98 protein-coding genes (1 of these 98 cut by a window edge) are annotated in these 115,343 nt (G+C 45.8%); 73 read left to right on the top strand and 25 right to left on the bottom strand.

The features are described from left to right. Positions 1-213 precede the first annotated feature (213 nt). From DXC51_RS07520 to DXC51_RS07530, 3 genes are all read left to right on the top strand, one after another. Positions 214-1,422 carry a DUF6273 domain-containing protein gene (locus DXC51_RS07520; RefSeq protein ID WP_049942308.1) on the top strand — a complete coding sequence of 403 codons (1,209 nt, stop codon included), beginning with the start codon at positions 214-216 and terminating at the stop codon, positions 1,420-1,422. A 408-nt stretch (positions 1,423-1,830) separates the two neighbouring features. Continuing rightward, entirely contained in the window at positions 1,831-3,852 is a 2,022-nt protein-coding gene (locus tag DXC51_RS07525; protein WP_117544207.1) for an ABC-F family ATP-binding cassette domain-containing protein, read from the top strand. Between the two features lie 15 nt (positions 3,853-3,867). Then, on the top strand, positions 3,868-4,626 hold the full coding sequence (locus DXC51_RS07530) for a sugar phosphate isomerase/epimerase family protein (RefSeq protein WP_117544208.1): 759 nt from the start codon (positions 3,868-3,870) through the stop codon (positions 4,624-4,626). A gap of 332 nt (positions 4,627-4,958) precedes the next feature. Here DXC51_RS07530 and DXC51_RS07535 read toward each other — a convergent pair whose 3' ends face one another. Next, on the bottom strand, positions 4,959-6,050 hold the full coding sequence (locus DXC51_RS07535) for a LacI family DNA-binding transcriptional regulator (RefSeq protein WP_117544209.1): 1,092 nt from the start codon (positions 6,048-6,050) through the stop codon (positions 4,959-4,961). Between the two features lie 299 nt (positions 6,051-6,349). Here DXC51_RS07535 and DXC51_RS07540 point away from each other — a divergent pair, with 299 nt between their 5' ends. The 6 genes from DXC51_RS07540 (at position 6,350) to DXC51_RS07565 (ending at position 14,152) form a co-directional block, all read left to right on the top strand. Continuing rightward, positions 6,350-7,303, top strand: coding sequence for an ABC transporter permease (locus DXC51_RS07540; RefSeq protein WP_243003152.1), 954 nt, complete (start codon positions 6,350-6,352; stop codon positions 7,301-7,303). A 12-nt stretch (positions 7,304-7,315) separates the two neighbouring features. After that, positions 7,316-8,227: a carbohydrate ABC transporter permease gene (locus DXC51_RS30570; RefSeq protein ID WP_117544210.1), complete on the top strand. Its 912-nt coding sequence runs from the start codon at positions 7,316-7,318 to the stop codon at positions 8,225-8,227. Positions 8,228-8,286: 59 nt separating this feature from the next. Beyond that, positions 8,287-9,960: an extracellular solute-binding protein gene (locus DXC51_RS07550; protein ID WP_117544211.1), complete on the top strand. Its 1,674-nt coding sequence runs from the start codon at positions 8,287-8,289 to the stop codon at positions 9,958-9,960. Positions 9,961-10,043: 83 nt separating this feature from the next. Continuing rightward, the gene (locus tag DXC51_RS07555) at positions 10,044-11,471 is read left to right on the top strand and encodes a glycoside hydrolase family 32 protein (protein WP_117544212.1); all 1,428 of its coding nucleotides are present in this window, start codon (positions 10,044-10,046) and stop codon (positions 11,469-11,471) included. A 48-nt stretch (positions 11,472-11,519) separates the two neighbouring features. Further along, positions 11,520-12,971: a glycoside hydrolase family 32 protein gene (locus DXC51_RS07560; protein ID WP_117544213.1), complete on the top strand. Its 1,452-nt coding sequence runs from the start codon at positions 11,520-11,522 to the stop codon at positions 12,969-12,971. Positions 12,972-13,051: 80 nt separating this feature from the next. Continuing rightward, positions 13,052-14,152 carry a glycoside hydrolase family 172 protein gene (locus DXC51_RS07565; RefSeq protein WP_117544214.1) on the top strand — a complete coding sequence of 367 codons (1,101 nt, stop codon included), beginning with the start codon at positions 13,052-13,054 and terminating at the stop codon, positions 14,150-14,152. Positions 14,153-14,336: 184 nt separating this feature from the next. On the opposite strand, the gene DXC51_RS07575 is transcribed toward DXC51_RS07565, so the two are convergent. Beyond that, positions 14,337-16,526: a hypothetical protein gene (locus tag DXC51_RS07575; RefSeq protein WP_117544216.1), complete on the bottom strand. Its 2,190-nt coding sequence runs from the start codon at positions 16,524-16,526 to the stop codon at positions 14,337-14,339. Positions 16,527-16,653: 127 nt separating this feature from the next. On the opposite strand from DXC51_RS07575, the gene DXC51_RS07580 reads away from it, so the two are divergent. After that, on the top strand, positions 16,654-17,811 hold the full coding sequence (locus DXC51_RS07580; protein WP_117544217.1) for an N-acyl-D-amino-acid deacylase family protein: 1,158 nt from the start codon (positions 16,654-16,656) through the stop codon (positions 17,809-17,811). A gap of 3 nt (positions 17,812-17,814) precedes the next feature. On the opposite strand, the gene DXC51_RS07585 is transcribed toward DXC51_RS07580, so the two are convergent. Then, a complete protein-coding gene (locus DXC51_RS07585) occupies positions 17,815-18,735 on the bottom strand; it encodes a LysR family transcriptional regulator (RefSeq protein WP_117544218.1) in 921 nt (306 codons plus the stop codon). A 252-nt stretch (positions 18,736-18,987) separates the two neighbouring features. Here DXC51_RS07585 and DXC51_RS29940 point away from each other — a divergent pair, with 252 nt between their 5' ends. The 6 genes from DXC51_RS29940 to DXC51_RS07615 all read left to right on the top strand — a co-directional run bounded on the left by DXC51_RS29940 (position 18,988) and on the right by DXC51_RS07615 (position 23,596). Further along, positions 18,988-19,563 carry a cyclophilin-like fold protein gene (locus DXC51_RS29940; protein ID WP_117544219.1) on the top strand — a complete coding sequence of 192 codons (576 nt, stop codon included), beginning with the start codon at positions 18,988-18,990 and terminating at the stop codon, positions 19,561-19,563. 175 nt (positions 19,564-19,738) lie between these two features. After that, positions 19,739-20,425 carry a flavodoxin gene (locus tag DXC51_RS07595; protein WP_117544220.1) on the top strand — a complete coding sequence of 229 codons (687 nt, stop codon included), beginning with the start codon at positions 19,739-19,741 and terminating at the stop codon, positions 20,423-20,425. Positions 20,426-20,754: 329 nt separating this feature from the next. Next, positions 20,755-21,141, top strand: coding sequence for a hypothetical protein (locus DXC51_RS29945; protein ID WP_243003153.1), 387 nt, complete (start codon positions 20,755-20,757; stop codon positions 21,139-21,141). Positions 21,142-21,207: 66 nt separating this feature from the next. Continuing rightward, positions 21,208-22,080 (top strand): DUF3737 family protein, encoded by an 873-nt coding sequence (locus DXC51_RS07605; RefSeq protein ID WP_117544221.1) that lies wholly within the window; start codon positions 21,208-21,210, stop codon positions 22,078-22,080. 20 nt (positions 22,081-22,100) lie between these two features. Further along, complete coding sequence (locus DXC51_RS07610; protein WP_102289374.1) at positions 22,101-22,322, top strand: hypothetical protein; 222 nt, start codon at positions 22,101-22,103, stop codon at positions 22,320-22,322. Between the two features lie 92 nt (positions 22,323-22,414). Further along, positions 22,415-23,596, top strand: coding sequence for a MalY/PatB family protein (locus DXC51_RS07615; protein ID WP_117544222.1), 1,182 nt, complete (start codon positions 22,415-22,417; stop codon positions 23,594-23,596). A 64-nt stretch (positions 23,597-23,660) separates the two neighbouring features. Here DXC51_RS07615 and DXC51_RS07620 read toward each other — a convergent pair whose 3' ends face one another. Next, on the bottom strand, positions 23,661-24,494 hold the full coding sequence (locus tag DXC51_RS07620; RefSeq protein WP_117544223.1) for a creatininase family protein: 834 nt from the start codon (positions 24,492-24,494) through the stop codon (positions 23,661-23,663). A gap of 334 nt (positions 24,495-24,828) precedes the next feature. Here DXC51_RS07620 and DXC51_RS07625 point away from each other — a divergent pair, with 334 nt between their 5' ends. Continuing rightward, complete coding sequence (locus DXC51_RS07625; protein ID WP_117544224.1) at positions 24,829-26,535, top strand: ATP-binding protein; 1,707 nt, start codon at positions 24,829-24,831, stop codon at positions 26,533-26,535. Positions 26,536-26,682: 147 nt separating this feature from the next. On the opposite strand, the gene DXC51_RS07630 is transcribed toward DXC51_RS07625, so the two are convergent. The 4 genes from DXC51_RS07630 to DXC51_RS07645 are packed head-to-tail and all read right to left on the bottom strand — an operon-like array spanning position 26,683 to position 30,246. Further along, entirely contained in the window at positions 26,683-27,438 is a 756-nt protein-coding gene (locus DXC51_RS07630) for a hypothetical protein (protein ID WP_117544225.1), read from the bottom strand. 50 nt (positions 27,439-27,488) lie between these two features. Next, positions 27,489-28,928 (bottom strand): sensor histidine kinase, encoded by a 1,440-nt coding sequence (locus tag DXC51_RS07635; protein WP_117544226.1) that lies wholly within the window; start codon positions 28,926-28,928, stop codon positions 27,489-27,491. Further along, a complete protein-coding gene (locus DXC51_RS07640) occupies positions 28,925-29,584 on the bottom strand; it encodes a response regulator transcription factor (protein ID WP_117544227.1) in 660 nt (219 codons plus the stop codon). Before DXC51_RS07640 ends, DXC51_RS07635 begins: the two co-directional genes overlap by 4 nt. Further along, positions 29,581-30,246 (bottom strand): YcxB family protein, encoded by a 666-nt coding sequence (locus tag DXC51_RS07645; protein ID WP_243003154.1) that lies wholly within the window; start codon positions 30,244-30,246, stop codon positions 29,581-29,583. The genes DXC51_RS07640 and DXC51_RS07645 overlap by 4 nt, the downstream gene beginning before the upstream one ends. A 212-nt stretch (positions 30,247-30,458) precedes the next feature. On the opposite strand from DXC51_RS07645, the gene DXC51_RS07650 reads away from it, so the two are divergent. Beyond that, a complete protein-coding gene (locus DXC51_RS07650) occupies positions 30,459-31,172 on the top strand; it encodes a LytR/AlgR family response regulator transcription factor (protein WP_117544228.1) in 714 nt (237 codons plus the stop codon). 7 nt (positions 31,173-31,179) lie between these two features. Here DXC51_RS07650 and DXC51_RS07655 read toward each other — a convergent pair whose 3' ends face one another. Then, positions 31,180-31,695 carry a GNAT family N-acetyltransferase gene (locus DXC51_RS07655; RefSeq protein WP_117544229.1) on the bottom strand — a complete coding sequence of 172 codons (516 nt, stop codon included), beginning with the start codon at positions 31,693-31,695 and terminating at the stop codon, positions 31,180-31,182. Positions 31,696-32,090: 395 nt separating this feature from the next. Between DXC51_RS07655 and DXC51_RS07660 the strand changes: the two genes are divergently transcribed. From DXC51_RS07660 to DXC51_RS07675, 4 genes are all read left to right on the top strand, one after another. After that, positions 32,091-34,463, top strand: a complete 2,373-nt coding sequence (locus DXC51_RS07660; RefSeq protein WP_181970051.1) for an ABC transporter permease — start codon at positions 32,091-32,093, stop codon at positions 34,461-34,463. Positions 34,464-34,603: 140 nt separating this feature from the next. Further along, positions 34,604-35,290 (top strand): response regulator transcription factor, encoded by a 687-nt coding sequence (locus DXC51_RS07665; RefSeq protein ID WP_117544231.1) that lies wholly within the window; start codon positions 34,604-34,606, stop codon positions 35,288-35,290. An 8-nt stretch (positions 35,291-35,298) separates the two neighbouring features. After that, complete coding sequence (locus tag DXC51_RS07670; RefSeq protein ID WP_117530434.1) at positions 35,299-36,339, top strand: sensor histidine kinase; 1,041 nt, start codon at positions 35,299-35,301, stop codon at positions 36,337-36,339. A gap of 173 nt (positions 36,340-36,512) precedes the next feature. Further along, positions 36,513-38,324 carry an ABC transporter permease gene (locus tag DXC51_RS07675; RefSeq protein WP_117544289.1) on the top strand — a complete coding sequence of 604 codons (1,812 nt, stop codon included), beginning with the start codon at positions 36,513-36,515 and terminating at the stop codon, positions 38,322-38,324. A 167-nt stretch (positions 38,325-38,491) separates the two neighbouring features. Here the strand turns inward: DXC51_RS07675 and DXC51_RS07680 are convergent, their stop codons facing one another. Continuing rightward, positions 38,492-39,460: a helix-turn-helix transcriptional regulator gene (locus DXC51_RS07680; RefSeq protein WP_025489248.1), complete on the bottom strand. Its 969-nt coding sequence runs from the start codon at positions 39,458-39,460 to the stop codon at positions 38,492-38,494. A gap of 198 nt (positions 39,461-39,658) precedes the next feature. Beyond that, positions 39,659-40,027: a helix-turn-helix domain-containing protein gene (locus DXC51_RS07685; RefSeq protein ID WP_025489249.1), complete on the bottom strand. Its 369-nt coding sequence runs from the start codon at positions 40,025-40,027 to the stop codon at positions 39,659-39,661. Between the two features lie 354 nt (positions 40,028-40,381). Here DXC51_RS07685 and DXC51_RS07690 point away from each other — a divergent pair, with 354 nt between their 5' ends. The 5 genes from DXC51_RS07690 to DXC51_RS07715 all read left to right on the top strand — a co-directional run bounded on the left by DXC51_RS07690 (position 40,382) and on the right by DXC51_RS07715 (position 46,050). Next, a complete protein-coding gene (locus DXC51_RS07690; RefSeq protein ID WP_021634736.1) occupies positions 40,382-40,657 on the top strand; it encodes a hypothetical protein in 276 nt (91 codons plus the stop codon). Between the two features lie 161 nt (positions 40,658-40,818). Beyond that, complete coding sequence (locus DXC51_RS07695; RefSeq protein WP_117544232.1) at positions 40,819-42,516, top strand: type 2 periplasmic-binding domain-containing protein; 1,698 nt, start codon at positions 40,819-40,821, stop codon at positions 42,514-42,516. Between the two features lie 96 nt (positions 42,517-42,612). Beyond that, positions 42,613-43,569: an ABC transporter permease gene (locus DXC51_RS07700; protein WP_021634734.1), complete on the top strand. Its 957-nt coding sequence runs from the start codon at positions 42,613-42,615 to the stop codon at positions 43,567-43,569. Between the two features lie 18 nt (positions 43,570-43,587). Beyond that, on the top strand, positions 43,588-44,493 hold the full coding sequence (locus tag DXC51_RS07705) for a carbohydrate ABC transporter permease (protein ID WP_021634733.1): 906 nt from the start codon (positions 43,588-43,590) through the stop codon (positions 44,491-44,493). Positions 44,494-44,943: 450 nt separating this feature from the next. Then, the gene (locus DXC51_RS07715) at positions 44,944-46,050 is read left to right on the top strand and encodes an aldo/keto reductase (protein WP_243003155.1); all 1,107 of its coding nucleotides are present in this window, start codon (positions 44,944-44,946) and stop codon (positions 46,048-46,050) included. A gap of 15 nt (positions 46,051-46,065) precedes the next feature. On the opposite strand, the gene DXC51_RS07720 is transcribed toward DXC51_RS07715, so the two are convergent. Beyond that, positions 46,066-47,283 carry an ATP-binding protein gene (locus tag DXC51_RS07720; RefSeq protein ID WP_021634730.1) on the bottom strand — a complete coding sequence of 406 codons (1,218 nt, stop codon included), beginning with the start codon at positions 47,281-47,283 and terminating at the stop codon, positions 46,066-46,068. A 263-nt stretch (positions 47,284-47,546) separates the two neighbouring features. On the opposite strand from DXC51_RS07720, the gene DXC51_RS07725 reads away from it, so the two are divergent. Together DXC51_RS07725 and DXC51_RS07730 are read left to right on the top strand one after the other, a co-directional pair. Then, on the top strand, positions 47,547-47,687 hold the full coding sequence (locus tag DXC51_RS07725) for a hypothetical protein (protein WP_181970052.1): 141 nt from the start codon (positions 47,547-47,549) through the stop codon (positions 47,685-47,687). A gap of 120 nt (positions 47,688-47,807) precedes the next feature. After that, positions 47,808-48,038 carry a hypothetical protein gene (locus tag DXC51_RS07730; RefSeq protein ID WP_021634728.1) on the top strand — a complete coding sequence of 77 codons (231 nt, stop codon included), beginning with the start codon at positions 47,808-47,810 and terminating at the stop codon, positions 48,036-48,038. A 50-nt stretch (positions 48,039-48,088) separates the two neighbouring features. Here the strand turns inward: DXC51_RS07730 and DXC51_RS07735 are convergent, their stop codons facing one another. Continuing rightward, positions 48,089-49,186: a helix-turn-helix domain-containing protein gene (locus DXC51_RS07735; RefSeq protein WP_035321099.1), complete on the bottom strand. Its 1,098-nt coding sequence runs from the start codon at positions 49,184-49,186 to the stop codon at positions 48,089-48,091. Positions 49,187-49,412: 226 nt separating this feature from the next. Between DXC51_RS07735 and DXC51_RS07740 the strand changes: the two genes are divergently transcribed. From DXC51_RS07740 to DXC51_RS07845, 22 genes are all read left to right on the top strand, one after another. Continuing rightward, positions 49,413-51,422 carry a right-handed parallel beta-helix repeat-containing protein gene (locus DXC51_RS07740; RefSeq protein ID WP_021634724.1) on the top strand — a complete coding sequence of 670 codons (2,010 nt, stop codon included), beginning with the start codon at positions 49,413-49,415 and terminating at the stop codon, positions 51,420-51,422. Between the two features lie 103 nt (positions 51,423-51,525). Then, the gene (locus DXC51_RS07745; protein ID WP_021634723.1) at positions 51,526-51,741 is read left to right on the top strand and encodes a dTDP-4-dehydrorhamnose 3,5-epimerase family protein; all 216 of its coding nucleotides are present in this window, start codon (positions 51,526-51,528) and stop codon (positions 51,739-51,741) included. A gap of 999 nt (positions 51,742-52,740) precedes the next feature. Further along, complete coding sequence (locus DXC51_RS07750) at positions 52,741-53,880, top strand: GHMP family kinase ATP-binding protein (protein WP_021634721.1); 1,140 nt, start codon at positions 52,741-52,743, stop codon at positions 53,878-53,880. Between the two features lie 116 nt (positions 53,881-53,996). Further along, positions 53,997-55,301, top strand: a complete 1,305-nt coding sequence (locus tag DXC51_RS07755) for an HAD-IIIA family hydrolase (protein ID WP_243003160.1) — start codon at positions 53,997-53,999, stop codon at positions 55,299-55,301. A gap of 27 nt (positions 55,302-55,328) precedes the next feature. Next, positions 55,329-55,976 (top strand): D-sedoheptulose-7-phosphate isomerase, encoded by a 648-nt coding sequence (locus DXC51_RS07760; RefSeq protein WP_035321098.1) that lies wholly within the window; start codon positions 55,329-55,331, stop codon positions 55,974-55,976. A gap of 11 nt (positions 55,977-55,987) precedes the next feature. Continuing rightward, positions 55,988-56,752 carry a WecB/TagA/CpsF family glycosyltransferase gene (locus DXC51_RS07765; protein ID WP_021634718.1) on the top strand — a complete coding sequence of 255 codons (765 nt, stop codon included), beginning with the start codon at positions 55,988-55,990 and terminating at the stop codon, positions 56,750-56,752. A gap of 47 nt (positions 56,753-56,799) precedes the next feature. Then, a complete protein-coding gene (locus tag DXC51_RS07770) occupies positions 56,800-57,810 on the top strand; it encodes a metallophosphoesterase (RefSeq protein ID WP_021634717.1) in 1,011 nt (336 codons plus the stop codon). 58 nt (positions 57,811-57,868) lie between these two features. After that, positions 57,869-59,254, top strand: a complete 1,386-nt coding sequence (locus DXC51_RS07775) for a preprotein translocase subunit YajC (protein WP_021634716.1) — start codon at positions 57,869-57,871, stop codon at positions 59,252-59,254. After that, positions 59,251-61,266, top strand: a complete 2,016-nt coding sequence (locus DXC51_RS07780; protein ID WP_021634715.1) for a GGDEF domain-containing protein — start codon at positions 59,251-59,253, stop codon at positions 61,264-61,266. The genes DXC51_RS07775 and DXC51_RS07780 overlap by 4 nt, the downstream gene beginning before the upstream one ends. Before the next feature lie 7 nt (positions 61,267-61,273). Continuing rightward, on the top strand, positions 61,274-62,575 hold the full coding sequence (locus tag DXC51_RS07785) for an O-antigen ligase family protein (RefSeq protein WP_021634714.1): 1,302 nt from the start codon (positions 61,274-61,276) through the stop codon (positions 62,573-62,575). Further along, a complete protein-coding gene (locus DXC51_RS07790) occupies positions 62,568-64,001 on the top strand; it encodes a flippase (protein ID WP_021634713.1) in 1,434 nt (477 codons plus the stop codon). Before DXC51_RS07785 ends, DXC51_RS07790 begins: the two co-directional genes overlap by 8 nt. Positions 64,002-64,030: 29 nt before the next feature. Next, positions 64,031-65,092 carry an acyltransferase family protein gene (locus DXC51_RS07795; protein ID WP_278336972.1) on the top strand — a complete coding sequence of 354 codons (1,062 nt, stop codon included), beginning with the start codon at positions 64,031-64,033 and terminating at the stop codon, positions 65,090-65,092. Positions 65,093-65,110: 18 nt separating this feature from the next. Then, entirely contained in the window at positions 65,111-65,347 is a 237-nt protein-coding gene (locus DXC51_RS07800; protein WP_021634711.1) for a phosphopantetheine-binding protein, read from the top strand. Between the two features lie 3 nt (positions 65,348-65,350). Then, positions 65,351-66,742 carry a class I adenylate-forming enzyme family protein gene (locus DXC51_RS07805; RefSeq protein WP_021634710.1) on the top strand — a complete coding sequence of 464 codons (1,392 nt, stop codon included), beginning with the start codon at positions 65,351-65,353 and terminating at the stop codon, positions 66,740-66,742. Positions 66,743-66,753: 11 nt separating this feature from the next. After that, positions 66,754-67,704 carry a glycosyltransferase family 2 protein gene (locus DXC51_RS07810; protein WP_021634709.1) on the top strand — a complete coding sequence of 317 codons (951 nt, stop codon included), beginning with the start codon at positions 66,754-66,756 and terminating at the stop codon, positions 67,702-67,704. 200 nt (positions 67,705-67,904) lie between these two features. Further along, on the top strand, positions 67,905-68,597 hold the full coding sequence (locus tag DXC51_RS07815; protein ID WP_181970054.1) for an alpha/beta hydrolase family protein: 693 nt from the start codon (positions 67,905-67,907) through the stop codon (positions 68,595-68,597). Between the two features lie 38 nt (positions 68,598-68,635). Continuing rightward, on the top strand, positions 68,636-69,685 hold the full coding sequence (locus tag DXC51_RS07820; protein ID WP_035321096.1) for a glycosyltransferase family 2 protein: 1,050 nt from the start codon (positions 68,636-68,638) through the stop codon (positions 69,683-69,685). Between the two features lie 70 nt (positions 69,686-69,755). Beyond that, positions 69,756-70,724 (top strand): capsular polysaccharide synthesis protein, encoded by a 969-nt coding sequence (locus DXC51_RS07825; RefSeq protein WP_021634706.1) that lies wholly within the window; start codon positions 69,756-69,758, stop codon positions 70,722-70,724. Beyond that, entirely contained in the window at positions 70,721-71,785 is a 1,065-nt protein-coding gene (locus DXC51_RS07830; RefSeq protein WP_021634705.1) for a glycosyltransferase family 4 protein, read from the top strand. The genes DXC51_RS07825 and DXC51_RS07830 overlap by 4 nt, the downstream gene beginning before the upstream one ends. Positions 71,786-71,988: 203 nt before the next feature. Further along, on the top strand, positions 71,989-72,765 hold the full coding sequence (locus tag DXC51_RS07835; RefSeq protein ID WP_181970055.1) for a DUF2971 domain-containing protein: 777 nt from the start codon (positions 71,989-71,991) through the stop codon (positions 72,763-72,765). Positions 72,766-72,943: 178 nt separating this feature from the next. Further along, on the top strand, positions 72,944-74,326 hold the full coding sequence (locus DXC51_RS07840) for an AAA family ATPase (RefSeq protein ID WP_102289331.1): 1,383 nt from the start codon (positions 72,944-72,946) through the stop codon (positions 74,324-74,326). Next, positions 74,314-75,072 (top strand): RloB family protein, encoded by a 759-nt coding sequence (locus DXC51_RS07845; RefSeq protein ID WP_021634702.1) that lies wholly within the window; start codon positions 74,314-74,316, stop codon positions 75,070-75,072. The genes DXC51_RS07840 and DXC51_RS07845 overlap by 13 nt, the downstream gene beginning before the upstream one ends. Positions 75,073-75,100: 28 nt before the next feature. On the opposite strand, the gene DXC51_RS07850 is transcribed toward DXC51_RS07845, so the two are convergent. The 4 genes from DXC51_RS07850 to DXC51_RS07865 all read right to left on the bottom strand — a co-directional run bounded on the left by DXC51_RS07850 (position 75,101) and on the right by DXC51_RS07865 (position 79,696). Next, positions 75,101-76,117, bottom strand: coding sequence for a sensor histidine kinase (locus DXC51_RS07850; RefSeq protein ID WP_243003156.1), 1,017 nt, complete (start codon positions 76,115-76,117; stop codon positions 75,101-75,103). Further along, a complete protein-coding gene (locus DXC51_RS07855) occupies positions 76,104-76,790 on the bottom strand; it encodes a response regulator transcription factor (protein ID WP_117530402.1) in 687 nt (228 codons plus the stop codon). The genes DXC51_RS07850 and DXC51_RS07855 overlap by 14 nt, the downstream gene beginning before the upstream one ends. Positions 76,791-76,875: 85 nt before the next feature. Next, positions 76,876-78,930, bottom strand: coding sequence for an ABC transporter permease (locus DXC51_RS07860; RefSeq protein WP_117530401.1), 2,055 nt, complete (start codon positions 78,928-78,930; stop codon positions 76,876-76,878). Beyond that, positions 78,920-79,696: an ABC transporter ATP-binding protein gene (locus tag DXC51_RS07865; protein ID WP_117530400.1), complete on the bottom strand. Its 777-nt coding sequence runs from the start codon at positions 79,694-79,696 to the stop codon at positions 78,920-78,922. Before DXC51_RS07865 ends, DXC51_RS07860 begins: the two co-directional genes overlap by 11 nt. A 342-nt stretch (positions 79,697-80,038) precedes the next feature. Between DXC51_RS07865 and DXC51_RS07875 the strand changes: the two genes are divergently transcribed. The 10 genes from DXC51_RS07875 to DXC51_RS07920 all read left to right on the top strand — a co-directional run bounded on the left by DXC51_RS07875 (position 80,039) and on the right by DXC51_RS07920 (position 90,517). Continuing rightward, on the top strand, positions 80,039-81,841 hold the full coding sequence (locus tag DXC51_RS07875) for a cache domain-containing sensor histidine kinase (RefSeq protein WP_117530398.1): 1,803 nt from the start codon (positions 80,039-80,041) through the stop codon (positions 81,839-81,841). Continuing rightward, positions 81,819-83,129, top strand: a complete 1,311-nt coding sequence (locus tag DXC51_RS07880; protein ID WP_117544234.1) for a response regulator transcription factor — start codon at positions 81,819-81,821, stop codon at positions 83,127-83,129. Before DXC51_RS07875 ends, DXC51_RS07880 begins: the two co-directional genes overlap by 23 nt. Before the next feature lie 173 nt (positions 83,130-83,302). Continuing rightward, the gene (locus DXC51_RS07885; protein ID WP_117530396.1) at positions 83,303-84,664 is read left to right on the top strand and encodes an ABC transporter substrate-binding protein; all 1,362 of its coding nucleotides are present in this window, start codon (positions 83,303-83,305) and stop codon (positions 84,662-84,664) included. Between the two features lie 73 nt (positions 84,665-84,737). After that, entirely contained in the window at positions 84,738-85,622 is an 885-nt protein-coding gene (locus DXC51_RS07890) for a carbohydrate ABC transporter permease (RefSeq protein WP_117530395.1), read from the top strand. Next, positions 85,619-86,455 (top strand): carbohydrate ABC transporter permease, encoded by an 837-nt coding sequence (locus DXC51_RS07895; RefSeq protein ID WP_117530394.1) that lies wholly within the window; start codon positions 85,619-85,621, stop codon positions 86,453-86,455. Before DXC51_RS07890 ends, DXC51_RS07895 begins: the two co-directional genes overlap by 4 nt. Before the next feature lie 218 nt (positions 86,456-86,673). Further along, positions 86,674-87,009, top strand: a complete 336-nt coding sequence (locus DXC51_RS07900) for a hypothetical protein (protein WP_147331810.1) — start codon at positions 86,674-86,676, stop codon at positions 87,007-87,009. A gap of 23 nt (positions 87,010-87,032) precedes the next feature. Further along, a complete protein-coding gene (locus DXC51_RS07905) occupies positions 87,033-88,676 on the top strand; it encodes a tetratricopeptide repeat protein (RefSeq protein ID WP_117530393.1) in 1,644 nt (547 codons plus the stop codon). 103 nt (positions 88,677-88,779) lie between these two features. Next, positions 88,780-89,136: a hypothetical protein gene (locus tag DXC51_RS07910; RefSeq protein WP_021634694.1), complete on the top strand. Its 357-nt coding sequence runs from the start codon at positions 88,780-88,782 to the stop codon at positions 89,134-89,136. A 42-nt stretch (positions 89,137-89,178) separates the two neighbouring features. Continuing rightward, positions 89,179-89,664 (top strand): RNA polymerase sigma factor, encoded by a 486-nt coding sequence (locus tag DXC51_RS07915; RefSeq protein ID WP_025489288.1) that lies wholly within the window; start codon positions 89,179-89,181, stop codon positions 89,662-89,664. Beyond that, entirely contained in the window at positions 89,654-90,517 is an 864-nt protein-coding gene (locus DXC51_RS07920) for an anti-sigma-I factor RsgI family protein (RefSeq protein ID WP_117530392.1), read from the top strand. The genes DXC51_RS07915 and DXC51_RS07920 overlap by 11 nt, the downstream gene beginning before the upstream one ends. A gap of 123 nt (positions 90,518-90,640) precedes the next feature. Here the strand turns inward: DXC51_RS07920 and DXC51_RS07925 are convergent, their stop codons facing one another. The 6 genes from DXC51_RS07925 to DXC51_RS07950 form a co-directional block, all read right to left on the bottom strand. Then, a complete protein-coding gene (locus tag DXC51_RS07925; RefSeq protein WP_035323217.1) occupies positions 90,641-91,348 on the bottom strand; it encodes an ABC-2 transporter permease family protein in 708 nt (235 codons plus the stop codon). A 5-nt stretch (positions 91,349-91,353) separates the two neighbouring features. Then, a complete protein-coding gene (locus DXC51_RS07930) occupies positions 91,354-92,265 on the bottom strand; it encodes an ABC transporter ATP-binding protein (RefSeq protein WP_025489290.1) in 912 nt (303 codons plus the stop codon). Between the two features lie 184 nt (positions 92,266-92,449). Then, positions 92,450-93,391, bottom strand: a complete 942-nt coding sequence (locus tag DXC51_RS07935) for a sensor histidine kinase (RefSeq protein ID WP_102289317.1) — start codon at positions 93,389-93,391, stop codon at positions 92,450-92,452. Next, complete coding sequence (locus DXC51_RS07940; protein WP_021638436.1) at positions 93,388-94,080, bottom strand: response regulator transcription factor; 693 nt, start codon at positions 94,078-94,080, stop codon at positions 93,388-93,390. Before DXC51_RS07940 ends, DXC51_RS07935 begins: the two co-directional genes overlap by 4 nt. Positions 94,081-94,212: 132 nt before the next feature. Beyond that, a complete protein-coding gene (locus DXC51_RS07945; protein WP_117530391.1) occupies positions 94,213-95,925 on the bottom strand; it encodes a sensor histidine kinase in 1,713 nt (570 codons plus the stop codon). A gap of 16 nt (positions 95,926-95,941) precedes the next feature. After that, positions 95,942-97,051: a response regulator transcription factor gene (locus tag DXC51_RS07950; protein ID WP_117544235.1), complete on the bottom strand. Its 1,110-nt coding sequence runs from the start codon at positions 97,049-97,051 to the stop codon at positions 95,942-95,944. A 385-nt stretch (positions 97,052-97,436) separates the two neighbouring features. Between DXC51_RS07950 and DXC51_RS07955 the strand changes: the two genes are divergently transcribed. From DXC51_RS07955 to DXC51_RS07975, 5 genes are all read left to right on the top strand, one after another. Beyond that, the gene (locus DXC51_RS07955; protein ID WP_117544236.1) at positions 97,437-99,113 is read left to right on the top strand and encodes a type 2 periplasmic-binding domain-containing protein; all 1,677 of its coding nucleotides are present in this window, start codon (positions 97,437-97,439) and stop codon (positions 99,111-99,113) included. A 73-nt stretch (positions 99,114-99,186) separates the two neighbouring features. Continuing rightward, entirely contained in the window at positions 99,187-100,110 is a 924-nt protein-coding gene (locus tag DXC51_RS07960) for an ABC transporter permease (protein ID WP_102289312.1), read from the top strand. A 34-nt stretch (positions 100,111-100,144) separates the two neighbouring features. After that, positions 100,145-101,038, top strand: a complete 894-nt coding sequence (locus DXC51_RS07965) for a carbohydrate ABC transporter permease (RefSeq protein WP_117544237.1) — start codon at positions 100,145-100,147, stop codon at positions 101,036-101,038. A 112-nt stretch (positions 101,039-101,150) separates the two neighbouring features. After that, the gene (locus DXC51_RS07970; RefSeq protein ID WP_243003157.1) at positions 101,151-103,076 is read left to right on the top strand and encodes a glycoside hydrolase family 66 protein; all 1,926 of its coding nucleotides are present in this window, start codon (positions 101,151-101,153) and stop codon (positions 103,074-103,076) included. Between the two features lie 10 nt (positions 103,077-103,086). Further along, the gene (locus tag DXC51_RS07975; RefSeq protein ID WP_117544238.1) at positions 103,087-104,907 is read left to right on the top strand and encodes an alpha-amylase family glycosyl hydrolase; all 1,821 of its coding nucleotides are present in this window, start codon (positions 103,087-103,089) and stop codon (positions 104,905-104,907) included. Here the strand turns inward: DXC51_RS07975 and DXC51_RS29275 are convergent. After that, entirely contained in the window at positions 104,900-105,142 is a 243-nt protein-coding gene (locus DXC51_RS29275) for a hypothetical protein (protein WP_147332349.1), read from the bottom strand. The two genes, DXC51_RS07975 and DXC51_RS29275, sit on opposite strands and share 8 nt — an antisense overlap. Positions 105,143-105,237: 95 nt before the next feature. After that, positions 105,238-107,583: a helix-turn-helix domain-containing protein gene (locus DXC51_RS07980; protein WP_181970056.1), complete on the bottom strand. Its 2,346-nt coding sequence runs from the start codon at positions 107,581-107,583 to the stop codon at positions 105,238-105,240. A 227-nt stretch (positions 107,584-107,810) separates the two neighbouring features. Here DXC51_RS07980 and DXC51_RS29950 point away from each other — a divergent pair, with 227 nt between their 5' ends. From DXC51_RS29950 to DXC51_RS08020, 7 genes are all read left to right on the top strand, one after another. Then, positions 107,811-107,975, top strand: coding sequence for a hypothetical protein (locus tag DXC51_RS29950; protein WP_408608852.1), 165 nt, complete (start codon positions 107,811-107,813; stop codon positions 107,973-107,975). 446 nt (positions 107,976-108,421) lie between these two features. Beyond that, positions 108,422-109,354: an ABC transporter permease gene (locus DXC51_RS07990; protein ID WP_181970057.1), complete on the top strand. Its 933-nt coding sequence runs from the start codon at positions 108,422-108,424 to the stop codon at positions 109,352-109,354. 21 nt (positions 109,355-109,375) lie between these two features. Next, the gene (locus DXC51_RS07995) at positions 109,376-110,281 is read left to right on the top strand and encodes a carbohydrate ABC transporter permease (protein ID WP_181970058.1); all 906 of its coding nucleotides are present in this window, start codon (positions 109,376-109,378) and stop codon (positions 110,279-110,281) included. A 705-nt stretch (positions 110,282-110,986) separates the two neighbouring features. After that, positions 110,987-112,684, top strand: a complete 1,698-nt coding sequence (locus DXC51_RS08005) for an extracellular solute-binding protein (RefSeq protein WP_117544242.1) — start codon at positions 110,987-110,989, stop codon at positions 112,682-112,684. Positions 112,685-112,790: 106 nt separating this feature from the next. Further along, positions 112,791-113,834: a uroporphyrinogen decarboxylase family protein gene (locus tag DXC51_RS08010; protein ID WP_117544243.1), complete on the top strand. Its 1,044-nt coding sequence runs from the start codon at positions 112,791-112,793 to the stop codon at positions 113,832-113,834. 36 nt (positions 113,835-113,870) lie between these two features. After that, positions 113,871-114,992, top strand: a complete 1,122-nt coding sequence (locus DXC51_RS08015) for an alpha-L-fucosidase (RefSeq protein WP_117544244.1) — start codon at positions 113,871-113,873, stop codon at positions 114,990-114,992. A gap of 24 nt (positions 114,993-115,016) precedes the next feature. Continuing rightward, positions 115,017-115,343 carry the start of a sulfatase gene (locus DXC51_RS08020; protein ID WP_117544245.1) on the top strand. Its footprint extends 1,056 nt past the window's final position, so the window shows 327 of its 1,383 coding nt (coding positions 1-327); the start codon lies at positions 115,017-115,019; the stop codon falls past the right edge of the window.

A 115,343-nucleotide genomic window follows, 5' to 3' on the forward strand; every position in this document is an offset into this window, starting at 1 on the left:
TAGAAAAACAGCTCCTTTTTGGTAAGAATCCAGATGTGAAAATTCTTACCAAAAAGGAGCATTTTTATGGCAGAAGCTAAGAGGCGGATTTTTCCGATGGACCAGCAAAGTAATGGAACGAAATGAGTTGTTTGACATTTCCATGCGTAAATAATAGAATGAAAAAGACGCAATATGTATTACATTATTTAATAATGAGGGGGAAGATTGAAAATGAAAAAAAGTGTATTATTGTTTTTAGTGGGTTTTACTATCTTAACAGGATGTGGGAAGGCTGTGGATGGAAGCAAACAGAGTCAGAGTGCTGCAGTAGATCCAGAGATACCTCAAATAGAATCAGAAGTAAGCGTAAGTGCTTCGGAAGATAATGCGAGGGTAACAGAACGCTCTCCAGAGGAAATCCAACGTGAGTTAGAAAGTGTTCCGGACATGATAACAGAGCCAACTGTTATTTCTGGACTTAATATTGATGATATAATAGAATTTGGAAGTTATGAACAAGATTATAATAAAGAAAATGGGGCAGAACCAATAGAGTGGTATGTTATAGATATAGATGATAAGAGTGCAAAGTTAATGAGTGTTTATGCCCTTGATTGTGAAAAATATAATGACATCGATGAAAGTGTAACATGGGAAACCTGTACTTTGAGAAAATGGTTGAATGAAGAATTTTATAATGAGGCATTTAGTTCCAATGATAAAAGTATAATAAGATTAACTGATTTGGAGAACGAAAGTAATCCAAAATCTAATATTAGTGGTGGAAATAACACGACAGATAGAGTATTTATATTAAGTTATGGAGAAGCAGTGAAATATTTCAATGCTGATATTAATGCAAGTCAAGAAAATCCTTACGATTATCATATTGCTTGTATTCCGACAAGATTTGCAGAGATCAGAGGATTGGAAACCAAAAATTCAATGCTTATGGATCCAAGTATTGGAGCAACATGTTCATATTGGTTCAGAACAGTAGGAAATTCTCAGAACAAAGCTGTTGATGTATGGGTAGGATTTGTAAGTGTCACAGGCAGTGATGTTAATTCTGGGAAGCATGGGGTTAGGCCATGTATTACAATTAATCTTGATGGTGTACTTGCTGCTGATGAGGATGTGGAAAAATCACCTTCAATTGGAGAAATAAATGCATTAAGTATGGCAGATGCATATTTAGATGCTATGCCATTTTCCTTAAACGAATTAATTGATCAATTAGAATATGAAGGATTTACGTACGGCGAAGCTAAATACGCAGCTGACAATTGCGGAGCAAACTGGAAAGAACAAGCACTTCGTAAGGCTAAGTTATATCTGGATAATTTTAATTTTTCACGAATAGAGCTGATAGACCAGTTAGAATACGACGGCTTTAGTAGAGATGAAGCATCAAGTGCGGCATCAGAATTAGGATTATAGTTAGTTAAGGGGCTGTTTTTTATTCCCGCGAGCAACGAGCCAAGTATCCATGCTTGCATGGATATTTGGCGACTGCCGCGAGGGTCAAATACCCCGCTGCTCTGCAGCGTTGCAAGTTTGATACCTCGTTGCTTGCAGCGAGGTCTTTGATTAAATAAAAATCTTCGCCAGATAGCGGACTAAGTGGAACTGAGAATAAAAAAATACGCAAATTGCGGGAATATGGGGATTCCACTCCGGAGGGCGGCCGAAAGTATGAAGAGCACAGATGAAACCGGTGACAAAGTTCAGGGATTTGAAAAAGAAAGGGAACCACAAGCCCTAACCCCACAAGATTGAGGGGCAGGGGAGTTGATGTGCCGAAGATACTTTTGGTTTCATTTTCGGAAAAAAGAGAGGATAACCATCATGTTATATCAGATTTGCAACGGAGCGGTAAGATTTGCAGCGGAAACGGTGCTTGAGCATATTAATTTTGAAATAAGAAATAAGGAAAAGATTGCGGTGGTAGGCCGGAACGGATGCGGAAAAACCACGTTGCTGAAGCTTATCGCAGGGGAAGTGGAGCTGTCCAAGAGGGACAGTGACGAGGACATTTACATTGCCAGGGCGGGGAAGCCTGTGATTGGCTATTTAAAGCAGAATGCGTTTGAGGACGACAGCCTGACCATGGAACAGGAGGTGCGGAAGGCTTTTTCAGAACTGCTTGCGATGAAGGCGGAGATGGAGCGCCTGGTGGTTCTTATGGAAAAGGAGAACGAGGAGGCTGCTGTTTCCCGATATGTCAGGCTGGAGGAGCGGTTTGCTTACCTGGGCGGCTACAGTTTCGAAAAGGAATATGAAATAGTGATAAAGAAGCTTGGTTTTTCACCGGAGGACAAGCAGAAAAAGCTGTCTGAATTTTCAGGAGGCCAGCAGACCAAAATTGCTTTTGCCAGGATGCTGTTAAGCAAGCCGGATATCCTGCTTCTGGACGAGCCGACCAACCACCTGGATATGGCGACCATCAGTTGGCTGGAAGGGTATCTGAAGGATTATGACCGGGCGGTGGTCATCGTGTCCCATGACAGGATGTTTCTGGACCGGGTGGTGGATGTGGTATACGAAATCGAATATAAAACAGCGGTGAGGTATCCCGGCAATTATTCCGCCTTTGTGGAACGAAAAAGGCTGAACTGGGAAAAGCAGCAAAAGGATTACGAGCTGCAGCAGAAGGAAATCGAACGGCTGCAGACGCTGGTGGAGCGGTTTAAAAACAAGCCCACAAAAGTGGCGATGACCCGTTCCAAGCTCAAGCAGATTGAGCATATGGTAAAAATCGATGCGCCTGCCAGATATGATCTGAAAAGCTTCCATGCGGATTTCCAGCCGGCGAGGGAAAGCGTCACGGACGTACTGCGTGCTGCGCAGCTTCGGATTGGCTATGACAGACCTCTGGCGGAGGTGACCTTGGAACAGAAAAAAGGCCAGAAAATCGGGATTATCGGAGATAACGGCTCCGGGAAATCCACGCTGCTGCGCACGCTTACAGGCCAGCTGGAGCCGCTAGGCGGCAGCTTCGCCTTCGGCGACCGGGTGGATATCGGGTATTTTGAGCAGCAGATGGCTCAGTACACCAGTGATAAAACCGTGCTGGAGGATTTCTGGGAGGAATTCCCGGATCTGAAGCGGCTGGAGGTCCGCTCCTGGCTGGGGGCATTCCTCTTCGGACAGGAGGAAGTGTTTAAGAAAATAGATATGCTGTCAGGCGGGGAAAAGGTGCGGCTTGCGCTGGCAAAAATTTTCAGGAGGCTGCCCAATTATTTGATTCTCGACGAACCCACCAACCATATGGACATTGTGGGAAAGGAGTCGCTGGAAGCTATGCTGAAGGCGTATCCCGGCAGCGTGCTTTTTGTATCCCACGACAGATATTTCGTAAAGGAAATCGCGGATTCCCTGCTGGTATTTGAGAACGGGACCGTAAATTTCTATCCTTTTGGATATGAGCAGTATTGGGAAAAGCTGCAGGCGGACGAAAAAGAGCGGCAGGACCAGCAGGCGGATGGAAAGCCGGGGAAACTTCAGCCTGTTGGAAAAAATATTGGTGTATCGGCAAAGGACAGAAGCCCGGAGAAGGCAAAGAACAGCAGCCCGGAGAAGGCAGGGGACGCCCCGGCAGCAGCTGCCCCGGAGCCGCTTAAAAACGCCGCCGACCGGAAGGGGTATAATCCGGGAAAAGAAGAAGCGAAGAGAAAACGCCGTCTGGAGCGGCTGGAAATGCTCATTGCACAGAAGGAAGAAGAGCTTGCGGCGTACCAGGCGCAGCTGAAGGAGCCTTCCATACAGTCAGACTATGAAAAACTGATGGAGTTGGAGGCGCTGTGCACAGCGGCGGATGAACAGCTGGAAGCGCTGATGATGGAGTGGGAAGAAAGTGGCTGCTATTAAAGGAAGGGGAACAAAATGTACTTACTGGGAAGGACACAAATGATACCGGCTGCATCCTATGAGGAAGCAATTGCCCGTATTATGCAGAAAGGCTTTGACGGCGTGGAGCTTGATATTTACGATGTGAATTTTCAGGCGCGGAAAGAGTTTTTCGAAGAAGGCTTTGCTGAAAAGATAAAGGAATGCATGAAGAAAAACGGCGTAAAAGCTTATTCCGTTGGCGCCCATATGGATTTTACGGAAAATGAGGATAAATTCCATACGGTGGAGAAGGCGGTTCCAATCGCGGCGGAAGCGGGAGCTGATACAGTTATCATCAATGGCGCCGTCAGGCGCGAGGGAGAGGCGTTTGAAAAGCAGTGGGAGAGGCAGATAAACCGGATGAAGGAATTATGCCGCATCGCAGAACAATATGGCATTTATCTGGCGGTAGAATTCGAACCGGGCTTTGTCATTGATAATTCGGATCTTCTGCTGAGAGCGTTTGACCAGATCGGTTCCCCCATACTTCGAATGAATGCGGATATCGGGCATATGTTCCTCCAGGATCCGGATCCTCTGGCTTGCCTTGAAAAGTGCGGCCCTTATATCGTACATGCGCATTTGGAAAATATGAAAAAGGGTATTCATAACCATCTGGTTCCGTATGAAGGGGATATGGATTTGACGGCGTATCTGCAGAAGCTTATTTCTTTGGATTTGACGGACCGGCATCGCTTGATGTGTATCAATATGACTATGAGGCGGTTGCGGAAAAGAGTGTGGAGTATTTGAAAGGGATTTTATGTACGGCCGGTCTGTGAATGTTGCAGCGGAAGGTAAAACATGAACCGGTAGAGGAGACTGAACAGAGCGTCAGGCTGCTTCCGGCAGAACAGAAATAAAAGTAAGATTTAACAGCAACAAAAAAACGCAGGAAAGAACCTGCGTTTTTTATATTTTAGGGTGCATACAACAAGAAGGGTGAAGTTCGGTGGGTGAGTCTCATGCTGTAAGGTAAGAGCCGTACCGCAGCAAGCGAGTCTTGGGAGGGTAGTGGAGATACTGATTGCTAAGCGTAGACACTAAGTGCTATAGGTAATACATAATTATATATGCAAATTAGTTTATATACTTTCATATCTTTGTATCTTAATATTAGCGGACTCTCTGAACAATACTTCGGTCTGCAGGTATACCCTTACATAAGGCAGATCTGGGGCTGCTATTCTGTTAAGCAGTTGCTTGGCGGCTGAAATACCCATATTTGAACTATGAGAATTAATAGTAGTTAATGATGGTGTAACAATTGCAGATGCGGGAGAATTGTCAAAACCTGTAACCATTACTCTGTCAGGAACGGAAATATTTAATTCCTTCAAACAGGACATTAGCTGGATAGCAAGAGGATCATTAGCGCATACGAGAAGCTCTGGAAATGGATCCAGCAGTTTTATTTGATTGATTAGCCATAGCCTGTCCCAATATATGGAGTCATCCTGCGAAATTATGCAGGATGACTTATTTAATGGCAGGCCGCAGTCCTGCAAGGCCATACAAAACCCGGTCCAGCGTTCATAGAAACTAAGACAATGATTATAAGCTCCGACAAAGCCGACATGTCTGAGTCCGTTTGCGGTGATAAGCCGGTTTACCATATTGGAAGAAGAATATCTGCTTTCCATCAGTAAAATATCTGCATTTAGGTTATCTTCGGCGAAAGTATAATAAGAATCTACAAATAGAAGAGGTTTATTTAAGGAACACAGCATTTTGCAATACTCTTTATCAAATAATTCAGCACAAAGAATTGCGTCAATATTTTCTAAAACAAAGGTATTGGGAAGTTTTAAATTTTTCATATCATCATCATGAACCGTGTAAAGAGAGAGAGTATACCCTTCTTTACTAACTTCCTGCTCAAGTGTTGCCAGTAATAAAGATGCTATATGCTGTTTATCAGGAAGCTTATGGAAAAGAAAAGCTATATTTCCAGGAATTCTTTCGTTTTTTAAGAAAGCAGATTCCTCTGAAGATGCTTCATTTACCGGAGATATCAAAGCAAATTGCTTATAATTCAATTCTGCCGCTTTTTTAAGTACTCGTTCTTTATTTTTTTCTGAAACATTTGTGCTGCCGTTGAGAACTTTTGAAACAGTGGTGCGTGACAGATGCAGAGAATCGGCAATATCCTGTACTAAAATTTTTTGTTTTGCCATAATATAAATTCCTTTACTCAATAATACAATTATATTTTTAGGAAAGTAACTAAACTTATTGTATCATACAAATGTTAATTAAACAATCGACTTTGTTTAAAATGTAAAAGTTTACAAATGTTAAAATAATAAATGTAATGTATAACTTTGCTATATAAAACAAACAAAAAATATACAATAAATTTGTTGTAGTATACAAAATATACAAAACACAATTGACAAATAGAAAATGAATGTTAAAATGAGATTAATATTTGTAAAAGCAATAAACGACAAATGTAAAAGAAAGGCGAAAAGAAATGAATAAAACAAAGCCAAGTATTATGACAAAAAGCCGCTTATCATCAAAACAAAGCTATTTCAAAAGATTTGGAATTTACTTTGTAAAGAACTGGCAGCTTTATCTTATTTTCCTGTTTCCGGCATTATTATTGACAATTATTTTCAAATATCTTCCGATGTTGGGAATTATCATTGCATTTGAAGAATACAGCCCTGTCAGAGGCTACTTCGGAAGTGAATGGATTGGGCTTTATAATTTTAAGCGGCTTTTTTCTTCTACAGAATTTGGCAGGCTGTTGCTGAACACCTTAAAGCTGAGTGGCTATAACCTGATCTGGGGCTTTTTTCCGCCTATCATACTTGCACTTTTGCTTTATCGGGTACAAAATGGCAGGCTCCGTAAAAAGGCGCAGCTTATTGTTTATTTACCTTATTTTATATCTACGATTGTACTGGCGGGTATGGTAAGACTGTTCTTTTCGCCGGTAGGACCAATAAACGCCCTGTTTGGCAGCAGTGTAGACTTTATGGCAGAATCAGGCTGGTTTCGTACGTTATATATAGGTAGCGGTATTTGGCAGTGTGCCGGTTGGTCCTCAATCATATATTCGGCTACGCTGGCCGGAGTGAGTCAGGAACTGATAGATGCCGCAAGAATTGATGGAGCAACTGTCCTGCAGCAAATCCGGAATGTGGAGCTTCCGGCGTTAAAGCCTGTTATTGTCATCCAGTTTATCCTTTCAGCCGGGAATATTATGAGTATCGGGTTTGAAAAGGTATATGCTTTACAGACGGATTTGAATAAAGTAACGAGTGACATCATCCCTACATATGTGTACAGGATGGGATTGGAAATGGGGGATTACGGCTATTCAACAGCAGTTGGGCTATTTAATTCTGTCGTAAATCTTATCCTGCTTGTTGCGGTAAATTATATAGTCACCAAACTCAATGACGGTGAAGGGTTATAGGAGGTACATACAATGACAGTAACAAAAACTAAAATAAGACAGAAGGGCCATTTATGTACACAGGATAGGGTAATAAAACTATGCGGAAACATTTTCCTGCTTGTATTCCTGATATTGATTATTGTACCAATTCTGTATATTCTTCTCTGTTCTATTATGGATCCGGCGGTAAGGAGCAGTGTAGGTGTTTCATTTAATATAAAGGACTGGACCCTTGAAGGTTACAGGAGGGTTTTTCAGGATGAGAATATTTGGAGAGGATTTCGGAATTCCTTTTTTTATTCCATGGCGTTTACAGTAATTTCTGTTGTAGTCACTTTATTTGCTGCATATCCCATGTCCAGGGATGATTTTATGGGTAGGAAGTTTTTTAATGCTATATTTGTGTTTACCATGTTTTTTGGGGGCGGTTTAATGCCAACCTATTTGCTGATGGACCAGTTAAAGCTTATTAATACGGTGTGGGCTATTTTGTTGCCTGGTGCTTTGAATGTATGGAATTTGATACTGGCCCGTTCCTATTACAGATCAATACCGGGAGAACTGCGGGAAGCGGCTGCAGTGGATGGTGCGGATGACATCCAGTATTTTTTTCGGGTGCTGCTTCCGGTATGTACGCCAATAATTTCAGTGCTTTGTCTTTATCAATTTGTTGCTCAGTGGAATTCTTATTTTGATGCTATGATTTATCTGGACGAACAGGCGATGCAGCCTCTTCAGTTGGTTATAAGAGCGATCTTAGTACAAAATCAGATTAATCCCAACCTGATAGCGAATATGGAAAAGCTGGCCGAAACGGCAAAACTGGCGGATTTACTGAAATATTCAACGATTGTTATTTCAAGTGTGCCGCTATTGCTGATGTATCCATTTTTCTCCAAGTATTTTGAAAAAGGGATTATGGTGGGTTCTGTTAAAGGATAATTAATTAAAAGTTTATGCGGAATGCATTTAACTTATAAATTTTTAAGGAGGAGAAAAGTATGTTGCCAAAAAGTTTTAGAAAAGCATTATGTTTTGCAGGTGTATTTACGATGGTTATTGGGAGCCTGAGTGGATGTGGAGGAAAGGAGGAAGCAGCAGGAGGAAGTACGGCTTCAGTTGAGGAAGCAGCAGAGGAGGTCACTTTTCCTTTGGCTGACAACTATAAGTTCTCTATCATGACAAGGGTAGCATCTGATTCCGAGCAGGATTTCAGTAAAAAGGCATTGGTGCAGAGAATGGAAGAGGCTACCAATGTGACGGCAGAATATAAAGCTATTCCTGAGGAGCAGTTTGATGATAAGTATAAACTTGCATTATCGAAAAGCGACATGCCGGATGTTGTTACAAAGATGTATATCAAGCCCTATGATATTCTGGGCTATGCCAAGAAGGGAGTATTTATTCCTCTTGAGGATTATATCGAAACCAATATGCCTAACCTGAAAAAGGTTTTGGATGCAAGGCCTGAGGTACGCGCTTCCATTACTGCTGCAGATGGACATATCTATACTTTGCCATTTGTAAACGAATGGTCCACAAACAGTAAGGAAAATATTAATGTAATCGGAGCGATTCCATATATCAATGTGGCATGGCTGGATCAGCTGGGACTTTCCATGCCGACGACAACAGACGAATTAAAGACAGTTTTGGAGGCTTTTGCCAAAGATATCAAGGTGGAAAACGGTACTGTGGTTCCCATGTCCTTCCGGATTAATCAGGTAAATCAGGATCCGGGAATATCCCTGGGTGCCTTCGGATGTGGAGACAACATGGATCATTATATGGTAACGAATGATAAGAAGGTATATTATACACTGGCGCAGGAAGACGCAAGGAAAGGATTGGAATGGCTGCATGATCTGTATGCGGAGGGACTGGTTGATCCGGAAATTTTTTCCCAGGATGGCGCTACCTATTCCGCAAAAGTTGCATCTGGCCGTGTAGGTTTGTTTTATGATTGGGCGATAGGACTTGCAGGTGACTATACAGACCAGTATGAAGCTTTGCCTCCCCTTGCAGGGCCTGACGGGACAGTTAATGTTCCGAGACAAAATTATTACAGTTTCGATATGGGCGTTACAGCGGTAACAAGCGCCTGTGAAAGACCTTCTGTTGTATGCGCATACCTGGATCAGTATTTTGAACCGTCTTTGTCTATTCAGAATTGTTATGGAACCTATGATGATCCAAATTATACAAATGTGTTTACTAAGGAAGGTGATATGCTGAAATGGACAGAAGAAGGAGCAGCAGACGGAAAAATCCGAAATGATCAAAACCTCTATGACTGCTTTGCCATTCTTTCCGATTACTATGGTGTATATGTAGACCGGATGCTGGATTCCGATGCTCTTCGGCTTGAAATGGTCAGCACTATATATTCACCCAGCATAACAAGTGATTTTAATTATCCGGCTGCTTTTATGGAACAGCAGGATATTACAAGAATATCAGAAATAGAAACCGATCTGAAGAAATATGCGGAACAGGTTAAAGCGGAAATTGTAAAAGACGGTATTACTGATGAGGCATGGAAGGAATATCTTGATAAGCTTAACCAGATGGGGCTGGAAGAATTAATTACCCTGAAACAGAAAGGCTTTGATTTATTTTATGAATTGACAAATTATGAAAAGGCTGGACAGAGTGCGGAAGCCTCAGAAAATTAGGATTAGTTTCGTAACAGAATAAAAAATAGGGGCCGGTTATTTAAAATATCCGGCCTTAAAAAATAAAACAGGAGAAAAGAGATATGGATTTATTTTATACTCCCGAATATGCAAAAACAGGAGATGTTATTCCATTTTATGATGAGGATTCAAAAACATTTGTAAACTATTACCTGAAAAACTGGAACCCTGATGCGCCAAAAGACAAGGTGATTTATGGCTGGCACAGGATAGCCACAAGTGATAACCGTAATTTTGAAGAAGTACCAACCAATATACATGGAGGGACAGGGTCTGTAATAAAGAACGGCGGAATTTACCATATGTTTTATTGTACCTTTGATGCCGATCCGCCGGCACAATGGGCCAGGCATGCCACGAGTACGGATTTAATACATTGGGAGGATATCCCCGAAGATAAATTCGGGCCTGATGGGATAATTTACAAAACGTCTGATTGGAGAGACCCTTTTGTTTTTTGGAATGAAGAAGAAAAGAAGTGGTGGATGCTTCTGGCAGCACGGGAAAATACGGTTACAGAAAGAAATGGGTGCGTGGCATTATGTGTATCAGAGGATTTGTCGAAATGGGATTACAGAAAGCCCCTTTATGCACCGGGGATGAATCAGTCGGCGAATGAATGTCCGGATCTATTTAAAATAGGTGACTGGTATTATCTGGTTTATTCTAATTATACGGATGGTTTTTGCACCTATTACCGTATGAGCCGCTCCCTAAACGGTCCTTGGATCCGGCCGGAAGTGGATACCTTTGACGGCCGGGCTTTTTATGCGGCGAAGACGGGTTACGATGGAAAAAATCATTATGTATATGGGTGGAATCCCACCAAAGGGGAGAATGGATGGAAATTCGATTCGGAGCAGGATTATGGTAAAGATTATAAAACCTGGAACTGGGGCGGTTCCATTGTCGTTCATAAACTTGTCCAGCATGAAGACGGAAGCCTGGGAGTATGTCCGATAGACAGTGTGGCCAATGCCATGAAGAAGGAAGAGACTGCAGAGATTCATGGGCTGACCGGAAAATGGACTGAGACAGATGGTATAATCAGCTGCAATTCTGAATACGGATATGCTGCTTCCATTGGTTCCTGGATTCCTCCACAGTGCTGTATAAAAGCAACTGTTAAATACAGCGGTAATCCTACCCGATTTGGTATCGCTTTACATATAGATGAGAATTTTGACAAAGGGTATTATTTGATGTTTGAACCGTTTTTCAACCGGATACAATTCCGTTCTGGCCTTCGGATGTATGAGCAGGGTGGGCAGATGTTTCCTTATACGGTAGAACTGGAACGCCCCCTGCGTATGGAAGAAGGAAAAGAATATAAGCTTTCCATATATATTCAGGATACGCTGGCAGTTCTTTATGTAAATGATGATCTGGCCTTTGGATTTAGGATGTACAATGAAAAAGACCGTTGTCTGGGATTTTTTGTATCGGATGGAAATATAGAATTGAAGGATGTCAGTATACTGACAGAATAAAGAATGGCTGCAGGTGTCTATAAAGCCGGAAATAGGAGACGGAGCAAAATGAGTGAAGCTTTGGAAAAAGCAAGAGAATGGGAGAAGATGCATTGCAGGACAGCTGTGGAAAAGCCATTCTTCCACGTATGCGCCCCCACAGGATGGATAAACGATCCTAATGGCTTTTCGCAATATAAGGGAGAGTATCATCTGTTTTATCAATATCATCCCTATAATAAGCATTGGGGGCCAATGCACTGGGGACACAGTAAGACAGATGATTTTATCAAATGGCTTCAGATGCCCTGCGCGATGGCTCCCGATGAAGCTTTTGACGGACAGGGATGTTTTTCTGGAAGCGCGGTTGAATTTCAGGGGAAACATGTTTTAATGTATACAGGAGTGACCCAAAAGGAAAAAGATGGGAAAATAGTCATAAATCAAAATCAGTGTATCGCCTTTGGAGATGGAAAAGACTATATAAAATATCCCTACAATCCTGTTATAACAGCGCAACAAATGCCGCAGGGGAGTTCAAAAGAAGACTTTCGCGATCCCAAAATATGGAAAGATAATGATAAGTTTTATACCATAATTGGTAGTCGAGGAGAAGATGGCAGTGGCCAGTTGGGGTTATTTGAATCTGAGGATATTGTAAACTGGAAATTTGTAACCATTTTGGAGCGGTGCGAGAACAGGTATGGTAAAATGTGGGAGTGCCCTGATTTTTTTGAGATTGGAGATACCGCGGTTATTATTGTCTCTCCACAGGAAATGCAAGCGGAAGGGCTGGAGTTTCATAACGGGGGCGGGACGCTTGCTTTAGTGGGTAATTATAATAAAAAAGAACATTTATTCCAAAGAAAAAAAGTTACAGCTGTTGATTATGGTTTGGATTTTTATGCACCACAGACGCTTAAGTCAGAAGACGGAAGACGTATTATGATAGGCTGGATGCAGAACTGGGACACATATTTGGTTCCTGAGAACATGACATGGTCAGGTATTATGACAATTCCCAGACAACTGGAAATCCGAGATGGCTCTTTATATCAGAATCCGGTCCGTGAGCTGGAGAATTATTATTCCAATGAAGTTAAGATTGGGAAGGTCAGATTGGAAGGAGAGAGGAGTTTTGAGGGAATAAATGGGCGAAGCATAGACTTGACGGTTGAAATATATGAAGATGGGAAAAGTGAATTTTCTATTCGGTTCGCATCGAATGAATATTTTTACTCTGAAATTATATATTCGCCTGAGAAGGAAATTCTGACATTTGACCGGACTTATTCAGGGTTGGTAAAAGATGTTATCAGCAGGCGGAGCATGAAGGTAAAAAAAAGAGAAGGCAGAATAAAAGTCCGACTGCTGCTTGACAGATACACAGTGGAAATTTTTGTAAACGATGGGGAACAGGCGATGTCGTCTTTGATTTATACTTCATTAGATGCAGAAAAAATCATGTTTTATGGTGATGGTTCAGTTATCTCTATATTAAAATATGATGTGGTTTTATAGTATTGGATTCTTTAAAATATGCTGAAAACACAGGTGCAAAACTTGCAAATTAGAATATCAAGACAATATGAGGTATATTAATGATTGAATATTCATTAGGAAAACTACCGTTGTTAAGAACAGGAAAAAGCAGAAGTATTAACTGGGAAAACAGGACTGGAGAAAAGGGAAGAGGCGGAATTGCTTGCAGTGAGCTTGGACCCTCCAGAAAAGGTTCACCCTGTATCCCTCTTATTGGTGCCGGAGAATGTGTAACGCTTGCCGAGATTGATGGACCGGGAATTATTCAACATATCTGGATTACAGTGACTGATCAAACCAGTGTCAGGAACCGTTTTATTTTACGGGATTTAGTACTCCGTATGTACTGGGATGAAGAAGAAAGTCCATCTGTAGAAAGCCCTTTGGGAGATTTTTTCTGTTGTGGTTTTGGTGAATCCTACCAGGTTAATTCTATGCCTATAGTGGTCAATCCGACCAGGGGGTTTAACTGTTATTTCCCCATGCCTTTTGCAAAAAAAGCTAGAATTACACTGGAAAATCAATGTGATGAAGATATTCCGGCATTTTTCTATCAGATTGATTATTGTTTAGAGGAATTCCAGGTTGATAATATGGGATACTTCCATGCACAATGGAGAAGGCAAAGAATAACAGAAAAAGCCAGGGACTATGTGATATTGGACAATGTCATCGGAAAAGGACAGTATGTGGGAACCTATCTTGCCCTTACGACGCTGGAACGTTACTGGTATGGGGAAGGCGAGATAAAATTTTATTTAGATGGGGATGAAGAATATCCTACAATTTGCGGGACCGGAACGGAGGATTATTTTGGGGGAGCATGGAGCTTTGCTTCGCAGGAAGAAGGAAGAACTGTGGAAAATACATTTTGTACTCCTTTTCTGGGATATCCTTATTATTCAAACCGTGATAAGGTAATCCATAATAATTATCATATGGATGATATAATGCCACAAAGGAGCTTCTATCGTTGGCATATTATGGATCCCATTTTATTTGAAAAAGATCTTCGGGTAACAATTCAACAGATTGGAGTATGCCACGGAGGATTATTTGAACGACAGGATGATGTCGCAACTGTTGCGTACTGGTATCAGAGTGAACCACATCATGAATTTGAAAAGTTGATGGAAAGAAAAGAACGTTGGCCCAGATAATGTACATATTTATTTTCAAAGCGGCTGCTGATAGTATAATCTATCGGCGGCCGTTTCAGAAAAAGTACGGATATAGGGGCAGGAAAACCATTCCGGGCAAATGCGGAAGTACCGAAGCAAAAAACGCAGGAAAGAACCTGCGTTTTTTGCGTATCATCAAGGATATATCCCTTGTCGGTAAAAATCAAAAGTAGTTGTCATATATCCTGTTTCGTTTCTCAAGTTCCTCCCTGCCAAGCTTCTGGGCGTCTTCGATTTCATATACACCAAAGGTTTCAAAAAGCTTTTCTGAAGGCTCAGCCTCCACAAAGGTACACCAAGGCAGCCAGTGATATTGGCTTCCCAGCTTCTGGCTGGAAAAATTGCCGCTTTCATGGCCAAGGCCGGGCATAATATACCCGGAAGTGCCGTCTATGTCATTAGACTGCCGGGTATTTTTATGGATAAACTGTGCGAAATCCAGGTAGTGGGCATCTCCGGTGAGAAGATACAGCCTGTAATAAGTATAGGAACAGGCCGCCATATATACATCGGCGCCGCCGCCTATTGTGATAATGCTCTGGCCGCTGATGGAATACTGGTTAAAGGGATGTTTCGGCCAGGGTGTATGTACAGGGAAGGACCAGGCATAGGTCCAGGTTTCGGTATAATCCGCTGCGCCGGTTGCGCCTTCCAGCCAATGAGGATCCTGCGTCAGATCGTAGAGGGCCAGGAAACCAAACAGTGCATAAATGCCTGCTTCCTTGTCCTGGATATCCGTATTGTCACAGGTTCCGCCGCGGTATTCCATATTCAGATAGGCATTTGTAAAGGACCAGTCTCCGGCCTTCAGCGCAGCGCATTTATACGTTTCATTTCCGGTCACCAGATACAGCTGCACAAGAAAACGGATGACGCTGGGAGTATTTGATTTGGAATCCATACGTATGGAACCGTCCGTGTTGTATGCACGGTAAAAGCTGCCGTCCTCATTCTGGACGCGCACTAGCCAGTCGCCGGTTTTTATACAGAATTCCAGCCAGTTCTGTTTTTCTTCTTTCCGTTTATGCAGGTAAACATAAGCGTCTAAAATGGCTTCCATACCGTCAGCGAGCATACGGACATAGTGAGGATAAGGCTCAAAGCCCTGGAGACTGGGATTGTAACACATCTGCGGCAGCCCGGACTGCGTCATGGAATTTTTCACCCAGAATTCAAGGATGCCAATTCCCTTTTCCCTGGCTTCAGGCATATTTTCGCGCTCACCATACCGCAGCAGCAGATTGCCGATCCCCGGCTGCTGCCCAACGAAGCCAAACTGGAAGGATACTGAGGAAATATCCATATCAGGCAGCTGGCAGGCAAAAGGAAGGCCGTAAGAATCCCCATATTTACGGGTATACTTGATAAAAATATTCATGCAGTTGCGGAAATGCCGTTCATTATCCACACAGAAAAGCCCGTCCCTTAAACGGCTGTAAGTAATTCTCCAGATATCCCGCATCATTTCCTGGAAGCTTTCATGCCGGCCGAAATTAATGGAAACAGAATAATTCTGTTCAAAACCCGGCTCCACAGGATGGTTAATTCTGCGGAAGCTCATGGCCTTATTATGATAATCCAGTCCGCCATAATTTTTTTTCAGGGGAGTCTGTCCGTCACAGCCCGGATATACGTAGTCAATGGACAGACCATCGATGGGCGTGGGATTATCCTTGCGCACGGCAAAACCATAGTACATATAATTGAGGGTACGGCTGTCAGGCCTGCTCATACCTAAGGATCCTATTGAAAACCTGGGATCCACATTGTTCTCTGACTGTTCAATGTCCAGGGAACGCATGCCCACATCAGCAGCATAACGTGACAGGGATACCATTTCCCCTGAACCGGTATGGTGCATGGAAAACAAAGGAAGGGCGCATCTCGTTTCCAGCATCCAGAAATATTCGCAGTCCAAATCCTTTCCCATCATTTCTGCGGGAGCAAATTCGTTCTGCCGGTACCAGAACCCCGGAGCAAAGCACTGATAATCCCGGGGATTATCAGATTCAGCCAGAACGAGGGAGAATTTGCTGGAAAAGCCAAGGTCATCCCCGGCCTCAAGGACCCTGACACAGCGGCTCACTTTAAAGCCGGCGGCATCTGTTTCATAGATATCCGTAAAGGTGAAAGCAGAGCCGGATGGAACACGGAGTGTCCCCCGGGCAGTCAGCCGTCCGTCGGTAAATTCTGCTTTTTCATATGGCGCGTCATAGAATTCACTTACGGCAAACATTGTCTTGACGGTAACAAATAAAGGACGTCTGTTAAAGTACAGCAGTTTGCCTCCTTTTCGCACTTCGATCCCGCCGTTTGAGCAGGCAAGCTGATAATTATTGTATTGCAGTTCCATAGGTGAAACCTCCCCAAATAAGTATTGTATCCTGATTATAGGACGGAAATTATGGGGATTCAATGGAATATCTTTGCCGGAATCCGGTGGAGATGTATTATCTTGTAATGGTGAATTCAGAAGCTACATGGACGCTCTTCATGCAAAAAAGCTGCCGCTTCACGTGGATGCAATGGTGGGTACCGGAGCGGTGCGCATTGCAGTAAAGGGTTTTTCGGAAATCCCCTTTTCAAAAAGAGAGCTGGACACAGCCTGCGGCCTGCTGACGGAGGCCTTTGAGCAGGGGGCCAGGGCGGTTTCCGCAGGAATTATGTATGTGCCGGAATGCTTTAATACAAGAGAAGAATGGTACGCGCTCTGCCGGGAGGCGGCCAGGCATGACAGGCTGTTTACCTTTCATATCAGAGGAGAAGGGGACGGGCTGCTTTCTTCTGTTAAGGAGGTTATTGATTTTGCCAGGGAAACCGGCGTACGGATCAATATCAGCCATTTTAAGTCCGTGGGGAGAGCAAACTGGAAGCGGGATATTTATGAGACGGTATCCCTGATTGAGAGGTCGGGGATGGATATTACCGCAGATGTTTATCCCTATGACGGCGGGGCTACCATTCTGGGTTCCCTGCTTCCGCCCGTCCTGAGCGCGGCATACGGCGAAAGGCTCTGCAGCGCGCTCGGTACGCCGGAGGGTGTAAAAGCCCTGGAGGAAGCCCTGGACAAAACCTGGGAGGGATGGGACAATATGCTCCGGGCCATCGGCAGCAAAAGGATTCTTATCAGTTCTCTGGAACGGGAAGAAAACCGGTGGATGATCGGCAGGAGCCTGGAAGAGATTGTAAAGGAAGGAAATTTTTCCTCGGAAGCGCAGGCCATTGCCTGGCTGATGCACGAGGAGGACGGAAAAGCAGGAATCATAGCTTTCAGCATGTGCCCCGAGGATGTGGAGTATGTGCTTTCCCTGCCCTTTACTTCGGTTATTTGGGATGCGCTCTATGGGGGCGGAAGTCATCCGCATCCCCGGCTTTACGGCGCTTTTCCGAAGGTGATAGAGGAGTATGTCTGCCGCAGGAAGCTTTTAACCTTACAGGAGGCTGTCCATAAAATGTCGGGAAAGCCAGCGCAGCGTTTTGGCCTGGAAAAGCGCGGCCTGCTGCGGGAGGGATATAAGGCGGATTTGCTGCTGTTTCGGCCGGAGGAAGTCAGGACAGGGGCATCTTATCTGGATCCCTGCGTGGAAGCGGAGGGAATGCAGTTGGTGCTTGTGGACGGAAAACAGGTATTAAATTGATGCCTATAAGGCGGCAGAACCACGGTCTGTGGGGCTGGCCGCCTGCATTTCTTCTATTTTTTTTATAAACTGTTCTGCAGCCTTCGTAAAAATCTGATACTTTTTCCAGACAAGGCTCATTTCTATCTCAATATTCGGCTGAAGAGGCCGGAAGCACAGTGAGCTGTTCTCCGTAATATTTATAATCTTATCAAAACCTATGGCGTATCCAAGGCCTTCGTCCACAAGCAGGGAGGCATTGAAGAGAAGGTTATAGGTGGCGACTACATTCAGTTTTGAAATATCACGTTTCATCCAGGCGCTCAGCTCTTTTCCCTGATTTCGCTGATGGGAGATAATCAGGGGCTTGTCCCACAGATCCTCCGGGGCTATGGTTTCCTTTTGGGCGAGGGCTGAGTCGCGGCGCATTAATACGCCCCAGATGTCCTTTGTGGGCATCTTCAAAGAGTTGTACCGGGTGTGATCCACCTGGCCGAAAACAATGCCGAAATCTATAAGGCCCTTATCCAGTTGTTCCACCACAAATTCCGCATTGCCGCTGGAAATGTGGTAATGGATTCCCGGATAGGTGTTCTGTAATTCCTTTGCCGCTTTTGCGAGCAGTCTGATTGCATCCGTTTCACCGGTTCCAATATAAATATCCCCCATAATGATACTGTCTGAGAGGGTGATTTCACTTTCCGTTTTTCTGACCAGCTCAAGAATCTCTTCCGCACGTTTTTTTAGAAGCATTCCTTCTTCAGTCAGGGTTATCTTTCTGGATCCTTTGGTCCCGCGGATTAAAAGCTGTTTGCCAAGTTCCTCCTCCATATTTTTAATCTGGGTGGAAAGCGTGGGCTGGGACAGATGCAGTGATTCCGCCGCCCGGAGTATGCTTTGTTCTCTGGCCACGGCAAGGAAATATTGAAGTACGCGTAATTCCATGGGAATGCCTCCTTACTTTCATATTTAAAGTGTTTTTTGACATGGTTATTTGATGTTATACATCCGGTATAGGATCCAGTATACTATAAATTTCACTAATTTTTAGCTATAGAAAATCATTGTTATTAAGTATTTGCTATTTGATTGATTGAAAAATATAATTTAATTGTATTCTTACTATAAGACCTGCAATCCACGGAATCAAGTCCGGAAATGCCTTGATTTACTGATATTGCATAGGAAGGGGGAACGATGAAACGAAGATATACTGTTTTCAGTCTTGCTGTAATTATTATGTTTGTCTGTGCAGCCGGCTGTGGAGTACCTGGCGAGAAAGACTTTCAGCCTGCGGTGGAACAGGACAATCCGGAACAAAACAATTCGGAACTGAGCAGTCTTGAACAGCAGACAGAAGAAGCAACGGATGCCATGGAAGAAAGCGCTGCGAAAAAAGCTACGGAAGAAAAGGAGCCTGAAGCGATGAAAATTAAAGTGGCCTCAGAAGAATATGAAATCGTGTATGAACTGAACCGGAGCCGGGCGGCCAAAGAGCTGTACACCCAGCTTCCATTGACTCTGGAGGTGATAGATTTCAGCACAAATGAAAAGACATTTTATCCCCCGGAGGCGCTGGATGTCAGTGATACACCGCCGGCCAATGCCGGAAAGGGAACCTTAGCCTATTATTCCCTCTGGGAGGACGTGGTGATGTTTTACGATCATTTCGGAGAGGGCAGCAATCTGTATGAGCTGGGAAAAGCGGTTTCAGGGACAGAGAATATTGAAAAGCTGGCAGGGACAATTACGGTTGCGGTTTTTCAGGAATAAGCGCCAATTCAACAGGGTGAGAAAAGCAGGAGCAGCACGCATTAAGCTGGGACTTGACTAACACAGATCGTTACAATGGAAATGTTTTATAAAAAGCCCCTCTGTTTCAAATATTTGGAAGGCGTTGCAGCCATCTGATATCAGCGGGGGAACTGACAGAAGGAGAGAATAAGATATGACAAAGAGAAGAACGGTAACTTTTTTGACACTGTTAATAATAATACTGGGAATTTCAGCCTGCGGGAGCAGAACAGAAGATCCGGACGGCGGCACAGGCGACGGTGCGGATACACAGGCCGCGCAAATGGAACAAGCCGCGCAGGCACAACAGGCAGATACAACGTCTTCAGATCCGGCCCCTGCCGCAGAAAGTGAAGTGGCGGAAAAGGCGCTGATCGTCTATTTTTCCTGGTCGGGCAATACGGAAAACGTGGCGGCGGAGATCCGGACACGGACTGGGGCGGACATATTTGAGATTGTGCCGCAGGAGGCGTACACGGAGGATTATGATACGCTTCTGAACATTGCGCAGGAGGAACAGAAAAATGGCATCCGTCCTGCAATATCAGAAAAGGTAGAAGACATGGATTGCTATGACTTGATTTATGTAGGTTTTCCTAACTGGTGGGGCGACATGCCAATGATACTTTACAGCTTTTTTGACGAGTACGATCTTTCTGGTAAAACCATAGCGCCCTTCTGCACCAGCGGGGGAAGCGGTTTGTCAGATACCGTCCGCACGATTGAAACGCTGGAGCCGGATGCGGTGGTGCTGGAAGGCCTGCATATCGGAAGCTCCGAAGCGGACGATCCGGAAAGCGCAGTGGCGGAATGGTTATCTAACCTGGGAACGGCGGAGTAGGAGCGTAGCTGGAAGTATGATACAGAAAGCAAAAATTAAAATAATGACGGATATATTGATGACAGCAGTAATGCTTTTTCTGATGGGTTATCAGTTCTGGGGGGAAACAGCCCATGAGTGGGCGGGAGCGGGAATTTTCCTGCTGTTTATCATACATCACATCCTCAACGCCAGTTGGTACAGGGGATTTGTAAAGGGAAAGTATACCCTTACGCGTATTCTTATGATCGCAATTAACTTCCTGCTTCTTGCGGCAATGTTGGCTCTGATGTACAGCAGTTTTGTGCTGTCACGTCATGTATTTGCTTTCCTGCCTGTCGCAGGGGGGGATGTCGCTGGCCAGAAGGCTCCATATCCTGGGCGCCTTCTGGGGATTTGTCCTTATAGGCCTGCATCTGGGGCTTCACTGGGGGATGCTTACCGGCTTCCTTCGCAAAAAAATGAATTCATCCAGGGTATTCCGGCGATATCCTGTTATTTTTAAGGCGTCAGTGAGGACGGCAGGAAGCTTGATTGTAGCTTACGGACTGTATGTTATTTGGAAGAGGAATTTTATAGACTATCTTTTTTTAAGATCGGAATTTGTATTTATGGATTATGGGGAGCCGGTGGTTTTGTTCTATCTGGAGTATCTGGCATTGATGGGCTTCTTTGTTTTTATTTCTGACAGGGCCTTCAGACTTGCCGGCAGAATGTACGGACGGAAACAGGACTGAACCTCCCTTTCCAACTATTAATTGATGTTTATCGCAGTTAACCCTGCAATATATAGGAGGAATCATATGAAACGGATTGAAAATCAAACCTTTGATCAGGAGCGCGCGCTTTATGGAAGCGCGGATGTATTTGTAAAGAACTGTACCTTTGACGGACCGGCAGATGGGGAAAGCGCTTTTAAGGAGTGCCGCAATATTCAGGTGGAAAATTGTTTTTGGAATCTGCGCTATCCATTCTGGCATGATCACGGCCTGAAAATCAGGGCTTCCGAGCTGACCGGGCTTTGCAGGGCAGCCCTGTGGTATTCCGATTCTATCGAGATTTCGGATACAAGGCTGCATGGAATCAAGGCGCTTCGGGAATGCAGTGATGTATTGATAGAAAACTGCGACATTGTCTCACAGGAATTCGGCTGGTCGGTAAAGAATATTGCCATGCGTAAAAGCAACGTGGAAAGCGAATATTTCATGATGCGTTCAGAAAAACTGGATTTTTCAGAGGTGGGGCTGAAGGGAAAATATTCTTTCCAGTATATCCGCGATGCGGTTTTTGATAACTGTACCTTTGATACTAAGGATGCCTTCTGGCACGCTGAAAATGTGACCGTTAAGAACAGCACCATCAAAGGGGAATATCTCGCCTGGTACTCAGACGGGCTGACCCTGATTAACTGCAGAATCATCGGCACACAGCCCCTGTGCTACTGCAGAAACCTGAAATTAATCGGCTGTGAAATGGAGGGCACGGATCTTGCCTTTGAAAAATCAGAGGTACAGGCAGATATCCTGACACCTGTGATGAGCATTAAAAATCCGCTTTCCGGCAGCATCCGTGTCCCGGCAGCCGGTGAAATCATCCTGGACGATCCGGACGCAAAGGGCGAAATCCTCATCCGTAATGAAGCTTCGGGAAAATACGGGAAAACGGTCTGTGCCTGAGAAAAACCGGGAGGTGCGGCATGGATTTTTTATCAAGGGAAGCTGTTGTACAAAACCTGAAGGACGCAGGCTGCTGTGCTGATATCATAGATGCTTTTATGAACTGTTATGACCAGAAGCAGGAGGAGAAGGAATTGGCGCTGCTGGAAAAACACAGGGACTGTCTCCTGAAACGGGTACATAGGGAGGAAGGCAGGATATCCTGTCTGGATTACCTGATTTATCAGATTAAGAGACAATAAGCGGCGAGAGCGGCGTATATTATAGAATCCGGAAGTTGAAAAATGTACACGCCGGCGGCAGTCCGCCGCACAGGAATAGAAGGAGATCAAGTATGAAATATGATTTTGACATGGTGAGTAATCGAAGGGATACGGATTCCCTGAAATGGGATACAACGGAAAACGGGCTGTCCATGTGTGGGGCAGGGATGGTTTTTACCGCTGCGCCTGAAGTCCGAAGCGTTGTGGAGGGCCTGGCGGGGCAGGGGATGTTTGGGGAACAGACGGTACCGGAGGAATGGTATCAGGCTTATACCGACTGGTGGAAGGAGCGGCATGGCTTCCTTATGGAAAAGGGCTGGCTTGTTTTCTGTTCGGGTGTCGTCTCTGCAATTTCCGGCATTATCAGGAAACTTACAACGCCGGCGGAACAGGTGCTGCTCCTGACGCCGGTTTACGACAGCCTTTTTGCTTCCATTGTGGATAATGGCCGTCAGGTGCTGGAAAGCCCGCTAAAATACGACGGAGAAAGGTATCGTGCGGATTTTCAGGATTTGGAACGGAAGCTGGCGGATCCTCAGACAACGCTCATGATATTGTGTAATCCGCATGATCCGGTAGGCATCATCTGGGATCGGGAAATGCTGGCCGGGGTCGGGGAGCTTTGCGTAAAATATCATGTAACCGTAATTGCCGATGAAAATGGCTGCGACTTAACGGTTCCCGGCCGCAGTTATATCCCCTTTGCCTCTGTTTCTGAAAACTGCCGGAAAAACAGCATTACCTGCATTTCGCCGGCAAAGGCCTTCAATCTGGCCGGACTGCAGACGGCATCTGTTGTAGTACCGGATGAAAGGCTCCGTCATAAGGTGGTCCGGGGCCTGAATACGGACGCTGTCGCAAGCCCTAATACTTTTTCGGCAGCGGCGGCCATTGCCGCCTATACCCGGGGGGCATCCTGGCTGGATGCATTAAGGGATTATCTTGCAGAAAACAGGCAGGCGGCCATAGCATTTATGAAAAAAGAAATTCCGCAGATAAAGGCATATCCTTCCGATGCCGGTTATTTCTTGTGGCTGGACTGCAGGGAGATGGCGGGAGGCGCAGCGGAAATGGCCCGGTTTATCTGCAAAAATACAGGGCTGTGCGTTTCCCCGGGAAACCGATCCGGCGGCAATGGCCGCGGTTTCCTTCAGATGAACATCGCCTGCCCGCATACCCTGCTGCAGGATGGGCTGAACCGGCTCAGAGACGGCGCGGCGTCTTACGGAGAATACGTAATCAGCCGCTGTTGAGGACATTTGTTATTATTTAGTATCTGTTTTTACGGTCAGCGCTTTGTTTTTTAGGCGCCTTATGTTACTGAATAATCTGTTTCGCAATATTCTCAGCCTGTAAATCCAGTATTTTTTCAAATATACTGCCGACTGCTTTATAACCCGCCGGATTGCCGGCATAACCGAGAGGCACCGATTCCCTGGTAACATCGCCGCCCTGCAGCCACTTCTGCAGCCCTTCCTGGTCCAGTGATGTTGAGGGCAGTTTTTCCGCTGTCTTCAAATCAACCAGTTCAGGGCAGAAATAATTCATGGCGGCAGTCTCAAAAGCGCCGGCATGGATATCCAGGAGGCCGCGTTCCGAAGCGTCCTCCTCTTCGAACCATTCCATAGGGTATTCCGGATTGACTATCAGTAAAAAGTCTTCATTCCCCTGCCAGCCAAACAGCGGCAAATCCATCTCATTCAGCACAAGCCTGGCTGAAATCCCCAGTTTTTCGTTCACTTCTTTTATAGTGTCTGCAATAGCGCCTACATGATAAGAATCTCCATGATAATTAAAACAATAAACATCATGGAAAGAGAAATCCCGGACATTTTCAAATATTTCGAACAGAACCTGTTTCATGGTCTGCGGACGCAGCGAAAAGGTGCCGGGGAAATTATGCGTGCAATGATTCACACCCCAATAGTAGGGCGGAAGGATTACGCTTTTTTCCCCCATGCTTTTCAGCTTATCCCTGACGATTCTGCACATTCCGCAGCTCCAGTAAATATCGGCTCCCAGAGGAAGATGCGGACCGTGCTCCTCGATAACTCCCAGGGGGAAGAGCGCGGGGATATTCCGGCCTCCCAGCTTTTGAACCTCCTGCCAGTTTTCTTCGGCTAAAGTCTCCTGTAAGATTGATTGAAACATATGCGGCGCCTCCTTATACATTATGGTCTGCCTATTTTACCACGATGAATGGTTTTGTCCAACAGGAATGTCATGGAAGTATACCGTTAATGTAATGAAATGGAATTTGAAGGGACAGGTTTCCACTGTATAATTAATGGTAAATGTCAATCCGTTGCAGCCAGGCCGCCCCGGGTATGTAATCAACGGAAGTACCCGGTAACTGTGAGGGTACGGAACAGTTTCATTCTTCCAATATATGTTGGATAAAACCAAGCGGCATGATAGAATATAACCTGCGCCGTCTGCGGGCGGCGCATATCTGCATTTCAATACAAGGAAAAGGAGAGAAGCGATGAACGCCTTATTGATAAAATCCGTCATATTTTCAGAAGGGCCGGATACCCTGGAAACGGCGGAAAACTCAGACGCCGTACTGGTGCCTGATCCGGATTCGGAAAACGGCTATAGAGTCGAGGAAGCACCGTCAACATGGAAGACACTGACAGAAGAGGAGTACGTTGCAGAAAGCAGTTCTGAAAATGCCATAGAAAATATGGGGCTTTCCAGCAAGTTCCCGTTCCTGTTTGCCCTTACCGCCAGCATCTGCCTGGTATACCTGCTGAACCGGTTCCTGAAATCAGGGGCGGGCCGTATAAAATGGCTGGGCAATATCCTTCTGACGGCGGTCTTTTTTGCATTATTCCAGCATCACTGGTGGATCCGTCTGCCGCGCAGCGTTTACTATTTATTTCCTGTGCTGGAGGCTATTCTTTTGCTGGCGGTTATCAGTCTGGTTTCCCGAAAAAGCTTCAGCAAAAAAATTTATATTGCAGTCACCTTTCAGGCAGTTTTCGGCCTGTGCGAGGTGCTGCGCAGCTATGGGGAGCTGTTTTTGGAACGGCTGGGCGACTGCCTGGGAAGCGCCTCGGATGTGGAGTTGTTTCCTTTATATTCTTATATGGCGGACCCGGCGGATGCTTACCCCTATGCATCACTGAACATCAGGATTTACCTCGACTGGGAGGCCTGCCTGATGCTTGTCCTGTCCTGCGCGGTAATGATTCTTTCGGTCAGGAAACTGGCGCAGGGAGGGCATCGGAATATGGAGGAAATCCCCCGCAGCGAGCTGTATTTTCTTTTGACGCCGGCCTTTGCCGGAATTGTCTATTCCGTATTTACCGAAGTGGCACGGCTGCTTCTGAAAAACTCTGTCTTTGTCAATTGGGCCACCTGGGACAGCCCGGCGCAGAGCATGACCCTGTATTTTATGATACCGTTCCTTGCCGCCGCCTTCCTTATGTGTATCCTGTACGCCTATATCATATACCAAAAGCTTATCACCTATATGGAGGAAAAGCAGAGGGCGGTTATCCTGGAAAACCAGGTGGAGCAGATGCAGGGGCATATCCGGGAGATCGAGCGGCTTTATACCGGCATCCGATCCATGCGGCATGATATGCAGAATTACCTCTTTGATATCAAGAGCCTCCTGGCGGCCCGGGGAATTGACGTGGAGGAAAAAGGCAGCGAGCTGGCCGGTTATTTTTCCGGAATCGGCACTTCGCTGGACGCGTTGAACTATTCCATACATACGGGGCATCCCGTAACCGATGTGGTGCTCAACGGAAAGGCCGGACGGGCAAAAGAGCGGGGCATCCGGTTTAACAGTGAATTCCGTTTCCCGGCAGACTACGGCATAGATGCCTTTGATCTGAGCATTATCCTGAATAACAGCCTGGATAATGCGCTGGAGGCCTGTGAAATCCTGCTGGGGCAGAAGCCGGAGGCCGGAACATATATAGAGGTGAAATCCTGCTGCAAAGGCAATATGTTCCTGCTGGAAGTGGAAAACAGTTGCGATGGTGTCCTGCTGGAAGCTGAGAGCGCAGCAGCCCCGCTTACCCGTAAAAAAGACACCGCCCGGCATGGGCTTGGATTCCAGAATATACTGCGGTGTTCGGAAAAATATTTCGGAAGCGCAAAATATTCCTGCAGCGGGCAGACGTTTCATCTTACCGTTATGCTGCAAAAGGCCGAAAACAATCCTGCTGCCGGTTAATTTCCGGGGGCAGGATTGCGTTCGGCCGGTCTGCGGCACAGGGGTGCTGTCTGATAATATTCGGGAGCAGGATTGCATTCAGCTAATCTCCGGCGCAGGTCTGCTTCCGGCCGGTCACCGGTATGCAGTCAGACTGTATCCGGCAGGTCAGCCCAGCCCCTTGCCTTCTTCCAGAGGAGTGATGGAATTCACCGCGGATTTTTCAGTCATATCTTCAAAAAACCTTACTCTTCCGGCCAGTGAGTCCACGCCAATCACCAGGGCGCGTCCTTCACTGTGGCGGATTACAACTGAAATGGTATCTGACGAGGTACTGGCACTGCCCAGGATTTTCAGGCTGCTTTCCTCCGCCAGCCCATGGGAAACCGCAAAATCCTTCGCCAGATCCTTTGCCGATTCCGCGTTAACGGGCTTCTCGCTGCTTTTCCAGTCCACGTAGCTTAAATGTATGCCTTTTATTTTGCCTTCTTCTGTAAATGTCACATCGTACATTGGCTTTGTCTGAATATTCTCCATATCGATCCCGGCATCCGCGGAAATTTCGCCTAAATTAAGCTCGTCAGGGAGAAATGTTACGGCCGTCTGCGCCTCGGCGTCAAATTCCGGCATTGCCTCCATGTGCTGCACACTGACGGAATATCCTGCGGTATCGGCCATGTCCACATCAAAATAACTGAGCAGCGCCTCCTTTGCCAGATTGATAAAAAGTTCCTCCGGTTCAGACTGGCCGGCCTCCGTATTCTTTCCGGTTGCTTCAACCGTGCTCTGCACCGGGGAGGCAGCAGAAAGCGGCTGTGTCTGTATCTCCTGGGCGTTGACGCTTCCGCATGCCGACAGGCTGAGTGCCAGAACTCCCATACAAAGCAATCCTGCCGTATTTTTCATGTTTTTCTTTTTTTTCATAATGAATCTCCTTTTCCTGTTTTTTTTTACCTGTTTGGTATGAAGCTATCTTAACCGGGAAATGTTTCAGGTTTGTAACACGGGAAAAGAATTTTTATTTTTGTCCCTTCCTGTTCCTTGCTTTCCAGCTCAATTGCCGCGTGATGGATTTTGGCGATATCAGCGCAGATGGAGAGACCGAGCCCCACGCCGTTATTTTTCCGGCTCCTTACCTTATCCACCATATAAAAGGTTTCAAACACTTTAGATTGTTCTTCCTCCGGGATCCCCGTTCCCTGATCCTGGATTTCCATAATCGCACAGGCTTCTTCCTCCCGGACGGAAATCCGGATGGCGTCACCCGCTGCGGAAGCCTTCCTGGCATTGTCCGCCAGATTTCCGATGAGGTTCAACAGAAGGTCTTTCTCCCCCAGGACAATGACAGGCGTTTCCGGTATTTCCAACGCCAGCTTCATCTGCGCCTGCAGGATGGACGGGGTCAGAACGGCTTCCGCCTCCGCCAGAACCTCCCTCAAATCACACGGAACCAGCGCAAAGCTGCGCCGTTCCAGAAAAACAAGCTGGAGCATCATTTCAGACAATTTTTCAATCCGTTTTCCCTGTTTGAAAATCCGCTCGCCCAGCTCCTGAGAGGCCGGCCCGCCATTCTCTGAGGAACGCAGCAAATCCGCATAGCCGATAACGGCGGTGAGAGGGGTCCGCAGTTCATGGGAAAAATTATCTATAAAACGCCGCTGTTCCTCCGCCGTTTTTTCCAGGGCAGCAATTTTTTCCTCAATGATCCGCGCCATCTCGTTATAACGCATGGCCAGCTCGCTGATTTCATCCTTCCCCCGTACCACAACATGCTCCGTATAATTGCCGCTGCCCATTTTCCTGATAGAATCGGTAAGAAGACGGACCGGTTTGGTCAAATACCCGGATATTCCGTACATTCCGGCCGACAGTACGGTTACGGACAACAGAAAAAGATTGAAAAAGTAACGGTATTGCCGGCTGCGTTCCTTCACAAAAACCGTAATATCCATAAAAACGGTATTCATGTACGGTCGGCCCTGAAAGGAAAACTTACTGGTCAGGCGAAGAAAGCTTTTTTCTCCGTATTTTAAGACCTTGAACTGTGGAGCATAGGTCACATCCTGCATATCCATCACAGGAAGTTCCGGCTCCAGATTGCTGTACACGGGTCTGGCATCCTGCGCATACTCCGTAATGTGGTAACAGACGCCCTGAATTCCCGAACGGTTCTCCATATATTCCCTGATATACTGGTTGAGCTTCCCCAGCCCCCGCTTCGAATCACGTATGCTGCTGATATAAACGTACCAGTTCAGGCCCTCTGAAATACTTTTCTGCTCCTCCGTCAGCTGTGTTAAATTTAATTGAAACACTTCCCCCGCATTCTTTTCAATGAGCAGAATACCTGTCCCCAGAAAAATAATAACTGAAAAAAGAAGCGGCCACAGACAGAATTTTTGCCATAGCTTCACGTTTCCGGCGCCTCCAGTCTGTAGCCAACCCCTCTGACAGATACGATAGAATCCTCCAGCCCCGCCTTCTTTTTCAGCCGCTGTACATGAATATCCACGGTCCGGCTGTCCGGGTCGAATTCCCCTTCCCATACCTCTTCATAAATGCGATCCCTGTAAAGAGCAATATTCCTGTTCCTGAGAAACAACAGCAGAAGCTCATATTCCTTTGCGGTAAGCTCCACCGGCCGCCCGTTTTTCCTTACAGTTCTTGACAGCGTATCAACCTCCACCCCCGCCGCCGAAATTTTGTCCTGCAGCTTATGATACCGCCTTAAAACAGCCTCCACACGGACTGTCAGCTCGGCCAGCTCAAAGGGTTTGGTGATGTAGTCATCCGCTCCCAGCCTGAATCCCTTCACCTTGTCCTCCAGCCGGGTCCTGGCTGTGATAAAAATAACGGGAATCCCAAAATCTTTTATGTATCTCATTAATTCGTAGCCGTCCGCCCCCGGCAGCATGATGTCAAGAAGGATTAAATCATACCGGTGCTCCTCCAGAAGCCCGGCGGCCTCAAGGCCGTCATAAGCACACAGGCACTGATATCCCGCCCTGGAAAGCCCCCGTGATATGACATCCGCAATCATCTCATCATCCTCAACTATCAGAATTTTCATTTCCTTTTACTCCCCGCCGTACTTTTCAGCCGCCTTATTTTTATTTTCCTGTTCCGGCTTTTCAGGAAGGCAAACAGCTCCTCCACCTCGCCCGGCCCCAGCTGATCCTTGAAAACGGGAACAAACCATTTCTTTGTCTGCACGGCTAAAATATCCTCAGTTTCGATTACCTTTATAAAATGCCGATACAGTATTTTCCCTTCCGCATGGTTGGTAAGGTTAATAAGAGCAATGCCTTCCTCATCGAACCAGGTGATATACTGGAAGGCCGACACACCGTTTACCAGCTGCATATTCTTTAAGTTATCATGAACCGTAATTCTTTTAAATAAAACCATCTGGTAAAGCACCAGAAAGAGGCCCACTATAAAATAAAAGACTGCCAGGACATGTACTTTCAGAAGTATAAAAACAGTGCCGCCTGCCAGATAGACCAACGTCGCAACCTTTTCTGTCCTGCTAATCCCATATTTTGCAATTCCCCGCAATATATGCTCATCAAGTATGCCGTTTGTTTTAAACCATTCCATTTTTACACCCCTTGCATATTGCAGATTTATCTGCGTTACTGCGTTAATCAGCAGCTTGAAATTTATATTAAATATACCATAGGTAACGGAAGGATTTTCTTCCTTTTCATTACATTTCCATATGCGATTCATTACATATTCTTTGCGCCCTGGTCAGGATTATGGTAAAATCGTAGCAATTTGTAACTATCCAATCAGGCCTGCGCTTTTGCCGCACAGACCGGAAAAAGTGATTCAGGGGTGCAAAAATCCATTACTGAAGGCGGTTTTTACTGAATTTTTGCAGGGATATGATTAAAAACGGAACGGTTACACAGTCTGAACAAGGGAACAGGAGAATGATTATGCTGCGGATTGCTATTTGTGATGATGATCCCCATATGCTGTCCAGCCTCGCTGCTTTATGTAAGAAAATCCTGCCGGAAGCGGAGGTTACGGAGTATAAAAGCGGTGTGGAGCTGTTAAGCGGTAACGGAGGTTTTGAAATTATATTGATGGATGTGCGGATGGAGGAAATGGATGGCTTAGATGTGATCAAACGGCTGCAAAGCAGGGACCGGGAAAAATCTCCCGTCCGGCCTTCCGTGATTTTCATTACAGCCTATGATGATTATGTATTTGAAGCGCTGGATTTATTTCCCTTCCATTATCTGCTGAAGCCTCTGGATGAGGAAAAATTCGCAAAGGTCCTGAAGCTTGCAGCAGAAAAATATACGAAACAGGAAAAAGAGGAAGCTATCCTTTTCCATACAAAAAATAATCATCTGCGCCTTTATCCCAGTGATATTTATTTCGTGGAGAGCAACCTGCGAAAAGTCATTATCAATATGGAAAATGAGCATTTTGAAATTTATTACACGATGGCGGAGCTGGAAAAGCTCCTGGGAAGCGCTTTTTTCCGCTGTCATAGGGGATACCTGGTAAACCTGGATAAAATCAGGAGCTACGACAGAGAATCAATTAAGCTTACCAATGGCAGCAGCCTGATTCTATCCAAGACGAAATATGCGGAATTTGTTGATGCTTATATGCATTATCTTGCGTTGGAGGAAGGATGAAGGGAGCTTATGTCAGGCGGTATTCCTCCCGGAGAACCGCATAATAAAGGTCGTCAAAGAACGCGCCGTCCTGGTAGATTGCCTTTACAAACCGGCCCTCCCGGCGCATCCCCAGCTTTTCCATGACACGCCAGGAGCCTGTATTGGCTTCCAGGGCGCTGGCGCAGATACGGTTGATGTCCAGGGTGCAAAAGGCGTAGTCGCAAAGCTGCTTTGCGGCGCGGGTGGCGATTCCCTGTCCCCAGTACTGCTTTCCAAGCCAGTACCCCAGCTCCACAGACTTCTGCCCGCGCCACGGGAGATAGAAGTAGACGATGCCTGCCGGGCGGCCGTCTGCCAGAATGGTGCGCGTGACGCGGGATTTGTTTTCTTCCTCCAGGAAGCTTCTGATATCCGCAAGCGCATCCTCCTTCGTATAAGGATATTTGGTGTCGCCGGTGTAGCGGATAACCTCCCAATCGTTTCTCTGTAAAGCCAGCTCTTCCGCCTGGGATTCTTCGGGTAAGACAAGTTGTATTTCCATGCTCGCATCTCCTTATTGAGGTGAAACAGAGGTAAATAATATGTAACTGTCCAGCAGGCAGGCGCTCTGCACCGACCGTTAGAAAGTGATCCAGGAGCACTGAAAAGTTACAATAGTACATTAAAAGTGACCGTTACTGCGTCCGTTGCTAAAACTGACGATTTATTACAGTATAAAATACTGTATTTTGCCTGTCAATTGATTTCCGCGGGCAACGAGCCAAATATCCATGCTTGCATGGATATTTGGCGGCTGCCGCGGGGCTTTTGATTTGTTTTGCGGACATTTCTGTAACCTTTTTGTTTTACAATAATTCCATCAACAGGCGATGGCCCTGCAGGAGGTATTGCAGGGCCTGAAAATGTCCTGATTACAGAATGATGGAGGTAAAACATATGATCCGGCCTTTTGAAAACAATACCGAAACCTTTATAAAACGGCTGGCAAAGCGCAGTATGCAAAGTGAAAGACGCCGCAACGCCATGGTGGTGATATCGGTTGCCCTGGCTGCTTTTCTTATCAGCTTTGCGGGGGGTACGGCGGTTTCCCTGGTACAGATGCAGAACAATCAGATTTCGGATACCTATGAAGCGGTATACAGTAATCTGACGGAAACGGATATGGAGGCTCTGAAAGAACAGCCCGGAATTGAGCGGGCGGGGGAATATTATCTGATTGGAGAGGAACAATCCGTACAGGGGTTCAAGGGCTCTTTTATTTATGCGGATGAAACCATGATGTATACAGGGCGGAACCAGATGGAAATCGTTGACGGGGAACTGCCGGAAGAAGCCAATGAGATCATGGTAAGCAGGAACTGGCTTAAGAAATTTGCCCCGGAGGCCGGGATCGGAGACTGCATAGCCTTAGGGACAGAAAGCTTCCCGGGGGAGTACAGGATTTCCGGGCTGATGGATCTTGCGAATGCGGAAAACTCGGAAATCTATGGTTTTATAGTATCAAAAGCGCAGCTGGTGCAGCTGCCCGGTTATAACCCTTCCGGATTCCGTGCCTATGTCCACTTAAAAAATGTGCAGGAGATGGACGAAGAGGAGATAAAAGGCTATTGTGAGAAAATCGCTGAAAAATACGGGTTATCGGCTCCGACCTATTATTCCCTGTTTTTTTCACGGACCTTCGGCAGTGTGGATTTCGGTACGACGGCGGTTCTCGGCGTTTTGGCGGCGGTTGTTCTGACAGGGGGCTGCGTGGTAATCCAGAGCATTTTCCGCATATCAATTCATGATAAAATCCAAAGCTTCGGGCAGCTGCGTACTCTTGGGGCCACCAAAAAGCAGATCATGCGCATGGTAAAAAAAGAGGGGCGCCGGCTCGGATGGCTTGGAATTTTTGCCGGAACGGCGCCGGGAATCATCATACCGGTTTTTCTGGTCCCGAAGGGACTGCATATTGCCGGATACCTGATGGCCCTTGCAGCCACGGTCCTGATCTGCCGGGGAATGGTGGCGCTCTCCATTAAGAAACCGGTCAGGATGGCCGCGGATACTTCTCTCATGGAAGCGGTGCGGATAGCCTCGGTGCAGAAAGGATTTTTACACCGGCGCAGGAAGTGCCAAAAACTCAATCCCCTGACGCTTGGCAACATGAATTTTCGCCGGGACAAAATGAAAACCGTCAGCATTACTATTTCCTTAAGCATTGGCGGGATACTGCTGTTATGCGCATCCACGCTGCTTCTGACCTACGAACCGGAAGCATTGGCAGGCAAATATTTTCCCAACGGCCATTATAAGGTTTATACCGATTCGGAAGAAGAGCTTTCCAAAATCCTGTATTCCGGCAATCCGCTGTCGGAAGAGCTGCGGCAGGAGATTCTTGCCGTGGAAGGCGTAGAGGATGTGATTACGGCGCGAAAGAGCGTGGGAACAGATTATAAGGCAGGCTCTTATACCGGCGGCGGTATGGGGGATATGATTACGCGGGACAATTGCCAGGCGCTGGAGAAGGGGCTGACGCAGGGGCACATGCCGGAGGGAAAGAAGGGAATTCTGCTGCCAGATCATGTGGGGGTTGAAGTGGGAACGGCCGTACAGCTGTCGCTGGGAGGCAGCACCGTGGAGGTTACGGTAGACGGACTTTTTGACATAACAAAGGTAAGCGCCGGATACGGCCATGGGAAATACCAGTTTGACGGCGCTATGCTGTATCTGCCGGAAGAACTGTTTCAGGAGCTGCTGCCCGGTGTCGGGAACTTCGATTACTCCTGGGACATTGTAAGCGACCCTGCCATGGACAGCGCTGTTAAAATGGCGCTGCAGGAGATACTTGACAGCCATACGGGAACCGGGCTGGACACCTTTTCCGATTATGTAGAATACTGCAGGTCAACCAATTCGGCGGTGTTCCATATCATGCAGGGAATCGCCCTGCTTATCTCCCTGTTCGGAATCATCAATCTCATTAACACGACGCTGTCGAATCTGATGTCCAGGAAGTGGGAGAACAGTGTGCTGCGGTCTGTTGGGCTGACTAAAAAGCAATTATACCAAATGATTACAGTGGAAGGGGTAGGGTATGTATTGCTGTGCGTTCTCCTGACGGCACTGCTTGGTCTGCCGCTGTCCTTTGTTCTGCATCATGAAATAAGCGCGGCCGTATATGGCAGCCCGACGGCTTTCCGCTTCCCGTTTTTTTATATGGCGCTGTATTTTCTGCTGCTTATGGCAATTCAGTTCCTGTTGTCTTTGTGGAGCATCAGGAAACAGGGAAAACAGTCCCTGATAGAACAATTACGGAAGCTTGATTAGCTTTGGCGGGGCGCTTCGCCATTTTTGTGGTGAAAATTGTTGAGATATTATCAATAGAGTGCTAAGATGATGACAGGGGGCGTGAACAGCGCCCCCTGTCGCATTTTGGAATGCAGGACGGAAAAGGGTGGTAGAAATAAATGAAACGGATATTTTTTGTGGAAGATGATTTAAGCCTGATTAACGGCCTGGCCTTTGCCATGAGGAAGCAGGGCTATGAGCTGGATATTGCAAGGACAGGCGCCGAGGCCGGGCAGCTGTGGGCGGACGGGAAATACGATTTGGTCATTCTGGATGTATCCCTGCCCGATGGATCCGGATTTGATTTGTGCAAAAAAATACGCAAAACATCCAGGGTGCCGATTATGTTCCTGACCGCTGCGGATGAAGAAACCGACATCATCATGGGCCTTGACATAGGCGGGGATGATTATATTACCAAGCCCTTCAAGCTGGCGATATTTCTTTCCAGGGTGAATGCCCTCCTCCGCAGAAGTGAAAACTTTAACCAGGCCGAAACGGAACTGAACTCAAATGGCATAAGGATCTGCCTGCTCAGCCGGGAGGTCCGTAAAAACGGGACGTTGGTTGAACTGACAGCCAGCGAGTTCAAGCTGCTGCGCCTGTTCATGGAGAACCCGAATATTGTCCTCTCTCCCGAACAGATTCTCAGCAGGCTCTGGGATTGTGACGAAAATTTTATAGACAGTAATACCCTGACCGTTTATATCCGCAGGCTGCGTACAAAAATCGAGGATAACCCCGCCGAGCCGCGGAACATAGTGACCGTCCGCCGCATGGGTTACCGGTGGAACAGTACGGATTGAGGTGCGTTATGAAAATATTCGTAAACCGAAAAATAAAAACTCTTTTTTGCAGCGTGCTGCTGGCCATTGCCGTATTTTCCCTGATTTCCGCCGCCTGCGCCGGGCTGGGGTTAAAAAATGCGGCGCTCTGTGTGCTGCTTTCTTCCGCAGGCATGGGGCTTTTGGTTTTCACGGCCATGTATTTATATTTCAGGGAACAAAGCAAAATCATGGAAAGCGCCATTTTGCAGATCCGGGACTATATATCGGGAGATCGGGACGCCAGGATCGAATGCGACGATGAGGGAGAGCTGTACCGCCTGTTCCAGGAGGTCAATTCCCTGGTTTCCATTCTGAACGCCCATGCCGAGAATGAGGGACGCTCAAAAAAGTTTATGAAGGATACCATCTCCGATATTTCCCACCAGCTCAAAACGCCGCTGGCCGCCCTGAATATTTATAATGGGATTATGCAGGAGGAAACGAAGGATATGGAGACGCTCCGGGAGTTTACCGCCCTTTCAGAGCAGGAGCTTGACCGGATCGAAACCCTGGTACAGAACCTGCTTAAAATTACGAAGCTGGATGCGGGAACAATCGTAATAGAGAAGGCGACGGAAAATGTATCCGAAATGATGGGCTGTATTGAAAAGCAGTTTGCCTATCGGGCGGAACAGGAGGGAAAGCGCCTGATTCTGTCCGGTGATGACACGGTTACTTTTTCGTGCGACCGGATCTGGCTGCTGGAGGCGGTTGGAAATGTTGTAAAAAATGCCTTTGACCATACGGACAAAGGGGCCGAAATCCGGATTGAATGGTGTGAATTTGCCTCCATTGTCCAGATTGTCGTAAGAGACAATGGCAAAGGTATCCATCCGGAAGACCTGCCCCATATTTTCAAACGGTTTTACCGGAGCCGTTTTTCCAAGGATACCCAGGGAATCGGGCTGGGGCTGCCTCTGGCAAAGGCAATTACGGAAGCGCACAGCGGGACCATCGAGGTTGACAGTGAGCTGGGGGCAGGCACAACCTTTACCATGAATTTCCTTTGCAACTGCCCGGCTGGCTGAAGGGGCTGATTTTCCCAATCCTACAAAATTGTAGGATTCATGTCATCTGACAGTAGGGTTGATGTGTTAATCTTTCTATATCAAAACAGAAAGAGGTGATCAGCCTTATGGAATTATCAGGGGTTAAAAATATTTCCAAAACTTACGGGAGCGGCGGGGCTGGCAAGCATGCGCTGAAGAGCTATCTCAGCCTGATTCCTATCTCCGCCAAAGTACACAGGCGGCAGAACCGCATGACGCTTCTGTGTATAATCTTTGCGGTGTTCATGGTGACGGCTGTGTTCAGCATGGCCGAAATGAGCGCCAGGATGGAGCAGACGAGATTGTTGGAGAAGCACGGCAGCCTGTCCTTTGCAGAACTGTTCCAGAGTGAGCTTGGTCAGGCGCTTATACTGACTGCAGGGGGAGTGTTCGTGCTGATCCTGATTGCGGGCGTGCTGATGATTTCAAGCAGTATCAACAGCAGCATTGCCCAGAGGGTTAAATTTTTTGGAATGATGCGCTGTATCGGGATGAGCAGGCGGCAGATTATCCGCTTTGTAAGGCTTGAAGCCCTGAACTGGTGTAAAACTGCGGTCCCGATCGGGCTCGTGCTTGGCATTATCGCCTCATGGGGGCTGTGTGCTGCGCTGCGTTTCCTCGTGGGCGAGGAATTTTCCAACATCCCCCTGTTTGGGTTCAGCATCATTGGAATTGTCAGCGGGATCGTTGTGGGCGTTGTTACGGTATTGCTCGCCGCCAGGGCTCCCGCCAGGAGGGCTGCAAAGGTATCGCCGGCCGCTGCGGTTTCGGGCAATTCGGAGAGCGCCGGGGCACAGCTTCATCCTGTAAAAGCCCGTTTGGTCAAAATCGAGACGGCGCTGGGCATTCATCACGCTGTTTCCGCCAGGAAAAACCTGTTCCTCATGACGGGCTCCTTTGCCCTCAGCATTATTCTGTTTTTATGTTTTTCCGTTCTGATCGACTTTGTCAACTGTGTTATGCCGCAGTCGGCGGCGGATTCTGATATAGGAATAACAAGCAGCGATGGTACGAATTCAATAAACAGCGGGCTGGTTCAGACGCTCAGCGGCATGGAGGGCGTCAGACGGGCCTACGGACGCAGGAGCTGTTTTGAAATCCCTGCGGGATTAAACGGTGATACTACATTTTCCACAACGATCGATCTGATTTCCTATGATGATTTTGATTTGGACTGCCTTAAAAAGGACGGTCTTCTCAAAAGAGGCAGCGATCTGTCAAAGGTATACGGCGACAGTGATTATGTTCTTGCAACATGGGATTGGAACAGCCCCTGGAAAATCGGAGATAAGATCCGTATCGGAGAGGAAGAGCTGGAAATTGCAGGGCTGCTGAAATATGACGTGTTCAGCGGCGACGGGCTCACAAACGGCAAAATAACGCTTATCACTTCAGGGGAAACCTTTGCCCGCCTGACAGGGGTGAACGGCTATTCACTCGTTATGGTACAACTGACCGGCAGTGCAGATGATGCGGATGTTGATGCAATCCGCAGTACAACAGGCAGTGAATATGTCTTCAGCGATAAGCGTGACCAGCGCACGAGCGGGACATATCTTGCCTTTGTAACCTGCGTATATGGATTTCTGGGGATTATCACGCTGGTTTCGGTGCTCAATATTGTCAACAGCATCTCCATGAGCGTGTCTGCCAGGATGAAGCAGTACGGAGCCATGAGGGCGGTGGGAATGGATGAACACCAGGTTACTAAAATGATTGCCGCCGAAGCCTTTACCTATGCTTTCTTGGGAGGAATCATTGGCTGTGGAATCGGGATACCCGTCAGCAGGATGATTTTCAATTTCCTCATTGTTGATCATTTCAGCTATGTGGTTTGGAGCCTGCCGGTTGCTTCACTGGCCATCATACTCCTGTTCGTTGTCACTGCGGCGGTACTGGCCGTTTATGCACCGGCAAAGAGAATACGGAATATTTCCGTAACCGAAACGATCAATGAATTGTAATGAACCTGACTGAAGCCCCGGAATGCGGGAAGGACGCCGCCTGCGCTGATGCGTTTATCCTGCTGACTGAAGGTAAAAATTAATAGGATCTCTCCGTCCATTGTTTCAGTGGAACAGATGAATACAGACGCCCGCGCTGCTTTCCCGCGCGGGCGTCTGTATAGTAATTAAATCTTTTTCACCGGCCTGATGTACTTAAAATACTGCTCCGGATTAAAATAGAAATACAGGATCCTGCCGGGCTGTGTATCATAGCAGTAGCCGGTTCCGGAAAAATCAAAATCAGCCATCGCCTTTTCAATCTTTTCCTCAACACTGCGGTTTTCCTGTTCATAATCAAAGGGGCCGTGCTCAAAAACAATATATTCGGCCTCCGGGACATCGATCATCATCAGCTGAGGGGGAACCTCGCCGTCATAATCGGCGGGAAGCCGTACGCCATGGCATTCCGTGCGCGGATATCCCCAATCGCAGAGCCTGCCGTCCGGGTCGTTAATATACGCCATAATCTGCCCGCTTCCGCTGTTCGGCTCACTTCCACCGTCATCGTCCAGCTTGCCCTTGATGCTGTCTAACAGGCCGCAGATGGTTTCCCGGTCCTGTCCCGGAATCAGGCTTTGCTTCTGCCAGAAATCCCAGTACCCATTGCTTTCATAATTTTTGATGTGCATAAATTTGTGCGCAGGTATTGTCACAAAATAAATCTTAACGTCTTCGTCAGATTTCATCATACCAATCTCTCCTAATCCTAAAAAGTAGCGGTCGAAGGGGTTTATTTTTGTACGCAGAACGACTGGCAGGGGATTTTTCCGGTATTCGCTGGGCGTTATGCCATAAGCCGCCTTAAAGGCTCTTGTAAAAGCCTCATGTGAAGAAAAGCCATAGTCAAAAGCGATATGCAGCAGGCTTTTGTCACTGTCCCGGACCTCCTTCAGCGCAAAGGCCAGCTTCCTGTGCCGCAGATAATCCCGCAGCTGCATGCCGGATATTTCCCTGAATTTCCTTGTGGTATAGAACTCGGAATATCCCAGCCTGCGGGAGAGACAGCGCAGCGTCAGCGCTTCATCCTCATAGTTTTTTATGCAGCTGTCGATTTCATCAACAATCATCTGGATCTGCTTCTGCCATTCGTACATGCCTGTTTACCTCGTTTCGCCGCTCTGAAGCCATTATAAGCTCGTGGTAAGGGGAATGCTTGATTTAAGTTGTCATGATTTATTATTATCGGCGGCACAGCATTTGACTCACCTGTGCTTCGTCTGTTTTACGGGAATTACAGGCCGGTCAATAAAAAAAGTATATAAATGCAGGCAATATACATTTACATACTTTTCTTAATTGTCCGGTGATTTGCTGTATTTGGGGATCAGCGTTAAATTTTCCAGCTGCCGCGCGGCTTCCTTCTTCCCTTTGACGTTCAGCTTCCTGAAATAACGGAGCATGCGTTCCTCATCCCCGGGAATATCCGGCGGGGAAGCTGCCATGGATTCCCAACCCAGCAGATAGGGAGGGGAGCACTGCAGTATTTCTGCAAGCAGGGCGAGCTTATCATAAGGTATGTTTTTGATTTCACCGCTTTCATATCTTTGGGCGGTGGGCTGTGAAATGTCCAGGGCTTCGGCTATCTCAGTCAGGGTTATATTTAACAGCGTCCTCCGCTCCTTCATGCGCGTGCGGAAGGTTTCATATGGATTGGGATTCATGAATTATCACCTGTTTGAAAATTATTTCTGATACAAAGTAAATATATCATAAAATTGCGTTCTAAGCAACGAATGTCCAAAATCGGAAAGGGAGGATCCGGAAATAAAAGTAACAGTTCGGACAGGTCTGTACATTTGCCGTACAGATCGCCTGAATGCACAGAAAAAGCAGGCCTCCGGCCTGTCGTACAACGTTTTGGATGCCTGCCGCCTGTGACGGTACAGCTGTCTGGACGGTTAAATAGAACGAAAAAATGGCTGGCAGGAAATGATAAGACTAATTGACAATATATGGTAGATTATGTTACTATGAGTATACGCAATATGTATATTTTTTAATAAGGATAAATACGCATGAAGTATAGAGTGGATTTAAAATCACTGAAAACGGAGATTGAACGGAAGGGGTTTCAATCCGTAGAAGAGCTTTCTGAAAAGAGCAGGATCAACGAAAGAGAGCTCACGCTTGTATTGGATGGGAAAAATCTGCCTGCGATGGACGTTATGGTGGAGCTTGCCTCCGCCCTGGAGCTTACTCCGGAAAAGGCGAATGAAATTTTTTTTAATAGGATTATACGTAATACGTATAAAAAAGAAAGACATTTCGGGGACGGGAAGAAGGGTTTCTGAAAGGGCACGGCGCCTGGCAGACGGGGATACGAAAAACCAATGGCCGTATAGCCGGGCGGCAGTCTGAGGGGATTTAACAGGACAGGCAGGAAAAATGGAAATATCCGGAATTTTGCCATTCTGTTGAATTAATAAAACAAACTGAACAAGGAGAGGGTTACATGAAAAGAGGAAAAATCACATCAATCCTGGCATTAGGAATGTCGGCGGTTATGATGCTGTCTCTGGCAGGCTGCGGAAGCGGCGCGGAGGAAGCAGCAAACGCGCCGCAGACGGAAACGGCAGCGAAGTCTGCTGAGGATGGGGGAGGAGAGGCGCCTGCTGCGGAGGCGGGAAGCATTTCTTATCCGTTAAACAGCGATATTAAGGTTCTTTGGTATGCGCAGGATAATATACTGCCTCATGAGAAGTTCAAGGATGCATCGGAATCACCGTTCCATATCGGGCTGGCTGAGAAGCTGGGAGTGTCAATCGACTGGCTGTTCCCTACCACCGGATCCGATGGGACAACTTTTACAACCACCCTGCTGGCAGATCCTGCTAACCTGCCGGATATTATGGGCGTTTACTGGATGAACAACGCCAACCAGTACATAGAGGATGAAATCATATGGGATTTGACGGATTATATCAGGCAGTATGCGCCGGATTATTATGCATGGCTGCAAAGCAACCCTGCCTATGACAGGGCAATGAAGACGGACGACGGCCGGTATTATGCCTTTGGCTTCTTCCGGGAGGACGGCGGCTGGAACGACAGCTACCAGGGACCCGTAGTGCGAAAGGACTGGCTGGATGAATGCGGCCTGGAAATACCGGAAACTATTTCCGAGTTTGAAAATGTAATCCGCGTATTCAATGAAAAATACGGCGCTACCTTTAATTCTTCATTTTCAGTCAGATATAAGGCGGAGGGCCTTGCAGGGGCGTTTGGCGCATATGGGAACGCGGATGCCGGGAACGGCTGGTATGTGAAGGACGGCAAGGTCGGCCTCGGCCAGGCGCAGCCGGAGTGGCGTGATTATGTGAGCTGGCAGTACAAGCTGTGGAAAGACGGCCTGATCGATCAGGATATCATGACGGAGGACGACACAACTATCAAGGATAAGATTCACAATGATAAATGCGGCATCTCAATCACCTCCATGGGCCAGATGAATATCTGGAATACGGAGCGTGAGGCGGACGGCAAGGAAGCGGTATGGATCGGCATCCCTTATCCCAAGTCGGATAACGGTGAGATTTCTTCCATATTCGGCGGCCCCGGTATTGGTACGCAGACGACTGTCATTACCAAATCGGCGGACGAGGAGACGATGAAGCTTTGCCTTCAGATGCTGAACTATGCATACACGGAGGAAGGTTCCCTGTACTGGAATTACGGCACGCAGGGCGTATCCTGGGAGTATGACGACCAGGGTGTTCCGGCCTTTACAAACCTTGTGACGGATGACAAGGATACCGATCCGATGACAAAATATAATGGCCTTACCTGGGGCGCTCCCGGGATCCAGGCAACCAACCTGCTGTATTTAAAGAACAGTGAAGCGGCGATTGAAGCCAATAACACATGGTTTTACGTATATCCGGATGATGAAGAAAAGAATCGGGCTGTCACCAGCGGATGGAAATGGCCGATAGGCGTTACCTTTACCACCGCAGAGGCAGACGAGCTGGATGAGATAGCGCAGAATATCCCAACCTTTGTGGAAGAAAGCTTTGCCGAATTCCTCACAGGCTCCAAGGACATCAATGATGATGCCGTATGGGAAAAATATCTGTCAGATCTGGAAACCTACAATTTGTCCCGCGTACTTGAAATCCGTCAGGCCTGCTATGACCGGTACAAAGAGCGTTAACAATAAGCGGTAAAAAAGCTTGGAAGCAACCGGCAGCAGCGAAAGGCGTATGCCTTTCGCTGCTGTCCGGCTATAAACGCTGAAAGGAGAACAGATATGAAGGCAGATGCTGCAAAGGGCGGCGCCGGAACTCTCAAAAAAAGGCTGACCAGGGACTGGAACATGAACAAATGGAAATATGTGATGATCATCCCGGTCCTTGTTTATCTGGCGCTGTTTTGTTATAAACCGATGTACGGCCTGATCATTGCTTTTAAGGACTACAAAATCACAAGGGGGATCCAGGGCTCATCCTGGGCAAATCCCTGGTACAAATGGTTTGTCAATTTCGTCACGGATCCTTATTTCCCGCGTGTTATCAAGAATACATTCCTGCTCAGCGGGCTGACGATCATCTTCAGCTTCCCCGCGCCGATTCTTCTGGCGCTTCTCATAAATGAAGTGCGCAACCGGACGTTTAAGAAGACGGTACAGACAATTACATACATGCCTTATTTTATTTCCATGGTTGTCCTGTGCGCCATGGTAAAAATCTTCTGTATGCAGGACGGGCTATTCGGACAGATAGCGGGCTATTTCGGAGGAACGGCGGAGAACTATCTGGTGAACCCGTCCTACTTCAGGATCATCTATGTGGTGTCGGATATCTGGCAGAAAATAGGCTGGGATTCCATTATTTACCTGGCGGCGCTGTCCGCGATAGATCAGGAGCAGTATGAGGCGGCGCGCGTGGACGGGGCCAACCGGTTCAAGCAGATGCTTCATATCACGCTGCCCGGCCTGCTTCCCACCATTATGATCCTTTTTATCCTGCGGATGGGCAATATCCTGAACGTAGGCTATGAAAAAATCCTGTTGCTGTACAATGCGTCTACCTATGATGTGGCGGATGTGATTTCCACATATACTTACCGTTTGTCATTTCCCACCAGCGGTACGCCTATGTATTCCAAATCAACCGCCATCGGGCTGTTCAATACGCTGGTCAATGTGGTTTTTCTGCTGATAACGAATGCAATCAGCAAGAAATCCACGGAATCCAGCCTGTTCTGACAGGGAGGAAACAACGACATGAAGAAAAGCTATTCTCAACGACAGAAGCGTATAGAATCCCGCGGGGACAGGATTTTTTCAGGGGTAAACGCAGCTATTCTGATACTGCTGTGTATTGTGACGCTGTATCCCATCTGGTATGTCCTGTGCGCTTCCTTTACATCCAATACGTACCTGGTGTCCCATCCGGGGATGATACTCTGGCCGCATGAGTTCACGCTGGGGGCGTATAAGCTGGCGCTGACGCATCCCCTGCTGCTGTCAGGATATAAAAATATCCTGATCGTGCTGTGCGTATCCCTGCCGATCAATATACTTCTCACACTGTTTACCGGATATTTTATGGCGTCAAAGAAAATGATGTTCAAGCCGGTAATCCAGTTTTTAATTTTGTTTACCATGTTTTTTTCGGGAGGCATGATCCCGTCCTATCTGAATATACGCAGCCTCGGATTGTACAATTCCCTTTTTGCGCTGATCCTGCCCGGTGCGGTAAGCGTCTATAATTCGATTATATGCAAAACGGCAATCGAGGCCATGCCGGATTCCCTGATGGAATCGGCGTATATTGACGGGGCAAACGATCTCACTATCCTGTTCCGCATCGTCGCGCCGCTGATCAAGCCTACCATGGCGGTGCTGCTGCTCTACTATGGCGTGGGCCACTGGAACTCCTGGTTTAATGCTTCTATTTATCTGCAGGATAACAACAAGCTTCCGATCCAGAATATCATGAGGGCTATATTAATTGCCAACTCCAATGTCCTCAATTCGGCCGCGGCGGAAAACGATCAGGTGAACCAGTTTGCGGAAGCGATTAAATACGCCACCATCATACTGACAACTGTACCGGTGCTGTGTATTTACCCGTTTGTGCAGAAGTATTTCGTGAAGGGTGTTATGATCGGGGCGGTAAAGGGGTAATCCCGGAGGGAATATACGGCTTTCCTGTAATAATTTAATGAATGAAAAAAGGCTGTCGCTTTAACGGGCAATATTATCGTAAAGCGGCAGCTTTATTTGTGTGGAAAGGTGTATTTCGTTTTTTTGTTTGCCTGGGTAAACAGCATTCAGTGGCCGTTATGCCGGTTCAGAATATCCATCACCGCATGGGAATCGATGCCCCGGCAGCGGTACAAAGAACAATTATATTGGAAAGAATCAGGTTCCGGACAGGTGAAATCCAGACGAACCAGCCGATCTTGGAAGGATAATAAGTTTTTCTGCATACCTTGCCAACAGATATTCTGATCGGTAATTTCATGCCATAGCCACAAGGTATTGGCTATTTACAAAAATGGATTATATAATAACATCAGGAAACAGCGCCGGAATCCCCCGGATGCTTACAAGATTTTTATATGGAGGGAACGAATGATGGAATATAGAATAAATAAACGGACTAAAGACAAAATCAGCATGCTGGGGTTTGGAACCTCTTATATTGCGCAGGCCGGTGAAAAAGACGCAGTGGAAGCCATCCGGAGAGCCTATGAGGGCGGCGTAAACTATTATGATCTTGCCACTGCAGAGAGCAGGACCTTTCCGTACTTTTGCACAGCGCTTGGGGATGTGCGTAAAAGTGTGATGTATCAGGTGCATTTTGGCGCGAATTATGAAACCGGTGCCTATGGCTGGACAACGGACGGTGAAACTATCCGGCGCAGCATAGACTGGCAGCTTAGCCAGCTGAAAACAGATTACATAGATTATGGTTTTATCCATTGCCTGGATGAAATATCAGATTGGGAGGAGTATTGCAGAAACGGAGCTTTTGATTATCTGATGCAGATGAAAAATGAGGGTGTGGTGAAGCATATCGGTCTGTCCTCCCATACGCCGGAGGCGATCCGGCGTGTGCTGGATGAAGCTCCTGTGGATATGCTGATGTTTTCCATAAATCCGGGATATGATTACCAAAAAGGAGATTATGCCAACGGTACAGTGGATGAACGCGCGGCCGTGTACCGCCGCTGCGAGGCGGAAGGAATCGGTATCTCGGTAATGAAACCATTTTCCGGCGGACAGCTGCTGGATGCTTCCATTTCACCCTTTGGCAAAGCTTTGACGGTATACCAGTGTTTGCAGTATGCCCTGGACCGCCCCGGAGTTCTTACCGTGCTGCCGGGGATGAATTCCGCGGCCCAGGCGGAACAGCTGCTGCAGTTTTTTGAGGCCTCCGCAGAAGAGAGGGATTATTCGGTGATCGGTTCCTTCAAGCCGGCGGACGCGGTGGGAAAATGTGTCTACTGCAACCACTGCAGGCCCTGCCCTGTGGGAATTGATATCGGAACCGTCAACAAATTTTATGACCTTGCAAGAAATGGAGATACCATGGCGGCCGGACATTACTATGAATTAAAGCTCCGGGCGGATGCCTGCATATCCTGCGCTCACTGCAATAACCGCTGTCCCTTTGGCGTGGATCAAAGCGGCCGGATGCGGGAGATTGCAGATTATTTCAGAACGCAGGATGAATGAAAATGCAATAATTAATTATTCCCATTTTTCAGATAACAGGAATTCGCGGATATTCCGATGCTTGATGCCATTGCGGCTCATATCGATTTCATCCATGGAAACCACATATTTGGGGAAATTGTCGCGGATAGTATCGTAGACACCAAATTCCCGGTGAATGGTATCTTCTGAGGCCAGAAGATAAGTTACCTGAATATACAGCTTCTGATTCTGTTTTTCACAGATAAAATCAATTTCCCTTTCCGCAGATTTACCTACGGTGACGGTATATTCCCGACGCAGCAGTTCCATGAAAACAATATTTTCAAGAATCAGGTTGATATCCCGCATATTGCCTCCGAACACGGCTTCACGGATACCATGGTCTGCAATATAGTATTTTTCGTTTGTCGTAAGTATCTGTTTGCCCTGTAAATCCTGTCGTTTTACCCGATAGAACAGGTAAGCGTCCAAACAGTACCTGATATAGTTGAGCACGGTTTCAGAGGATACGGTACGGCCTTCACTTTTAAAAAACTTTGTGATGGAGGTTGCAGAAAAAGGAGTCCCCACATTTGCCGTGATGTAAGCGATAATCCGTTCCAGCAGATCCACATCACGTACATTATTACGCTTCACGATATCCTTTAAAACAACAGAATCGTAGAGCGCTTCCAGATATTGGCGGCATGGCTCCCGGGCATAGCGAAGATTGGCAAGGTAGGGCATGCCGCCAGCAGTAAGATATTCGCGGAAGGCTTGCGCCGGATTGGCAGCAGGAAATACGGAGGTGTAAAGCTCCCGGAATTCCCCGAAAGAAAAAGGATAGATGATGAATTCAATATATCTGCCGGCAAGATAGGTAGCCAGTTCCCCGGAAAGAAGTTTAGCATTAGAACCGGTGATGTAAATATCACAATCTAATTCCACACGGAAGGAATTGATGCATCTTTCCCAGTTCACTACCTCCTGGATTTCATCAAAGAAAAGATAAACCTTTCCATTAATTTCAGCTGTCTGCTGAATAATTTCCCGATATAATGCTTCCGCCGTGCAAAGATGGGAGTTTTTCATTGCTTCAAAATTAAATGTAATGAACTGCGCATCGCTTATGCCGGATGAAATCAGTTCTTCCTTAATCAAATCCAGCATAACTGATTTACCGCTTCCACGGATACCAGTAAGAACTTTAATCGGATCATTTCCGATAAAGGGGCGGAGTCGGCGCATGTATTGTTCACGCTTAATCATCATGAGCACCTCTCTCAAATCTTGTTAACATCATCATATTCCACTTATAGCAGAAAAACAATATAAAATTAATATTTATTCGATATATAGAGCGAATGTAAAACACGACATGGTTTGCTTGATATAATCAATAATTCACGTGAATTAATTCTTTTCCGGTTTTCGGAAGTTATCTTCCTGATCCTTTTATGACTGTTTTGGGCATATGGCTAAAAGAAAAGATCTGGAATATGACCGGTGGCGGGCCGGCCGGAGGAATAAAGCTGATGGCAACCTATATGTATAAGCTGCCCTTCCAGCAGTTCAACATGGGCTACTGTCCCTGTGTCGCGGCAGAGCTGTTTCTCCTGATTACTTCAATTGTGCTGCTGTTCCAGAAGATCTTTGTGGTAAAGGAGCACTATTGAAATGGTTAAGCAAAAAGAGGTTGATTACAGGGGGAAAAAGCTGAAATCCCGGATTGCCTGGGAAATTGCCATTTTTTCGCCTGGGCCTGGCTGGTTGTAACGCTGGTTCCGTTCATATTCATGATTATGAACTCCTTCCGAAAACAGTTCGATATACTTGCCCAGGGGGGCATCTTCCTGCCCCATGAAACGCTTCCCCTGGCTCTTGGACAGTTTAAAGGAGAGCATTCCCTGGATATCCCGATCATTCTTTCCGTGCTGGTATTGTCCGTGCTGCCCATGATTATCCTTTTTATTATTTTCCAGGATAAGCTGGTCAAAGGAATGATGGCGGGGGCGGTGAAAGGATAGATAATGAAGAGATTTGTCGGGGCTTCTAAAAGAAGCCCCGTTTCTTCCAATTAAAACGCGTCCGGCTCCAGCGCCCGGTATTCCGCGGGCGTCATGCCATAGCGTTCAATGAACAGCCTGTTGAAATGGCTCCTGTTCGTATAACCCAGCTCCTCGCAGATTTCGCCTACTCTTTTGTCCGTGTTTTTCAAAAGCTCCGCCGCCTCCTTCAGCAGAAAGGCGCGGCTGTAATCCGACAGGGTCTGGCCGGTATACTTTTTTATTACCCGGTTGATATAGTCGCTGTTATAGTTTAGTTCCTTTTCCAGTTCCCCGCGGCTGATCCTGCCCTTTCTGTTCTGCAGCAGCCAGGATACCTGGTAGAAGAGCCTTTCTTCCTTGGAAATCCTGGTCTGATGGGTCTGAATCAGGTAATTTTCCTCGTCTCCCAGCATGGCGATGAAACGGCAGAAATATCCTCTCACCATATAATTTCTGCCGGAACGGCTTTCGCTCAGTTCCAGTACGATGGCATTGATCAGCCTGTAAAAATCATCGGGGTCAAAGCTCTTTTTCCTTCTGAAGTCGATATACTCCTTTGCACTGTAAAAGGAAAGCTTCTGGTTTTCCGCAAAAAGATGGTGGAAAAAAGTATGATTGGTACAGCTTCTTCCTTCCTCATCATAAAGCAGATCCTGTTCCAGCACGGATTTGATATATTCCTCCTGAAACATGAAAAGAATGATTTCAAATTCACTGTCATGCAGCTCCTTGTGGCGTATATTTTTATTGCACAGGCAGCACTCACCCGCATGGTAGGTTACAGTTTCATTTTCAATCTGCAGATGAAGCTCGCCCTCCAGTACGATGGTCAGTTCATAAAAATCGTGGGAATGGAGAGTACGGGTTCCGGCAAGATCCAGCCTGCTTGTGGAGGAGAAAAAATAATTCTTATTGCTTTCCGTAAACTCCAGGGAATTCAGCTCGCCGCGTTTATGGTCGGTTGACTCATGTATGATCATATAGGGCATTCCGATTTCCACAAATTCCGAGGTATAGCTGCCCAGGTTATGAAAGGTAAGAAAGGTTTTTGGGATCCCCAGTTTTTTCAGAAAGCCCTCCTGAGATAATTTTCCGCCCGTATCTCTGAATGGTTTGATTTTTTTCATTATATTCCCCTTCCGGCTTCCAAAGATAGTCTGATTTGGACACAAAAAAACACTGATTCCTTCTGGATACGACATTTCCAGGTTAATATAATGATTATATAATGGCTTTATAAGATTAGCAAGAAAAGTCAGGCGGTTTTTATAAAGGCAAAAGTAACTGGTGCAGCTGTGAAAGGAGCAGGCAGTTACAAAAACAGAAAACGCACGACAGGAAAGGAGATCAAGTATGATTTATTATGTGAACGCAGCCGCGGCTAGAGAGGGCGACGGCAGCAAGGAAAGGCCTTTCAGGCGTATTAACGAGGCAGCGAAGGTTGCCGCGCCCGGGGATGAGGTTTTAGTTGCGCCGGGCATTTACCGGGAATATGTGGATCCGGTGAATGGAGGAACGGAGGATGCCAGAATTACCTATCGCAGCGAGCAGCCTCTGGGGGCGGTCATTACCGGTGCGGAACCGGTGGATTCCTGGGAACCTTATCAGGGAAATGTATGGGTCTGCCGCATTGATAACGGTGTATTCGGAAGCTATAACCCTTACACCACTTTTGTGGGAGGGGACTGGTATTTCGCTCCTGTCATAAGACATACCGGCGCCGTATACTTAAATGACCGCCAGCTGTATGAAACCCAGACTCTTGAGGAATGCATCAAGGGTGAGGTATATCCCCCTTCCTGGGATCATGATTTCTCCATTTATAAATGGTATACCGAGCAGGAAGGCAATACCACAGTGATTTATGCCAATTTCCAGGGACATAACCCCAACGAGGAAAATGTGGATATCAATGTGCGCCGCAACTGCTTTATGCCCTCCAAAACCGGAGTGGATTATATCACCTTCAGCGGCTTTAATGTAAACAAGGCTGCAACTACCTGGGCGCCGCCCGCCGCTTATCAGGACGGTATGGTAGGCCCCCACTGGTCAAAGGGATGGATTATTGAAGACTGTGAAATCAGCAACAGTAAATGCTGCGGTATTTCACTGGGAAAATATTACGATCCGGAAAATGATCATTATTTTACCAACAAACATGTGAAAAGCCCGACCCAGATGGAGAGGGATGCGGTCTGCCGCGGACAGTATCATGGCTGGCTGAAGGAAAAGGTGGGCAGCCATATCGTAAGACGCTGCCATATCCACCATTGCGAACAGGCAGGTATTGTAGGACGTATGGGATGCGTGTTCAGCCTCATTGAGGACAACCACATTCATCATATCAATAATATGCAGCAGCTGGGCGGCGCAGAGATTTCCGGTATCAAATTCCATGCAGCCATCGATGTTGTGTTCCGCCGCAACCATATCCATCATTCCACTATGGGAATCTGGTGTGACTGGCAGGCGCAGGGCACTCGGATCACACAGAACCTGCTTCATGACAACCATGCGCCGGAAGGCACTCCCATGGCGCAGGGCGCTATGATGAGCCAGGATATTTTCGTTGAAGTGGGTCACGGCCCCACATTGATTGACAACAATGTGCTGCTTTCCAAAGCGGCGCTGCGGATTGCAACCGAAGGCGTGGCTTGTGTACATAATCTGATTCTGGGCGCATTTACGGCGGTAGGCGGCGGAACGGACAATACCGTAAACGGTATCAACCAGCCCCGTTATACCCCTTACCACATCCGTCACCGTACCGAAGTGGCCGGCTTTATGTCGATCCTTCACGGAGACGACCGTATGTACAACAATATCTTCATCCAGAACTGGCCTGCTACAGCGGCAGAGGAAAAAGAAGATATGGGCTTTAAAACCTCCGATAACCGGGAAGTGGGAACGCATGTATTTGACGATTACCCTACTTATGATGAATGGATTGGCTGGTTTGAAATGGATAAGCCCGCTGATATGGGTGCGCTGGCAAAGTACCATTTCTCACACCTTCCCGTATGGGTAAACGGCAACGCTTATTTCAACGGAGCCAAAGCCTGGAAAAATGAGAAGGATAATCTGGTGGATGATCAGAATCAGGTATCCGTTGAGCTGGTGGAAGAGGACGGAAAGTATTATCTTAAGACAAATGTGTATGACGTGATGAAAGCTTTCAAAGTAGGACTTATCGACAGCGATCTGCTTGGCTGTGCTTTTGAGCCGGAACAGCGCTTCGAAAATCCGGACGGCACCTCCATCCTGTTCGATACGGATTATCTGGGAGAACACAGGGGCGTTGCATCCATTCCCGGGCCTTTTGCATCTGCGGAAGCGGCTGCTAAGCTTCTCTGGGAAGACTGAAGATAAATGGACAATGGCCGGCGCTGTAAATGCGCTGAGCTGTTGAATAATGACAGAGCTTTACATAATCAAAGGCCGGCATTCGTAAAAGGATGCCGGCTTTTTGGTTTTATCCGACGTCGCCGAGTTTTCCTATAAGCTGTCGGATTTTTACCATCCTGAGGATGAAAGCGGTATATTATGGAACGATGAACGATTGGGAATACAATGGCCAATTACTGAAGATATGCAGATAATTACGTCGGAAAGAGATTCCTCGAATTTACCATTTTCAGAGGAAGTGGCCCTGAAGCCCAAGAATATCCAGGCTGGAGAGTAGACGGGAGCGTTAAGCCCTGCCACCCGGTACAAGATACCCAAACGCAATATCTGCCTGCTCCAGCCCCAAATAGCTTTTATCCAGTGCAGTTTCCTGAAACCAGCATTTCCTGTAAATATGCAGGGCGGGCTTCAGGAAGCTGTTGGATATGAACATAAGCTTTTTTGTTCCGTGCGCAATGGCGTAGTCCGTGCAGTTAAATGGAGTATGGGATCAAGCTGTGCATGTAGTGGCTTGAGTTGAAAAAGTAGAAATGTAAGAACATGACACACAAATAAAGTTGATTTATGTGTACAGTGTAAATATAGGTAATGATTGATGACTGTGTTCTATAATGGAGAACACGGTCTTTTTTTGTTTAATAGAATCAGCGGGTGCTGATAGGCATGTACTTTATAGTTTTTTATAGCAAAGTCAGGGCTGGTAGTGAGAAAAATTCCCCGGAATTCAGATAGTGTATCCGGACGCGGGATTCCTTCAGCAATGACGGGGAGAGGGGCAATGATAATATTATAACATGCCGGATTCAGGGGAGGGGATACCGATTGCGCACATTATTAACCGTTTATACACCAATAATTGTTTTTTACATGGGCATATGTTACCCTTGCTTCATAAAATATGTTATTGCTTAGCTATAATAGACAATAGGCTCTCGGAATCTTGAGGCTGCCGACCAGGATTCATCATCGGATGAACATTGACAAGTAGACATTATCCAGAATGGAGCAGATGCATGGCCTTTCACAGATGCAGGAAGGGATTCCGCCAGCGAAACTGATTTAGGGCATTTGAATTTCGTCCTGCCGGCAGAAGCTTGTCCATGTTTGCTTCCGGCAGGAATTGTTTCATGGAGTACCAGTTATAAAGAAACCCGAGGGAATCATGTCTTGAAGCGGAGCCGGGGAAAGGGAAGAATATGCCTTTTTAATCAAGGGCGCGAAGCGCTGCGTTTTTCGAGAGTTTATTTCCATAAAATAAAGGGGGGAATAATTAATTATGATTATAACGAGGACACCTTTTCGAATATCTTTTTTTGGCGGAGGCACAGATTTCGCAGAATTCTATAAAGAGCATGGAGGTGCCGTATTATCCACGGCAATTGATAAATACTGTTATGTTAATGTGAGGCATCTTCCACGTTTTTTTGATTATGCATCAGAATTGTGCTATTCGGAGATTGAGCGTGTGAATCATGTCAGTGAAGTGAAACATCCTTTGATACGGGAAGCATTGAAAATGCTTGACATGCATGAAATACGCCTGTCTTATGAGTCTGATATACCGGCCAGATCGGGAATGGGAACCAGCAGTGCTTTTGCGGTAGGGATGCTTAATGCCTTTCATTCCATAAAAGGGCAATATATGAGTAAAAAGCAATTAGCTGACGAGGCAATTTACTTAGAGAGAGTGCAATGCAAAGAAGTAGGAGGAATCCAGGATCAGATCGCTACAGCCTATGGTGGAATGAACAAAATTGAATTTGGTGATTTTGGCTATATAGTAAAGCCGGAAGTAATTTATCCGATTCGAAAAAGAAAACTGAATTCTCATCTTATGCTGTTTTTTACAGGCTTTTCGCGTTATTCCTTTGAAATTTCAGTCCGGACTCGCGCCCAGATAAAGAATAAGGAAAAGGAACTACTGGAAATGAAACAGCTGGTAGAAGAGGCAGAGAAAATTTTGACCGATAAAAACAAAGATTTAAATGATTTTGGCCGTTTACTTGATTACAACTGGAAACTGAAAAGAGGGCTTAATGAAGAAATTTCCACAGATGCTACCGATCTGATTTATCACAAGGCAAAAGCGGCCGGCGCTCTGGGAGGAAAACTGCTGGGGGCAGGCGGGGGTGGATTTATCCTTTTGTATGCAGAATTGGACAGGCAGGCTTCAATCAGATATGCGTTGAATGATCTTCTGTATGTTCCCTTTAAATTTGATGAAGAAGGTGCAAAAGTCATCTATTATGAACCGGAAACATATGTGCCGACGGGTACAAAAAGGGAAATTTCTGATGATGTTCGGTATGATGATTTTCAGGAAAAATGGATTGATAATACCCCAAAATTACTTAAATTAACCGCGCAAATAAATAAACATGACAAAAACCAGGCTGTTTATAAACATCAAGGATAAGCAGCATTAATAAAAAAGTTGAAAGAAAAAGACCTTCAACCTCCCTGAATTGTATGTGACTTTAGTTACATGAGTGCCCAAGCGTGCAGAGAGGAGTAAAAATGATAGTGGTTATTATGGCAGGTGGAAAAGGAACAAGAATAGCTTCTGTGAATGCAGAGGTCCCAAAACCAATGCTGCAGGTAGGGGGAAAACCAGTTCTGGTACGTCAGATTGAAATGCTGCAGAAGCAGGGAGTGACGGAAATTATTCTTGTAACCGGATATTTACACAAAATAATAGAGAATTATTTTGGGACCGGTGGAAGCTATTGTTGCGGAGAAAACGGAAAAGAGAATGTTAATATCCGATATGTAATTGAAGATGAACCGTTGGGCACGGCGGGAAGCCTGTTCTTTTTGAAAGATTTAATAGATGAAGATTTTTTGCTAATTAATGGAGATATTGTCTTTGATATCAATTTATTACGATTTCAGGAAGCGCATCACAGAAACGGAGGATTGGTTACTATATATACGCATCCTAATCAGCACCCGTGGGATAGCAGTATTGTTGTAACAGACGAACAGAACTGCGTTATTGAGTGGAACAGCCCGGAGGGTGAGAGAGGCTGGTATCGGAATCGGGTTAATGCAGGGTTACATATGATATCGGCAGAGCTGTTTCATTATTTACAGCGTAAGGGGATGCTGAACCATCCTCTGAAATTGGATTTTGACAGAGATATTTTAAAGCCAATGGTAAAAGACAGGTGCTTGTTTGCCTATGATTCGCCTGAATATGTTAAAGATATGGGAACGCCGGAAAGACGTAGTGAGGTGGAAGCAGATATTAATTCAGGACTTGTTGCCAGGAAGAGTCTGACACATTGGCAGAGGGCTGTTTTTCTTGATCGGGATGGGACAATAAATAAATATGTTGGTTTTTTAACAAATCCAGACCAGTTCGAGTTACTGGACGGAGTAGCAGAAGCGATTATAAAGCTGCATCAAAAAGGATTTTTGGTAATTGTAGTAACCAACCAGCCTGTGATAGCGAGAGGTGAAGTAAGCCTGTTAGAGTTGGAACTAATCCATAATAAAATGGAAACTCTGTTAGGCCGGGCAGGAGCTTACCTGGATGCGATATATTTTTGCCCGCATCATCCGGAGAGCGGATTTGAAGGGGAACGGCCTGAATACAAGATACAATGTAAATGTCGGAAGCCTGAACCGGGAATGCTTCAAAAAGCCGCTGCGGATTATCATATTGAGTTAAAAAATTCCTGGATGGTTGGGGATGGAAATAATGATATGGCGGCGGGGAGAAAAGCAGGGTGCCATACTGCCGGTATATGTGGATGCGAGGGAGGGGAAAAAAATTTCAGAGACTTAAAAGCGTTTGCTCATTTCTTATGTGATGGGAAGGTTGAGGAAAAATAGAAGATTGCCCAAGGAGGAAATATATCGTTGGAAAAAGATGACGGGGGACGAATCGGTTGTTTGGTTAAAAGATATCCACTTCTGGATTGTATCAGCGGGCAAATTTTAACAGCATTTCTCTTGATGGAAGAATGTTATAAGCGGGGTAACAAAATATTAATTGCCGGAAATGGAGGGAGTGCCTGTGATGCACAGCATATGGTTGCTGAACTGATGAAAAGCTTTTTGCTGAAAAGAGAATTGTCAAAAGAAGAGAAAAAAAAGATGCTCGAAACTGATTTTCAACGAGGCAGTATTCTTGCATCTAAGTTACAGGGCGCTTTGCCGGCAATTGCATTGGATAGCCATGCCGCATTAAATACGGCATTTGCAAATGATGTGGATGGCAGGCTGTGTTTTGCACAACAGGTATACGCTTATGGGAGAAAAGGAGATTTATTTCTTGGCATAACGACTTCGGGCAATTCTGAAAATATACTGTTTGCAGCTGTCACAGCCAGGGCATTGGGAATGAAAGCAATTGGTTTCACAGGGCAGTCGGGAGGAAAAGTAGCTGAAATAGTGGATTTTTGTGTAAAGATACCAGCGACCCAGACTTATGAAGTTCAGGAACTGCAGCAGCCAGTTTATCATTGTTGGTGCCAGATGCTGGAAGAAGAATTTTTTAGAAGATAAAGAGGCGGAATATGCAGAAAGGAAATGAGATATTACAAGGAAAAACATCTTTATTGAATACAAAGTTTTCGAATATGGATAAAGCTGAACTGTTGTCTGCAGTGATAGAGCATGCAAAACGAAGGGAGCGTGCCAATCTTATTTTTGTGAATGTTGACGTCATCATGAAAATGGAGAAAGACGATTATTTGCGACAAATCTCAGAGGAGGCGGAATATGTTTTAGCCGATGGTATGCCGATAGTCTGGATATCAAAACTGAAAGGCAGAACATTGAAAGAAAAGGTATCCGGTTCAGATTTCCTTCCACTTTTATGTGAACAGGCGGCAAAAGAACATTTGAGACTTTTTTTTGTGGGTGGACGGGAAGGAGTTGCGGCGAAAGCGGCTATGCGGCTGGCCGATAAATATAAGGGGCTGGAAATAACCGGGACCTATGCCCCGCCCTTTGGATTTGAAAAAAAACCAGATGAGATTGCGAAAATGAATCAGATTATTCGGGAGAGCAACTCAGATATTTTGGTGGTGTGCCTGGGATGCCCCAAGCAGGAAAAATATGTATACGAAAACCAGGAAAAATACCAGATTCCAGTTTCTGTCTGTGCTGGGGCAGCAATTGATTTTTTAGCAGGTAATATAAAACGGTGCCCTTCCTGGATGAGCAGATACGGTCTGGAATGGTTTTATCGTTTTTTGCAGGAACCTGGAAGGCTCTTTAAAAGATATTTTATAGATGACATGCAGATAATAAGATTAATTTTTAAATATCGGGACTGAAAATTGTTGTTTTTATGGAAGAGACTGGCAGCTGAGAGAAGATAACGATGGCAGCATATGAGGTGAATGGTATGAAAAGTAAAGAAAAACGAAATAAGCGTAAAATAACAGTCTCTCCAAAATTTATTAAGTCAGTAAAGTGGATTGCAGTTATTTTCGCATTATTTCTGCTTATTTATACTGTTTTATACGTAATAGGAAGATATCGGTTTGAAGTTAGCTTTTACCAGCTATCTTCTGAAAAAGTGGCGGATAAAATAAGGGTAATTGAATTGGCCGATTTACATAACTGGACTTTTGGAAAGGATAATAAGGATTTAGTTAAGAGAATTAAGGATTTAAAACCTGATGTGATCGCGATCGCAGGAGATATGGTTTTGGCGGGGGAACAGGATATTTCAGTGGCGGTATCATTGTGCCGGCAGCTGGTTGAAATTGCACCTGTGTACTATAGTTTCGGTAACCATGAGAATGAAATGGTATATGGAACAGACATGTTGGCTGATTTCCTGGATGAACAGGCGGCTATATCAGGTACGGAAGAAGATGGGACCCTGGATTATGATAAAATTTCTATGGTAGACGCCAGGTTGCCTGAGGCATTGAAAGAAGCCGGTGTTGTCATACTAAATAATAATACAGCAGGTTTAAAAATCCGGGATCAACAAGTGGATATAGCTGGAGTTGATAATTTAAGCGGCGGATATTTTCCATATTCGGCTCATATGATAGAAAATTTCCTGACAACAAATTCAGATAATTTAAAGATTATCATTGCTCACAGGCCATTGATTCCGTATGCCGGGATTTGTTACCAGGAGGAGTTACGCTATGATTTACTGCTGTGTGGGCACAAACATGGTGGGATTATACGTGTGCCTGGCCTGGGAGGGATGTTTACATCAGGGGGAGGCTATTGGAATTGGTTTACTGGATATGATTCGGGGCTAATCCCGAATGCACAGGGAAATGTGGTTATCAGCAGAGGCCTGGGCAACAGCAATTTACTTCCGAGAGTCAATAATACACCAGAACTTGTTGTAATTGATATTGACTAGAAAACGGATTATGTTGCAATGAAAAAGAAATATTTTGCGAAATGGGGAGCGTGATGATATGAATTATTATCTGTTAACGGCTGGGAAAATGATGGTTTTTCTTATTTTTGTCATTATGTGTATCCGATTACTTTTTCTGTTTTTGAAAAAACGGAAGAAATATATGCGGATAGAGTTAATGAATGCATTAAAGCCTGGAAGGGTAGTAAAAAAAGGATGGATCGTAGTATTTACGCTTCTTTTCCTTTTCTTTTCTACCATAGTTGCTGCAGAAAGTAATCAACAGAGTGCTTCGTTAAATATAGCATTGACTTATAAGGAAGCATCTAACGGATTAAATCCTAACGGCAGCAGGTATAATATGAGCGATATTCTGTCGGATGAAGTGCTTGAAAATGCAATCAGCTATGGTGGATTCAGTGGAATTACTGTTGCGGAACTGGAAAATGCTCTGGATATTGAACCGGCTGGAAGCGATAAGGATTTGAATGAGCTTGTTTCCACCCAGTTTATACTGAAATTTAAGAATAATAAAAATGTTGGCAATCTCTCAGGAAAAGAAGTGGTTCATTCGGTAGCATATGCATACAGAGATTGGTTTATAAATAAATACACTGCTAATTACAGCATTCTGGATATTCCTTTTGATGATATTAAAACTTATGATTATCCTGAACTGGAAAGCTATTTGTCGAATGCAATACAGATAATATGCAATTATTCTAATTCTTATTATGAGAAGGATCCCGCTTTTCTGTCAGCAAAAACGGGAGAGAGCTTTTTTTCGATTAACAGCAAGGCCTGGGATATTAACAATACAGGTTTGGAGAGCCTCAGTTCTTATATTCTTTCCAATGGTTTGTCGACTGACAGGAAGGCGTATATGAGCCGTCTGAGATATGAGTATACTCATAATACCAACAATTATAAACGGGATATTTCGGCTTATCATGTACGCCTTAATGCTATAAGTAAATATGATAATGATATGGCAACAGTGGTGTATATACCGACTTATGATACGGATAACACCTTTTATATGTCCAAAACCAAAATAGGGATAGATCATTTTTCAGCGGATGCAGATTCCTTCAGCAGCAATGCGGCAGATACTCTGTCAATGATGCTGAAAGAAAGATATTGGCTGGAACGTCTTCAGGAAAGTACGGCAACCAGTGATACATATCTCAAAGCTGAAGAAATGATAGAATCTTTGAAAAAACAAATATTGGATTTGGCTGAGCTTACCAAAAGCACAGTGCAGGACTATATTGATACTTCTTCTAATGGATACGTGTCTATCGCAGAACCAGTGGAAGCGCCAAAGACCCAATATATCTTGGGATTGACGTTGGGACTGCTGTTTTTCTGCATTACATATGTTGAAGAAGCAATGAGGCAGTTAGGCCATGATATGTCCAAAAGAAAGGATAAAAAGAAATGAATAAATTTCGGCCAATTCAGTATCTGAAAAAATATACTTTTCTAATAATAGCATTGTTTGTTTTTTTAACCCTGGGAATGTATATGGTTTTGCGCTCATTACAGACTTATACAGCAACCACGATAATTGATTATGTCTATGGGGATGCCGAAAATGGACTTGCTCCGGATGGGACTGAGCTGGATACGACAGGTATATATTCATCGAGTGTAATCAGCCAGGCTTTGGATAATCTCGGATTAGATCAGGGGAAATATCCTATTGACAGTATACGGGCAGAGATAAAAGTTCAACAAATCGCAGATGAAGCTGTGGATGCGGTGAATGAAGCAAAGAACAAGGAAGGAGAGACTTCTGATCTGCAGTCTACAAAGTATGCCATTTCCTATAAGGCAGATAGCAGCAATGGCGCCGATATGGCCAGGGCGGTACTTGATGAGATAATGGACGGCTACTTTACCCAATTCTCCAAACAGTTTATTAATACCTCTTCTGTAGTGAACAGCACATCATCTGTAAATCAAGGCAGTTATGACTATATTGAGCAGATAGAATTAATAGACGCTGCATTAAAGGATACAGTAAATAGTCTGGACAGCCGGGCAAAAGCTTCTCCTTTGTTTTATTCATCTGGTACCGGTTATTCTTTCAATGAACTGGTAAATGAATTTTCTATACTTCAAAATACGGAAGTCTCATCCCTGTATTCATATATACTTAAGCATCGCGTAACAAAAGATACAGACGCTTTAGTAGGCAAGTATAAAGAACGGGTACAGTCAAACAAGCTTTTGCAGGAACAAAACCAGGCACGCGTCGGAGAAGTAGAGGGAATTCTGGAGGCTTATGTTGAAAAACTGAGGAAGTCTGATAATACAGCGCAATCACAGGTCATTGGTGCAGATGGAGATACAACCAAAAAAAATAATGTTTTGGGGGAAGTAGAAAGCCCGAATTATAAAAATGAAGACGATGAATATGTAGCTTATGATCAGACAACAGAGTATGAGCAGCTTCTTCAAAACTGGATTGATATTTCCGATGTGTATAATAATTCAGCAATAGATGAAGAATACAGTCAATATGTAATTGATTGTTTTACCGGAAATACAGAAGCGGTAATCAGATATCAAACGGAAATCGCACAGAGGATAGCCAGGCCAGAGAAAGAAGGCGATGATGAAACAGATAATGCTTCCGATTCGGATATGGATATCACGGAAAATGCCGAAGCAATTGATGGAGACAACGCAGAGAAAATTTATACGGAGGGAACGGTTCCCTGCAGTCAGCAGGATATAAAATACGTAGAAGAAAAAATCAAGGATATCATAAACCGAATGAATGCTTTGTATTCTGTTACGAATGCAACAGACTCAGAATATAATGAATATCTGGGTGCCGAATATATTAAGGTAATCTCAAGTAATCATATAACTGAGGGGATAAACATTCTGTTATATACAGCTATTGGGGCTGTTTTGTTCTTGGGACTTGGATGCCTCGGGGCCATTATTCTTGGAAGAGTTGGTGATATGATTGAATATGTTGCTTTTACAGATCATCAGTTTCAGATATCCAACCGGGTTGCCTGTGACAGATATATTAATAAATATAAAGAAAAAATATTGCCTGCAAATTTCAGCTGTCTGATTCTTCAGACGTTAAACCAGAATGATATTAACCATCAACTGGGAAGGACGGGAGGCGATGAAATTTTAGCATACCTTTCGAGCTGCCTTAGATCATTATTCAAGGAAAATGTTTTTCTGGGATACAATGGCAGCGGACAATTTATGATATTTGTTCAAAACGGCAATTACGAAGAACTGAAGTCCCTGATTAATAATTTACATATTTTATTAAATGAAAATATGAAGGAAAAGAAAATCGTGTTTAAATATACCGTTGGTTTTGCTGTTTCTTCTAAAGAGGAGATTTATCAGATCAGAGATCTGATAAGCTCAGCGATGAAGCAGCGGGAAGGTTACGAGGCAGGAATTTCCGATTGAGGTAAAAATGGAGAAAAAAGCAGGGTATCATATTTTGGCCATTGTTGTCTGTATACTGGCATGTGTATATAACTACAGCGGAGATGAAATGTTTTCGGTTGGCGGATTTGATTTTTATTTTTATTTGCCGATTGCTGTAATAATAGTCCTGGCAGCTCTTTGCGCGTTTTTAATTGCACCGAATTTTGCCCGTATGGAAATTGTTGTAAAACAACTTGGTATTGTGTTACTGCCAGTCATTTTCCCTTTTGTATGGTCGCTTATGTTATGGATAATCAGAGGGGCCGGCCTGGTGGAAATCAGAAAAGGAATTATGACAACGGCTTATTTAGCATCAGGAATTTGCATGATGGCAGCTTTGGTTTATATTACCGGAGAGAATGCGGTCTGGTGGTATTTGGCATCTTTGATTATTGCAAATTCCATTACAGCAATTATTGTTGTAATGAGTGGGGGACCGGGTAACTTTCTTGGAGAATTTTGGACGCTTTTGGTTACATTTGCCGGTGAAACCGGCGAACTAATGAAGAAAATGGAACTTCATGCCATTACCTATGCATTGGGCTGTTATTTAGTATATTTTGGTATAGAAAATAAAAACATATCCAAAAGATGGCCTTTATTTATGCTCTCAATTCTCTGTTTTTTACTGGGGTTAAAAAGAATTGCCGTTGCGGCTGTATTGGCTGCAATTGTGGTTGGCCTGATCTGGAACGGGCTGAAGCGTTTTCCTCATGTATCCCGTTTTTTACTGAGAGTGGCAGGGATATTATTCCTTGTATCAGCATTGGCATATGTAGGAGCTGTTTTTTATGGTTTGTATGATTATTTGGAGCAAATAGGAATCAATACCAGTGCCAGGGCTGATATCTACAGGATGTACCGGCCATATTATAAGTTCTCGCCATCTTTCCTGGGGAATGGCTTGGGATGGGTAGAAGCACAGATGAATGTCTGGAGTTCACAGACAACAGATTTGGTATACCATACACACAATGATTATCTTAGAGAATACATTGAGCTGGGGATGGCGGGTTTTTTAATTTGGTGTTGTTTGCGTTGTCATGTGCAGATCTCCTCTGCAAAAAAGAGAATGGGGGTGGCAGGAGAAGCTATCGCATTTGGCCTGATTGTTTATATGGCAATTACATACACAACGGATATGACGGCTATGCAGAGTTTTATCAACAATTCTTTTGCGGTGATTCTTCTTTCTTTTCAGCTTCGAAAAAGAGAAACAGAAAGAAACAGCATGATGGAAAGGGAAAACCGAAGATTGAGTGATCCGCCGGGTGAGCATTATGGATAAAGAAAAAAGTCTGAAAAGAAATTATGCATATAATCTGTCCTATCAGTTGCTGGCTATCCTTGTACCGTTGGTTACAACTCCTTATGTGACAAGAGTATTGGGACCGGAAAAACTGGGAGATTATGCCTATACGAGTGCAATGGTCTCCTATTTTGGCATAGTGGCAGCATTAGGGACGGTTACGTATGCACAAAGAGAGGTGGCTTGTTATCAAAAAGCGAGGGAAGAGCGAAGCAGGACTTTTTATGAAATTTTGTTTTTGCGATTATTTATGGTGGGAATTGTTTTTGCTGCTTATTGTGTGTTTTTATTTTTGGCAGGGACTTATAGGGTTTTGTATATAATACAGTTGTGTACAGTATTATCCTGGGCCTTTGATATCAGTTGGTTTTTTCAGGGGATGGAAGATTTTAAGGTTACAGTAATCCGAAACTCTACAGTGAAGCTGATAAGCGTGATTTTAATTTTGACGCTTGTAAAGTCAAGGGATGATTTATGGATATATGCCTTCATTTTATGCTTCTCCGCATTGCTGGGGAATATGACTATGTGGCCCTTTATAAAAAAGTATTTATGCAGAATACGGAGAAAAGAACTTCATCCACTGCGGCATTTAAAGGGATCTCTTGAATTATTTGTTCCTGTGTTGAGTATTCAAATCTATACAGTATTGGATCAGACAATGTTAGGGGCAATGATCAATACAACGCAGGTAGGATATTATGCACAGACACAGAAGATTATAAATCTTGAATCATCGCTCTTATTTTCTCTGACCTCTGTACTCATGCCGAGAATGACTGTCTTATTATCTGAAAATAAAGTGGAACTTGCGAACTCATATTACCGAAAAGTGGTTTCTTTTGGCTTTATGCTTAATTTACCGATGACCGCAGGAACAATTCTGATTTCTAAATATTTGATCCCCGTTTTTTTTGGCAGAGGATACAGAGAATGTATTCCTTTACTGCGTATCCTCAGTTTTATCTTTGTTACACAGGGGATCGGACAGATTGCGGGAACGCTGCTAATTGCCATGAAGCGACAGAAACAATACACGATTGCGGTGACGGCAGGGGCTGTAATCAATTTGATATGCAACGGTTTATTCATCACCCGGTTTGAGGCAAAAGGTGTTGCAGCAGCTTCTGTGTTTTCTGAGATATGTATCGAAATTATGATGCTGCACTATATTCGGCCGACCTTTGAAAAGGGGGCTCTTAAGGAAGCTTTTTTTAACTATCTGCCTCCGACCTTAGGAATGAGTCTGGTACTTTGGGCGGCAGAATGTTTTCTGGAAGTAAATTTGATATCACTTTTCATACTGGGAGTATCAGGCGTAGGGGTATATAGCCTGTTATTGATACTGAGAAAGGATATATTTCTGAAAGAGTTGTTACATAAAGGAGGAAGGGGCTTTCGATGAGGGAGAGGATCAATAAAAATGTAATTGGAATGTGGTCGGCGCTTAAGGGATTGATGGTTTTAGTGGTAATCCTTACTCATTCTATTGCGGAAGGCGCAACTCTTTGCGCTTATGGTGATGTGTATCCCATACCATTTCGGGTGCTCACCAAAGGAAGGGGAATTGTCCTGTTTACTTTTTTTATGATCAATGGTTATCTGATGAGACCTGAAAAAAGTAAAGGGGAAATTAAAAGACATTACTTTAATTATTTGAAAATATATTTTTTTACTCTTTTGACTATGGCTGTGGCATGCATAATACATAACCTTTTTATCGGAGAAAAATGGAATGTACAAGTATGGCAGCTTTTGATCGGAGGGCTCTTCGGCGCAACAAACAAGACTTATCTCAGCGGATATAAAATTCCTTTCCCTTCTGCTTTATGGTTTTTTGTGGTTTTAATGAACGCCAGCCTGCTGCTGGATTTGATTGGAAAGTTGGATAGCAGAAAAGTTCAAAAAGCAATTATATATGGGATACCTTTCTTATTTTTCCTGTGGTATTTTTTCTCTGGTCACCTTGGTAAGAATGTATTTGTCAATATTCCCTTCTATCCCGTACAGACGAGTATTGCAATCGTGTTGTTGTATGTTGGATATGAAATGAAAAAAAGCAATATTTTGTTTGTGAAAATAAACTGGTATTGGAAGGCGGGAATCGCATTATTGGCCTTATTTACCTATTTATTCGGACAATTGGATTCCCTGAATAATGAATACCGGTTGGGGATTTTAGAGTGTATCGGAGGGATTTGCGGTTCTTTTGTATTTATTTATATTTACTTACAATTGGTAAATCCGGAATGGAAGCTGATTGAATGGCTGATGTGGATAGGTAGAAGAAGTCTGTGGATTATTCCTGTTCATTGTGTGGAAGAGGCTTTGTTCCGCTGGGATGAATGCAGCCAATTTATGAGATTAGGGATATATGGATCTACCTCACTGATCTTCTTCATCCGATTGTTTTTTATCATTGTGGTCTGTTGTCTGATGGAGATGTTACAAAAAAAGATAAAAAAGAAAAAATTTAACAAATATGCAAAAATGTAGGACAGAAAGGAGAATCTGATGGAAACAGTACAGGAAAAAGTAATTCACTTAATTCAGAAAATTGGTGTGGAGGAGGAGGTGAAACCGGAAGCTTCCCTGATGGATGATTTAGGACTGGAATCTTTGCAAATCTATACAATGCTTTCTGATTTGGAGATCCTCTTTTCCATTCGAATTCCGGAGAAAGTATTAATGCGGGTAGATACGGTGCAGGATATGGTGAATGAGATTCAGAAGATACTGGGGGTATCCTGAGAAATGGTAGATTATTTGGTGTCAACGTTAAAATTTTATGGGGACAGAGAAATACTTTTGGAGGGGAGCAAAAGGATAATGAGTTCCCAATTTATCGCAGATATTGAGAGAAGCTGCAGCTTTTGGAAGCATTCTTTTGCCGGTGGAGGCCACCATATCGGCATTGTAGCAGAGAATAGCTATCTGTGGCTGGTCCAGTGTATGGGAATTATCGCTTCAGGGAACACGGTTGTGGCTTTTAACTACAATCTTGGAGAAGAAGAACTGATTGATTTTATTGAATTATCAGATACGGAAATAGCCCTGTGTGATGATGGGATGTTACATGAGTATACAACGTGCGGGGAACGTATCCCATTTCTGGAATTGTCGCAGGCATTTTGCGAGATACCTGTTTCCTTTACAAAAAGAAGCGAAGACGATGTGATAATGATGTATTTTTCATCCGGGACCAGCGGAAAAAGCAAGATCGTTCAGTTACGCAATAAAGGAATGATGATATATGGACATTATTATCTTAATGTAAATGAAAGAGGAAGTAAAACCGTTTTAATCGCACTTCCCTTGCATCATGTGGGCGGAATTTTTAACAGTTACGATGAATTGTTATTTGGGAATCGTATTGTCATAAGCAGTGCGAAATATTTGCTCAGAGATCTTCGAAGAATTAAAGTTACAAAAATTGTTTTGGTCCCTTCTATGTTGAGAAATATATTTACCCAAATACAGAAGGGAAATTTATCGAAGGAACAGTTATCCGGTGTAAAGGAAATATATTATCTGGGTGCACCGCTATTTCCGGGAATGTATGATAAGGTCAGGCAGTTGGGCATGCGTTTGCAAGCCAACTATGGCTTGACAGAGGTAACAAGGGGGATATCCGGAGCAGGTCCCTATCGGGAAAATTCCGTGGGCAGGGTGGAACCATATGCAAAAGTAAAGATCGAAGAAGGCGAGATCTTAGCTGGTGGTGAGGGAATGATGCTCGGATATTATAGAAATCCTGTGGAAACAAATAAGGTTTGTCAAAACGGATGGCTTCATACAGGAGATATGGGAAGAATGGATGAGGATGGATATCTATATATAACCGGCAGAAAAAAGAACATTATAATTCTGGCCAACGGAGATAATGTAAGTCCGGAAGAATTGGAAGACAAGCTGTATGGATGTCCATTTATATCGGAATGCAGAGTATATGGGAGTGATGATAAGATTACAGCTGAGATTTATACCTGTCCTGATGAAAGAAAATTTGAGGAGCGGAAGTCTCAGATTGAGAACTATATCAAAAAGCTGAATACGGCTCTTCCGACAATGAAGAGAATTGGGCAGATCTATATAAAAGAATCGGAGCTATCCAAAACAGCTATGGGTAAAATCAAGAGAAATTGAAGGGATGATATATGGTTGAAGTGTCCGTTATTGTACCTATTTATAACAGTGGAAAATATCTCAGAAAATGTTTATTATCTCTGGCTGGTCAAACCTTCAGTAAAATGGAAGTAATACTGATAGATGATGGCTCAACTGATTTAAGCCGTTATATTTGTGAGACATTTTGCAAAGAATTTTCTTCTTTTCATTATTACTGGAAAGAAAACGGCGGATCATCAGATGCGCGAAATATGGGGATCCAAAAGTCACAGGGGAAATATCTGTCTTTTGTAGATAGTGATGATTATGTAGACAAAAAATTTATTGAAAAGCTATGGAAAAAAGCGACAGAAGAAGCGTCTCAGCTTGTTTGCTGTGGCTATTATCTGGACAGAGATAATAAAAAGAAAAAAATGTGTTATCCAAAGTCCGGGAGAATAGGATTTGTGGATTTTTGGAGTCAGGTTTTATCAGGTGAAGAAATTGGTAATTTTATGTGGAACAAACTTTTTGAACGACAATTATTTGATGAAGTACAATTCCCAATTGGAAGAAAGTATGAAGATAAGTTTACTTTATACCAGTTGTCAGATCGGTGTAAAGGAATTTCAATTGTGGCGGAACCTCTGTATTACTATGTTTTCAGGGAGGCCTCAGTCGTAAATAGTTTTGGGAAAGACAGCGCCTGCGATCTGATAGATGCAGGGGAGAGATTATGTGCATATATCAGAAGGAGATACCCTGAATTAAGGGTACAGTGTGAACGTCATATGATGAAAGAACACATTATAACGGTAAATGCTCTTTCTAAAGCCGGGATTTTTAGGAAGGATACGCTGTGGGATGCGTCAAGAGATTATATTCTTAAAAATTGGAAATGGCGCAGAGGATTACAGAGAAAATTTCTGGTAAGTGCGTGGATGATTCGGATAATTCCCTGTTTATATGGTCGAATCCAATATTGGAGGATCAGAAAATGAATCAAATTAGCAGGTGCATAATGACCGTCATACTATTGATGTGTATTCTTTCGGGCTGCGGATCTGAAATATTTAAATCCGGAACAGAAACGGAAAAAATTCTGAAAACACAAACAGAAGAAATAAAGGATCACTATTCATATAAAATGAAAGAGGTATGGTGTACAAACGGAAATAAACGTATTTACGGGGTCCTTTATTTGCCGGAAAGGAAAGGCCGGGTTCCCCTGCTGATTTATTCCCATGGCCTTTCGGATACTCATGCAAAGGGAGAACTTTATGCAACCAGCTTGGCAGCAAGGGGAATTGCGGTATATTGTTTTGATTTTTGCGGAGGCTCGGATGAAAGTAAAAGTGATGGAAAAGTAATTGATATGTCTGTTATGACAGAAGTGTCTGATTTGGAGGCTGTGTTAAACTCAGCGAGAAAATGGAATGCCATAGATAAAAATAAAATTGTTCTGGCAGGTTTTAGTCAGGGTGGGATTGTCACGGCAATTACGGCAGCCAGATGTGAAGAAAATGTTGCGGGCATAATCTTAGAGAGTCCTGCATTTCTGATTCCTAAGGAAGCACATGATTTATTTGAGACTATTGCTGATATTCCGGATGAATATTATTACCATTTCCTCATGGTGGGGAAAAAGTATTTTGAGGATATCTGGGATTATGATGTATATAAGGAAATTGGTAATTATAAGAAGAATGTGCTGCTGATACATGGGGAACAGGATGATTCCGTTGATATTATATATTCCGAATATGCCTCAGAGGTGTATGAGAATGTTGAGTTTTACAGAGTAAAAGGCGCCGGTCACGGTGTTGTAAACCAAATGCCGGAAGAGACAATGGGTTACATATTCGATTATTTACACCAGATTGATATTTTTTGACGTGGGATAACCTGGTATCCGTGATGGGAGGAATATTAATGAAGGAAAAACATCCATTAATCAGTGTAATTATTCCGGTTTTCAATGTTGCGCCATATTTGAACAGATGTATGGAAACGATTGTGTCTCAGACGTATACAAATTTGCAGATCATAATGGTTGATGACGGTTCCACAGATTTCAGCGGCAGTCTTTGTGATCAGTGGAAGAAAGCGGATAACCGGATAAAAGTAATTCACAAAAAAAATGAAGGCCTGGGCATGGCACGCAATTCCGGTATTATAGCGGCGGAGGGGGAATATTTTCTTTTTGTCGATTCGGACGATTATGTGGATAAGGTTATGGCAGAAAAACTTTTGCAGACACTTGTTATACAGCAGGCGGACATTTGCTACAGCGGATTCGTGGATGTATCGATAAATGGGGAAGAAAGGGCAGGAGTCCCTCCTGAGAAATTAATTTACTCAGGAGATGAGATCATGGCTGAATTTATTGGGGAGGCCCTTGGGGCGGTACCTGAAATATCACGTAACTGTTTTGCTGGAATGAGTGCTTGTGCTGCACTTTACCGTGCGTCACTTTTTAGGGAGGAGGAAGTATTTTTTCGGAAGGAAGAGAAGGTGCTTTGCGAGGACCTTTTTTTTAACATTGCAATATGCAGGTATGCAAGGAAAGTTGTTCTGCTGCCTGAATGCTTTTATTATTACTGTGCCAATGAAAGCTCTCTGACTAAGAGATATAAGAAGGACCGTTATGAGGTGGCAAAACATATGAAACGGCTTTTGGATACGGAACTGAAGGATTGCGGAGCTGGGAATATATCATTCAGGCAAAGGATAGACAGGAATTATATGGATAATCTGATTACATGTATGAAACAGGAGGTTGCTTTTAGAAAACAAAATGGAAAGGACTGGTGTATGAGACGGCTTAAGGAGATGGCGGAAGATGAGACAACATTACAGGTTCTGAAGACATATCCTATTAAAAAAATGGAAAAAAAGCAGAGGATTCTGTTTACAATGATCCTGACAAAAAATATGTATGTTGTATACTGGCTATTTCGGCTCAGGTACCGATTGAGTTAGACCTCATAGCAAATGGCTCTAATCCAATCACTCTGTCTGAGGACACGGACCGAAGGGAGAAGAATGTATTATGGGAGCATTCCAAAATATTGGAATAAAGGATTATTTTAAGAGATATGGGGTTTTAAATTCAATAAAACGGGGATTATTTACTGTAAATCCGCTGCACATAGTTACGGATTATGAAAATAAAAAAATACTATATTATAGAAAAGTACGCAGATGGATTGAAAATAAATATTCTTATGCGGCAGCTGTTGAACCAATAGGATTAGAGTTTGGCAATCTTTCACCTGGGAATCCTGTATGGATTTACTGGAATCAGGGAGAAGAAAATGCGCCGTTAATTGTAAAAAGATGTATTGAGTCTATTCGCTGTTATTATAAAGATTCAGTAATTATGTTATCGGATAAGAATCTGTATAAATATATTAAGCTTCCACAGTTTATTGAACAAAAATGGGATAAAGGTATTTTGTCTGCGGCGGCTTATTCTGATGTAATACGTTTTTCTCTACTGGAGCATTATGGAGGGACATGGATAGATGCAACAGTACTGTTAACTGGCCCGTTGCCGGAATATGTGATGAACAGCGATTTGTTTGCTTTCCGTGATTCCTTAGGATTAATATATAATCCGGCGCTATTTCCCATCTGGCTATTACACTGCAGAAAGTCTAATCAAATTATGAGAGAAACCAGAAATATTTTATACGAATACTGGAGAAAAGAAAAGCATGTAATAGAGTACTTGTTTACCTGTATTATTTTTACGATTGTATTGGAAAATAACAGGGATATACTTGAACAGATACCTTGTGTGCATAGTGGATGTACGGGACTTTTGTTAAATGAGCTAGAAAACAACTTTAGTGAAGAAAAATTAAATTATATAACAGCTTTGACAAGCGTACATAAATTAACCTATAAATTGAAGGATACCGTAACTTCTGAGAAGGGTACCTTTTATGAGTATATACTTGGGCAGGACTTCGGAAACAAGAAACCATACATATTAGGAAAGGATTCAGGAATATGAATGTTTTAATGATTGGGGTAGATAAAACCTCTATCGGGGGAATGCTGACTGTTGTGGAAAACTATCTTAATAATGAAGATTTCTGCCGGAAGACAAATTTAAAATATATTGCAACTGTAATAAGAGCAAATAAATTTGTTAAAATATTTACTTTTTTAAAAGTGCTGCCGAAGATTATCTATGTTATAAAGAAAGGGAAAATAGATATTGTCCATGTTCATATGGGAGAACGGGGGAGCGTTTTTAGGGAAGGTTTAGTAGTTTGGATTGCGAAGCGGATGGGAGTAAAAACGGTGATCCATATGCATGGGGCTACCATAGAGGATTGGTATGAGAAAAGAAACCGGATTATTCAGAAGATCATAGCAAAAATTTTCACACTACCGGACAGAATGATAGTTCTTGGAAAGAAATGGTCTGTATTTATGGAGCAGGTCATGGGTGATGCAAATAAAGATAAGATTATTGTTTTGCATAATGCGGTGAATGTGGAAAAGACAAATTGTTATAATGCTGAAGCCCATAATGTTTTGTTTTATGGTATGTTGATACCAAGAAAAGGGATAGAAGATTTATTGCAGGCATTTCAACTTATCCTGGATCAAATTCCGGAGAATGTTAAATTAACCATATACGGAGATGATAAGGAATTTGATATTGCCGGTAAAATAGCTGAATATCATCTTGAGGGAAGAGCTGTATACTGTGGCTGGCTGCCAAAAGAAGAACGGCTCAGGTGCTTTTCAGAGACAATGCTGAATGTACTTCCTTCTTATAATGAAGGCCTCCCTATGACTATTCTGGAGAGCATGGGCTATGGAATACCGAATATATCTACTAATATTGCATCAATACCTGAGGCAGTCATTGATGGTATCAATGGAAATCTAATTCCTCCAGGAGATGTTGACAGACTGGCTTATGTAATGAAAAGGTTAATTCTGGATGTTGATTTAAGAATTTCATATAGTCAAGAAGCTTATTTGAAAGCAAAGGAGGAATTTTCATTACCTTATCATTTTAAGAAACTACTTAATATATATGGAGAGTTAGCTTCCTGATGTCATCAAAATCAACCAAATATTGTAAATAGGAGTAATACCGGCCGAACTTTCTGTGGTGTTATCAGATACAAAATGTTCGGTCCACCAAAAAGTGAATAAGGGGAAGAACACAGGAAATACTTTACAGAGAACCGATAATTATTCTGCATTAGGCAATGTATTTCCCACAAATCCAGGCAGAAAAGAAAGGCACAGGGGATATGGACTATTTATATCAATATACAAGCCTGAGCGCGCTGGCCCAGATAGTAAAAACCTGGTCAATCCGGCTGAATTCCCTGAAATATGTGGACGATCCGAATGAACTGGCAAGTGCTGATTTCAGAAGAGCCGGGAAATATTGTTTTGTAAGCTCATGGACCAGTGAAAAAGAGGAATCCATACCGATGTGGAATATGTACTCAAAAATGGACGGCGTAAGAATCAGGCTCCCTCTAAATCCCTTTGAACAATATACCTGGGAGGATCCCAGGCAGAAGGGCCGCTTTGTAACCAGCTGTATTCCCGAAGAAGATTTATATCAGGAAAACATGTTTCCGGTAATGGAAGAAAAGCTTCTTCATAAAGTCAATTATACGGATGACGAGAGACTGTTATACCCCAGTCTCAGGCGGCAGATGCAGCACGGCGGAGAGGACTGTGCCGGCATTGAGCTTACCCGGTTAGGCAAGAATAAAAACAGCGCATGGGAGTTTCAGAAGGAATGGCGGTATCTGCTGTATTTTATGCCGGTTTCCCTGGAGGAGCTGCTCAAGGATCCCGAACAGGCCAAACGAAAAATGGATGATAATATCAGAAACAGCATCAGCCTGGCCAGAGAGGATTATTTCCTGAAAATCAGAGAAGAGTGCTTCGATGAGCTTGAAATATTGTGCGCGCCCAAGTTCAGCCAGGGAGACAGGATACTTCTGGAATGTCTTGTGAATACGTATTGCCAGGATGCGGTGATTATGGACAGCAGGCTTAGGATTAGATGAGGGATTGGTATTTTTTCTCTAAAAAGTTTTATCATGCAAATGAAAATAGAATTTAGAATAGCTTAAATATAAAAAACAGAGATAAAATCTCTTGATAATACGCATTATAGTGGTATAATTTTAAATATATCTGATATAATGTTATTTAAGTTGAGAAAAAATCGGGAGAGTGATTAGAATGCTAATGCGGTTTTCGGTATCAAATTTTATGTCTTTTGGTTACAGAACAGATGAAAAAGAACAGATTATACCGGAAGAGTTTCACCTGTACGCCGGAAGAACGGAACAGTTCAAGGATAGAGTTATTAATTTCGACGGAAGAAAAATATTAAAATTCTCTTCTCTTTATGGTGCAAATGCATCAGGTAAAACAAATTTGATTCGTGCGATTGACTGCGGTAGAAAAATTATACTTTCCACGATAGAGGGCATAGATTTTAATGATAAGTATTGCAGAAGTAAAAAAACAAATAAAGATTTACCTACATTGTTTGAATACGAATTTACTATAAAAGAAAAATGTTTTGCCTATGGTTTTACAGTAAATCTCAATAAACATTGTATAATATCTGAATGGCTGTATGAGTTAAAAGGGGAAAGAGAGCATACAATTTTTGAAAGACTGGTCGAACAAGAGCAGTATTATTTTGACGAGGAATTATTTGAAAATTCAGATAATATTCAGCAGTTCCATTACTTTATGAAGGATGCAAACCGTATTAACACTTCCTTGTTTTTGTATGAGATTAACAGAAGAAAACTGGATGAGAAAGATTATGGAATTTTTACGGAGATATATAATTGGTTCCGTTATAAATTAACGGTAATTTATCCGGAAACTAAGATTGGTTCCAGTTATTTTTGGTTTGGAAGTGACAATACCAGGTTAGTAAAGGTTCTTGATTATTTAGATACTGGAATTACCGGATATGAAATGAAAAATTTGAATGAAAATGCATTTAAAGAATATTTTTCCGATGATTCTCTGGCTGAAAAACTTTTAAAGGGGCCGGAAAGAGAAAACAAGCATAAAATGAAACGTATTGTCAATTTTGGTGAAACTTTGTTTGAATTGGATTATGGGGCAAACGGGCCGGATAAAATTGCAAAATTGATGTTCCAGCATGGAGAGGACGAAGCCAGCTATGAATATGGAGAAGAATCAGATGGCACACAAAGACTGATAGAACTGTTAGATGTTATTTTAAATGACGATGATGAACGTGTATTTATTATCGACGAGTTGGATCGCAGTCTTCATCCGCAAATGACAATAAAATTTGTCGAAACGTTTCTTAAATTCTCCGAACACAGGAACACACAGCTGATTATTACTACCCATGAATCCAATCTTATGGATTTGAAAATTTTAAGAAGGGATGAGATATGGCTTGCAGAACGTGATAGTGATAATACGACCTCACTTTATACATTAGATAAGTTTAAAATCCGTTATGACAAGGTAGTCTCCAGAGATTATTTGTCAGGCAGATATGGAGCTGTTCCTATATTTAAGGACTTTGATTATGTGTGGGGGAGGGATGGGGATTGGAAAGACTGAATTTAAGAAAACCAAAACCATACGATTACAGTTCAGAGGCCGGAACAGTAAAACCAAGAGTTCACTTTTACTGTGTATCAGAGGGCGCAACGGAAGAGTCATATTTTGAGGGAATACGCAACAATAGAGTAACATTACGTATAAAAAATGATGTTTTTATTGAAATTGTCCCCAAGGAAAATGGGCAGGAAACTTATAGTCATCCGTTGCAGCTTGTAAATGCCTGTTTACATTCAATGGGGCGTATAGATAATGAGGGACAAGAGTTACCAAAGGACAAGTGGAAAACTTATTGCGCCTGGGAAGATTTCGATCCGGAAATAGATGTTGTTTGTGTAATATTTGATAGGGATTATAAAGGTTTGACCGCATGTCTGGATGAGATATTCAAACTATGTCTGCTACATAAGATTCGTATTGTTATTTCTAATCCCAATTTTGAATTATGGCTCTTGATGCATTTTCCGGGATTGGAGAACTATGATAAAAATAAGCTTTTGGAGAACCGTAAAAATCTGAGAAAACAATTGTTCCCGGATGCTTCCGAAAAGAAACGATATCTGGAAATTCTGGTGGGCCAGCATTCAGAGGGTTATAGTAAAGGAAGTAAACTGAAATTTGAACGTTTCAAGCAAAATGTAGATCTGGCAGTTGAACAAGCGGCTCTTTTTTGCGAAGAGCCGGAGGCGATTAGAGAGGAATTGGGAACCTCCGTTGGAAAACTTATACGTGATATGCGAACTTGAACGATTTATCAGATAGGTTGCATTAGCATCAGACTACAGGGAAAATTATTTTCATCACAAAGCCCTCTCCCCACCTGGAGTCCGCTTCCAGCGTCAGTTTAAGATCCCCGGCAATTTCCTTTGCCAAATACAGTCCCATGCCGGTAGCCCTCTTCCTGCCTTCCCCGGAATCCCCGGTAAAGCCTTTTTCAAAAATATAGGGAAGATCACTGCTGCGCACGCCCATGCCATTATCACGGATGATCAGCGAGCAGTGAGATTCTTTGCGGATAAAGAAAAGGGATAGCTCGGACCGGATATCGTCACGGCAGTATTTTACGCTGTTGCTGATAACCTGGCTGAGCAGGAAATGCAGGCCTCTCCGATCTGAAAAAACAGCGGCGTCACAAATATCCGTGCTTACCAGGAAACCTTTTCCCTCCAGCAGGGGACGGTAATCCTCCAGCACATCCTCCACACATTCGAAAAGTGAAAGGGTTTCCAGCAGATAGTCCTTCCGAGCGCTTTTCAGGCGGGCATAAAAAAGCATCTGGTTCACGGATTCCTGCATCCGGTTCCGGATATAGTCCAACTTCCTCCGTTCGTGCTCCGGCATGTCGTCCCGCCGGTTATCGATCAGCATGGTGAGCAGGGAAACCGGCGTCTTGATTTCATGCGCCCAGGCTTCCACATAATCTTCATAGTCGGATATCCGGCCCTGCAGCAGCTGATATTCCTCCTGCTTTTGGCGGAGCGCGGCGCCAAGGATACGTATCATGTCTTTTTCAGCCGCGCCGGAGAGGCGGAGCAGCTGTTCCTCCTGATATTCCTCAGGCGTGTTCAGAAATGCCAGAAATGCCTTCTGACGTCTGTTTTCACGCAAAATTACCACGGACAGGACTGCTGAAAACAGCAGTAGGGTGCCAAGCACCAGGAATGCGGCAAACGCCTTCAGGGCCTGTATGTCGGCAAGCCACAGCAGCAGGACGAAGACGCCGTCCGTGCCAAGAAGCAGCAGAAGCCAGGGCAGGTATTGCCTGCAGATTTTCCAGTTATGTTTCATCATTATTTTCCTCAGGGATCAGCTGATAGCCCACACCGCGCACGGGGATGATTTTCCGGCGCATTTCCAGCTCCTGCATGGTCCTTTTCAATCTGGTCAGATTGACCTGGAGCGCATTTTCGTCGATATACTCCGTGGTTCCCCACAGGGCGGTAAGCAGCTCCTCTTTTTTTACGGGATTGGCGCCGTGGAGGAGAAAGGCTTCCAGAAGCTTTCCCTGATTCCCCGGCAGCACCACAGATTTATTATGGATATAAAGCGTATAGGTCTGGCGGTCCAGCAGGAAATCCGGGCCTTCCAGCATATGGGCGCGCCCTTCATAGCGTTTTAGCACATTGGCGGCCCTTGCCAACAGGCGTTCCTTCCGGCAGGGCTTTGTGAGATATTCATCCGCGCCCAGCTCCAGGGCATGAAGCTCATCCCGCATCTGATCACGGGAGGTCAGCACTAGTACGGGGATGGCGCTTTTCTGCTTTATTTCCCGGCAGATCTGAAAGCCGCTGGCCTGGGGGAGATTGATATCCAGAAGGATCAGATTGGGAGACAGCCGGAGCAGCTGGCCGGCGGTATCCTCAAAGATGGTGATTTCATGCACCTCATAATCCGCGCTTCGCAGCATTTCCGCAAGCTCTTCCCTCATATAGACTTCATCCTCCACAATTGCAATCCGTTTCAAGCATCTTTCTCCCTTCTTTTTATTTCCGCGGGCAACGAGCCAAGCAGCCATGCTTGCATGGATATTTGGCGACTGCCGCGAGGGCCTATGCCTCCCGCTCCGGCACCATGAGAGTCAGCAGGTACCGGCAGCTCAGCTTTTTAACAGCAGCCATATAAATGTATTCTACTATAAGGAGCAGTAAAATCATAGCCAGGGATAACCACATCAGTGAGGAAATATATGGCTGGCTCCGGGATGGAAGCAGGCCGCTTAACAATGACCTCACGCCGAAAAGACTGCTCACCGCTGCGACGGCGACAGGAATCCCGAAAAACCAACGGATCTGTTTTGCGGCGGAGCAGCAGAGCGTCTCGCAGGGGGCGCCCAGCCTTATCAGGGTTTTGTAGCGCCGCCGGTTTTTCTGCTGCTGTGTAAGGAACTGTACGCCGAGGACCGTATTTGCAACGATCAGGAAAATAATTGCCAGATAAATGGTAATATAGCTGACGGATACCACATAAAAAAGCTGCCGTCCTATGTTCTGCAGGTAGCTTTCATAGGGAATGCCGGTGCGGGTAAGCCTGTCGTTGGTTTCGGAAACCGCCCCAAGCAGGCTCTGCCCTTTCAGCCTGTCGGGAGAAAGCACCGCGTTCAGATAAACGGCATAATTGCCGTCCGTCATGCGTTCAAAGACTTCGTCCGGCACAATGAGCGCCAGGGCCAGGGTAATGGAACGATCCACGACGAGGTTGGTGGTATTGACATTGCCGGTGAGCCAAAAGGCTTCCCCTGCAATCCGTATCTCAGGGCGTCCGTCAAGGATCCCGTTGAAAAGGACAAGCCGGTTGTTTCCGGTGAAATCCGTATCCATATAGACCGCCGCCTCATTGCCGGACAGCGTTATCTCCGGAAGCCCGGCGGCAGCAAGCAGCTGGTTATATCCGGACAGGGCGATCAGGCGCGGCGTATATCCATCGGAAAAATTGTTCAGAAGGACATCCCTGCCTTCAGATTCAGGCAGGCCCTCCAGCGCCTTCAGGACTGCGTCCATGGAAAAGCGCGGCGTGTTCTCCTCTGCGGGAATGATATGCCCGACCTTCATTTCAAACAGGTTGCCAAACGTATCGGAAAAACCGGCGGCGGAGAGCTGTTCCCGTATGACGGAAGGATTATCCGGGCAGGGAAATGTGTAATCGAGGACATGCTGCTCAGAATCCCCGTAAACCAGCGCGACTGCCACCCCTGTGCCAAAGCAGCAGAGCGCAGCCAGAATCAGCAGCGAGCTGATGGCAAGGGCGTGGGAACGGTGGATTACGTTTTCCTGCAGCTGACGGAAGGTGAAGGTATGCAGCTTTTTTTCCCGGCCGGCGCGGCCTGCCAGCAGCCCCAGGAAAGAGCGGAGGCCGAAAAAGAACAGGAGAGTGCCCAAAAAGCCGGACAGCAGGGTAATTCCCATATGGGCAACATTATTCCAGGAAAAACCGCAGATAGCCATGGTATAAGCTGCTGCAAGCAGCGCGGCGCCGGCAAGGAGGGCCAGTGCATAAACGGCGGAGGGCAGCTGCTTTTTAGTCCCATCCGGGGCCTCTGTCAGCAGGCTTCCGATTTCCTCCCCTGCGATGCGCCCGCTGAGTATCATAAAGGCGGCCAGCTTGATCAGGGCGAACCCAATGGCTGTCCACAGGATTGCAGTCAGGGAAATGTTCAGGCGGTGGCCGATGATCCCCAGGCCGGTGAGACGCGCCGTGACCAGGCTGATCAGCTCGGACAGGAGGACAGCGGCGGGCAGGCCGATGGCAAGCACGAAGGCGCTGTTTCGTATATCTTCTCCCAGAAGCAGGAAAAACAGCCTGGAACGGCGCATTCCCAGCATCAGATACACGCCGAATTCATGCCTGCGCCGTTCCAGCTGGTATTTGCTGGCAAAGTAAATCAGGAAGAACAGGATGAGCAGGGTCATCCCGTAAAACAAAGGGATCATCCGAAGCAGCCTGCTGATGGCGTCGCTTTCCATTTTCATGAGAAATTTTATCACATCCTGTTGGGACAGGGATAAAATGATATAAAAGGCAATCACCGAGATGAGCAGGGAAGCGAAAAACAGTCCGTTTTCTTTTCTGCTCCGTCTGCTGTTGCGTGAAATCAAATCAAAGAACATTTGCACTGCCACCTCCTAACTGAGCCATGACCTTCAGGATTCGTTCATAGAATTCCGGCCGGGATTCCTCGGGCACGTTCTTTCGCAGCTCATGGAAAATAACGCCGTCCTGGATAAACAGGATCCTTTTACAGTAGCTGGCTGCATTGGCATCATGGGTGACCATGAGGATGGTGGTATTGTGTTCCTGGTTCAGTCCTGACAGCTTTTCCATCAGCGACTTTGCATTGCCGGAATCCAGGGCGCCCGTAGGCTCGTCCGCCAGGATAATATCCGGCCGGAGGATCAGCGCCCTCGCTGCTGCAATGCGCTGTTGCTGGCCGCCGGACATCTGCGCCGGGAACTTATCCAGCACATCCGTAATTTCCAGATAGTCCGAAAGAGACTGCAGACGCTCCCTGCTTTCCTTTGCCGGGACACCGTGCAGCGACAGCGGCAGCAGAATGTTTTCCCGTCCGGTGAGATTGTCCAGCAGCTCAAAGCTCTGGAACAGATAGCCGATTTTCTTCCCCCGGTATTCCGCCAGGTCCGCTCCCCTAAGAGAATGCACATCGGTTTCCCGCATGCGGATCCTGCCTCCTGTGGGCCGGATGACCGTTGCAATGCAGTTAAGCAGCGTGGATTTTCCGGAGCCGCTGCTTCCCATGATCCCCAGAAACTCGCCGGCCATCACCTGAAAGGTAATGCCGTTGAGCGCTTTTGTCTGATTATTTCCTTTCCCATACGTCTTGCGCAGGGAATCAATTTCAAGAATCTGTGTTGTCATATCGTTCCTCTCCTTTCCTGTCTGTACACATCATAGCACAGGCAGTCAGGTAAGGACACTTACAGTGGTTGAAAGGTTTCCTATAGGTCCGTGGTTTATTTCCGCGAGCAACGAGCCAGGTATCCATGCTTGCATGGATATTTGGCGACTGCCGCGAGAGTCAAAGACCTCGTTGCTTGCAGCGGGGTCTTTGATTGCGGGGGCTGTCCATTTCTGATATAATGACAGAAGCATAATAATTCGGAACAGGATAACAGCCATGTTATCCTGATTCTTTTATTTCACAGGGAAGCGCAGCCTGTGAAATCCAGCCATGGCTGCGGCTGCGGGGGAGGTCGGCGGATGAAAAGGTATGCATTGGATCAGAAGATGAAAAGGATGTTCACGGCCGCATTTCTGGTGGTCCTGCTGCTTGCGGCGGGGCTGTTTGCAGGGATCAGCGGCAGCATGTACCGCAAGCAGGCCTTTCAGTTCTGCGTCAGCCAGGTGGAGCTGAACCTGAATATCCTGGACAGCAGGCTGCAGCAGATCCAGACAAAGCAGCGCGTCCTTGCGGCGGATTCCGTAATCCGGAACGCTGTGGAATACCAGGTGGAAAATGAAACGGTGGACTATTCCATAGAGCTGTACCATCAGAGGGATGTGGCGGATAAGCTGTATATGCTGTCCGAGAACCCGGAGATTGAAAATGCATATATTGTAAGCGCTGACGGCCGATGCCTTTACAGCTACCGCGCCTCCGTAAGGAAGGATTACAATTTGATGCAGGAGGAGTGGCTGAAGGATATTGTGGATTCCATCTACCTGAACACCTCCTATGTGTCCGGAATGCATGACAAGCGGTATCTGCTTACGGATCAGAAAAATGAGTGCATCTCCATGGTCATGCCCATCACCAGGGAGAACCAGTATGCATTTTCGGCGGCGGCCTACCTTGTCTGTGATATTGATCCCATGGCTGTCCTGCAGTCCTCCAGGTCGGCGGACGGCGGGGTAAGCCTGGCGCTGGCAGCCTCCGGCCGGCTGCTTTATGCCAAGGAAAGCAGGCACCTGGCAGAAGAAGAGGAAGAACAGATCCTGGCGCGGATTGATGAGGAAAAGTCCTCGTTTCAGCTGGGCGGGGATCCCTGGGGAACGGACCGCCTGGTGGTGGTGATGAAATCCAGGTTTTTTGGATGGAATCTGGTGGGAATCCGTTCACTGGATGAAATCCACAGCATCAACCGGAAGCTGTCCTGCATTCTGGCAGGAATCCTGCTGCTATCCGTCCTGCTGGTTGCCCTCATATCCAGAATCGTGTCAAAGAGCATACTGACGCCGATGAACAGGCTGGTGGACTGCTGCAACCAGGTGGCGGTGGGCAATTATGAGGTGGAGTTCCCGGAGGGAAAGAGCGAGGAAATCCATGTGCTTTCCCAAACGGTCCAGACCATGATCCACAATGTATTCCGGCTTTCGGAGAAGGTGGTGGAGGAGGAAAAGAAGCTGTCGGAGGAACAGCTGAGGGCGCTGCAGCATCAGATCAATCCTCATTTTCTGAACAATGTGCTGCAGCTGATAAAGGGAATGGCGGTGGAGGGGAAAACAGAGGAAATATCAAGGCTTTCCACGCTGCTTGGCAAAATCCTTGCATATTCGGTATATCAGCCCTATGAGGATGTGGAGCTGAAGGAGGAGCTGGAGTATGTAAAAAATTATATGGAAATCCAGAACCTACGCTACGGCGGCCGGATTTTTTATGCCATTGACTGTGAGCCGGGGCTTGAAAATGTCAGGATATCCAAGCTGTTGATCCAGCCGCTGGTGGAAAATGCAATCGAACATGGGATCAAGGGCAAAGGAAGGGGCATGATCAGCATCAGCGTGGAGCGGGAAAGGGACAGCATCTGTATCCTTGTAAATGATAACGGAATCGGCATTCCGGAGCCGGAGCTTGCGGATATGAAGCGGAAGCTGGAGGCGGAGACGGTTTATCTGCAGGAAAAAAGTATCGGAGTACTCAATGTCAACGCCCGGCTGAAAAGAAAATATGGCGGAAGGTATGGGATTGAAGTGATTTCCAGAGAAGGGGCCGGGACGACGGTGATAATCAGGCTGCCGGAGAACGGGGAAGGGAAGGACAATGAAAATATTACTGGTAGATGATGAGATGTTTACGATCAGAATGCTCCAAAATCTGATTCATTGGGAGCAGCTGGGGCTGGAGGTCATGGGCTATGCAAGGGACGGGCAGGAAGCCTTCCATATGATAATGGAGAATCCGCCGGATATCGTGCTGACCGATATTAAGATGGATACCATGAACGGCCTGGAGCTGGTAAAGAAAATCCAGGGCTATTCCCCGGATATCCGCGTCCTTCTCATTAGCGCTTATGCGGATTTCGGCTATGTGAAGGAGGCCATGAAGAGAGGCTGCAGTGATTATATCCTCAAACCGATTGATGAGGCGGAGCTGGAACAGGCCCTGCGCAGGACGGTTGAGGAAATCCGGGGACGCAAGGAGCAGGAGTCGGTCATTAACGAAAGCGAGGCCCAGTTGAGGGCAATGAAGCTGTACCAGTATATGAAAAACGGGCGCAGCCTGAACAGCATCCTCAATTTTGAACAGTATCTGCCAGTGGATTTTAACTCTTATTCGTTGATGATGGTACGGCTGGAAAATGAAACCATCGATGAATTTAACAGCATCAGCACCATGGAGCCGGTACAGAGCGGATATCTTACCGGCCTGATGAAGGAGATCCTTTCTGAAAAAACGGAGCATTTTCTCATCTTTGATTACGAGGCCCAGAACTGGTTCCTGCTGCTTGAGGGACTGAACGGACGGGATAAGGCGGCATGCGCCCAGCGCATCCTTGAAATGCTTAAAAGAGAGCTGGATGTCCGCGGTTTTATCTGCTTCAGCGCCAGACAGCAGGGACTGGATAAGCTGCCGATGGTTTATGAGGAAGTTACCGCATTGGGCAAATACGGCTTTTTTGTGGGAGAGGAGCCGATACTGGGCTATGATTATAACTGCAGCCAGAAGGAAATGGAAGAAATCCGGACCATAGGAGCCATGCGGGAGCAGGAGCAGAAGGATACGGATATGGCTTCGGGGCAGGGGAAAAGGTACAGTAAGCCTGTGGAGCTGAGTCTGCAGCTGATTGAGGGAAGCTACGACCGGAACATCTCACTGGATGAAATCTGCAGGGAGGCGGCGGTGAGCAGGAACTATTTCTGCTACCTTTTCAAGCGTGAGGTGGGGGTCAGCGTATGGAACTATCTGACACAGCTGCGGATGGAAAGGGCTAAGAAGCTTCTGGAGGAGACGGATTTGAGGAGCTATGAAATCGCTTTCCAGGTGGGCTATGACAATCCCAGCTATTTTTCCAGGATCTTTAAAAAATATGAACAGATGACGCCGAATGAATACCGGGAAAACAGAAAATAGCATTATGTTACGGTGCGGCGGCGTAATATTGTGATATTTTTCCAAAAGAGGGCAAATTATCGTGCCGGTCCGCCGGGCACGGTAATTTTTTTCTATATTTCAGGAATATAGTTGATTTCTTCGCGGAGGGAATTTCCCTATAATGAAGCTATCAAAGAAAACGGAGGTGCTCTATGAAAAAGAAAATGTTAGCAGGCATTCTGGCGGCGGCTCTTGTGACGGCAAGCCTGGTGGGCTGCGGCGGGAAAGACAGCACGGATACCGCGTCCGGCGCCAAAGCGGAAACAGCTTCACAGAAGGCGGAGGAAACATCGGCAAAGGCTGAGGAAAAGACGGAGGCGGAACCGGAAGCACAGACGGCGGAGCAGGTTACGCTGCGGCTCATGGCCTATAATGCGGAAGCTACCAGGGCTACTTATCTGAAGTACCTGGAGGAGAAATTCCCCAATATTAAGATTGAGTTTGAATTTGTATCCCAGGATAATTTTGACAACATCCTCAATACGCAGCTTCAGGCCGGTGAAGGTCCGGATATCATCGAGGTAGGCGGGCAGACCAAGCTGCTGGCAAACGCCGGTTATCTGCTGGATTTGACGGATCAGGGCTTTATAAGCAGCTATGCGGACGCCGGCCTGCAGCCTTATACGGTGGACGGTAAAATCTATGCCACGCCGCTGCAGTCATGGTACGAGGGTATTTTCTATAATAAGAAGATATTCCGGGACAACGGCCTGGAGGTACCGAAAACATGGGAGGAATTCATCGATTTGCATAAGACGCTGGAGGAAAAGGGAATCAAGGCCCAGACCATGGGCGCCCAGTCCTATGAGCCTATGATGAAGCAGAGTATTGCCCTGGTAAACAATATGTTTTATTCCACGGACGAAAGCAAGGGCTTTGATGAGAAATTCAATGTCGGGGAAGGAAAGCTGGAGGAAGCATGGCTTCCGGCGGTTACCGAATGGTATAAGATTATAGAAGCAGGCTGCCTCACCCCGGATATGCTGGGACTCAGCTATGATCAGGCGCTGGATGAATTTGCCACAGAGAAGGCCGCTATGTGGGAGTGCGGACCTTGGGCGGTGGAAACCCTGAAAGAGAAGAATCCGGATCTGGATTTCGGCATGTTCCCTATCCCCGGGCCTGATGCTGATAAACCGGGCTGGCTGGTAGGAGGCCCCGGCTCCGCATTTGCAGTCAATGCAAAATCAGAGCATGTGCAGGAAGCGCTTCAGATTCTGGAAGCAACGGCAACACAGGAGGCGCAGCAGGCGCTGGTAAAGGATAATGCAGGCAGCTCCTTTGTCATTGGCGTAGAGGTGGATCTTGGAGATCTTTACACAGACTGTGACGAAGCCTTTAAGGCCGGGCATGTCTATGCACCCTGGACAGCGGTATGGACGAACGGAAACGCGGTAACTGAGGGGTATGGAAAATCCCTGCAGGAGGTGCTGGCGGGGACCAAGACGGTTCAGGAAGCGCTGGCTGATGCGGATGCCATTAATGATGACCTGAGAGAAGCCGTGGGCAACTGATTTTTTCATAAAGAAAAGAAAGAGCAAAGGGGATGTCGCAAAGGCATCCCCTGTTAAATGGAAAGGGTACAACATGAAAGGAAATAAGAGGGATAAGATATACCTGTTTATGATACTGCCGGCCTTTATCGGTTTTACCGGACTTTTTATTGTCCCTACGGTGATGAGCTTTTTCTACAGCATGACAAACTGGTCCGTATACAGCCAGGAAATCCATTTTGTGGGGCTGCACAATTACCGGAAGCTGTTCTCCGACGACAAGACAATCGCTCCCATCCTGCATTCAATCAAATATGCCATTCTTATTACTGTAATACAGAATGTGTTTGCCATCGTACTGGCGGTCCTCCTGAATAAAAAATCAAAAGCGGCAAACTTTGTGAAATCCATTACCTTCCTTCCTGCCGTGCTGAGCATCATGGTGGTGGGCTATCTGTTCCAGTATATTATGACCTCTGCGGACGGCGGGCTTTTAAACAGCATCCTTATGTTTTTCGGGGGAAAACCGGTAAACTGGCTGGGAGACAGCAAAATAGCGTTATATTCCGTGCTCATCACCCAGGTCTGGCAGTGGACCGGGTGGTCGATGGTCATCTATATCGCCAATCTGAAAAGCATCGATTCCGCCTTGTATGAGGCGGCAAATATTGACGGCGCCGGGCCGGTACAGCTGTTTTTCCGGGTGACGCTGCCTCTTCTGCATCCCGCGACGTCCTTTAACATCCTGATGAGCCTGATCGGCGGCATGAAGATGTTTGACGCGGTGTTTGTCATGACCAAGGGCGGCCCCGGCTATGCTACGGAAACGATTATGACCACCATGATAAGAGAAGGGTTCAACAGCGGGCGCAATGCCTATGCCTGCGCTTTTGCGGTAGTTTTTTTCATATTGGTTTTTCTGTTTTCCAGGGCTGTGACCTGGTTCCTGGATAAATGGGAGGAGGCGGTTCAAGGATGACGAATATAAAAAAGATATCTGGAAAAATACTGTATGCCATTTTTCTGCTCCTGCTGTCCATTATTATGCTTCTCCCTGTTTACTATCTGCTTGTCACGACCTTTAAGACCCCGGCAGAAGCGGCAGCGAGCCCTCTGGGGCTTCCACGGCATCTGACCTTTGACAATTATGTAAATGCCATCGGGGCCATGCACTATGGCCGTTCCCTTGCAAATAACCTGATCATTGCGGTGGTATCCGTCATCTGCCTGATTATTTTTGCTTCTATGGCGGCTTATGTGGTGGCGAGAGGCAAGCGGCGGATATTCCGTTTTATGTATTCCGTATTTATGGTAGGGCTGATCATTCCCTTCCAGACCTCCATTATCCCCCTGTATAAAATCATTTCCGGGATGAGCCTGATGAACCGCCACCTGGGAGTTATTCTTGTGGACGTGTTCTGCATTAACCTGCCCCTTTCCATTTTCCTGATGAAGGGCTTTATCAATACGGTGCCCGCTGAACTGGAGGAAGCGGCGCTGATAGACGGAAGCGGGATATTCCGCTGCTTCTGGAAGATAATTTTTCCCCTTTTAAAGCCAATCGTGTCCACCGTAGCGATACTGGATACCCTGGCTATCTGGAATGATTTTATGACACCGCTTCTGTTTCTGCAAAGTCCTGAAAAACAGGTGCTTTTACAGCAGGTATACCGTAATGTGGGACCGTTTTCCACGAATTGGACGGCGTTTTTCCCCATGCTTGTGGCGGCGACCCTGCCGCTGATCATTTTCTATCTGATTATGCAGAAGCAGATCATTGAGGGCGTCGTTGCAGGCGCGGTGAAGGGGTGAGTGCGCCCGGAAGAAAAAACGGATGATTTTGGCGTACGCAGCCGTGATGGATGGAAACAGAAGGTATAGGAAAAAGCCCCCATTGCTTCAAAACTCTTTCTATAGTAATATAGTATCGATGGAGAAGAGTGGAGAAAATTTCACTTTCATATGCCGGAAGACAGATATCTGTGGCCGGCTGGTTTGTACGCGCGCCAAATGCGCAGAAGGGAGATAGTGTGAGTAATAATGCAAAAAAAGTTCTGTTTTGTCTGGCAGCGGTATTTTTTATCGCTTTCGGGGTGGTTACCTATCGGGGATATGATAAGATGACGAAATATTATAATTCCGGTATAAGCAGTCTCAACAAAAACGCTTATGTTGAGGGAGATGCCTATAATTATATTATTAACGGCACCTATGCGACCGCTTATTTTGTTCTTGGATCAGGCTTCCTGCTTACCAGTGCGGTATGCATGACCGGCGGATTGCTGATTACTGCAATTGACGGAAAAAATGAAAAAGCTGCGGCTGAAGGCCGGGAAGCAGCCGGGGAAGAACTGCCTCCGCTGTAACATAAGGAAGGAAATATGCGGTTATGGGAAGATATAAGACGGTGAAGTACCTGCAGGAAAAGCAGTGGAGTGCCGGCTCTCCGGTTATGCTGAATAAAGGCGCTGTTTTAAAGGATACAGTGACCGGTAACCATATATTGCAGCTGCAGTTTATCTGCCTGGCTGAAAAGGAAATAAGGGAGGCAGTCGTTGAGATTGCCTGCCTTGATTTTTTGGGGAAATGCATTGAAACCCTGGACTATACATATACAGACCTGAAGGCGGGCCGGAACGAGCTTTTTGGCGACAGGGCTCCGGTTTTTTTCAGCAATGCAAAAGCAAGAAATTTCGAAATCAATATAAAGGAAATAACTTTTCAGGACGGAACGCGCAGCAGGGCAGAATATAAGCTCAGCGCTGCGGGAGAGCGTCAGGAAAAGAAAAAAGGCAGAAGCATTGAAGAAAATCCTGAAAAAACCGCTCAAAGATCCAGAAAAAGAAAGATAGCGGCAGGTGTGGCCTCTGCTGTCCTTGTCTGTGCCGCTGCTGTGTCGGCAATTATTTTTTTATTGATTCCGAATATGAAGTATATGGAAGCGGTTAAGCAGGCGGAGCTGGGGCAGTATGAAACTGCTATTGAGAGTTTTAAGCAGCTGGGTGATTTTAAGGACAGCCAAACCCAGGTAGTTGAAACTACTTACCTGATGGCTCTGGATAAAAAGGAAAGCGCGGAAAATATAAAGGACTATGAAGCGGTGCTTAAGATACTGGATTCCATCCGGAAGGAAAAGGACTGCACGCAGGCCGTAAAAGAGACCCGCTACGCCATGGCAGAAATTTTGATGAAGAATGCCGTGAATGTAAAGGATTATAGAGAGGCACTGAAGATATATGACAGCTTACAGGGATTCCTGGACAGCAAAGGAAAAATCCTTGAATGTAATTACCAAATTGCCTGTATTTACAGTGATTCGCAGGACAGGGTGTCGGAAGCAAAGGATATGTTCACGGAATTGGGAGACTATAAGGATTCCAGGAAGCAGATTGCAGATATCTTAAAAGAACATGTGGAACTGACGGAGGAATATCTGACAGCTTTGGAATTCTGGGAGTCGTCTGATTTCGATGAAGCGCTGGAAATCCTTGATAAAATGGATCAGGATAACGAATATGTGATGGAGCTGCGGGGAAAGTGCCTGGAGGTAAAATATTTGATTGCTGTTTCAAATTGGAGGTATCAGAGATATGAGCTGGCGCTGAAGCAGTTTGAGTCCATCAGAGAATATAAAGACAGCGAGGATTATATAAAAAAGATAAATGATTTGGATAAGCAGCAGTCAGCGGCAAAGGCGGAAGCCCAGAATGCTGTCAGCCTTGCGGAACTGCTGACCTGGCTGAATGGAAACTGGTCAGGAGATGATACTTACTGGAAAGCGGTTACGTTTACCAAGCTTTCTGATAATACGATGGCGCTGGATGGAACATTTACCAGGGTTTCAGGATTCGTGGGGAGTGCGAGCAAGCTATCCAATTCGTCACTACAGCTTGTATTCGTTACAAGCAACTTTGGATTCCAGGACATTTGTATTGTTACCAAAACCGGTGAAAACAGCGCTACGCTCAAGCGGTGGAGCGTTACTGAAAAGGGAATTAAAAGCAAGGAAGATGTCATACATCTGGTCCGGTAAGGAAAATGCAATACAGTTATATAAAAAAATTTATAAAAAATGAAAGGATTCCGTTTCTCCAATCGTATTAGTATCAGAACAATGAAAAATGGAGGAACCAATCATGAAAAAAACAATCGTAGCTCTTGCACTTTCCGCGGTTATGCTTACCGCTATGCCGTTAACCGTATTTGCCCATGGACACAGCCACGGGACGGATTCGTCCGCCGCCTGCAATTCCCTCTGCAGTGTGGAAAACTGTAATGAGACCGGGAACCATCAGCACGACGGCGTTACGTACTCCGGCCACTATATCGGTGACGGCCATGATTACCATCAGGCCTGCACCACCGAGGGCTGTACCCGGACCGGCTGCCATGAGCACAATGGAACTGTCTGCCTGCCCCACAGCGGGAATGGCTGTAACGGCGCTTCCGGCTCCCACCATAATGGAAGCCATCATGGCGGGAACCATCATTAAAAGTCAGGAGAGCCAATCGCTGATTAGCTAACAGGTGATGTCATGCGGAATGAAGCCGAGGTGAACCGTGCCATTGATTTGTATGCGGACACGGTCCGCCGGATCTGTTTTTTATATCTGAAAAATGATGCGGATGTGGATGATATTTTTCAGGAGGTATTTCTTAAATACCTCCTGCATCCCTCCTCTTTTGAAAGCGATGCCCACGAAAAGGCATGGCTTATTCGTGTTTCCATCAACGCCTGTCAGGATCTTCTGAAAAGCTTCTTCCGCAGGAGGGTGCGCTCCATTGAGGAGGTAACTACGGAACCGTTTTACCTGCAGGAGGAGGATAAGGGCCTGTTGGATGCCGTTTTCCGTCTCGCCCCGAAATACAGGAATACCATCTACCTGTTTTATTATGAAGGCTATACGGCGGTGGAAATAGCCGGGATACTAAAACGCAGTGAAAACACGATTTACACCTGGTTAGACCGGGCGCGAAAGGAGCTTAAAAAGCAGTTGGGAGGTGAGTGGGATGGAAAGTAAGCTTCGCGGTACCTTTGATAAAATCCATGCGGATGCGGACCTGAAGGAGAGGACGGCGGAATACCTGCGCGGGGAAATCGGAAAACGCCGCCGGACGGCATGGATGGGACGGCAGCGGTTCGCCGCCGCCTGTGCCTGCCTTGCCCTGCTTCTGTTCGTGGGCGGCTTTGCCTGTTTTACACCCAGCGCTTATGTGGATATGGATGTGAATCCATCCATTGCCCTTTCGCTCAACCGCTTCGGCTTTGTGCTGGAGGCATCCCCATACAATGATGACGGGGCGGCCATCCTGGAAAACATGGATGTGCGCCATAAATCCTGCGAACAGGCCGTTGAACTGCTGCTGACCGAAATGTTGCGGCAGGGATATGTGAAGGAGGACGGCCTGGTGTCCGTTACCATACAGACCGAAAATAACAGTGCGCAGGAAAAGATGCTGGGAAAAATCAGGGCTTCGGTAGATACACTCCTGGATTCCCATCATTCCACGGCATCGGCGGATGTTTTCGCGGTGTCGGAGGAGGTCAGGGACTGTGCCCACGACCATAACTTAAGCCCCGCCAAATATCTGGCCATCACCCAGCTGCAGGAGGTGGATCCCAGCGCCTCCTATGACCGGTGCGCAGAGCATTCCATCAGCGAAATAAAGGAGCTTACAAAGGAGCACTGCGGCGGGCACCATGAAGAAGGGGGCGGCGGGAACGGAAGCGGGGAAGATACCGGAACCGGGGAAGAACACGGAGCCAGAAATGAAAATAAAACCGGAGAAGAAACCGCCGGTGATACGAAGGATGGTTATGAAAACCGGGAAGAGCATCATGACCATAAAGAGAAAAAGGAACATCACGAATAGTTTTTTTCGGCGGCACTTAGTAAGATAATGGATATATGGGAAAAAATAATCCAGGCAGCGATGCAGGATAAGCGCCGCCGGCCTGGATTTTGGTTATGTTAAATCTCTTGCATTGAATCTTACTTACATTAAATCTCTCGTTTCCACCTTATAAACGGAAAGAAAAGCGAAAAGAATGGAAACCAGGGTAAGCGCCAAAGGGAAAACGGCGTTGTCTGCCATGGTAAAATCACCGATATTAGCCTGCGTGAGGAATATCAGCAGAAATGAGGTGATAATCGTGGCCTTGGAGGACCTCATGGCAAGGCCGATAAACAGGGCAATGAAGCCCATACTCACTATAACGGCCGACTTCAGCAGAAGCTGTACATAAAAATTAAGGCTGCCCATATCATAGCCTGAGGAAAAAGAGGCTGGCAAGAAACGTGAGCCGGCAAGAATACAGCCATACATAAGCAGCTTTGCCAGAACCAGCGCGCAGAAATTAAAAATCCAGACGGCGAGCATCTGTGATACCAGTATTTTCTGCCTCTTTACAGGATAGGAAAACATCAGGTTCATCGTTTTGTTTTTATAAGCGCTTACGATAAAGGAAGACAGCATTACTCCGGTAAATACCAGAAATGCCATGCTGGAAAACAATTCAATGGTTGAAGAAATATTGTTCATTCCGGGAGCCGTATCCGGTACGCCTGTCTCCGGATCGTTGGCGATTCCCAGAAAATCCATGGCGAAAATAAAAAGGCACAGCAGCGCCGTCAGAATCACGGCATTTCGAATATACTTCCCAATCTGGTTTTTCTTCCATTCCAACTTGATTAACTTAATCATATCTATCATACCTCCGCCGTCATTTTCAGAAAATAGTCTTCCAGAGTCTCCGATTTTTTCCGCAGGACCCGGATTTCCACACCATTTGCCCCCAGAACCTTTGAGATGGCCTGCGGACTGATCTGTTTATCATAGATCCTGATTTCCCCCGTATCCATAATCCTGAAGCTTAGCAGCTTCAGCTCCTCTGAAAGCAGATATGCCGTCCGTTTTGTATCGTTAACCCCAAGCTCAATATATGCGGTGTTTTTTTCCTCAATTTCCTCCATGGATATTTCATTGATAAGCCTGCCGTGATGAATCATGCCGATTGTATGGGCAATGCTTTCCACCTCGGAAAGAATATGGGAAGAAATCATAATGGTAATTCCGTAATCCGCACAGAGCATTTTCATCAAATCGCGGATTTGTTTCATCCCGGCGGGGTCCAGCCCATTCGTCGGCTCATCCAGTATCAGCAGCTCCGGCTTGCATAAAACCGCCCTGGCAATTCCAAGCCTTTGCTTCATTCCCAGGGAATAGCTTTTCACCGGCTTGTCGGCCGCATCTGATAAATGCAGCATTTCCAGCGCATTTTCAACGCTTCCGGGATGATAGTATCCCATATATTCGCAATGAAGCTTGAGATTTTCCCGCCCGCTCATATGGTCATAGAAGGTAGGAAACTCCAGAATGCTGCCCATCCGTTTCAGGACCTGATAGGAAGAGGGCGTAAGCGTCTCCCCGAATATCTCAACCGACCCGCCGGAAGGCTTCCATATGTTGGTAAGCATCTTCATCACAGAGGTTTTCCCGGCTCCATTCGGCCCCAAAAACCCGTAAATTTCCCCCTTCTGCACATGAAGCCCCACATCATGAACGATTTCCCTTTTGTCAATAACCTTCGTAAGATGATTCGTCTGTAAAATATATTCCATAATAGTTCTCCTTTCCTGTTAAACCCTATCATATAGAAAGAACTTTGCAAAACTCTTGACCAATTCTTACGAATTTCTTTCGTTACCGAAAACAAAGCAGAATGCTCCGCCGCCCTGTGGCCGCTGTATGCCGGCCTCCCGGCTTTTTGCCGCAGCCTCGGCGGATCATTCTGCTTTGCTTCCTTTAATATATCAGTTTCCGGAATTTCAATGTGAAGGTGGTGAGGATGTGGGGATCGCTTTTGAGTAAGATATCGCCGCCAAGCTGGTTAGCGAGGCTTTTGGCGATGGTCAGGCCGAGTCCGTTACCCTGTATTTCCTGGTTCCGGGAATCCTCCAGGGTGAAGAGACGGTCGAAAATCCGGGTGGAAAAGGCTTTGTCGATACCTTTGCCCTTATCGGATATGTCGATATAGACATATTTTTCGTCCGAATGAAGAAAAACTCCCAGATATTTGCCGTCCCCGCCATAACGGATGGCATTTGATATGAGATTTTCCAGAATCCGTCCCAGGGCGTCCCTGTTCCCCATAATGCACACGGATTGCTCCGGGATATCAACTTCCACCTGGAAATTTTTCTGGGTCAGCAGCTCATAGAAATCAAGGACTGCTTCCCGGCAGCATTCATTCAGGCTGACGCTGGACAGCTCCAGGCTGGTATCGCCGGCCTCCAGCTTTGCCAGGGTAAAAAACTGGCTGATCAGTTCCATCATCTTCCGTGCTTTTTCCTCCACCTTTTCCAGAAGCTCATTTTCCTCCGGGCTTTCCAGGCGGATCATTTCAAGGTATCCCAGAATAACGGTCATAGGGGTCTTGATATCATGGGATATGTTGGAAAGCATTTTCTTGGAAGCGGCCTGGGAACGCCGGTAGTCCACCTTTATTTTCTGATATCCCTCCAGCAGGAGGTTGATCTGGCCGGACAGCTCCATCAATGCACTGTCGTCCGTGAAAACCATGACCTTTTCATCACTTCCCGATATAAGGATATCCTCCAGCTTGTCGCTCACTTCCTTCAGCCTTGCGTGTATCCCTTTTTTAAAATGGAACCGCTGGTAAAGGATAATGGAAAAAAGAAGGATAATGCAGAGAATGAGAAGAAATATGATTGCAGCTTCGCTCATTTGAATTCTCCTGACTTGTAACCGATACCCCACACCGTAATCACATATTTGGGAGAACGGGGGTTATCTTCAATTTTATTCCTCAGCCGGCTGATATGGACGTTAACCGCGTTTTCATCGCCAAGATAGGCGTCATTCCAGATGAGGGAATAAATCTGTTCCTTGGTATATACCTTCCTGGGATTCTGCAGAAGGAGACGCAGAATTTCAAATTCCTTCGCCGTGAGCTCAATTTCCTTTCCCTGCTTTGAAACGGTGTAATCCTCCAGATTCATTCGCAGTTCTCCCACAGTAAGCAGGGAGGGGCGGGCAGGGGAGGAAGCGGCATACTGGCCGGTCCTTCGCAGATTGGCCTTGATCCGGGCGAGTACCTGGACCATGGAAAAGGGCTTGGTCACATAATCGTCAGCGCCCAGGCCCAGCCCAAGCGTGATATCGGAATCCGTATCTTTTGCGGACATAATGATAATCGGCACCGTACTTTGGGCACGGATTTGCTGCAGCACATCCATGCCGCTGATTTTTGGCAGCATCAGATCAAGGAGAACAAGATCGCAGGTTTCCTGCCTGAATTTGCTGCAGGCCTCTTCCCCGTCATTGGCGGTGATAATTTCAAAATTTTCTTTTTCCAGAAATTTTTTCAGCATTCCGCAGATTTCCGGATCATCTTCAACCAGTAATAGCTTCATCAGATTCTTCTCCCCTGCCTGTTCTTTGTCCGTAGTTTGTTTCTGCCGGTCCGGCTTTTATTATAGTACATTCCGGGATACTTTACAAATACGCAGATGCTGTAATAAATACCCAGCTTTGGCACATACGGCTCACTCCGAGGGCGGCAGAGAATCCGATACCCGTAGGACGGCGCAGGTTCCCATTCCGTTTGTGCTGCGGTAGGACAGCCCATAGCCGGGGCCATAGTAAAGGCAGACTCTCTGATGTACGTTTTTCACCCCATAGCCCCGGCTGTCTGCGCTGAGGATACGGGTGCATTCCTCCTCAGGCATTCCGCAGCCATTATCCATCACCTTGAAAACGATATCCTCCCCTTCCCGGTAACAGGAAACGGAGAGAACCCCTTTTCCGGGAGTTTCCTTGTGATCAAGACCATGGATGATGGCATTTTCCGCAAGCGGCTGCAGAAGGAGATTCAGGATGGGGAAGGAGAGGACATCCCCGGCAATATCATAGGTCACATCAAAGGAATCGGAATGCATCATCCGCTGGATAGAAATATAGGCCTTTGTATTTTCCAGTTCGGATTCCACAGTGGTGATGCTGCTTCCTTTGTTCAGCATGGTCCGGTAAAAGGTGGAAAGCAGCCTTGCCATCTGGCTGATGTCCTGCTGTCCGGCCATGATGGCCTTCCCATTGATCAGGGACAGGGAATTATACAGAAAGTGGGGATTGATCTGGGACTGCAGAATTTTCAGCTCATATTTCTGCTGTGCGATTTTCGCCCGCAGCACCTCGTTGACCAGGTGGTTTAAATTGGCGGTCATTTTGCGGAAGGCCTCAATGAGGCGGCCCACCTCGTCCGTGCTGTCTGAGGTGATGGTAAATTCATAATTGCCGGACTCCACCTTGGCGATATAGGAGGAGAGCTGTTCCAGCGGATGTACCACCAGCCTGGACAGTCCGGCGCTGGTACAGGAAACGAGAAGAATGCACACCAGGATCATGAAAAGCACGATATAGGTAATCTGCCGGATGGCCGCCGCCGCTTCTTCCACAGGACGGTACAGGTAAAGCCTCCAGTCCGTATCCTCCAGCGCGCTGCTTTCCACAAGATAATCCCGGGAAATACCCTCCTGGGTCAGAGCTCCGCTGTCAGGCATGTCCGCAGCCGCTTCCCCGGAAATATTCGTAAACCGGAACAGGCTTTCTCCCTCCGCCGAAGCCATGAGAAAACCATAATTATCCTCAAACAGGCTGTCCGCCGTATCCAGGGCGGAGGCCAGATCAATTGTCATGCAGAGGATATTGGTATAGGGGACGTATTTATAATAGAACTGACACAGCAGGAGAATGCTCCGCCCGTCCTCTGAAATCTGGAAAAAGGGCGCCGTGGAGCGGCACGCCTGATCAAACCAGGCCTCCCCTGCAGCCTCTTCCAGCGGCCGCAGTACGTTCCCGTGAGGATTCATATGGTTATCCGTGTAAACGCTGATGGAAGTAATATCCCTGTTCAGGGAACGCACGGTAAGAAACATGGGATCAATGACGTCACGATACGCCAGATACATATCCACATTGGTTTCATAATCCTTTGACAGGGATGTACGGATGCCTTCATTCCAGCAGATGAGATTGAGAGCGGAAAGATAGGATTCCAGCTTATAATTCAGATGATCCGTTTCCTGGCGGAGCGTTTCCCGCAGCGCCAGGGATTCCCGTTCCAGCATGAGACTGCGCATCTGCCCATAGGAAAAGATACCCAGGAGAATCACAGGGATCAGGCTGATTGCCAGACTGATCCCCGTGATTTTTTTGCGGAAGCCCATATTTTTTATACGGTGAAGAATTTTTGCGTACATAGAATTCCTCCTGTTTTCAGGCGCGTTCCGTTCCCTGCCGGAAACGGTCGGGCGTGGTTCCGTAGATTTCCTGGAAGGTTTTGCAGAAATAAGAGGGATTGGGGTATCCCACCGCCTGACTGATGTCGGACACCTTCATGTTGGTGTCAAGCAGCAGCCCACAGGCCTTTTCCATGCGCACCCTGCGGATATATTTGTTGAGATTGCAGCCGGTGGACTGGGTAAAAATATTGCTCAGGTACTTGGGATTCAGGTACACCAGATCCGCCAGCAGGTTCAGGCTGAGATCCTCGGCGTAATGCAGGTGGATATACTGCTTTACCTGATGGACCGCATAATTGGGCGCATCCAGCTCCTGCCGGATAGAAGCGGCCGCCATGTCCAGATAGCGTTCTATCAGCTCCACGATATCGGAAAAATGTCGGAAGGTATAGATTTCCCGCACCGCCTTCTGAAAATCCTCCTCCGTCTGCTCCGGCGCAGCGTCCATAAGTAACTGCAGCAGAGTAGTGCAGATATAGCGGATATAAATATGGGACAGGTTCGGCGTATCCCGGTATTTATGCAGAAGCTCCCGAACCTGCGCCGTCAGCTTTTCCGGCTGCTTCAGCTTAATTGCAAGCTCTATGCTGCGCAGAAGCAGCGTATCAGCCGCCGCGGAGGCATTTTCAGAAATCGTCTCCCCGGAAGGCATCACTTCCCCCCGGAAACGTGTCTCAATATACTCCTCAGACTGTGTGAATTCTATCTTCTGCGAATCCAGCCGCTTTACGATTTCATTTAACGATTTATCAAACTCCTCCGGACTCACCGGCTTCAGGATATAATTCACCGCCCGCAGCGAAAGCGCATTCTTCACATATTCAAAATCATCATACCCGCTGAAAAAAAGAATCTCCGTATCCGGATAAAGCTTTTTGGCTTCAGTAGCCAGCTCAATCCCATTCAAAAAAGGCATCTGAATATCCGACAAAAGAATATCCACACGGCCCCGCTGCAAAACAGACAACGCCTCCCGCCCATTAGAGGCCTCCAAAATATGAAAACTCTCCGGATAACTCTTCAAAAGAAAAACTATCAAAGCCCTTTCATCCGCCTCATCATCCGCAATCAACAAAGTATACATAAAGCTTCACCCTTTCAAAATTTGTTAAATGGAGGCTTTGCCGATGCTGTGGGCTTTGCTGTGCCCTATCCGCTGCCCGGTGTGGCCGGCCGCTTTCCTTTCCGCCGGGGGCTGAGGGGTTTTTTATGTGGTCCGTCAGGCCGGGCACAGCAAAGCCCACAGCATCGGCAAACCTTTCATTAGCTAATTTGCATGGTTGAAGTATACCATGACTGAGTTTTGTATACAATGTCCCTAAAAAAAGAACTGTAAAAAATATCATGAAAATGGAAATCGTTTTATTTACCTGGCGGGGGAGGATGCCGTATACTTGTTACATCAGCAGGAGCGGCCGCTCTGTGAGGGAAATACACAAACTTAGCATAGTAAACCGGGAGGTTTTGAGATGAAGAACGGATTTTGGAAAAAAATGATGTCAGTTACGCTTGCTTTCGCCATGATGGCATCTGTATCTGCCTGTTCGGCAAAAAGTGAGGAAACAGGGGCAACGGAGACGGGAAGCGGGGCCGCCGCGGACACAGAAGCGGTTACGATAATGATGGGAAGGCAGACACTGCAGAATCCCAAACTGCCGGAAGGCGATACCTATGAAAATAATGCTTACACCAGAATGCTGGAGGATAAGCTGAATGTAAAAATTGTGGATGAATTTGAAGCCAACGGGGACGATTACGACAGGCAGGTGTCCCTTGCCCTTTCCGCCGGGGATATCCCGGATATCATGAAGGTGACGACACTGGATGAGCTGCAGGAGCTGTACGAAAACGACCTGATAGCGGATCTGACGGAAAGCTATGAGAGCCATGCCAGCGATTATCTGAAAGGGATTTATGATTCCTATGGCGGCAGAGCGCTGGAAAATGTGACCTTTGACGGGAAAATCATGGCGATTCCGGGCACCAATGCGGACTCCGGTCCCAGTATTGTCTGGATCAGAAGCGACTGGATGGATTCTCTGGGCATCACAGTTGATGAGGATGGAAACGGCTGCATTACCATAGAAGAGCTGGAAATGGTAGCAAAGGAATTCGTGGATAAAAATCCTGGAAACGCGGAAAATGTGGTGGGCATTGCCCTGGCCTCCTGGCTGACAAGCGGTGATCCTGACGGAACCTACAGCATGAATTCCCTGGCCTATGCCATGGGCGCTTTCCCAAAAACCTGGTATGAAAAGGACGGCGGAATCATTTATGGTTCCACAACGGAGGAAATGAAGAACGCCCTTTCCACCGCTGCTGGCTGGTACCGCGATGGAATCCTGGATCCTCAGGTGGGTACAAGAACCTGGGATGATATCACCGCGCTGCTTGCCAACGGACAGACAGGTATCGCCTTTGGCACCTGGCATATTCCGGACTGGCTTCTGAACAATGTGTATGCATTGAATAAGGACGCTTCCTTCCAGGCGTATGCGCTTGAGGATGCAAACGGAAAAGTAAACTGTAAGCATAACGACGCCACAAACGGCTATATGGTGGTAAGCAAGGAATTTGCCCATCCGGAACTGGCTGTAGAAATTGCCAATCTGTTTTACGATGAGCTGGCCAATTCCTCTTCCGTTGCAGAGGAATTCCCCGAGGTGGCTAAATATATGGAGGACGGTGTGGACGGCTCCACCAGGCCCTTTAATATTGAAGTAAATTCCTATACCTCCCTTTTGGACGATTATAAGGATCTGAAGCAGTGCCTGGATGGTGAAATCACCGTAGAGGAAATCCACAGTGCAGAGCAGAGGACCAATGCTGCGGTAATCGGGGCTTATCTGGAAGGAACGGAGGATGCCACGGGCTGGGCGAAGTACCATTCCCGCATGAAGGGCGTAAATCTGATTTATGAACTGACTGAACAGGATCTGTTTTCCTGGCTGACGCCCGTATTCCCTCAGACAACCCCCACCATGGAAACCAACTGGGCTAACCTGGAGAAGCTGGAGGAGGAAACCTTCATTAAAATAGTTACCGGTGTAGAAGACGTGGAAACCGGCTTTGCGCAGTTCGTGGAAAACTGGAACGCGCAGGGCGGCGCACAGATAATTGACGAAATCGCAGCGCAGGAACGGTAAAACGGCGTTTGACGGCCATGCCTGCGGGGAATGCCTGCAGCATGGCCGTTTTCCATCCCAAAGGAGAATTTTTATGAAAACAGAAAGAAAGAAAACCTCCCGGAGGCAGGTGAAAAGGCGCTCCAATGCGGCATATCATCTTATGATGTTTCCAGGGCTCTTTTTCCTGATATTATTCAGCTACATTCCCATGGTGGGAATTCTCATGGCTTTTCAGGACTTCGTCCCGGCAAAGGGGCTGTTCGGTTCGGATTTTGTGGGCCTGAAGCATTTTATTTATATGATACATCTGCCCGATATCGGCAAAATCATCCGCAATACGCTGGTAATTGCCCTGGGTAAAATCCTGCTGGGCACCGTGATGGCCATTGCCTTTTCCATTCTTCTAAATGAAATACGGATTAAATTCCTGAAAAAAACGGTGCAGACCGTGGTTTACCTGCCCCATTTCCTTTCCTGGGTGGTCCTGGCAAGCGTGGTGGTCAACCTGTTCAGCCTGGACGGCTCCGTAAACCAGCTGCTGGCAGGCTTTGGCCTGGATAAAATCAATTTCCTGGGAAGCAACCAGACCTTTCAGGGATTGATTATCGGGACGGACGTATGGAAGGAATTCGGATACAGCTCCGTGGTCTATCTGGCTGCCATCACCTCCATTGATCCAGGCCTCCATGAAGCGGCGGCCATCGACGGCGCCTCCTGGTGGAAACGTGTATGGAATGTGACAATACCGGGCATGCTGCCCATCATCCTGCTGATGGCGGCGATGAACCTGACAGGCATCCTGAGCGCGGGCTTTGATCAGATTTATAACCTGTATTCCCCCATTGTATATGAAACAGGGGACGTACTGGATACCTATGTTTACCGTATCGGCCTTGTGGGAAGACAGTACAGCTTCGGTGCCGCAGTGGGCCTGTGCCGTTCCGCGGTGGGAATGATTCTTCTGCTTACGGCAAACGGCGTGACCAAAAAAATGACAGGGCAGAAAATTTTTTAACGTTCGGCGCACTGAGCGCAGAAGTGAGGTTAACATGATCGATAATAAAAGTATACATTCTAAAATACGAATTGCCGTAATCCATGCGCTGGTCATTTTATCCGGGCTGGCCTGCCTGCTGCCCCTTTGGAACATAGTGGCCATCTCCTTGAGCGGGAGCGCGGCGGTGACGGCGAACAAGGTGGGGCTGCTGCCGGTGGGTTTTACGGTGAGCGCCTATAAAAAAATCCTGGAGGACGGGCAGTTCTGGCGTTCCTTCGGCATTTCCGTCATCCGGGTGATCCTGGCGCTGTTTTTGAACCTGGCGGTTACCGTGCCCATGGCTTATCCGCTGACCAAAAGCAAGCGTGAATTTTCTGCCAGGAACTTCTATATGAACCTGCTGATATTTGCCATGCTGTTTAACGGCGGAATGATCCCCACCTTTATTCTGGTAAAAAATCTGGGGCTGCTCAACAGCATCTGGGCGCTGGTGCTGCCGGGAGCGCTTCCTATATTTAATGTCATCCTGCTGATGAACTTTTTCCTGGGAATCCCCAAGTCCCTGGAAGAAGCGGCGGTGATTGACGGCGCGGGGCCGATGACGGTTCTGCTTAAAATTATGATTCCCTGTGCCAAGCCCTGCCTGGCCACCATTTCGCTGTTCAGTATTGTGGGAAGCTGGAACGATTTTTTCAGCGGGCTGATTTACATACAGAAAATAAACAAGTATCCTATTATGACCTATATCCAGTCTTTGAGCGTGGATATCCAGGAGCTGCTCAAAAACGGCGCCGGGAGCAGCGCTCTTGAAAATGTGACGGAATTATCCAACAGAAACCTGAATGCGGCCAAGATCGTGGTGGCGGTGGTTCCGCTCCTGCTGATTTATCCTTTTCTGCAGAAATATCTGATTACGGGAATCGTTATGGGGTCCGTGAAGGAGTAGCGGTATATTGATAATTTTTTTCAAACTGTTTAATTCTGCGGTAGCGCAGGCCTGCCTGTGATATGCGGGAGGGATATTTGTGCCGCCGCCTGGCGGTGGAACGGAGATTACAATGAAAATTTCAGGAATAAGGATGTGCCTGGCTTTATGTATCGCGGGCCTGGGAATCCTGGGAACGGCAGCCGGCGTAATATATGCGCAGGCTGCCGGCGCCTTTGCGGCGGGCGATATTACGCTTCTGATTGCAGGAACCGATAAAGCACGTTATGCGCCGGGAGATACGGTCAGGCTGGAGGCCGCTGTGGAAAATTCGACGGACAGACGGTTCCGGAGCGGAACGCTTGAGATGAGGGTTTTCCATCTGGAGGAGGAGATTTTTTCCTCGCAGCAGGAAATTGTGCTGGATAAAGGGGAAAAGAGAAAGCTTTCCCTGGAATGGCAACCGCCGGAAACGGATTTTCAGGGCTATGTAATCAGCCTGGAAATAACGGACGGCAAGGAGCGGCATATTGCACAGGATACCATAGGCGCGGATGTATCCTCCAGCTGGGTCAAATTCCCCAGGTACGGCTATGTGTGCAGCTATGAGGAGAAGGAAGAGGCGGAGGAAAAAATCGCGTTGATGAACAGGTATCATATCAACGCCATCGAATACTATGATTGGCAGGCGCTGCACCACCAGCCGCTGCCGCAGGAGTACACAGGCGGGGCGGCGGAAGGCTGGGAGGACTGGTCGGGCCGGAGAATATACGCAGATACCATAAAAGATTACATACGGGCCGCGAAGGAAAGGGGCATGGTGAACATGGCCTATAACATGATCTATGCGGGAACCGACAGCTTTTTTACGGATGCGGCGGGGAATCCTGCGGCAGCGGAAGACTGGAAGCTTTATTTTGCGCCGGACAATGGCCGGGGAGAGGGAGAATTCTCATTTCAGATGGGAGCCTCCCCTTCCGGAAACGGCAGCCTGTATTTTATGAATCCGTTGAACCCGGACTGGCAGGAATGGCTGTTTGCCCAGGAAAACCGGATATTTCAGTATCTGGATTTTGACGGCTGGCACGGGGATACGGTGGGCGAGTGGGGAAAAATGACGGATACAGAAGGGAATCCCCTCGGAACCGATGAAAAGGGAGAGCCTGTCTGGTACGTGAAGGATACCTACCGTCAGTTCCTGAACGCGGCCAAGGAAGCGCTGGGGGATAAATATCTGTCCTTTAACCCGGTGGGCGGCCAGGGCATTGAACAGGCGAATACCAGCCGGGCGGATGTTCTCTATACGGAGTTCTGGCCCTGGGATCAGGATCGGGAGGGCATTGCTTATAATACCTATAGCGCGCTGGCGGGTGAGATCGAGCGCACCATGGAGGAAAGCAGGCCCTTTTCCATGGACGGAAAAGGAAAATCACTGGTGGTAAAAGCCTATATCAACTATTACAAAACTGTGGGATCTATGAACGCCCCGGCAGTGCTGCTGTGTGACGCGGCGGTTTATGCGGCCGGAGGCTCCCGGCTGGAGCTGGGAAACGGTGACTCAATGCTGCATGTGGAATACTATCCGGATGACAAAATCCCGATGGATGATGCGCTGAAGGCATCCATGCGCCGGATGGCCGATTTTGTGACTGCCTATGAAAACCTGCTGCGGGACGGGCAGACCCGGATACAAAGAACGGTGGAAATCCAGGGAACGCCCGTGAGCGCACAGGGGGAAAGCGATGCCGTGTGGGCTTATACAAAAGCGGATGAAGCATACGAAATCCTGCATCTCATTAATCTCTGCGGAACCGACAATGAATGGCGCGACGAGCGGGGGAAAAAGGCTGCGCCGCTTCTCCTGAACGGGCTGCGGGTAAAATACTATACGCCGGAAGAAATCACCGGCATCTGGCTGGCTTCCCCGGATGAGGAAAGCTCCATCAGCACTTCTCTTATTTTTGAAAAAGGGGAGGATGACAATGGCAGGTATCTGGAATTTGAGGTGCCTTCGCTTCAATATTGGGATCTTTTATATATGAAGAAACAGGAAAGGTGACTGAAGCAGTATGAATAATGAAGTTATGGACAGCAATATTACAGATGCCCCGGAGTATCTGGATCAGCTCATCGTATATGAAATAGCAACCAAAAATTTCACATCCCCCACGGGCCCCGAATCAGGGACCTTCGCATCCCTGGAGGAGAAGCTGCCCTATCTGGAGGAGCTGGGGATTAACGGTATCTGGCTCAGCGGGCATCAACTTTGCAGGGAAGGACATTTTTATAATATCTGGTCGGAATATGCCTGCATACGCCCCGACAGAATCGATCCCACCCTGGGAACGGAGGAGGATTTCAGACGCCTGGTACAAAACGCGCACAGCCGCGGAATCCGGGTATTCCTGGATGTGATAACCCATGGGGTGATGAAGGACAGCCCGCTGGTTCAGGAGCATCCGGACTGGTTTGCCGGGGAATCCTGGGGAATGAAGGATTATGACTGGTACGGAAACCATCCGGATTTGGATGTATGGTGGATAAATACCTGGCTTTGGTACGTCCGGGAATTCGGCGTTGACGGCTTCCGTCTGGATGTGGCCCATTACCGCAATGACCTTTGGGCGCAGATCAGAAAAGGAGCGGCCGATTTTGGAAAGAAGATCCTCATTATAGCGGAAAGCGGTCCTGCTATCCGCGGAGTGACCGATATCCTGCAGCATGGGGAGGTGATCTCCCACAATTACGGGCTGAACCGGTCGCACCGTATGCTGTATGACGCCGCCGGATACTGCGCGGACAGGCAGACGCGGGCGAATGAACGCTATCAGGTAAAAATTTTTTATGAAGACGGCACCGTACAGGACAGCAGCAGGAACCATTGGCATCAGCCGGAAAAGGTCCCTGAGGTGATAGAGGAAGGAGCCTGTACGAGGACGGAGGAAGGAGCGGCTTCGGCAGCCTGGCAGATGCAGACGGGCCGTCTGCGCGTGGAAAATATTTACGGGGAAAAAGCCGTCCGTAACATACAGATCGCAGACAATCAGGGACAGCTCTGGAACAGTAACAGAGAAGGAGTCCTGGAGGTAGACTATACGGTTTCCGTTCAGAAGAAGAAAAACGGACTGCTCCTGGAATTCCCGCTGCGGATACAGGATGGGCAGCGCCTGTCAATCCAGTTAAGCTGCCATGACGGCGGCTGGGTTGGCTTCCCAGGAGAGGAAAACCCCTATTGTGCCCAGGGCAGCCGCTATCTTGCCGGCTATACCACGCTGCTGGCGCCGGGGGTTCCTGTCTTTATGTCAGGAGAGGAGTTTAATGCCGATTACAGGCCGCTGCCGCAGCTTTCCCCCGGACTGTTCGGCGGGGAACCCTATGGAAAAGGGCGTTGGCTGTATGGAAGCTGGATCGACTGGGAGCAGCTGAAGCTGCCTGAGAAGACACAGATGCTTGAGGATATGAAAAGCATCATCAAAATCCGGAGAAGCCATTCAGAACTGATAAAGCCCTGCCGTATGGGAGATACAAAGAGAAACTTTGCAGCCATAGAGTATGAGGCCGACAGAGAGCTTCCCATCCCTTATTGCTATATGGAAAAGGGCAGAGTCCTTCTCATCGCCGCAAATCCTTCCGCAGAGGAGGATGTGGGAATGCGCTTCCGGCTGCATGAGGTTCTTGAGACTGCCGCAGACAATACTGACAGCGCCGCCCGCTGGCAGGTTTCCGCTTTGTTCGGTGCACTGCCAGGCGGGAAGGAAAGGATACTTGCAACGGCGGATGAGCTGGAGAAGCTGCGCTGGACGATTAAAAGGGATTTGGCCTGCGGGGGCGGGCTGCTGGTGCTGGAATTTGAAGCAATACCCGGTACACACAGCCCGCAGCCTAGGTAGTCAGCTGCAAATGGATGCAAGGCGTCAGCCGCATTTCCTCTTCCTTTATCCCATGCTCCAGCAAATACTGCCGGGCATAAGGAAACATCTGAGAAAGCAGTTCCCGGACAGTTACAGCACAACCGTCAACATCATTTTTAACTTTCAGCTGGTAGAGGACCATGGTGGGGCGGCCGTTGCGGTACTGCCTCCTCTGCATTGTCGATTGCGATGACCGGCACAATGCCGATTTCATAAATTCTCTGTAAAATGTTGTTCCTATGTAACCGTTCAGTAAACAGACAGATTAACTTGATATTCCCATTTTTGTGGTGCCTTTTTATCGGGCCTTCAACTGTTATGACGGAATTCGTTTGGAGAATGTCCGATTACCCGCTTGAAGGCCCGCTGGAAGGTGCGCACATTGGTGTAGCCGGTCATTTCTGAAATCTTTTCAACGGAAACAGTATCGTTTTTCAAAAATTCCTTTGCTTTACTAATGCGAAGATTTTCCAGATAGACGGTAAAAGTATTCTGAAAAGTATCTTTAAAGTAGCTGTAAAATGTTCTTTCTGAAATCTGAAAATGTTGTGCCACAGCTGAAAGGGTTAAGTCAGGATCGTGGTAATTTTTCTCGATAAATACAGAAATCTGTTCTTTGAGAGAATCTATTTCCGTTTCCTTTTTATCCAGATAAAGCTGGGATACCATTACAAATTCTGAAGTTACCGAGTCAAATATTTCATCAAAGTTTGCTGTTGCCTGATTTGGCTGAATCAGAAAGGGTCTGATATCCACTGAATAGTCTACTTCGCCGGTGGAGCGGATCAGGGTGGTATAAAGCGCGAGCAGCAGGTGCCTTTTAAGCGTGTGGTTTAATTCTTTCTTAATAAAGTTCTCAACGTATATGGTTTTTAAAATCTGCTTAACACGTCCAACATCTCCCTCTTTCATGAAAACACTGATTCGCTGCTCCATCTCAAATGGATAGTAGAAATTGTAGTCAATCCGGGTGATATCATTGAAATGGTAAAACGATTTCTGTGAAAGGCCAGGCAGGAGATGAACTGTTTGTTTGGCCTGTTCATACGAGGTACTAATATTGTTGATATCCGGAAAGACTTCTCCGATTGCACAGATTGTGTGGATTTCTTTTTTCTCCAATAAATAATCATGAATCAACTTTGCAAAATTTTCCATATATTGCTGCAGGAGGCTGGAGTTTTTCGTATATTGACCATTTTCGGAGCGCAGTTCCTGAAGATTGAACGAAAGCAGGAAGGCGATTTTCAATTGATCAATGTCATAACTATACGCAGAAACAAAGTAAGGTGCACTGAGTTCAAGAACCAGATCCGAAACAAGAATACTGATTTTTTTGTGGTAGATGTATCCTTCCGGGGAATTCTTGGAAGGGGTAATCAATTTCAAAATGATTACACAGTGCCAGTCAGCCTGCAGGTCGATAGAGGAAAGGGCAAGGGATTCGTGTAGTTCCGTATCATTGCAGTAGCTTCCGCTTAGCAAATTATAAAGAGTAGCGGATTGAATCAGCGGTATCTGCTTTTGCAGCCGGGCTTCGCTCTCTGAATAGGAGTCCAACACATGTTTGACGTTATTTTCCAAATGACTCAGAAGTCCTTTATAGGAAATTTCCGGAAAAGGTGTAAACATCGTTAAGAGCTTCTGTATCGGTGTGGAACTGTTTTTAGATAAAAACAGCGAAAGCAGAATCGTCAGCAGTAAGGAACAGACAAGTACCGTTAAAACAAGACCTTTGATAAAGGACATATGCTCTGTGACAAAAGCTTCTGACAAATAAGCGGAATAAATGAGCCCAGAACTGTTAGAACGCTTCCAAATCACCTGGTACCGATTTTTCTCATGGACAAAGGTGTCAGAATTTTCAAGGTTGTCTGCTGAATATAAAAAGGGAAAGGAATTTTCTGCCCGGTTTTGGTAGAAAGTCTTACCATTTTTATCTGTAACACAAATAAGCCCGTCAGTACCGACCTGCATCTCTTCCAACGTGTTGCTGAAGATGGTTTTGTTCAGGAGGATGAGAATAGTACCGACACGATTGCTTTTCGCGTATGCAGGAATAGTGCCGGCAAATAAATACCCGTCAAAGGTGTTGCTGCCGAGAGCATCATTTTGATACGGAATTAACTGATAGGAAGGAACCTGTAAAAAGGGAACTTCTGTAAATTCCTGTGGAATCTGAAGGGGATGGTTTTTATAAAAAGACATACTATCCATATAAAGGTTGGTGCTGGTGATTACAGCATCGCTTTTGGCGGAGTATAGGAAGATATCCTGAATGTTACCGTTTAGGTTTTTAACATCTTCCAGTTCTTCCATTAAATGCAGTAATTCCAGAGTGTATGTATTCGGTCCTTCAAAGCGTTCCATATTCGTAAAATTTATTACATTTTCCCGGCGCTGCAGACTGCCGATGGTCTTTTGGATTTCGTCCAATAACAGATCGATATTTTTTACACCTGCTTCCAGCATGGCAGTATTGTGATTGTTCAGTCTCTCTTCGATTTCTGCAACAAAAATATGATAAATAAAGAACAGAGAGAGTAACGGTACTAAGAGAATCAGTAGATAGGTAGCAAAAAAATAGGAAAATGTACCGTTGATTTTTCGAAAAGGGGATGTTTTTTTCATAAGTTCCATATGTGTATGTTTCATAATCATTGTTAACCTCTTTTCATTTACGTCCGATTGGGGATTTATGCAAAATCCGTAAGCCGTTTTTTAAAAATGAGGTGAATTTAAAGCCCCATAAAATTCGTTATTGGCTGCATTCTACCGAAAAATAGGAATCATCGGAAACCTTCGCCGCCAATGTAAATGAAATCTGTGATTTATACTTGCACGCCCAGGTCCTTGAAAAGGAAGGAACCCAAGTGGTATCTGTGGATGAAATGACAGGTATCCAGGCATTAGAACATAAATTTCCTGATAAGCTGCCACTGCCTGGCCATCCTGCGGCAAGAGATTTTGAGTATATCCGTCACGGGACGACCAGCCTGATTGGCTTCTTCCATATAAATACTGAAAAGCCAACAAAGCCGGGCTGAATTCCTGTATACCCCAAGCCACCGTATCCGTTTCGTATATACCCCGAAACATAGCCCATAGATGAACCAAATAGAGATATGGTTCGGGATTATCAACCGCAAACTATTGAAACGCAAGAGTTATACATCTATAGGGGACTGAAAGAAAGCATTCAGAGATTTATTGAACAATACAATCTCGTTACACATCCTTTCAAATGGACGAATGCAGGGGTACCCTTAACTGTTTAATCATAGTTAATTATGCAATGCTGTACTAGTTACATTTTTAAGCAAAACAGGAGAAAAGTCAATAAAATGGTGGAATTTGTCATAGGGATGTAAGATTTGTCATGTGGGGATTTTGATAAGATGTCATGGTCAGAAGTATATATTGTCACTTTTTAGAGGGCAGAAAATGTGGCATTATGGGGTTACAGAAAAAATTGAAGGAGGCAGAACAGACAATGACCAATATCAAACGAACAGGTGTTGACCGCCACCGGGCAAAAAAAATAAAAAAATACTTGCCGCTCTACTGTTTAATGGCATTCCCGTTGCTGCACATATTTGTGCTAAAAATCATTCCGCTTTTTGGAGTATTGATTTCGTTTGAACGATATCGTCCAACTAAAGGTATCTTCGGAAGCCAATGGGTGGGACTGGATAACTTCAGATCCTTTTTCAATTCCCATTACTTTGAATTGATTTTCAGCAATACTCTTATTTTGAGTGTATTAGGATTGATTATTTCTTTTCCGCTTTCAATCATATTTGCACTGATGCTCAATGAAGTGCGGCACCAACGTTTTAAAAAGGCAGTACAGATGATTACATATGCCCCTCATTTTATATCGGTAGTTGTGTTGGTGGGGGTGATGCAGCAGATTTTTGATCCGACAATCGGTATCTTGCAGTTCTTTGTGGGTAAAGAGGCAGCATCCCAAATTCTATTGATGGCAGATCCGAAATATTTCAGGTTATTACACATAGGTTCCGGCGTGTGGCAGAGTATCGGATGGAGTTCAATTCTGTATACAGCCAGCCTTTCCAATGTCAGTGTGGAGCTTTATGATGCAGCCAGAGTTGACGGTGCGACATTGATGCAGAAAATTCGAAACATCGATTTCCCCTGCCTGGTCCCCACAATTTCTATTACCCTGATTATGGCAATCGGCGGTATTATGAATACTGGTTTTGATAAAATTTATCTGATGCAGAACGGTACTAATATCAATGTATCGGAGGTAATCAGTACCTTTGTTTATAAAAAGGGTCTTTTACAGGCTGATTTTGGATACAGTACAGCGGTAGGACTGTTTAACTCAATCATCAACTGTATTATGATAGTCGGAGCCAATTTTACTGTTAAGAAAATAACAGGTGAAAGCATGTACTGATGAAAAAGGAGGTGAATGAAATTGAAAGGGTTTCTTGCAAAAAATTATGATTCATGGGTGGATAAGATTGTTCGTGCCATGATTTATGCAATACTGTTCATGATTGTATTGGTTGTAATCCTGCCAATCATGCACATCATTTCCTGCTCGTTTTCTTCTGCAGACGATATTATAGCGGGAAAAGTCACGATATTTCCGGTTTCTTTTACACTGGATTCTTATCGGGCAATTTTCAACCACCAGGATCTTATCATGGGTTTCTTGAATTCTCTCTTTTATGCGACGCTTGGACCGGTAATTTCGGTAGCGATGACTATTGCTCTGGGTTATCCGCTTTCGAAAGAGGATATGCCCGGTAAAGGGATTATTTTAAGAATTATGATGGTGACAATGTTGTTTTCAGGCGGGATGATTCCGACTTATCTCGTATCAAAATCGGTGGGATTGACGAATAACCGTTTTGGCTTTTTATTTTTAGCTGGTGCTCTGAGTGTATATAATGTATTTGTAGCCAGAACTTTTTTTAAGAACAGCATAGATCAAAGTATTTATGACTCCGCAGAAGTTGATGGAGCCAGTGCTATGAGATGTCTGGTTTCCATTGTTCTGCCGCTTTCCAAAGCGGTGATTGCAGTATTGCTTCTCTGGGAAATAGTTGGATATTGGAACAATTATCAAAATGCATTGATTTATCTGACCGATAGAAATCTGCAGCCATTGCAGATCATAATCAGAGAGATTATGGAGATGAATTCAGTGAATCCGGATATGATTAAGGATAGCAGGGATTATCAGGAACTGCGGAATCTTCAGGTTACACTAAAGTATGCGACAATCGTAGTTTCCAGTATCCCGCTGATGATCATCTATCCGTTTGTGCAGAAACATTTTGTAAAAGGTGTAATGCTTGGTTCTGTTAAGGGCTGAGTGCGCCCAGAAAAGGGCGGATGGTTTAGCGAGTGGAACACCCGTGCGGCAAAGCGCAGCGAGCCGCCGTTAGTGAGTCTTGGATGTTGTCTGGTAACAGGCAGGGCTAAGCGTAGACACAAGGAACTAAAGTTCCTACGAAGCAGGTTTGCAATGTTATTGAACCCCGAAATTTTACAAAGTTCCAGATGCCGACGTAGTAAACGGAGAAAATCAAACGGACCACAGGCAGTCGGATGCAGGCGTAGTACCAAAGAAACAGGTAATGATGGCGGAGGGAAGGCCTGCACATACCTGAAAACGGGAGGATTGGAGGATGGGAAATATCAGACAAATGAAGCGGGGAGCGCGCAGGGAAACATCATCAGTCCGGTACTGGCCAATATCTATATGCACCATGTACTGGTATTATAGTACAAAAAGTTCTTTGAGAAACAAGGAACAGGAGAGAGCTTTCTGGTGGTGTACGCGGACGACTGCCTGGCAGGATTTGAAGAGAAGCTCAAACAGATGCTGGAATATTATCCGCTGGCATATCCGAAAAGATACTATAATCTCTACGCGTAGACAGAAACTGTGAAAGTTATTATGAAGATCCATATACGGGAAAGCCGCACGTACGGTTCTGGAGAGGATTTCATATCGTGAGATATGATTTTACTAAACGAGGGTGCATAACAATATATCAATCAAAGGAGGATATTTATGAACAACAAAAAGAATCTGGCAGGCATTTTAGCGATAATGATGGCTGCATCAACACTGATGGGCTGTGGAGGCGGAGAAGTATCGGGGGCAGGCTCCGAACAGACTGTTAGCACTTCCGAGGAGCAGGGAAATGTGACAGCAACTGCCGACATTGCAGCAGATGATATGAGTGTCAAGTATACTATTAACGCTGTTCTTTCCCAGCATCCGCTGGTGAAAGACGTGAACAACAACGCATTTACAGACTGGATTGAAGAAGAATTGAATATTGACTTAGTCATCAATCCTATCATGAACTCTGAGTTTGGAGATAAGATGGATATCATGATGGCGACCGGTGAATATCCGGAACTGGTTATGTGCAGCGGTTACGAAAAGGTGGATTTGTATGGAGTGGATGAAGGGGTTATTGTTCCACTGGATGAATATATCAATGAAGAGAACACTCCCAACCTGATGGCAGCTGATCGTGCTGTACCCGGGTATTTGGATTCCATGCGCCAATTAGACGGAAAAATTTATGCAATTGGCGATTACGCAGAAGCGTTCCACACCTATTATCCGTATAAGTGCTGGTACTATTCTCCTATTTTAGAAGAAACCGGACTTCCTGTTCCCACGAATACCGATGAATTTTATGAAACATTGAAAGCGATTAAAGAATTGAATCCAAATTACATTCCATTAATGGGTCACAGCAGAGACTATGGTCTGGTATTTTTAGGAAACGCCTTCCTGTACCTTTCTGGTGACAGCCTGCAGTTATGGAATGATAATGGCGTAATCAAGTCAGCGATTGTTGAAGATGAATATCGCGAAGCACTGAAATATATCAACAAGCTTTACAGTGAAGGTCTGCTGTATAACAATACCTTTGCCCAGACAATAGATCAGGCACAGGCAATTGCAAATTCAGAATCAGATCCGGTTGTCTGCTTCGCAACCACTCTGGACGCAAAGGAGTTCTGGCCGATTCAGGAGGAAGGTGGTTTATATCGGGATACGCTGGCGCTGACACCCCTAAAAGGACCCGGAGGTGAACAGAATGCCTGTACCGATATTTCTACAGTAGCGAAGACTGTTGATGGTGCTTTCTTTATCACTACTGAAATGCCGGAGGAAAAACGAATCCGTGCGTTAAAAATTATGGATTTGCTGGTTACAGAGGAAGCCTATATCCGTACGTTTGGTCTGGAAGGAGAACATTGGGAATACTCGGAAGAAGGCGCGATTGGTCTGGATGGGGAAACACCTGCTAAATTCAACAGCTTTACCGGATGGGCTCCGAAGGTTTGGGGAGAACAGAATGCGTCCTGGGTAAATTTTTATCCCAGATTTCAGACACATGCAATCCGGATGTCTCAGGAAGCACCTGCGGACATGGATATCCTCTCTTCCGTAGGTTCCGAAAAACGTCTCTACATGGTTGCAAAGGAACAGTATGAACCTTATGGAGCAAAGGAAAAAACACTGCCTAATATCCGCTTCAGTGCGGATGAAACAAATGAAATTTCCCAGGCGAAAGCGGATCTGACAAAGTACGAATCAGACAGTTGTATTGCATTTATTACCGGTTCTATGGACATCAACAATGATGCGGTGTGGGAAGAATATCTGGCACAGCTGGAAAGCATGGGACTTCAAACAGTAGTTGATATGACACAGATGGCTTATGACCGACAGTATCAGAAATAAGAGTATTTAACGATAAAATAGTTACATGAAAACAGGGATTGGCGCAGGCGATACAGACGGAGTCAATCCCTGTGTTCTTATAGAAGAGAAAGGCAGGGAATAACAGATGAATTCCAAAGAGAGAGTACGCGCAGCCATTTCCCATCAAAAGGTAGACCGGGTTCCGGTTGCCTTTGAAGCAGTGGGGAGAGTGAAAGATAAATTACTGAAACATTATGGTTTTACGGAGGAATTCCAGCTTCTTGAAAAATTTAAGGTAGATATAATACCTGCAGATCCGATTTATATCGGACCGCCTCTAAAAAGCTATGTGGACAATCAGGGAAGAAAGGTACGGCAGACATACTGGGGCTATGAAACGACCGTTCATCAAACGGATATTGACTCCTATAATGTCACGACGTATTTTCCGTTAAATGATGTTTCTACAATAGAAGAGGTGGATGCCTATCCCTTTCCGAATCCGGATTGGTTTGATTATAGTGCTATACGAAAAACCTGTGAGAAATATCCGGATAAGGCGATTATTATAGGACACCCCGGGCCGTTCCAGATGGTAACATTCCTGATTAATATGGAGAAATTTTTCCTGTTGATGCTGGATGAACCGGAGGTTGCGCAGCGGATTTTGGACCGTATGGTAGAATTTGAACTGGAGTATTACCGCCGCTGTTTTGAAGCGGGGGGCGGAATGGTCGATATTTTACGGCCGCATGATGATTACGGTACGCAGATATCCATGTTGTTCAGTGTAGATATGTGGCGGACCTTTTTTGAAGCAAATACCCGGAAGTTGACAGAACTTTGTCATCAATATGGTGCTTTTTTTCAGCAGCATTCCTGTGGAGCGATTGCACCACTGATTCCGGATTTCATCAGGTGTGGCGTTGATTCGTTGGAACCGCTGCAGAAGGTACCTGGACTGACAGCAGAAGAACTGGCTCAGTATAATGGAAAAATTGCTTTTCATGGCGGAATTGATACTCAGAATCTGCTGCCCTACGGAACACCGGAACAGGTACAGCAGGAGGTGGAGCATTATATTCGTTGCCTGAATCACGATGGCGGTTATATCCTGATGGCCAGTCAGTGTTTTGAGGGAGATGTACCAATAGAAAATATCGAGGCACTTTATAATGCTGCCAGATGAAAAGACATTCACAATAACAGAAAGAAGGTATTATCAATGAATGATTGTCCGAAATACTTAAAAGAATATTCTGAGATCTGGAAAACAGATCACAAAAAAGCGAAGCTGGAATGGTTTAAAAATGCTAAATATGGTATGTTTATTCATTATGGGCTATATTCTATGCTGCACCAGCAGGAGTGGGTTCTGTTTTATCAGAATATTCCATTGGATAAATATGAAAAGCTGACGGAACAGTTTACAGCTCATAATTTTGATGCGGAATACATTACCGATCTCGCAATCAAGGCTGGAATGAAATATATTACATTTACAACCTGTCACCACGAAGGATTTTGCATGTGGGATTCCCAAATTGAACCGTTCAACAGTGTGAATTCCGCCGCAGGACGGGATCTGGTCAGGGAATTGAGCGAAGCGTGTGACCGAAAGGGGCTGGGTTTTTTTGCTTACTATACATTTATGCTCAACTGGCGGCATCCTTACTATGTAGATCGTGGAACCTTTGACAATGCACGGGGAAATCTGGAAAATCCGGAACCGCATTATCTCTATCGCAAAAAAGAGGATTTCAAGCATTATCTGGACTATATTGAAAAGGTTATGGATGAGTTGCTTACTAATTACAAAATCACGGGTATCTGGCTGGATTTGATTGCTGCCTGGTATGCGCTGGGTGAGGAATATATCCCTGTCGAGGAGATTTATGCAAATCTGCGGGCGAAGCATCCCGATGTTCTGATTTCCTGGAAACAGGGTGCTACCGGTACAGAAGATTTTGCATCTCCGGAAAACAGTTTTCATGATGCTGCAGAGCGAATTCGTCCACGGTTCGGAGATGCGGGGGCAGAGCGTGCAAAAATTGGTTTTGAAGGCAATAAAAACAAGCACAATGAAGTATGTTCCACCGTACAAAGAGGTACCTGGGGATATAATCCGCTGTATGAAAACCGGAGTGTGGAAGAACTTTATCAGTTGTTAGGACACGCACTTGAATCTGACTGTAACCTGTTATTAAACATCGGTCCGATGGCAGACGGGTCTGTCAATCCCACACAGGAAAGGATTCTGCTGGAACTGGGAGAAAAAATCAGAAAAGAAGGTTTTCCTGAGAATGGCACTTTGTCTGAAAATACTACGGCAGCAGGCGCAATATAACCTGAAGAAAAGGGGAAAGTCAAGATGAAAAAACCAAATATAATTTTTATTCTTTTGGACGACATGGGATGGAGGGATCTGGGCTGTACTGGTTCTACCTTTTATGAAACACCGAACATTGATGCACTGGCGCGGGAGGGGATGATTTTTTCCAATGCTTACGCTTCCTGTCCGGTCTGCTCACCATCACGGGCAAGCTTTTTGTCAGGACAATACCCTGCAAAAATCGGTGTTACGGACTGGATTGACATGGGGAATTCCCATCCAATCAGGGAGAAACTGGTTGATGCTCCCTATTTAAAGCATTTACCGAAGGACACAAAAACCATTGCTTCAGCGCTGCAGGAGCAG

The organism is Eisenbergiella massiliensis, from assembly GCF_003435485.1.

Coding starts and splice junctions, on each gene's coding strand:
- DXC51_RS07520 (WP_049942308.1), top strand. CDS start 214: ATGAAAAAAAGTGTATTATTGTTTTTAGTGGGTTTTACTATCTTAACA.
- DXC51_RS07525 (WP_117544207.1), top strand. CDS start 1,831: ATGTTATATCAGATTTGCAACGGAGCGGTAAGATTTGCAGCGGAAACG.
- DXC51_RS07530 (WP_117544208.1), top strand. CDS start 3,868: ATGTACTTACTGGGAAGGACACAAATGATACCGGCTGCATCCTATGAG.
- DXC51_RS07535 (WP_117544209.1), bottom strand. CDS start 6,050: ATGGCAAAACAAAAAATTTTAGTACAGGATATTGCCGATTCTCTGCAT.
- DXC51_RS07540 (WP_243003152.1), top strand. CDS start 6,350: ATGAATAAAACAAAGCCAAGTATTATGACAAAAAGCCGCTTATCATCA.
- DXC51_RS30570 (WP_117544210.1), top strand. CDS start 7,316: ATGACAGTAACAAAAACTAAAATAAGACAGAAGGGCCATTTATGTACA.
- DXC51_RS07550 (WP_117544211.1), top strand. CDS start 8,287: ATGTTGCCAAAAAGTTTTAGAAAAGCATTATGTTTTGCAGGTGTATTT.
- DXC51_RS07555 (WP_117544212.1), top strand. CDS start 10,044: ATGGATTTATTTTATACTCCCGAATATGCAAAAACAGGAGATGTTATT.
- DXC51_RS07560 (WP_117544213.1), top strand. CDS start 11,520: ATGAGTGAAGCTTTGGAAAAAGCAAGAGAATGGGAGAAGATGCATTGC.
- DXC51_RS07565 (WP_117544214.1), top strand. CDS start 13,052: ATGATTGAATATTCATTAGGAAAACTACCGTTGTTAAGAACAGGAAAA.
- DXC51_RS07575 (WP_117544216.1), bottom strand. CDS start 16,526: ATGGAACTGCAATACAATAATTATCAGCTTGCCTGCTCAAACGGCGGG.
- DXC51_RS07580 (WP_117544217.1), top strand. CDS start 16,654: ATGGACGCTCTTCATGCAAAAAAGCTGCCGCTTCACGTGGATGCAATG.
- DXC51_RS07585 (WP_117544218.1), bottom strand. CDS start 18,735: ATGGAATTACGCGTACTTCAATATTTCCTTGCCGTGGCCAGAGAACAA.
- DXC51_RS29940 (WP_117544219.1), top strand. CDS start 18,988: ATGAAACGAAGATATACTGTTTTCAGTCTTGCTGTAATTATTATGTTT.
- DXC51_RS07595 (WP_117544220.1), top strand. CDS start 19,739: ATGACAAAGAGAAGAACGGTAACTTTTTTGACACTGTTAATAATAATA.
- DXC51_RS29945 (WP_243003153.1), top strand. CDS start 20,755: ATGTCGCTGGCCAGAAGGCTCCATATCCTGGGCGCCTTCTGGGGATTT.
- DXC51_RS07605 (WP_117544221.1), top strand. CDS start 21,208: ATGAAACGGATTGAAAATCAAACCTTTGATCAGGAGCGCGCGCTTTAT.
- DXC51_RS07610 (WP_102289374.1), top strand. CDS start 22,101: ATGGATTTTTTATCAAGGGAAGCTGTTGTACAAAACCTGAAGGACGCA.
- DXC51_RS07615 (WP_117544222.1), top strand. CDS start 22,415: ATGAAATATGATTTTGACATGGTGAGTAATCGAAGGGATACGGATTCC.
- DXC51_RS07620 (WP_117544223.1), bottom strand. CDS start 24,494: ATGTTTCAATCAATCTTACAGGAGACTTTAGCCGAAGAAAACTGGCAG.
- DXC51_RS07625 (WP_117544224.1), top strand. CDS start 24,829: ATGAACGCCTTATTGATAAAATCCGTCATATTTTCAGAAGGGCCGGAT.
- DXC51_RS07630 (WP_117544225.1), bottom strand. CDS start 27,438: ATGAAAAAAAAGAAAAACATGAAAAATACGGCAGGATTGCTTTGTATG.
- DXC51_RS07640 (WP_117544227.1), bottom strand. CDS start 29,584: ATGAAAATTCTGATAGTTGAGGATGATGAGATGATTGCGGATGTCATA.
- DXC51_RS07645 (WP_243003154.1), bottom strand. CDS start 30,246: ATGAATCGCATATGGAAATGTAATGAAAAGGAAGAAAATCCTTCCGTT.
- DXC51_RS07650 (WP_117544228.1), top strand. CDS start 30,459: ATGCTGCGGATTGCTATTTGTGATGATGATCCCCATATGCTGTCCAGC.
- DXC51_RS07655 (WP_117544229.1), bottom strand. CDS start 31,695: ATGGAAATACAACTTGTCTTACCCGAAGAATCCCAGGCGGAAGAGCTG.
- DXC51_RS07660 (WP_181970051.1), top strand. CDS start 32,091: ATGATCCGGCCTTTTGAAAACAATACCGAAACCTTTATAAAACGGCTG.
- DXC51_RS07665 (WP_117544231.1), top strand. CDS start 34,604: ATGAAACGGATATTTTTTGTGGAAGATGATTTAAGCCTGATTAACGGC.
- DXC51_RS07670 (WP_117530434.1), top strand. CDS start 35,299: ATGAAAATATTCGTAAACCGAAAAATAAAAACTCTTTTTTGCAGCGTG.
- DXC51_RS07680 (WP_025489248.1), bottom strand. CDS start 39,460: ATGTACGAATGGCAGAAGCAGATCCAGATGATTGTTGATGAAATCGAC.
- DXC51_RS07685 (WP_025489249.1), bottom strand. CDS start 40,027: ATGAATCCCAATCCATATGAAACCTTCCGCACGCGCATGAAGGAGCGG.
- DXC51_RS07690 (WP_021634736.1), top strand. CDS start 40,382: ATGAAGTATAGAGTGGATTTAAAATCACTGAAAACGGAGATTGAACGG.
- DXC51_RS07695 (WP_117544232.1), top strand. CDS start 40,819: ATGAAAAGAGGAAAAATCACATCAATCCTGGCATTAGGAATGTCGGCG.
- DXC51_RS07700 (WP_021634734.1), top strand. CDS start 42,613: ATGAAGGCAGATGCTGCAAAGGGCGGCGCCGGAACTCTCAAAAAAAGG.
- DXC51_RS07705 (WP_021634733.1), top strand. CDS start 43,588: ATGAAGAAAAGCTATTCTCAACGACAGAAGCGTATAGAATCCCGCGGG.
- DXC51_RS07715 (WP_243003155.1), top strand. CDS start 44,944: ATGATGGAATATAGAATAAATAAACGGACTAAAGACAAAATCAGCATG.
- DXC51_RS07720 (WP_021634730.1), bottom strand. CDS start 47,283: ATGATGATTAAGCGTGAACAATACATGCGCCGACTCCGCCCCTTTATC.
- DXC51_RS07725 (WP_181970052.1), top strand. CDS start 47,547: ATGGCAACCTATATGTATAAGCTGCCCTTCCAGCAGTTCAACATGGGC.
- DXC51_RS07730 (WP_021634728.1), top strand. CDS start 47,808: ATGATTATGAACTCCTTCCGAAAACAGTTCGATATACTTGCCCAGGGG.
- DXC51_RS07735 (WP_035321099.1), bottom strand. CDS start 49,186: ATGAAAAAAATCAAACCATTCAGAGATACGGGCGGAAAATTATCTCAG.
- DXC51_RS07740 (WP_021634724.1), top strand. CDS start 49,413: ATGATTTATTATGTGAACGCAGCCGCGGCTAGAGAGGGCGACGGCAGC.
- DXC51_RS07750 (WP_021634721.1), top strand. CDS start 52,741: ATGATTATAACGAGGACACCTTTTCGAATATCTTTTTTTGGCGGAGGC.
- DXC51_RS07755 (WP_243003160.1), top strand. CDS start 53,997: ATGGCAGGTGGAAAAGGAACAAGAATAGCTTCTGTGAATGCAGAGGTC.
- DXC51_RS07765 (WP_021634718.1), top strand. CDS start 55,988: ATGCAGAAAGGAAATGAGATATTACAAGGAAAAACATCTTTATTGAAT.
- DXC51_RS07770 (WP_021634717.1), top strand. CDS start 56,800: ATGGCAGCATATGAGGTGAATGGTATGAAAAGTAAAGAAAAACGAAAT.
- DXC51_RS07775 (WP_021634716.1), top strand. CDS start 57,869: ATGAATTATTATCTGTTAACGGCTGGGAAAATGATGGTTTTTCTTATT.
- DXC51_RS07780 (WP_021634715.1), top strand. CDS start 59,251: ATGAATAAATTTCGGCCAATTCAGTATCTGAAAAAATATACTTTTCTA.
- DXC51_RS07785 (WP_021634714.1), top strand. CDS start 61,274: ATGGAGAAAAAAGCAGGGTATCATATTTTGGCCATTGTTGTCTGTATA.
- DXC51_RS07790 (WP_021634713.1), top strand. CDS start 62,568: ATGGATAAAGAAAAAAGTCTGAAAAGAAATTATGCATATAATCTGTCC.
- DXC51_RS07795 (WP_278336972.1), top strand. CDS start 64,031: ATGTGGTCGGCGCTTAAGGGATTGATGGTTTTAGTGGTAATCCTTACT.
- DXC51_RS07800 (WP_021634711.1), top strand. CDS start 65,111: ATGGAAACAGTACAGGAAAAAGTAATTCACTTAATTCAGAAAATTGGT.
- DXC51_RS07805 (WP_021634710.1), top strand. CDS start 65,351: ATGGTAGATTATTTGGTGTCAACGTTAAAATTTTATGGGGACAGAGAA.
- DXC51_RS07810 (WP_021634709.1), top strand. CDS start 66,754: ATGGTTGAAGTGTCCGTTATTGTACCTATTTATAACAGTGGAAAATAT.
- DXC51_RS07820 (WP_035321096.1), top strand. CDS start 68,636: ATGAAGGAAAAACATCCATTAATCAGTGTAATTATTCCGGTTTTCAAT.
- DXC51_RS07825 (WP_021634706.1), top strand. CDS start 69,756: ATGGGAGCATTCCAAAATATTGGAATAAAGGATTATTTTAAGAGATAT.
- DXC51_RS07830 (WP_021634705.1), top strand. CDS start 70,721: ATGAATGTTTTAATGATTGGGGTAGATAAAACCTCTATCGGGGGAATG.
- DXC51_RS07835 (WP_181970055.1), top strand. CDS start 71,989: ATGGACTATTTATATCAATATACAAGCCTGAGCGCGCTGGCCCAGATA.
- DXC51_RS07840 (WP_102289331.1), top strand. CDS start 72,944: ATGCTAATGCGGTTTTCGGTATCAAATTTTATGTCTTTTGGTTACAGA.
- DXC51_RS07850 (WP_243003156.1), bottom strand. CDS start 76,117: ATGATGAAACATAACTGGAAAATCTGCAGGCAATACCTGCCCTGGCTT.
- DXC51_RS07860 (WP_117530401.1), bottom strand. CDS start 78,930: ATGTTCTTTGATTTGATTTCACGCAACAGCAGACGGAGCAGAAAAGAA.
- DXC51_RS07865 (WP_117530400.1), bottom strand. CDS start 79,696: ATGACAACACAGATTCTTGAAATTGATTCCCTGCGCAAGACGTATGGG.
- DXC51_RS07875 (WP_117530398.1), top strand. CDS start 80,039: ATGAAAAGGTATGCATTGGATCAGAAGATGAAAAGGATGTTCACGGCC.
- DXC51_RS07880 (WP_117544234.1), top strand. CDS start 81,819: ATGAAAATATTACTGGTAGATGATGAGATGTTTACGATCAGAATGCTC.
- DXC51_RS07885 (WP_117530396.1), top strand. CDS start 83,303: ATGAAAAAGAAAATGTTAGCAGGCATTCTGGCGGCGGCTCTTGTGACG.
- DXC51_RS07890 (WP_117530395.1), top strand. CDS start 84,738: ATGAAAGGAAATAAGAGGGATAAGATATACCTGTTTATGATACTGCCG.
- DXC51_RS07895 (WP_117530394.1), top strand. CDS start 85,619: ATGACGAATATAAAAAAGATATCTGGAAAAATACTGTATGCCATTTTT.
- DXC51_RS07905 (WP_117530393.1), top strand. CDS start 87,033: ATGGGAAGATATAAGACGGTGAAGTACCTGCAGGAAAAGCAGTGGAGT.
- DXC51_RS07910 (WP_021634694.1), top strand. CDS start 88,780: ATGAAAAAAACAATCGTAGCTCTTGCACTTTCCGCGGTTATGCTTACC.
- DXC51_RS07915 (WP_025489288.1), top strand. CDS start 89,179: ATGCGGAATGAAGCCGAGGTGAACCGTGCCATTGATTTGTATGCGGAC.
- DXC51_RS07920 (WP_117530392.1), top strand. CDS start 89,654: ATGGAAAGTAAGCTTCGCGGTACCTTTGATAAAATCCATGCGGATGCG.
- DXC51_RS07925 (WP_035323217.1), bottom strand. CDS start 91,348: ATGATTAAGTTAATCAAGTTGGAATGGAAGAAAAACCAGATTGGGAAG.
- DXC51_RS07930 (WP_025489290.1), bottom strand. CDS start 92,265: ATGGAATATATTTTACAGACGAATCATCTTACGAAGGTTATTGACAAA.
- DXC51_RS07935 (WP_102289317.1), bottom strand. CDS start 93,391: ATGAGCGAAGCTGCAATCATATTTCTTCTCATTCTCTGCATTATCCTT.
- DXC51_RS07940 (WP_021638436.1), bottom strand. CDS start 94,080: ATGAAGCTATTACTGGTTGAAGATGATCCGGAAATCTGCGGAATGCTG.
- DXC51_RS07945 (WP_117530391.1), bottom strand. CDS start 95,925: ATGTACGCAAAAATTCTTCACCGTATAAAAAATATGGGCTTCCGCAAA.
- DXC51_RS07950 (WP_117544235.1), bottom strand. CDS start 97,051: ATGTATACTTTGTTGATTGCGGATGATGAGGCGGATGAAAGGGCTTTG.
- DXC51_RS07955 (WP_117544236.1), top strand. CDS start 97,437: ATGAAGAACGGATTTTGGAAAAAAATGATGTCAGTTACGCTTGCTTTC.
- DXC51_RS07960 (WP_102289312.1), top strand. CDS start 99,187: ATGAAAACAGAAAGAAAGAAAACCTCCCGGAGGCAGGTGAAAAGGCGC.
- DXC51_RS07965 (WP_117544237.1), top strand. CDS start 100,145: ATGATCGATAATAAAAGTATACATTCTAAAATACGAATTGCCGTAATC.
- DXC51_RS07970 (WP_243003157.1), top strand. CDS start 101,151: ATGAAAATTTCAGGAATAAGGATGTGCCTGGCTTTATGTATCGCGGGC.
- DXC51_RS07975 (WP_117544238.1), top strand. CDS start 103,087: ATGAATAATGAAGTTATGGACAGCAATATTACAGATGCCCCGGAGTAT.
- DXC51_RS29275 (WP_147332349.1), bottom strand. CDS start 105,142: ATGAAATCGGCATTGTGCCGGTCATCGCAATCGACAATGCAGAGGAGG.
- DXC51_RS07980 (WP_181970056.1), bottom strand. CDS start 107,583: ATGAAACATACACATATGGAACTTATGAAAAAAACATCCCCTTTTCGA.
- DXC51_RS07990 (WP_181970057.1), top strand. CDS start 108,422: ATGACCAATATCAAACGAACAGGTGTTGACCGCCACCGGGCAAAAAAA.
- DXC51_RS08005 (WP_117544242.1), top strand. CDS start 110,987: ATGAACAACAAAAAGAATCTGGCAGGCATTTTAGCGATAATGATGGCT.
- DXC51_RS08010 (WP_117544243.1), top strand. CDS start 112,791: ATGAATTCCAAAGAGAGAGTACGCGCAGCCATTTCCCATCAAAAGGTA.
- DXC51_RS08015 (WP_117544244.1), top strand. CDS start 113,871: ATGAATGATTGTCCGAAATACTTAAAAGAATATTCTGAGATCTGGAAA.